The following is a 115343-nucleotide window of genomic DNA, read 5'->3' on the forward strand; positions in this document are numbered from 1 at the left end:
GACCATCCAACGACACGCCGTGAGAAAAGATCGATTACAACAGCCAGATATGACCAGCCCTCGTGGGTCCTGATGTACGTGATATCGGTCACCCAGACGCGATCAGGCCCATAAAAATCTCTGATGACCTTAGCTACCTCAATAGAAAGTAGGCACAAAAGTAGGCATGACGCTTCCCACAATGGTATTTATTAATTAAAATCAAGGGTATAATTGAATTTTATGGCGGACAGACAGGGATTCGAACCCTGGAGACGGTCTCCCGCCTACACACTTTCCAGGCGTGCGCCTTCGACCACTCGGCCACCTGTCCATGGTGCGCGGTTTAGCCCTATCCGACGTCCCTTTGCAAGGGCCAATAGATATGTTTTTGCAGGTGTTTACGGCGTAGGCATCATCGCCGTATGATACTGCAGACTAACCGGACCATAATCGCCCCATGCCCCACAAATATCCGCCACAAAGCGACAACATAAGACGCGATTCAAACCGTCTGCAAACTGGCGCATTGATCATTATTGCCTTCGCGGTGGTCTTGTTCTTGCTTGTCCAAGCCCGGTTTATGCTGATCACACTGGCGACCGCGATCATTCTGTTCAGCCTAACAAGCGACGTCATCAGCTTTATCGCGCGCCAAAGGGTCGGACCATTTCGTATTCCCAACGCGCTGGCGAGCCTTGTTGCGATGATTTTGATTGCAGCGGCGCTTTTGATATTGACGTCAATCCTCTTGGCCCAAGTCAACACAGTCTTGGTCACCACCCTATCCTATACTGAACGCGCGCCATCGGCGATTGCCTCGCTGTTTGCGTGGATGGGGGAAGACAGTGAAATGGCCGTGTTTAATGCGCTACGTTCCGTCAATGTGTCCAGCTATTTGCGTTCAGCGGCGGGCCAAGCCAGCGGCATCATGCAGGCCACTGTTTTGGTGATCCTTTTTGTTGGCTTTTTGTTTGCCGAACGGATTTGGTTTCAGACCAAACTGGTCAATTTTGTCGGCAACGAGGCGCAAGCCGACCGGATCGGTAAAATCATCGCGTCGATCATTCATCGCGTGAACTATTACCTATTGGTAAAGACATTGATCAGCGCGATTACCGGGGCTTTGGTATTTTTGTTGGCTAAGGTTTTTGGGCTCGAGCTTGCGACATCCATCGGAATTTTGACATTTGTGTTGAATTTCATCCCCAACATTGGATCTATCGTGGCCACGTTCCTAATAGCCCTGATTGCCCATGTACAAATCGGCGAAGCCCCAATTACCTTGGCGATTTTTGTGATTTCGACAGTGATCCAATTTGTAAATGGCAGCATTATCGATCCGATGTTAATGGGGCGCGCGCTGCGTCTGTCGTCTTTTGGGATCATCCTATCGCTGGCCTTCTGGGGGGCTGTCTGGGGCGTGCCGGGCATGTTCCTATCGGTGCCGATCATGGTGATGATGCTTGTGGTGTGCAGCTACGTGCCGGGCTTACGCCCGCTCGCGATTTTGCTGTCACGTGAAGGGCTACCAGAAACGGAGCAAATGCTTGACCAACCGATTGAACGGGATCTATTTGGCCAAGACCGGCGCTAATTGTTGCTACGCACCTCTGGTTTTCCGGGGACCAACTGGCGTGCGTAATACGTCACATCCTCTGTAAAATACTGATAGCTATCGGCATTATCGAGCGCCCGGCGTGCGTCAGTGCGCGCCATCTCGGCGCAATCACTGCGTGAATAACAATGGTCATCAGTATCCGCGACACTGATAAAGTGCGACAGCTCATGCACGATTGTGCCTTCGCGCGTGCCATTGTCACTGCGCCGGGCCCCCGGCTGTAGCGCGGTCAGCGGTGGCAAAGTGAAAAACGGCGGGCAGAGGTGCATCAAGAAATGCTCGTTTGGATAGACCCACGCATAGGTGCCCCCGCTACAGCCGTCGAAACCGTTGGGATCACAATGTGCGATGACATTGCCGCTTCGGATTGCGCCGACAATTGATTTGAGATTGGCGCGGACGGTTTCTGCATTTTCCGTGCTGTATTCGCCGAACCAGCGTTCATATTCAGGCGTATCGCCAACGGCTGTTGCGGCGCGTAGGGTTAATTCTTTAGCGTTGCGAAAGGCGGTATCAACGATGTGCAGTTGCTCTTTATTGCAGCCCTCGAAATTATATGCCGCAGCAGAGCTCGCTAAAAATGTGATAATAATCAAAAGGCTATAACGCAGCATCCTCTACTCCAAATGCAGATAGACCCGCCGGTTCTGGCGACCCTTTTTTTCAATCTTGCCAATCCGCACAGGACCAATTTCGCGCGTATTGGCCACATGGGTGCCCCCGCATGGTTGCAGATCAGCGGTTTCATTGCCAACCCCAATCCGTACAAGCCGGATTTTGCCATTGCCGCGTGGCGGTTGCACGGACATCGTTTTTACCAATTCTGGCTGCGCGTCCAATTCGTTTTGGGTGATCCATTCACTGCTCACATCCATGTCGCAGGCGATCAACCTGTTCAAATCATCTTCCAACCCTGTTTTGTCGGCGGGGGCCTCGGGCATGTCAAAATCCAAACGCCCCTTATCAACAGCGATCGCGCCACCTGACACCGGCAGCGGAATGACCACAGACAACAAATGCAGCGCCGTATGCATGCGCATCAGCCGGTGGCGACGATCCCAATTGATATCTTGGGTGATCGCCTCTCCTTTTTTTGGCATCTTTGCTGGCTCAGCCGGGATCAAAACAACGGTATCATCGGGACCTTTGAGCGCCGTAGCGATATCAATCGCCCCATTGTCCCAAGTTAACGTGCCACTATCGCCGGGTTGCCCGCCCGAGGTCGGATAGAATACCGTTTGGTCCAGAACGATCCCCCCTTCAGAGGTCACCGCAACCACCCTGCCCTTTGCTGCACGCAAATACGCGTCATCGCGAAATAGCAGGTCGGTCATGTCTTATCTCCATGCAGGGCTTCGGGGTTGCGCAGCCAAATGTCGCGCTGAGCAAAGGGAATTTCAATCCCGGCTTCGGCAAATTTGCGGGCAATTTCGATGTTCATTTCTGACTTGGTGGCCAGCACATAGTTCACATCCCGCAAGATTGCTCGGATCTCAAAATCGATTGAATCGGCACCAAACCCGGTAAATAGAACCGTTGGTGGCGGTGTCATGACGACCAGAGGATGCGCCTCTGCGATGTCGCGCAGGATCTTCATCACCTGATCGATATCCGTGCCATAGGCGACACCAACGGGGACAATGACCCGCCCAACAAGGTTTCCACGCGTCCAGTTCGTGACTTGCCCGCTGACCAGATCAGCGTTTGGCACGATCACATCGGTCCGGTCGAATGTCTCAATCCGTGTCGAGCGCACTGAAATTGCACGTACATAGCCCATTTGGCCGCCCACTTCGATCCAGTCACCCTCGCTGACCGGGCGTTCAATCAGCAAGATAATTCCGGACACAAAGTTAGAGACAATATTTTGCAGGCCAAAACCAATACCCACCGATAAGGCACCAGCGACAATAGCAAGGCTCGATAAATCGAGCCCCGCGCTCGTGATTGCGACAATGGCGGCCAAAATGATCCCGACATAGCCAAACCCTGCGACAATCGCGTTTTGCCCGCCCAGATCAAGCCGGGTACGCGGCAACACGGTCTTGCGCAGCGTGCCTTGGATCGTGCGGGTCAGCAGATACCCAAGCCCGAACACAATCGCAAATGTCAAAAAGTCGGTGGGTGAAATCCGGGTATCACCAACCGAAAACCCCTCACGGAACCGCGTCCAAACCTCGATCAGGTCATCCACACGCGCGCCCCAAATCAGGGCAACCACGGGCAAAGCCACAATATAAAGCGCCAAATTAATCGCCACAGGTACCAAGGCCATTGTGCCGGTTTTGGGGGCGTCCTCTGCTTCGTTTGGTGCACTCAATTCATGAACAAGACGCTGCAAAATCAAGAGCATGCCGATGACGCTTAACGTATATAACCACGACAACATCAGGTCACGTCCCGCGCCGAACCCAAACGCAAGCATCAAAGGGGCGACGGCGGCGACGGCGATGGAAAGGTTCCCCACGATTGCGCGTACACGACCAGCTGAAAACACAAGCCCGGAGGCTTCAACAGGTTTTGACCCAATCGCCTTGCCCAAACGCCAGAGCAAGACACCCAAAATTACAATAACGGGCAGCGTAATTGCCGAAACGACGGCTGCGTCTTCGTCAATGGCCCCAACCGCAGCATCTAGCAATGACCCAAAAGCCAAGACCCAACCAATCGCCAAGCCATAGCGCCGCAGCCGCGCACGGCTTTCCATGCTATAGCCCAAATACCCAGTATCTTGTCCCGCAGGAAACAATTGCCGACTGATCCACCACGCAAAAACCACGGCAAAGCCGGCAGTTGGTAATTTGCTCACAACGGCACCGCCGACAAGCCCAAATACCCCTAAGGTCTGCAGCCCAATCGTGAGCATGAACAAGCCCAAAACCGGGACAATAATCTGCACAAGTGACAGCAAAAACAGCCAAAGAGGCATCAGGCGCGTTTGGGTCTGTGCCAAATTCATACGCCATTTCGTCACCTGGCGACGTCCTGCCCCCAGCAGTGCGATCGCAACAATCAAAAAGAAAGACGCGCGTGGAATGTTCGAGAAGAGCGCTCCGGCTGCAATTTGTGCAGCAAACCCGGCCTGTGTCTCCGCCGCGGTGGTTACGCCAATATTCCAAACCGCTGCAACAGCCGGGCCGAAATACTGCGGGTTCAGCGGGCTTTCCCCTCGTTCGGTCAACGCATCGGTTTGTTGCTGCAAAACAATCGCGTCGAATTCCCCGATAAGCCCATTTGCGCGTGCATAGCTTTCTTCGGCCAATAGGCCCGGCGCGGCCAATGCTTGTCGCTGTGCAGCCAATTCTGCGCGGCGATCTGCGATTGCTTCGGCTTCGTCACCAGTTTCTGGCACTAGGCCAAGTGCCGCGATCTGCGTGTCGACAGTTTTCAGCCGCCCAGCGTTGATGGTCGTGTCCGCCAAAAAGCGGTCTCGCCAGATAACGAGCTCTGCGCGTAGGCGCTGTATGGCAAAACGGGACGCGTCTTCGCGTCCCGCCATGCTTTCAGCGCGGGTGGCGATCTGTTCCCATGTCTGCGTCTCTGTCTCGGTCGCGTCCTGCGCTGCCCCGGCCAATGGCCAAAAGCACGCAAGGCACAACATCAGAACAAAGCGATGGATCATGCGGTTTCAAACACCGTTGGCAGATCTACATTTGCTTCAAGCCATGCAGGCACAGGCAGGTTCTTTTCGCGTAAGAACGCCGGATTAAACAATTTGGACTGATACCGCGTGCCATAGTCACACAAGACCGTCACAATCGTATGCCCCGGCCCCATCTCGCGCGCCATCTGCATTGCGCCAGCGATATTCACCCCGGTCGAGCCGCCCATGCACAGACCTTCATTTTGCAACAAATCAAACACAATTGGCAGTGCTTCGACATCAGGAATGCGGCACGTAAAATCAGGCGTAAACCCTTCAAGGTTTGCAGTGATCCGCCCTTGCCCGATCCCTTCGGTGATCGAGTTGCCGGGGTTTTCTTCACCAGTATAGAGCTTAAACAACCCTGCGCCTTCGGGATCGGCAAGACCCACTTTGACCCCTTTGGGCTGCAATGCCATGCCAACACCCGCGACGGTCCCGCCTGAACCCGCCGCACAAATGAACCCATCGACCTTACCGCCGGTTTGGTCCCAAATCTCGGGGCCTGTGGTTTCGATATGCGCTTGGCGATTGGCCACGTTGTCAAATTGATTGGCCCAAATAGCCCCGCCCGGCAGCGTCGCCTTGAGCTTCTCCGCGAGGCGCCCGGAATAGCGCACGTAGTTGTTAGGGTTCTTATACGGAACGGCTGGTACCTCGACCAATTGCGCACCTGCAAGCCGCAGCATGTCTTTCTTTTCTTGGCTCTGCGTTTCAGGGATCACGATGACGGTCTGAAATCCCATTGACGCCCCAACAAGCGCAAGCCCAATGCCCGTGTTCCCAGCGGTCCCTTCGACAATCGTGCCACCCGGTTTCAGATCACCGCGTGCGATCGCGTCCTTGATCATGAACAGCGCCGCCCGGTCCTTGACCGATTGACCGGGGTTTAGAAATTCAGCCTTGCCTAAAATGGTACAGCCAGTCGCCTCTGATGCGGCGCGCAGCTTAATCAGTGGCGTATTCCCAACTGCATGGGCAAGGTCATTTCGGATGGTCATGGTGGCGCCTTTCATTACGTCTACCCTGTGTAGAACCGCGCTCGCATGAACTCAAGCCATCGCGCGCAGCCGATCATGATGGCGTGCAAGCCAATTGAGCATCAAAACTAACGGTCCCACTTGAATTTCACCGCTATCGGCAAGCGCCAAAGCCGCATCAAATGTCATGGGGTGCAGGCGAATGTCTTCGCCCTCTTCAGCGAGACCACCCAGATAAGATGTCGTTTGCGGCAGATCGCACAGACCAATGTAGGTGTAGAAATAATCGGTCGTGGACCCCGGCGAGGCATAAAACGCACTGATGGGTTCGAGATGATCAAGCGTGACCGCTGCCTCTTCAAAGGCCTCGCGGTGTGCGGCCTGTTCTGGGGTTTCACGCGCATCTACGATACCCGCCACAGGCTCGAGCATCCATGGGTTTGGATCATTGCGCATTAGCGGGCCCATACGGACTTGTTCAACCAAGATTACCTTGTCACGCACCGGATCGTAAGGCAGCACAAACGCCGCATCGACCGCGATAAAAATCTCACGGCGCATCGGATCAGACCGGGAGCCATCGAACCGTTTATGATGCACATCAATGTCTTGCATCCGAAAAAAACCGCCCTGCGGTGGACGTTTTGCGAGAACCGTTATGTCATCGGATTGCGGATCATGGCGCAGTGTTGCTGGTGTCGGCAATGTGCGATGCTTGGCCCAAGCCCGTGATTCAATCATCGGCCACATACGCCGCAACGTATCGGGCGTCGGTAGCGGATCGTGCGAAAACACCTCTGCGGCAGCCAACAACGCGGGTGCAAGGTGATCTGCCTCCCAGCATGCAAGCGACCAAGCTAGTTTATTCGCGCTAATACCATCTGGCGGCATGTAGCAGGTCACCGGGGTATGGCCGCCTGTGGTCATCACCAAAACCGTTTCGGTTACATACCCAAATGCGCGCTCATATAGATCTAACCGCGCGGCTTGCGCGGCATCGACCTCACGGTAGATAACACCACCAACATGTTGATCACTGGCTGGCGCAATGAAAGGCACAACATCCCCGGCGACGCCAAAGCGGACATAACCATCAAGCTTTGCAGCCTCAGTTACACAGGGCTTGCCGCCCGCGACCGCACAAAACAGCGGCTCCGACATCAACGTGCCGTAGACAAAGATATCCATTAATTAGGGGTACCGTTTCGCGACGAATTCGGTTGCCCAAGCACATAAAACCCCACCGATCAGCACCGTTCCAATCATCTTGACGTCAACGAAATAGAGCGCGAAATCAAAACTTTCAAGAAATGACGCCATGATAGCTTCCATCGGGCCATCATAGACCATGCGCATCGCTTGGGACATCATCTGGAAAAACCCCATGATATACAAAATGCAGAACGAAAACAAAAACGCCATGGTCAACCCTTGGCCCGTCGCCGCATTATAGCCTTTCCCCGCATGGGTGCCGCAAATTTTCCACCCAAAGAAAAGCCCCAAGCCAGCGCAAACCGGAATCAAATAGTCTGGCGCGTTGGATTCAGGGAAATATGGCACAGAAATACCGGCAATGTACCAGCCATAAAGGGCAAAAAATACGGCACCTGCGAGCCGTCCAGCAGTTGGCATCAGAATTCTTCCTTGTCTCTTCACACCCCACCGCATTTGCATGCAACAAGGATGGTTTCACCAGCATTTTCCGCGATCACACTGCGCCATGCAAGGGTACAACGAAAACGAGGCTTTTCACGTGGAAAATCCGGGCCACCTGCCTGCGATCTTATGTGGAAACGTTCCAAACCTCACCACGTATAAAATTTATTTTTTTCATAATATCAAATAACTACGCAACGCTTTCAATGCACCCAATGAACAAACATCCTACCGCAGCAGTGTTGCCCGTTTGCCGCCGATTACGCAGTGTCGCGCACTTGATAAGCCGCAAGCGCGCGCGCGCGACCAGCTGAAACATCTACAATCGGAGCCGGGTACATATCCGTTGGCTGCATTCCCCATCGCTTGGGGATCATATCAAAATAGGACAATGAAGCCGCGCTAGGCGCCAGATTGCCTTCGGCGATCCAGCGCGTGGCATAATTGTCCTCGGGGTCAAATTTCTTAAGCTGGGTCAACGGATTAAATATCCGAAAATAGGGCGATGCATCCGGCCCTGACCCCGCCGCCCATTGCCAGCCCATCGCGTTGCTACAGGGGTCCCAATCGATCAGACACTCCGCAAACCAATCCAGACCGATTTTCCAATGGGTCAAAAGATGTTTGGTTAAATAAGATGCAACGATCATCCGGCCCCTGTTATGCATCACGCCAGTGACATACATTTCACGCATCGCGGCATCGACGAAAGGCACGCCTGTGCGGCCCTGTTTCCACGCCGTTGTTTCAGCGGTTTCACCCGTATTCCACGGAAACTTATCCCACGCAGGTTTCCAGTTATCGGTCAATATATGCGGTGTGTGGTGGGCAAGGTGATAGGCAAATTCGCGCCACACAAGTTCACGCAAAAACACCTCGGCATCTGATTTTCCATCCTGCAGCGCGCCCCACCCTGCGTGCCAGCATTGGCGGGGACTGATTTCACCATAAGTCAAGTTTTCCGAAAGCCCCGAGGTGCCGTTTGCCCCCGGTTGATCGCGGCTTGTCGCATAGGTCAAAAGTTTATCTTCAACGAATTGATCCAACCGGTCATGTGCTGCGCCTTCGCCAACAACACAATGATGGGCCAGAATTTGCGCCCCGCGCTGCATCCCCGCAGCCAAATCCCATGACCGCAGGCTATCTGTTTCTGGCCAAATTTCTGGTGGTCGTAACTTAACAGGCGGCAACAATGGGGTGCCAACATCCTGAGTTCGGACAGTTTTCCACATCGGGGTAAAAACCTTGTAGAACCCGCCTGTTTTGGTGGTGACAGTCCACGGTTCAAACAACAGATGACCTGTAAAGCTCTGGGCGTCGATGCCGGCATCCTTAAGCGCGGCCTTAACTGCCGTATCCCGGTCTTTATGCGATGGATCATAAAGCCGCGACCAGTAAACGGACGTGGCCCCAGTCTGGGCAATCAGGTCTTTTAGGACAGTTGGCGCGTCGCCATGCCGCAGAGTTAACCGGCTTTGGACGCTGCGCAACGTGCTGGAAAATTGATCGATGGCAAGCCCAAGACGCAGCTTCGCCGCGGCACCAAGGCCATCGACCAAGGGGTCTCGGATAAACACCGGGATAATCGGCCGCCCCGTTGACGCAGCTGCCGTCAGCGCGACGTGATCTGACAAACGCAAATCACGCCGAAACCAAACAATAATAGGAGAATTGTCGCGCATTACCGCCGCCTGTTTAGCCGTTCACATCCACAACAGCCCGTCCTTTGATTTGACCTTTTAGGATATCGCGCCCCAAGGCAGGTAAATCTGACAGCACCGCCGGAACAATCATCGCCTCTAGTTTTTCCATCGGGAGATCCTTTGCAATGCGTTCCCACGCGCGCAAACGGTTTTCATAGGGCTGCATCACACTGTCGATCCCCAATAGGTTCACACCGCGCAGCAAAAACGGGATGACCGTGGCCGGCAAATCCGCCCCACCTGCAAGCCCCACAGCCGCAACCGAGGCACCATATTTCATCTGCCCCAGAACACGTGCAAGCATCGCGCTGCCAACCGCATCGACACACCCACCCCATGTTTCGGCCTCAAGCGGGCGTTTAGTTGTCTCGTTGATCTCTTCACGTGCAACGATCTGGGTTGCGCCCAAAGAAGTTAGGTAATCTGCCGTTTCGGGGCGCCCAGTCACCGCCGCGACCTCGTGACCCAACTGCGCAAGAATAGCGGTCGCAACAGACCCGACACCGCCCGCAGCCCCAGTGACCAAAACGGGTCCATCTTTGATACCATGATCTTCAAGCGCCATAACAGCCAGCATCGCGGTGAAACCGGCAGTCCCAACAGCCATCGCGTGGCGGGTATCGATGCCCTTGGGTAGTGGCACCAACCAATCCGCTTTGACCCGTGCTTTTTGGGAATAACCGCCCCAATGTGCTTCGCCGACGCGCCAGCCGGTCAATACGACCTTATCGCCGGGGGAATACCGCGGGTCGTCTGAACTTGCGACGGTCCCTGCGAAATCGATACCGGGAATATGCGGGTAGTTGCGCACCAGACCACCACCAGGGCCGATACACAGCCCATCTTTATAGTTTACCGTCGAATATTCGATATCGACGATCACATCACCCGCAGGCAATCGTGCGATATCAATCTGTTGAATAGCTGCAGAGGTTTTCCCATCCGCATCTTTTTCGACCATCAAAGCGTTGAACATCTGTGCCTCCCGATTAGCGTTTTTCGGACTGGATCAGTTTTGTGGCAAAAAGGGAAGGTCCGTATCGCCGGGTTTTTCACCTGCAGCTGTCAGCATCGCGTGGATTTGACCACGGTGGTGGGTTTGGTGATGAAAAAAGTGCATCACACAGATCGCCACAGGCTTTGCAAAATCGCGCTGCATCGATCCCGAATACCAATGCAAATCACCTTCAAGATCAGCGGGTTGGAGCGCGCGCGCCCAAGTAGATATACGGTCATCCATCTGCGCCCGCTTTGCATCCCAGATATTTACATCGCCGGTAAGCGCGACGCTATGCGGAATGGTAATATCTGTCCCCTGCCCACCATCAAAACGGCTCATCCAAAGCGTATCCCCCCAGAGTAGATGGTTCAGCGTTCCCACGATGGAACCAAAAAACGCCCCCCGATCAAGCGTTAACGCCTCAGATGTCATTGCGGTTACTATTCGACGCTGCCCATCATTTTGCCAACGGTTATACGCGGCCATTGTCCGACAATAATCTACAGTAATCATGGGTCCAGCCCCTTTGTCCAAAATGTTAACGCGACTGTGCAGTTGTTTCACGAACTATTCTAGTCAGTTCAGACCAAATCTGCATACTACCGCACCTCTGCGATTTTTCATTGCCGCTCTCGGTTGAAACGTAGGGTGGATCTTGATCCACCCCTGCGACGGTTTAGCCTTTGTCATCCCGCAAAATTATGCGTAGAAACCGCCGTATGATCCTGCGTGCGCTTATCAGTGTTACTCTTGCGCTTGCTCTGGCCTTGGTGGGCTTTGGGCACCAATCGGTTGCGCCCACCGATAACGCGCAAGCTTCGGCCTATGTGCTTGCAGGGGGATCTTGGGCCGATATTTGCGGCGACTCCGGTGATCCGCGCGACGGCGGCACCTCCTATTGTCAGGCCTGTGTTATCTCCCAGACCTGCGCCATGGGCGCGCCCGCGCAAATGGTGATTGCAGATGCACAAGCGATGCCGCTTAATGTTGCCGCGCCACAAACGCTTAACCGTCTTTCAACAATTTATTGGGCACATGGTGCACGCGCACCACCTGTGGCGTAGCTTACCCCATTTCCCAATTCTCCAATACTTGCCCAAAGGTTACCCCCTAAGGCACTGATGAAAGACTAAAAAATGAAACTGAATACACTAATCAACGCTGCCATTTTTTCGCTGACCGCCTCTGTTGCGCTGGCCGAATCCGAAATTCACGTGATGGACACCATGGTGTTTGAAACCGCCCCAACTGCTATGGCTGGTGGCGGCTTTATGCAGATCATGAACCACGGCGATACCGATGATATGCTGATCGATGTGCGTGCCGATTATCCGCGCGTCGAAATTCACACCACCGAGTTCGCAGATGGGGTCGCAAAGATGATCCATATCGAAGGCGTCCCCGTACCCGCTGGCGGCATGGCCACGCTTGAACCCGGCGGTTTTCACGTCATGTTCATGGGTCTACAGGGCACACCGTTCGTATTGGATGAAATGATCCCCGCGACATTGGTATTTGAATACGCCGGCGAGGTTGAGGTCATGTTCAAAGTTGTCGCCCGCGGTGAACATGGCAACATGAACCATGGCGAAATGAACCACTAAATCCCTGTGCGTCTTGTCTCTGGCAAGGCGCACCACCCCATAAGGAGAGAGCAATGAAAGCTGTCATTATTGGATCGGCCACGCTGGCCGTTGCGGCGGGCCTTGGGTTTTACACTTGGACTGTATCCCAAAACGCGAACGGGGTGCCTTGCGGGGATACCTCCGTGGCTGGTGCCGCAATTGGTGGGCCGTTTGAACTGGTCTCGGAAACCGGCGAAACGGTGACCGACATCGATGTCATTACCAAGCCCACTTTGGTTTACTTTGGGTATACCTTTTGCCCTGACGTTTGCCCGCTCGACAGTGCGCGCAACGCTGCGGCCGCCTATATACTCGAAGACCAAGGCCACGACATCGGCACTGTCTTTATCACCATCGACCCTGCCCGCGACACGCCGCAAATCGTTGGCGATTTTGCAGATAATTTCCACGACGATATGATTGGCCTGACAGGCTCAGCGGAACAAGTCGATGCGGCTTCCAAGGCGTACCGGACCTATTACCGCAAGCAAGAGGGCGACCCCGAATACTATCTGGTCGACCATTCAACCCAGACTTATCTGATGTTCCCCGAAACCGGATTTGCGACCTTCTTTAAGCGCGACCACACGGCCGAACAGATCGCAGAAACAACTGCCTGCTTTATTGATCAGCTTAGCTAGTAAAATCCCCTGCGCCATTTGATCTAGCGCAATAAAAAGGGCGCAGGGGTTTGCCATAACCGCGCTATGGAAAATATTGCACGCCTACGCGAACGTGGGCTTTTTGACGCCCGCGTGCCCCGCTACACCAGCTACCCCCCTGCGACCGCGTTTCACGCGCAGGTCGAATCTGATTTTCAACGCGACTGTTTGGGCCAGCTTGACCCGCACATCCCCGTTTCGGTCTATGTACATATCCCCTTTTGTGAACGTCTGTGCTGGTTCTGCGCCTGCCGCACCCAAGGGACCAGCACCATCGCGCCTGTCGAAACCTATCTCACCTACCTGAAGGCAGAGCTAGCGTTGCTGCGCGATAGCCTGCCTGACGGCCTGCGTATGGGCGAATTACATTGGGGCGGCGGCACGCCAACAATTCTTCCTCCTGACATGATCCGCGCGCTTGCAACGGCCATTTTTGATGTGTTCCCTCCGACCGATAATCTGCGGTTTTCGGTCGAGATCGACCCGACCTTGGTTGATGATGCCAAAATCGCGGCCCTTGCCGATATGGGCATGACCCGTGCCAGCATTGGCATTCAAGACTTTTCAGCGGACGTGCAGGCCGCGATTGGGCGCGAACAAAGCTTTGAAACCACCCGCGTTTGCGTCGATGCGCTGCGGGCCGCAGGGATTGGGTCGCTCAATGCGGATCTCGTTTACGGGTTGCCGTTTCAAACCACTGACAAGCTGGCGGATACAATCGAAAAGGTCCGCGCGCTTGATCCCGACCGGATCGCGCTATTCGGCTATGCGCATGTGCCAAACTTTGCCAAACGGCAAAAACTGATCCCAGAATCCGCCCTGCCCGCCGAAGAAACCCGCTATTACCTTGCAAAACAGGCCGCGCGAGCCTTTGCGGACATGGGGTATACGGCCATCGGGATCGATCATTTTGGTAAAGCCGACGACAGCCTGACCCGCGCCCATCATACCGGCCATTTGCGCCGCAATTTTCAAGGCTATACGGATGATGCCTGCCCCACGCTGATTGGTATTGGCGCGTCATCTATTTCGCAATTTGCGCAGGGCTATGTCCAAAATGCCGCCGCAACCGCCGCCTATACGCAGCGTATCGAATCCGGTGCGCTTGCCGGGCACCGTGGCTATGCAATGACCCCAGAGGATCAAACCCGCGCAGCCGCGATCAATATGCTCATGTGCAATTTCGCGATAGATATCCCAAGCCTGAGCACCCGCCCTGGTGGCGCGGCATTGGCCCCGATCCACGCCGCCTTATTAGCGGACTTTGCAGGCCATGTTGTCAAAGACGGTGACCACTTGCGGATCACCCCTGAAGGCCGCCCGCTTACCCGGATCATCGCACGGCGCTACGATGGGTTTAGCGACATCACGGCGCAATATTCTCAAGCATCATAATACGTTAAAACTCGTAACCTACCGAGGCAGCAATGCTAAGATTATCCGTGCCACCAATGATCGCAATATCCGTCAAAAGACCCGTTTCGAACGCATAGGTCAACTTCGCTCCCGCCAGCGGACCATCCCCTTGCGTTTGGCGCAAAAGCCCTGCCAGCGACAAGTGGCTACCCATTGGGATTTGGGCAAATAGCTCTGCGACATGGGGTGCGCCATTCGCATCCCCCGCATAAAGCCCCAGCCCCACATCCAAATTCCCCATCGTGCGGATCACCTGTGCTTTAGCGTTCCAGCCAATTGCGTCAGCTTCCGAAACGGCCTCAATCCCGAAATCCAATTGCCAGTTGGCGCCGGTTTTGCGCCCACCTGCCCCTGCGACAACAATATCTGTGTCAGGCACACCATGCAGCGAAAACGCGATATCGTTGCTTCCGTAGGTGAAGCCATAGGGTAAAAACTCTGATTCTGTGAAAACGCCGGACGTCGCCCGACTGCGTGTCGTCGAAATCGACTCCAATGCCTGCCGTGGCATCACCTGCGTCAGGCCAGAAATAGCATATCGATCATAGGCAGGACGCGGAAAGCCAAGTTCGACCTTATGCCCATCCCGCTGCCAGGTCGCTGCGGCATAGGTTTCATGCAGTCGGCCAACGACACCAAACATCCCTAATTCAGCCCCCCACTGCCCTTCGTGGGCCCTGAGAGTGAAGTCTCCAAATATGTAGCCAGTCGTCAATTCGTCAGAGGTTATCGCACCGACAGAAACCCATCCTTCAGCGCTACCTTGGGCCGCCAAAGGTGCAGCGAAGCAATAAAGACTAAAGATCGCGGCGGTTCCACTGCGGGCGAAAACGAACATACTAAATCACCTAATATACCATATAATCGCCTCTTAATGCTTCGGGTGCGCCCTTGCCAGAGCTTGATCATCAAATTCTTGTTAACGGCATGTCGCACGCTGCGGCTGCCTAATTCACATGCGCTTTTCTTATCCAATGCCTCTTGCGAAGCCGCCGTTGAGGCCCTATCTGTAGGCTGTCTTTCGGGACTATGGATATAAACGCGCTCGTAATAAGCGGATCGGACCAGGGGGCGGTACCCTGCGTCTCCACCAATCACTCCTGTATCAACTCTCATTTGGGGTATGATTTAGGGCACATGGGGACGAAATAGGATCGACGAACGTCTAAAGGGGTTTGCTTTATCTCGGTGAGTTACCACCGTTATCGGTACGATAAAGCTAGTTGCAAATGACAACAAAGCACCGATGGCTCTCGCAGCGTAAGCTGTGCGAAATATCGAAAACTTAAGTCCATAGGCTTGCAGTCTATGGCGGGGTCCGCAGGTACCTGGCAACAGAAACCTGCACCTAATCCCTTAATCACACCATGCATTTGTTACCTTGACCCGCTGGCCATGATTGCGCATCAATAGGCATGGGGTTTGCGAACACCCCGTAAGGTTTAGGCCAAAGCGTCGCATCCACTGACCCATATTCAGCGAGGATGCACATGGCTGCTTTCAACGAAATTTCACCAGCCAATCTCATGCGTTTGATTGGCACACCGCAATGTCCGGTGCTTATTGACGTCTGTATTGATGCCGATTTTAACGACGCGCCCTATCTTGTGCCAACAGCAACGCGTTGGAAACACGGTGATATTGACGGGATCACGGCCCATTTAAAGGGTAAAGACGCGGTCATTATCTGTCAAAAAGGGCAAAAGCTGTCGCATGGCGTTGCGGCACGGTTGAGCAGCCTGAATATCAATGCGCAGGTTCTTGCAGGTGGCAATATCGCGTGGTCAGCGGCACAGCTTCCGCGTATTCCCGCCACAAAAATCCCTGGATCGCTTTGGGTGACGCGTCACCGGCCCAAGATCGACCGCATTGCGTGCCCTTGGCTGATACGACGATTTATTGACCCCAAAGCCACGTTTATGTTCGTGCCTCCCGCCCAGGTCATTGACGTCGCAGATAGGTTTGATGCAACGCCGTTTGATGTCGCCGACACGTTTTGGGGGCACCGCAGTGATCGCTGCATCTTTGATACAATTCTTGATGAATGCGCGCTCAGGTCCCTTGCACTTGATACATTGGCTACAGTCGTGCGTGCCGCGGATACGAATAAGCACGACATTGCCCCGCAAGCGGCCGGCCTATTGGCGATCTCCGTTGGACTGTCACGTATGTATAAACGTGACGATGCGCAGCTAGATGCAGGCATGGCAATTTACGATGCGCTGTACCGTTGGGCGCGCGATGGGCAGGGTGAAGATCATGACAGCTGAGCTTATTCGCGTTTTTGGCCGGATCGGGTTTCTTTCATTCGGTGGGCCTGCCGCACAAATTGCACTGATGCACAAAGAACTGGTCGAAGATCGTCCTTGGTTATCGGAAGACGAATATTTAAAGGCGTTGTCGTTTTGCATGCTCTTACCTGGCCCCGAAGCAATGCAATTGGCGACATATGCCGGCTGGAAACGCGGTGGCATCGTCGGAGGCCTGATCGGCGGCGGCCTATTTGTTATTCCCGGCGCATTACTGATCATGTTGCTTGCCCTTGCCTACGGAACTTATGGCAATTTGGCGGTCATCCAAGCACTGTTTTTGGGCGTCAAAGCATGCGTTGTTGTGATTGTCGTCCAAGCGCTCATCAAAGTTGCAAAGCGCGCATTGGCCCGGCCAATGCATCGGGTCATCGCGATTGGTGCATTTATTGCGCTCTTTCTATTTAGTATGCCATTTCCACTGGTTGTTTTATGTGCTGGGTTCATCGGGACTATTTCGCGCCCAAAAGCAAAGGCCACCGCAGTAGGCACGCTGCCTAGTATAACACGCACACTAAGGACAATTGGCATTGGATGCGCCATTTGGGTCGCACCATTGATCATCTTGGCCGCCGCACATCAACAGTTTTTGCTTGAAATTGGGTTGTTCTTTTCAAAATTGGCGGTCGTTACATTTGGCGGAGCCTACGCCGTTTTAGCCTATATGACGCAAGAGGTTGTCGTGTCGTATCAGTGGCTAAGCACCCAACAGATGATGGATGCGCTTGGACTTGCGGAAACCACGCCGGGTCCGCTGATCCTTGTGACGCAGTTTGTGGGCATGATCGCGGGCTTGGCGCAAGGCGGTATCGGATTGGCGCTTTTGGCGGGTATGCTGACGCTTTGGGTTACCTTTGTGCCCTGCTTTATTTGGATATTCGCAGGCGCGCCTATGATCGATTGGCTCGATAGCCGCCCACGGTTGCGCGGCGCGCTGTCTGCCATCACCGCAGCTGTTGTCGGTGTCATCGCCAATCTTTCCATATGGTTTGCGATCCATGTATTTTTTGACAGGGTTGGCACTGTTCACTGGGGGGCAATCACCGTTGTTTCACCCGAATCTAGCACATTACAACCCGCGGCTGTTTTACTTGCATCGCTTGCAGCCATACTACTACTCTGGCGGAACTGGTCACTGCCACTTGTCTTAGCAATCACCGCTTTTGCCGGGCTCTTCACGCTCGCAAACTGATAACGGCTCTTTTCACCGGGCGAAAAGCCCGTATGCTAGGGCAATCACAATTGGGGAAGTGACCGTGACCAGCACCATCGACTATGGAAACCTTATGCACCGTGCAATGCGGAGCCTGATCCAAAATGTGCTGACCGATGTGGCCAAAGACGGGCTGCCCGGTGAACATCATTTCTTTATCACCTTCGACACGATGCACCCCGACGTCGAAATCGCTGATTGGCTGTCAGACCGCTATCCCGGCGAAATGACTGTGGTGATCCAGCATTGGTTTGATGATCTTGACGTCACCGACGAAGGCTTTGGCATTACGTTGAATTTTGGCGACAACCCAGAACGGCTTTATGTGCCATATGATGCGATCCGAACGTTTGTGGACCCTTCCGTCGAATTTGGGCTACGTTTCGAATCCCCAGAGGATGACGAAGACGGGGACGCCGACATTCTTGAAATCGACGAAGCACCGATGGACGAAATGGTCGAACCTTCACCAGATCCCAAAGAACGCAAAGAGGCTGAGGTTGTCAGCCTTGATCAGTTCCGCAAATAGACCAAAGCCTTGCGATCCGGCCTGCCGCGGCTTAAACCCTCAGTGATCATTTTTCATAAGGGTATCCATCATGACCGCCACACGCACTGAAACCGACAGTTTTGGCCCACTTGAGGTCCAAGCAGACCGTTATTGGGGTGCGCAGACCCAGCGTTCATTGATGAATTTTCCGATTGGCTGGGAAAAACAGCCCGTTGCGATTGTGCGCGCGCTTGGCGTTGTAAAACAAGCCTGCGCCATGGCCAACAAAGAGCGCGGCAAACTGGACGCAGACAAGGCCGACGCAATGATCAAAGCCGCGTCGGAAGTTGTCGCCGGCAAGCTCGACGATCATTTCCCCTTGGTCGTATGGCAGACCGGCTCCGGCACACAATCCAACATGAACGCCAACGAGGTGATCAGCAACCGCGCGATCGAAATCATGGGCGGCAGTATCGGCTCAAAAGATCCGGTTCACCCCAACGATCACTGCAACATGGGGCAGTCATCAAACGATACCTTCCCGACCGCCATGCATATCGCCGTCGCCACAACAGCGCGCGACGTTCTGATCCCCGGATTGGAAAAACTGCACGCAGCCTTAATTGAAAAACAAGAAGAATTCGCGGACATCATCAAAATTGGCCGCACCCACACGATGGATGCGACACCTTTGACATTGGGTCAAGAATTCAGCGGTTACAGCCATCAAGTTGCGATGGGCTTGCGCCGGATCAAAGCCGCCCTACCCGCAATTTATGAATTGGCCCAAGGCGGCACCGCCGTTGGCACCGGGTTGAACACGCCCAAAGGTTGGGGCGAAACTGTTGCGGCGAATATGGCGGAAATCACCGGTCTCCCATTTGTGACCGCACCAAATAAGTTCGAAGCACTCGCTGCCCATGACGCATTGGTTGAAATGTCGGGTGCATTGAAAACCGTCGCCGCGAGCCTTTATAAAATTGCCTGTGACATTCGGATGCTCGGCTCTGGCCCGCGCTGCGGTTTGGGCGAATTGATGTTGCCCGAAAACGAACCTGGCTCATCTATCATGCCCGGTAAAGTGAACCCAACCCAAGTCGAAGCCATCACCCAAGTCTGCGCCCATGTCATGGGTAATGATGCGGCTGTCGGTTTTGCCGGATCACAAGGTCACTTTGAATTGAACGTAATGAAGCCAATGATGGCCTATAACGTCTTGCAATCTATGCAACTTATCGGTGACGCCTCTGCGACATTTACAGATAACTGCATCGTTGGCGTTCGCGCGGATCGCACCCGTATCGAAAAACTGATGCGCGAAAGCCTGATGTTGGTGACCGCTTTGGCCCCCACAATCGGCTATGACAATGCGACAACTGTCGCCAAAACCGCGCATAAAAACGGCACCACTTTGAAAGAAGAAGCCATCAAACTGGGCTTTGTTGACGAGGCAACATTCGACAAGGTCGTGCGCCCCGAAGATATGATCGGCCCCAAGTGACGCCCATAAACCTAAATCAGGCCCGCAAGGCGCGCACCCGCGCCGAGGCCAAAGCCAAAGCGGATCAAAATGCGATCCGCTTTGGCCGCACGAAGGCTGAACAGCTTTTGGATGCCGCCCGCGAACAGCAGGCCAACGATCGGTTAACTCAGTTGAAATTCGAAGATGAATAATCACGCGCGCCCGGTTAAACGGTCGCTCACACTGCGCGGGCACCGCACAAGTGTTTCGCTTGAAGATATATTTTGGGATCAGTTCCGGCTAATCGCGGATCAAAACGGTAAAACAATCAATGGTCTTGCCGCGGAAATTGACGAAAGCCGCGGAGACATTGGTCTCGCATCGGCTTTACGGGTCTACGTGTTGGAAAAAGCGCTTAATTAGTCTTCCGAGTAAAGCGCGCCGCGCAGGCTGCCCAACTCGGCGCGATCTTCGCGCTCAAGACGGTTCAAACGCGCTGGCTTTACCACTTCACGCGGTTCAGGCTTTGCAGAAAACATTTTAGCGACGTCTTGACGTGAAAGTTGCTTCTGAGCAGTCGGTGCCTTCTTTTCAACTTTCGCTTTGCGCCCAAAAAGACCACCAATACCTTTTTTGGAAGAACCTGGAAGTGCGATAGTCATATCTGTTCTCGTCTCGCTGAAAGTTAATGTTTGGTTAAGCACGTGATCTTTTCACGTCTCCCCTTCTTGTAGTCTTTATGGGTGCCAAATGTCGACAAAAACCCTGCATTACACTTAACTGTGAGCGAATTCCTGCACAATCCAACATAATCGCGGCCGATATCCGCCCCATTTTCGCCGGATTTCAAAACCTACGCCCATTTTTTAATCATTAAGTCAAATATCTGCACTGCGGCGCGGCATGATTCGCAGCCAGATTCCGTCTTCGGCACGCACGGTCAGATGTGCAACGGGAATGGGGATTCGGTCTTGAGACAGATGAAATTCATGATTCTTGAGCAGTGTCGCAAGCAACGTCACCCCTTCGATCATCGCGAATCCCGCGCCGGGGCATACCCGCGGCCCCGCAGAAAATGGCATAAACGCAGTGCGTGCGCAGGTTTTGCCATTTTCGCTTTGCCAGCGGTTTGGATCGAACCCATCGGGATTATCCCAAAGCCGGTTGTGTCGGTGCAAATGCCAAGGCGAAAGTACAATTTGCGCCCCGCGTTTGATCGCACGCTTGCGAAACAGCGTTGGCGCTTGGGCCTCGCGCACCATCATCGGCACCGGCGGGTAAAGCCGTAAAGCCTCGCGGAACACGTCGCGCGTCACCTTAAGCTGTGACAGATTGGCGAAATTCCCGTCGAATTGCGCAGCTTCGGCGGCAACCTTATCCTGCCAATCGGGGGCACCCGCCAATAAATATAACGACCAAGCCAACGCTGAAGCACTGGTCTCATGCCCTGCCAAAAAGAAAATCGCGACCTGATCCACCATTTCTGAAACACTAAATAGCTCGCCGGTTTCAGGGTCCTGCGTCGTCATGATTTTGGTCGCAAGATCATTGGGTGCCGTACCTTTGGCAATCATATCTAACCGTGCGGTGGTCAGTTGCGTGATCAAGGCGCGTATATTTTTTGCTGCAAGTCGCGTTGCTGGGCGAAAGAATCGTGGCATCCAGCGCGGGCCGGGAATGAATGCTGCAAGGTTCAGGATCGGCTGAGACCGTTGATAACTGCGAAATTCAAGAAAGACCTTTTGCGCGGTCTCATCCTCAATTGGCAGGGAAAATAACGTACGAAAAATGACGTCGGCGGCAATATGGCTGGCGATGGCCTCTATCTCTTGGGGGGTATCATCCGCGATTAAACGCGCTGCCCCCGCCTGCCCCGCAGCAAAGATGCCCGGAAACGTATCGCGCAATCGCCCGCCTTCGAATGCGGGATCAATAATGCGCCGCTGCCTTTTCCAAACCGCACCATTGGTCAGAAACACGCTTTCGCCCAATAAGGGTTGCAGTCCCGCTGAAATTCGGTCCGACTTTGGGAAATCATCTGGATCGGTTTTCAACACGGTTTCAATCAACTTAGGATCATTGATCAGATAGCTACGAAAGAATGGCGTGCGAAATTCGGCCATCCACGCGCCGTAAAGCTTGGCGGGTTGCGCAGATAAAATATCGCGCCGAAACAATCGCAAGTATCGCCAAAGCGAGACTTTATCAGGGCGCGCAGCGGGTTTTGGGGGCAAATCCGTCATTCAGGCTGAACGTTCGTATATTTTGACGCAACCACATCGATCCGCGATTTTGAAGGGGGCCGCCCTTGATAACGCGCGCGCAGTGTCAGTGGCCCAGCCGTGATCTGAAAGTAATCGTAATCCTTGGGCTGATCAAAAGCACAAAGATATTGGAAATGCAGTCGAAAAAACCGCCAGCGCAACGCCTTCCAACGGGCGGGTGTCAAGCTTTGGGTGAAAGCAGCAGAGATAACCAAGGGCCAGCGCTTGCCGGGCGGTGCCACCCCTGTGACCGCAACCGGGTCACACAATGCAAAACAACACCCGTCACCGGGGGCCGTCACATCGACCCAAGTGATATTTTCTTGGGTGCTTAAGAACGCAAGATCCGTCCTAAGCCGCATGGCACGCGGCAAGAATGACACCATCGGCACCACCTGCCCCAACGACAAGAACGCAAGTACCGGGCCGTCCGTGGGAACCCTGCCCGCGCGGATCAAATCAGCTAAAATAGTCACCGCCAAATGTGCACCGGATGAATGACCGACGACCAAGACCTCATCCACGTCTTCTTGAAAAGCCGCCGCAATCATATCGCCAAACTGGGCCATGCGCGTATCTAGCGGCTCTGGCATCTTACCGGCGCCACGCGCCGAAAACGCGTAATCATGCATCAGGTAATGAGCGAATAGTTTGTTATCTTTGGATTTGAACCAGCGCAGCAAGAATACACTGACTGCGCCCCAAAGCAGATATTTCACGACAAACCCGATCCACCCAAGGGCCATCGCAATCACTTGCCCCCCTGTAACAGCGCCCAACCAAATCAGCCCAGCCTGAAGCGCATTTCCGACGAACGCCCCAATCCCCAATGCCGCGACCAATTGCAATAACAGCATCCCAACCGGGTAAAGCGCCGCAATCACCGGCCCTTTACGCATCCACATCAGCCGCCGTAATGTGCCCGTGCTGATATAAATCCACCCCGTTTGCAAAAGCTGCCAGTAGGTCGCCGGAATGGATTGCGCCATACTATCGCGCACGATATCCGACCAAACCAAGACATCCACGCGGGCCAGAACCGTTTGTTCATCAATTTTCGCGCCCGTAATCCAGCCGAACGTCGCATCGGTCGCACGCGCTTTTACGTCAATCTCGTATCCGCTGATTTCGGCCTGGGTCTGGCTTTCGGCGCGGTATAGTTCGCGGTAGCGTCGCGGCGGCATGGGGTCATATCCGGGGATATAAAACACTCGCCGCCGTTTGACCTGTTCACTGGGCGTGCCCATTGCGGATCCTCATCGCTTTGCCTGTTTGCAAGCTAGCGGATTACGATCAAAAACATAAGCCTTAACCAATGGCGGCCAAAGCAGGGAAGCTTTCAAGCAGCCAATAGCTCATCGCGGCAAATTGACCCGTTAGCATCATCAAACCAACGGTCCACAGCAGCAGGCCAGAGGTGCGTTCGATCTTGTCCATATGGCGTTTCATCCAGCCCATTGCTCCCTTAAGGCGCGGAAAGAACGCGGCGACAAGCAAAAACGGAATGCCAAGGCCGATTGCATATACCGCAAGCAACGCCGTGCCGCGTCCGACGCTTGCCTCTGATGCCGCGAGACTAAGGATCGCACCTAGGATCGGCCCTAAACAAGGCGTCCAGCCAAATGCGAAAGCCAGCCCAAGCAGATAGGCCCCAAAGGCTGATCCGCCTTTATCCCCCGCATCCAACCGCATTTCGCGGTCCAAGAACCCAATCCGAAAGACCCCGACGAAATGCGCGCCTAGGATCATCACGATCACGCCTGCGATCGTGTTGAAATGGTCTTGGTATTGCAAGAACGCGCGCCCCATCGTCGAGAACGCAAGCCCAAGCAAAATAAAGATCGTCGATAGCCCCAGTACAAAAAAGATTGCAGCCACCAACACCCTGCGACGGGCCGCGGCCTGTTGTTCCAATTCGCTGACTGACACGCCGCCCATATAAGCCAGATATGGGGGCACCACCGGCAAAACGCAGGGGCTTAGAAACGACAAGACCCCCGCCGCCAATGCGACAAACATTGCAGGGATCAGGGCCGCGTCTAGAATTGTGGTGGCTTCAAACATCTGTATACCTCTGCCCCTTTTCTATGCGGTCGCGCGGGTTAGGTCACGCACCCAATTGTCACATCTTAGTGGACATTTTGAAATATCAGCCCTAATCCCAACCTATGACATTTGATGCTGATCTTGATGCGCGGGGCCTATTGTGCCCGCTGCCTGTTCTAAAAGCACGTAAGCGATTGCAAGCGCTGCAATCTGGGCAAATCTTGCGGATGGTCGCCGATGATCCCGCTGCCATCATCGATGTGCCGCATTTTTGCGCCGAGGCCGGGCACCAATTGATCGACACGCATGACTTTGATGGTGCCCAAGCCTATGTGATCCAAAAAGCCTAAGAAACGAAAAACGCCACCCCAGTTCTGGGGCGGCGTTCTTGTGTTTCGTGTAACTCGGCTTAGCGTCCGAGTGACCACCAACCTTTGCGCTTTGGCTTAGCCGGTTCATCCGTTGCGGGTGCCGGTGTTTCAACCGGCGCAGGGGCCGCAGGTTCTGGCGTAGCTTCGGCGGCTGGTTCTGGCGCAGGTGCTTCGGGGACTGGTGCTGCCACTTCTGGCTTCAGCGCTTCCGCTTCTGGCGTTGCTTCGGCTTCGGCAGGCTCGGCTGCTTTTGGCTTGGGCTTTGCACGGCTCTTACGCTTTGGTTTCGGCTTTTCTTCTGGGACGACTTCTGCCTCAGCTTCCGCGGCAACTGTGTCAGTCGCCGCTTCCGGCTCTGCCGCGACAGGTTTCTTCCGAGTGCGTGTGCGTTTCTTCGGCGCTGGTTTTTCTTCGGTCTCGGTCTCAGCGACTGGCGCATCCGTTGTTATGGCATCACCATCTTCCGAAGTCTCGTCGGTTTTTGCAGCCGGTTTACGTTTGCGCGTACGGGTCCGCTTTGGCTTTTCCTCTGCAGCGGGCGCTTCAGTTTCAGGTGTCGCCTCGGCCTCTCCGGCAGGCGCATCAGACGTCTGTTCACCGTCGGCCTGCTGGTTTTCACCATTGCCATTGCCACCCCGACGCCGACGCCGACGGCGGCGTTTACGCTTTGGACGGTCTTCCGCATTTTCATCACTTGTGGCGGCGTCGTTTTGATCTTCTTCAACCTCTGTCACGACATCATCGTCGTCATCCATGATGACAGTTGAGGTCACAACAGGCGCGGCCTCTGGAACAATGCGTGTAGCGGTTTTGAATTTCTCGATTGCGAAATCAGGTGAGACAAGCGTTGGGTCACATTCGATGCGTACCGAAAGGCCGTAGCGCGCTTCGATCTCGCCGATATGTTCACGTTTGCCATTCATCAAGAAGTTGGCAATTGAGATCGGCGCTTTGACCAATACTTCCTTGGTACGACCGCGCACGCCCTCTTCTTCAAGCTGACGCAAAATCGCGAGAGACACGTTATCGTCAGAACGCAACAAGCCCGTGCCGTGACAATGCGCGCACATCTGCGTCGTCGCCTCGAGCATGCCGGGGCGCAAACGTTGGCGCGACATTTCCATCAGGCCAAAGCCGGAAATCCGACCGACCTGAATACGGGCGCGATCTGTTTTCAATTTTTCCTTAAATCGCTTTTCAACGGCCGTATTATTGCGGCGCTCGTCCATGTCGATGAAATCGATCACGATCAACCCGGCCAAATCGCGTAGACGCAATTGGCGCGCGACCTCGTCGGCGGCTTCGAGGTTCGTTTTCGTAGCGGTTTGTTCGATTGAACCTTCTTTGGTGGCGCGACCAGAGTTCACGTCGATGGCGACAAGTGCCTCGGTGATTCCGATCACAATGTAGCCACCCGATGGCAATTGCACAGTCGGGTTAAACATTCCGCCCAAGTAACCTTCGACCTGATAGCGCGCATACAGCGGCAGCTGTTCAGTGTAGAATTTCACGTTTTTAGCGTGCGAAGGCATGATCATTTTCATGAAATCTTTGGCCGTGCGGTAACCCGCCTCGCCTGCGACGATGACCTCGTCGATTTCTTTGGAATAAAGATCGCGGATCGAGCGTTTGATCAAATCGCCTTCTTCATAGATCTTTGCAGGTGCGACAGATTTCAACGTCAGCGCGCGGATCTGTTCCCACATGCGTTGCAGATATTCGTAATCGCGCTTGATCTCAGCCTTGGTCCGCTGAGAGCCAGCTGTGCGAATGATGAGACCTGCGCCATCTGGCACGGTCATTTCACCTGCAATTTCTTTCAGCTTTTTGCGGTCGGCGGGGTTAGTGATTTTACGGCTGATGCCGCCACCGCGCGCGGTGTTTGGCATCAAGACGCAGTAACGACCAGCAAGCGATAGATAGGTTGTCAGCGCAGCACCTTTATTGCCACGCTCTTCTTTGACAACTTGGATCAAGAGTATCTGGCGAACCTTGATGACCTCTTGGATTTTATAACGCTTGGGACGTGGTTTGCGCAAAGGGCGCACCTCGTCGGTATCATCCTCTTCGGCAACACTTTCAATGCTGTCATCTTTGCTCTTGGCGTCGGCACGCGGCTGTTCGCCTGCGTCATCATCCGCATTTTCATCGTCGGATTGCGGTTCTTCAACAGGCGTATCGGCCACAAGCACCATGGGGGAATCCCCCTCGCCCACGTCAGAGAGATCGATGGTTTCCATACCCGCGATATCACCTGAAGTCTCTTCTTCTGGCGTTTCGACTTCGGTACTTTCCACATCTGCCGTGATCACCGCATCATCGGTTTCGACCACGGCTGGCTTTGGTTTTGCGCGACTGCGGCGGCGTTTGGGTTTTTCGTCTTCGGCTTCCGCGGCGGCCTTTAGGCTTTCGGCATAGGCTTTTTCTTCTGCGATCAGCGCCTCGCGATCAGCGACCGGGATTTGATAGTAATCGGGATGAATCTCTGAGAACGCAAGGAACCCATGACGATTTCCGCCGTAGTCCACGAAGGCGGCCTGTAGCGATGGTTCGACGCGCGTTACCTTTGCGAGATAGATATTACCAGCTAGCTGGCGCTTAAATTGGCTTTCAAAATCAAATTCTTCGACCTTGTTGCCGTCTACGACTACAACGCGGGTTTCTTCCGCGTGTGTCGCATCGATGAGCATTTTCTTTGGCATATTTTCCGTTCGCACATAATCCGGTCGTCGCCCCAGGGGGCGCTGCAGTTCGGGTTACATGTCTGATTAAGGCGATCTGCGCGCGGGCAAATACGGGGCCCCTCAGGGCCGCTGCATCCTTGCCTCTATGTTGCGCGCGTTTCATCGCGTTGCTTCTCCGACCTTGGTTGTCCAAGGCCCATTCAGGGCCCGGTCGGCATAGAAATTCGCGCGACCAGGGCGTTCTTCTGATCCCTTGGGATCAAATCAGCTGCACCACATTCGTTTGTTCAAACCGGGCAGAGAATTCTTGATCGGACCTCGACGCGCAACCATCGCGCGGGCGTCCGTAAACCATACATAGTGTAGGAAGGTCACATTACACAAGAGGTTGCGGTAAACTGTACCAAATATTTAAAAATTAGATGACTGTTTCCAAACGATACGGGCGCGGCCACGTGGCGCGCCCGTAAGGTTGTTACAAATAGTCAGACCGTTGCAGACCATATTTGGCCATCTTTTCATTCAAGGTCCGGCGCGGCAGGCAAAGCTCTTCCATCACAGATACGATCGATCCGCGGTGCCGCCGCATGGTGTTGTCGATCAACATGCGTTCAAAAGCCTCAACAAACTCTTTCAACGGTTTGCCTTCGGTTGTCATGGCCGGCTTCATTTCTTCGGTATCGGCCATCAACAAGGATGCGATAGATCCCGACCCGCGCCGATTTTGCAGCACAGCCCGTTCGGCCACATTGATCAATTGCCGCACATTGCCCGGCCAAGGTGCCTGCAAAAGCTGTGCGGCCTCTTGCGCGCTCACTTCGGGGGCGTCACAACCGTATTCGTCAGAGAACTGCTCACTGAGCCGCGTGAACAGCGTCAAGATATCTTCGCCACGCTGACGCAAGGGGGGCACTGTGATCCGCAAGGCCGCAAGGCGATAAAAAAGATCCGGACGCAAAACGCTTTCGCAGGTTTTATCCTGTTCTTGCAGGTTGCAGATCGCGACGATCCGCGTTTCAGCGGGCGATCCCTGTTCATTGATTGCTGTCAGCAAACGCGACTGTAACGCGTGGCTCAATGCTTCGATATCTTCAAGCACCAAGGTGCCGCCGCGGGCTTCTTCGATCGCAGGAATTGGCTCATCGTCGCGCGCAGGCCCAAAGATCACGCGACCTAGCGTTTCCTCGTCGTAAGCCGCGCAGCTAAGCAGCACAAACTTCTTGGAGGCACGCGCACCCACAGCATGCAACGCATGGGCCACCAATGTTTTGCCTGTGCCTGTCTCGCCTTCTATTAAGACATGCCCATCGGCCTGCCCCAAATCTAAGATATCTTCTTTCAGGCGCTCCATAACAGGCGATTGCCCGATCAGTTTTTTGATCAGTGCCGTTCCATCCGACAATTCACGCCGTAGCGCCCGGTTATCAAGCGTCAGACGCCGCGCTTGCGTGGCCTTTTTCGCAAGTTCGGTCATCCGATCCGGGTTAAAGGGCTTTTCAAGAAAATCAAAAGCCCCAACGCGCATGGCCTCAACTGCCATGGGAACATCCCCGTGACCTGTGATCATGATCACAGGCAACGTGCTGTCGATGCCTTTGATTTTTTTCAAAAACTGCATGCCATCCATCCCCGGCATACGCACATCGGACACCACGATTCCAGGGTAATCCGTCCCAAGCCCCTTCAGCGCCTCTTCGGCGGAGGCGAATGTATCAGTCTCAAACCCTGACAGCGTTAACCATTGGCTAATTGACTGCCGCATATCAGTTTCATCATCAACAATCGCTACTTTCATCGCCTTATTCATTCGTCATAATCCTATTCTGCCGCTGCCGCGTCATGTTGTAGCCGGGGTAGCTGAACTTCGAAGATTGCGCCACCGTCAGCGGCGTTACGGGCGGTTAACCGCCCACCCAACTCGGTGACAATTCCAGAAGAAATCGCAAGCCCCAGCCCCGTCCCGTCTCCGGGTTGTTTGGTTGTGTAAAATGGCTCGAACAACGCATTGAGGTCTTCGATACCTTCACCATTATCCCGAATTTGCAGGCTGATCGTGTTGCCAGACACGAGCAAAATTTCAACCGTCGGGTTACTTGCCCCCTTTGTGGCATCCAATGCGTTGCGCAGCAAGTTCACAATCACCTGCTCTAACCGTAACCGGTCTCCAAGCACCATGACCGGCTCGTTAGGCAATGACCGTATAATATTCACGTCGCGAATCTTAAGCTGTGGTTCCATCATTGCCAGCCCGGTAGACACCGCTGCGCGGATGTCCATCGGCTCAAAGGCATCATCACCTTTGCGCGCATAGGATTTTAGTTGCCGGGTGATTGCACCCATCCGTTCAATGAGGTCATCAATGCGCTGAAATGACGACATTGCCTCTTCGGGGCGTTCACGTTCCAACAACAATCGCGCGCCGGCCAAATAAGTTTTCATCGCAGCTAAGGGCTGGTTGAGCTCGTGGCTGACGGCTGCAGACATCTCACCAAGAGCGGCCAATTTTGATGACTGCGCAATCGTTTGCTCTGCCACCTGCAAAGTTTGCTCGACCTTCTCTCGCTCCGCAACTTCCCTTTGTAAACGGCGGTTTAGGGCACGAAGTTCAGCCGATTCACGTTGAAAGAACACAAGCCGCGATGCGGTTTTACGGGACATAAGCCAAAACATCACCGCCAAGATAATCGCAAAGACCATTACCTCCAGCGCGAGAATGCCGTTCACCCGATTACGCACTGTGCTATAGGCGGTATAGCTCACCATTTTCCAACCTTGATGCGGCACGCGGGCTTCGTGGCGCAACATCGCCTCACCCTGCAAATACGCGTCGGCGTCCAAGCCTGCTAACGCGCGGACGACTCGCTGAACCCGTTCCGTTATAGTAATCGTGTGGTTCAGATTGAGCGCGGCTGTTTCCGTCAACCCACCCCACCCGCGTTCAGTCGACATGATAATTTGGCCTTCGCTATCAAGCACAAGAACTGCCTCTGACCCGCCGACCCAACCTGCTTGCAGCAAGGCGGAATTCACTTCGACCGCGATCACCCCTATCAGTTGCCCTTGCAACAAGATTTTGCGCGAAAATACATAGCGGTATTGTCCCGATTGATCGCGTGCCGTCGCATAAACGGTAAGGTCGCTTTCCAACGCGTTCACAAAATATGGGGCGTCCGCGTGATCAACGCCGATTTCTTCAGCATCTGTCGCAGCGACGGTCATCCCGTCCCGGTCCAGCAACATAAGCGAGGCTGAGCCGATTTCGGCAACAAACGAGACCAAATGCGCCGAAGAATTTGTGAAATCACGCGACATCAGCGCACTGACTAATTCGGGACTGCGCGCCAAAAGCTGCGGCACAACAGAGTTGCGCTGTAGTTCGCTTGTCAAATTGGTCACATAGAGCGATAGTCGGACCTCGGAGCGGTCGGCAATGTCGTTGGCAAATCGCTGCGTCAAAAGCTGGTTAGAGACGTAGACGACGATCAGTGCAAACAGGCAGACCAAAAGGATCGAAAGGCGTAAAAACCACCGCCCCTTGCCACGTCTGTTACCTGAATTTCGTGCACTCACCATCCGCGCAGTCTAAGACCAGCCACGCCGCGCAGCAAGGACGCAAGCCTAGGCAGAAACCATTTGGTCAAATAACCCGCGGAAAAGCGCCTGCCCGTCCATCCCGCCATGCCCTGCATCAACCGCGCGTTCCGGGTGTGGCATCATGCCAAGCACGCGGCGGTTTTCAGACAAAACGCCGGCAATATCCGCAACCGATCCATTTGGGTTATCTGTATAGGTAAATGCGATACGGTCTTCGTCTTTGATCCGCGCCAATCCTTTGTCATCAATCGAATAATTGCCGTCGTGGTGCGCCACCGGATAGCAAACAGTGTCGCCGACGCCGTAACCAGAAGTGAATGCCGAATTGGATGAACTAACCACTAAATCAACATCCTTACAGATGAATTTAAGATTCGCATTGCGCATCAGCGCGCCGGGAAGCAACCCGGTTTCCGTCAATACCTGAAACCCGTTACACACCCCAAGCACATAGCCGCCCCGCTGTGCGTGGTCGACTACAGCTTTGCAAATTGGTGATTGTGCGGCAATTGCCCCGCAGCGCAGGTAGTCACCAAACGAAAACCCGCCCGGTACAGCGACCAGATCGATGTTGTCAGGCATCGCAGCATCTTTGTGCCAAACCATCTGCACATCCGCACCAGCCGCGCGCAAGGCTACAGCCATGTCGCGATCACAGTTTGATCCGGGGAAAACGACGACGGCAGCACGCATCACTGCACCTCGATCCGGTAGCTTTCGATCACCGTATTCGCGAGCAGTTTTTCACACATCTGCTCAACGGTTGCTTCTGATGTGCCATCCGCAAGATCAAGTTCAATCACCTTGCCCTGGCGAACACCCTTCACCCCATCAAAGCCAAGTGTTCCAAGCGCATGACGCACGGCCTCTCCTTGGGGATCAAGGACACCGTTTTTCAACATTACATAGACGCGGGCTTTCATCGGCGGGTTCCCTTGTTTGAGATCGGTTTGTGACGGATCAAGTTTAGTTAATCAAAGTGGGTTTGGTCGCATGGGTCACGTTAGACGGCATGACGCCCAGACGCTTGGCGACTTCGGTATAGGCATCAGCCAAATCACCCAGATCGCGTCGGAATACGTCTTTGTCGAGTTTCTGACCCGTTTCAATATCCCACAGACGGCAGCTATCAGGGCTGATTTCATCAGCAAGCAACAGACGCGGGAATTCATTGTCCCAAACGCGGCCAATCTCAATTTTGAAATCAACCAGTTTGATACCGACCCCGAACATCACGCCCGACATCCAGTCGTTCACACGCAGCGCAAGACTGATAATATCGTCCAAATCTTGCTGGTTCGCCCAGCCGAAGGCGATGATATATTCTTCAGGGACCAGTGGATCACCCAAAGCATCATCTTTGTACGAAAATTCCACAATGGGCCGTGGCAGCGGCGCGCCTTCTTCAAGGCCCAACCGTTTCGCCATCGATCCGGCGGCAACGTTACGCACGATGACCTCTAGGGGAATGATCTCAACCTGCCGGATCAGCTGTTCGCGCATATTCAAGCGTTTGATGAAATGCGTCGGAATGCCGATATTGGCCAGCCCTGTCATGAAAAATTCAGACAGACGGTTGTTCAACACGCCCTTGCCGTCGATGACAGCTTTCTTTTCGGCATTAAAGGCGGTCGCATCGTCCTTGAAATATTGAACAAGCGTCCCTGGTTCCGGACCTTCATAAAGGATCTTTGCCTTGCCTTCGTAAATCTTTTTGCGGCGTGCCATGCTCACCCCTTTGTGCTGCGCCTGCCCGCCCTGGGCCGCGTCATAGGCGCGTCATAGTGCAAGCAAACCTTACGAGCAAGCGTCTGCGTCCCTATATCCGGCAGATCGGCCCTACAAAGCTATGCGGTTGCCATGAACTTGGTAGAAGTGCGCACCCAAACTCCCGCCGACTACTAAAATTATGGCACAAAAATTGCAAATTGAGCCTTTGTTAAGAAGCGATTCATTTCGCTTGCGTACACTCGTTCCTGAGTTCGGAGTACGCATGTTCCCATTCAAGACGGTTTTTTCAAGGTTCGCAATGTTGCAAGGTGCCAAAGCATCGCTTCCCTTCGTGATATTTGTGGGGTGCAGCTTCTTATTATTTGGCAAACTTGCGGAAATGGATGGTGGGGCCATCCTTGACGCGTTTGCGAGGATATCACTGGGGTCATACATCGCTGCAGCTTGGGCCACATGGCTCAGCCTCAAGGCTGTTGGCCAATATGATGCGATTTGGCACCGTATTTTGGGCACGGGCGTGCCGCCCCATCGGGCCGCACGCAGTGGCACTTGTGCGATTGCGCAGGTCATTGGTTTTGGCGCGCTCAGCGCCGGGGTTGTGCGGCGGCGTATGCTGCCGCACCTGTCTTTGGCGCAGGTCACCGCAATCTCCACGGCTGTACCGCTCTCATTTTTATTCTGTTGGGGGGGTATGGCCTCATCGCGGGCTGGTGGCTTCGCCCTGACACCGGGCTTGCCGGACATTGGATTATTGCATTGGGCCTATCCACGGCTATCGCAACGGCTTTGTTTTTATACCATCGCCCTGACGTTCTGCGTAGACTTGGCGTGTCACGGGTACTCAGGTTGATTGGGTGGACTGGCGTCGACATGATCTGCGCAGCCACCGCGCTTTATCTGGTGTTACCACCCGGGGTGGATATCGGCTTTACTGCGGTGCTTGCAGCCTATGTATTGGCCTTGGGCGCGGGGTTATTGGCCAACGCGCCCGGTGGCGTCGGCGCATTTGATTTGGTTTTGCTCGGCCTGCTTTCCAGCCATGAAGATATCGTCGCTGCGCTGATCCTTTTTCGGATTATCTATTACGCAGTGCCTGCCGTGCTCGCGGGGTTAACCTTGCTCGCGGATCGGGCAGATTTAGAAAGTCCGGATCAATCCCCGGCACATTGGGGCCTCGCGCGGCAAAGCGGTGTGGTCCACCACATTGCCGGTTGGCCATGTTTTCATGTTGATACAGCGGGGTTTCGTGCAGCGCTTGGCGGACAGCATCGCCATTTTGATATCCGCGCATTTGCAAGGGCGGCCCATCGTAACGCAAAATGTCCCGTCTTGTATAATTGCTCTGGGCGGTTGGCAGTTCAGGCCGCACGCGCCGGTTGGCACATACGGCGCACCACGATGGAGGCATTGATCCGCACTGACACATGGTCACTTAGCGGTGGTACCCGGCAATCTTTACGCCGTAAGTTACGCGCCGCAAAAACCGCAGACGTTCAAATCTGTGAAATGGCGCCGCATGCCATATCCGACCTGCCAGCCATTGCACGTACCTGGGCAACAAGCCATGGGGGCGAAATGGGCTGTTCGATGGGACAGTTTACGCTGGAATATATCTTGGAGCAGCGGGTATTTTTGATCAAATGCAAGGGCGAGATCCAAGGCTTTGTCACGTTTCACGCGGGGCCCGTCGATTGGCACCTTGATTTGATCCGCTATCGACCGGGATTGCCCGACGGTGCGGTCCACGCCGCCATTGTGGCCACGATCACAGCGGCGAAGCGCAATGGCATTGCCACTTTGTCGTTATCCACGGTCCCCGATCCGCGCCATATGCCCTCCATTTTGGCCGATCGCAGGCGCGGGTTGGTCCAGTTTAAACGTTGTTTTGGCCCGATATGGGCACCCAGATATCACGAGGCCCCTAATAAAGTTGCATTTTGGATCAGTGGCTGCGCCCTCGCCCTCGCCATTCACCGCCCCCTTGCCAACCTTCCATGGAAAGCGCTGCAATGTATCAAATTATTACCTTTGGAATTGAAGTTTTGGTCCAAACGTGACAAGCGACGGTTACAACATAACCAAAGGCCTCAGAGATCATGACAAACGTCCTTTCAGAACTGCTTGAAACACGCGACTGGCTGATGGCTGACGGCGCTACCGGCACTAACTTGTTTAACATGGGGTTGATGTCTGGCGACGCCCCAGAGATGTGGAACATAGAAGAAACCGCCAAGATCAAAGCCCTGTATAAAGGTGCGGCTGATGCGGGCAGCGATATCTTTCTGACCAATAGTTTTGGTGCAAACGCGTCGCGCCTGAAGCTACACGGCGCTGAATCGCGCGTACATGAGCTGAACAAAGCCGCTGCAGAATTGGGCCGCGAAGTTGCCGATGCATCAGGCCGCAAAATCGTGGTCGCAGGTTCTGTCGGCCCCACGGGCGAGATCATGTCGCCGATGGGCACATTGACCCACGAACGTGCGGTTGAAATGTTCCACGAACAAGCCGAGGGGCTTAAAGCCGGTGGCGTTGACGTTCTTTGGGTCGAAACCATTTCAGCTGCCGAAGAATTCGAAGCGGCTGCCGAAGCATTTGCGTTGGCCGATATGCCGTGGTGCGGCACCATGAGTTTTGACACCGCTGGGCGCACGATGATGGGTTTAACTTCGGCTGATTTGGTGAAAAAAATCAGCACGATTGATTACCAACCCTTGGGTTTTGGCGCCAACTGCGGTGTCGGCGCGTCTGATTTGCTGCGCACTGTTTTGGGATTTTCGGCGGCGGGACCAACCGCGCCTATTATCGCCAAAGGCAACGCGGGCATTCCGAAATACCACGACGGCCATATCCACTATGATGGCACCCCTGAATTGATGGGCGATTATGCTGTTCTTGCGCGTGATTGCGGTGCAACAATCATTGGCGGCTGCTGCGGTACAACGCCTGATCACCTGCGCGCTATGCGCGAAGCCTTGGAAACACACCCACGCGGCGATCGCCCGACATTAGAGAAAATCTCTGAAGTTTTGGGCGGGTTTTCATCCGCGTCGGATGGCACAGATGGCGCCGGACCAGAAGCCGCACCGCGCCGTGGCCGCCGCCGCAAGGCCTAGTGAAAATCGCGGCTTGGAAAAAGCCGCTTTGCCTGATCGCGCGGATGCATTGCGCGCGCCTGCGCCCGTGGGCGCGGTGCATCATCCGCTTGCGGTTGGGTAATCCCCACCGCATCATCCATCGGATGCCCAAGTGTGCGTAGCTGATCTGATATATCTTCAACATGCTGCGCAATCACATGCACAACAATGCCTTCGCGTTGCACATGCCCGGTGATCCGCAGTAACCGCCCCCCCATCACCGCGCGGCGGAACTGTTTATAGATTGTTTTCCAGACGACCACATTTGCCACCCCTGTTTCATCTTCAATCGTCAAAAACACCACACCGGATGCAGTGCCGGGGCGTTGACGTGTGATCACCAGCCCGCAGACCTGCACCTGCCCCAAAGGCACATCGGGCAAGGTCGCATGTGGGGTTAGCCCGTTCAGATGCGGGCGCAAAAGCTCCATTGGGTGCGCCTTTAATGACAGGCGCATCGCGACGTAATCTTCGACAACCTCTTCGCCCAGATGCATGGTGGGCAAGTTCACGGGCGGCTCTTCAATCCCCTCACCGTCCAATGGATCGCTGAACAATGGCAGCAGCTGGTTGCCTTTGATCGCCTTCACCGCCCAAAGCGCATCGCGCCGCCCCAGCCCCATATCTGCATAGGCATCTGCCTCGGCCAGACGCTCCAGCACTGGCGGCCCAACGCCCGCGCGCAACCATAGTGATTGCGGGTCACGGTAACCATTGCCCCGCGCGGCCACGATCCACGCGGCATCTTCTTCACGAAACCCCTTGATCTGGCGAAACCCAAGCCGCAGCGCCAGCGCCCCATCGCTGCGTTTTTCAAGCGTATTGTCCCAGTCACTGGTATTCACGCAGATCGGGCGGACCTCAATCTGGTGTTCACGCGCATCACGCACAATTTGCGCGGGCGCATAAAACCCCATCGGCTGTGAATTCAGCAGCCCGCAGGCAAACGCCGCCGGATGGTGGCATTTGAGCCACGCCGACACATAGGCCAACATCGCAAAAGCGGCAGCATGGCTTTCGGGGAACCCGTATTCGCCAAACCCTTCGATTTGGGAAAAACAACTTTGCGCAAACTCGGGTTCATACCCGCGCTCTAGCATCCCTGCGATGAATTTGTCGCGCAATTCTCCGATGGTGCCCATACGCCGGCAGGTCGCCATAGATCGGCGCAGCTTATCCGCCTCTGACGGTGAAAACCCGGCGGCCACCACAGCAATTTGCATGGCTTGTTCTTGAAACAAGGGCACACCAAGCGTCTTACCCAGCACATTCTCAAGCTCTGTCGATGGGAATGATACAGGCTCTTTGCCTTGGCGGCGGTTAATATAGGGGTGCACCATCCCGCCCTGGATCGGACCTGGACGCACGATGGCAACCTCGATCACCAGATCGTAAAATATGCGCGGTTGCATCCGTGGCAAGAAGTTCATCTGCGCCCGGCTTTCAACCTGAAATACCCCAATTGCATCGGCCAGGCAGAGCATGTCAAAGGTCCGTTCGTCGCCTTGCGGCACGCTGGCAATGCTATAGTCTGGCCCGCCATGCTGCGCGATCAGATCAAAGCTTTTGCGGATACAGGTCAGCATTCCCAACGACAGAATATCGACCTTTAGAATCCCCAACGCATCGATGTCGTCCTTGTCCCATTCGATAATCGTGCGATCATCCATCGCCGCGTTTTCAATCGGACAAAGTTCATCCAACCGCCCCTTGGTGATGATAAATCCACCAACATGTTGTGACAGGTGGCGCGGAAACCCGATGATATCGCCAATGAGTTTGATCGTCTGCGCCAGTCGCGGGTCAGACAGATCAAGGCCCAGTTCCTTGATCCGTTCGGGGTCCGCTCCGCCGTTGGACATGCCCCAGATTTGCCCCGATAGATTGGCGGTCACATCTTGGGACAGCCCCATGACCTTGCCGACCTCGCGGATGGCGGCACGCGACCGAAAGTGGATCACTGTCGCGCAAAGCCCGGCACGGTGTCGCCCGTATTTGGCATAGATATGCTGGATCACCTCTTCGCGACGTTCATGTTCAAAATCAACGTCGATATCTGGCGGCTCGCCGCGATGCTCAGACACAAACCGTTCCACCACCATCGTGATGGTTTCGGGGCTGACATCGGTGATCCCAAGCAGATAACACAAGATCGAATTGGCCGCTGATCCGCGTCCTTGGCACAGGATCCCCCGCCCACGTGCAAATTGCACGATGTCATGCACCGTGAGAAAATAGGCGGGAAAATCAAGCGTTTTGACCAAATCCAGCTCTTTATACATCTGCGCAATCGCACGGTCAGAGGCCCCTTGCGGATAGCGCGTCTTTAACCCTGCATGCGCCAACCGCACGAGCCGGTCTTGCGGAGGTTCATCGCCTGAAATTTCATCTGGGTATTCATAGCTCAGCTCTGAGAGGCAAAAACTGGATTTGGCGGCGATTTGCACCGTGCGACGCAAGGCGGCCGGGTGGCGCGCAAACAGCCGCTGCATATCGCCCGCCCCCTTCAGCCGCCGTTCCGCATTGGGCAATGCGCGGGTGCCGATCTGGTCAATCGTGATGTGGTGACGCATGCAGGTCAGCACATCGGCCAATTGGCGGCGCGATCCGTGGTGCATCAACACATCCCCCACCGCGACCATCGGTGCCGCACAGCGCAGGGCCAGCCGCGCGCAAGCATCAAAATAGCGCTGGTCACTACCATCATAGCGGGGGGCGACCCCCAGATAGACATCGCTTGGATAGCATTTACGCATCCGGGTGATGTCAGATTGGCTAGCGCGCAATCCCTGCTGGGGAAGCGCGATCAGCGTCATCCCCTCCCCGCCTTGTTCCAGATCACGCAGATCGAGATAACAGTCGCCCTTGGGTGCGCGCCGTTTGCCTAAGGTCAGCAACCGCGTCAGATTGGCGTAACTCGACCGATCATGCGGCAGTGCCAACCAATGCGTGTCGCAATCGCGCAAGATCAGACGTGTGCCGATGATCAGTTTTGGCAAATGACGGTCAGGGTCAGCCCGGCGCAATTCGCCCAGGGCTGAAAACCCGCGCACCACCCCGGCCAGTGAATTATGATCCGTAATCGCCAGTGCTTGCAGCCCCAGTTCGGCTGCGCGCGCGATCATTTCTTCCGGGTGGGACGCGCCGCGTAAAAAGGTAAAATTTGTGGTCACCCCCAGTTCGGCATAACCGGGTGCGATGGATGGTGGGCGCGCAATCATGCGAATTCGCCTTGTACAAACCAACCCGGTTTTTGCGGCGTATGGAACAGCCACAACCTGCGTCCCTGCACCGTGTCCACTTTCCAATAATCGCGTAGACCTGACCGCCAATTATCATCGGGCAACCACCATTCTGGTGCGATCCGTTCGGGGCCTGTCGCGTGACCTACTGTCAGTGCCATGCGGCGCCAGCGAAAATACTGCGGCGGGCGTGTCCCTATCCCTGCGATCGGTTCTGGCGCAAATAAATGCAACGGGCGCGGGCGCGGTGCAGCCCATGCCCCTTCCGCCCGGCTATAGGCAGCCGCGGCGATTTGAAAACTGCGTTCGGGGATATGGCTATCAGCAGGCAAAAACCGGTGTATATTGTCCAATCCAATCCGGTTACCAATGCGCGTGATTAGGTCATCAATCCCATCACTGCGCGTCGCTGCCCCATAGGTGATCTGCGCTTTGGGTAAAGGTTCGACCTGAATGGCCGTCAGCCGGATTTGGTCAATGCCATAGCCTGCATCAACCGCGCCCACGCCCCGTTCAAACAGCGGCAAAATACGTGTTGCATCGCGCATCGGGGCAGCCAACCGCAATTCAACTAATTGCGCGCCCTGATCAACCCGGCGTAAGTGAAGCTGCAGCTTACGCGCGCCCATGTCTTGATCTTTGAGCTTGGCACACAACCGCTCTAAAAGGCGTGCTGCCCCTGCCATCACATCTGCGTTCAGCCCGATGGGATCAGGCAAGGTCATCCGCACCCCGTAACCCGGCGCGTCTTTCAGTGGAGAAATATCTTCGTCACGCGCGCCCGTCGCCTGATCCAGACGCAGCACCACATCAGGACCAAATCTGCGCGCGATTGTGGCACGAGGCAAAACAATTAGGTCTGAAACCCGACGCAAACCTAGCCGCTGTAAAGCCGCGTCCGTTTTTGCGTTCAACCGTAAAGCCGCAACCGGTAAATCTGTGATGTCTTCGGTATTTCTCCTTTGGCTATAATGCGTTAATGCCCAAGCGGCCCCGCGCGTATCTGCCACGGCAACACGGCCCTGCAATCCGGCGCGCGTTAGTCTGTGACGCATGTCATCAAGCATCGCCGCCTCACCGCCAAAAAGATGCGCGGCCCCTGCAATATTCAATAACAACCCGTCGCTACCGTCCAAACCCACCCAAGGGCAGTAACGTTTGCTCCACCGGGCAAGCATTTGTATAAATCGCGCATCGGCAATCGGATCAGCGGGGCAACTTTGCAGATCGGGGCAATAGGCACGTGCATCCGAAAACCCCATATCCCGGTGAAGCCCTTGGGCCGCAGCAGCATTGTTCAGGCAATAAATGCGGTCAGTGTTTTTTGCGTGATGTGTCACGACAAAGGGGCGCGTGTCATCGCCATTCAGCGCACCAGCACGCAGGACCCTATCGCTGGGCAGGTTTGGAAACCACATTGATACGACGCGTTTGCGCATGCCACTCTACGTTCCAATTCGCTAATGTTCCTGATTTGTTCTTTATAATTTCCCAATTCTGCAAAGTCGAGTCTGCGGCCGCCCCGTTTGCATCAAAAACCGGGGTGCAGCGCCAGCGCGTTTGCGCCGCATTGCTACCCATATCCTCGGACAGTAGACATAGACCCGTCGCCCCACCCTCTTGCGCGGCGAGCTGCAATCGCCGCCCTTCGGTCAATCCGATCCGCTGGCTAAGCTCGATCACCACAAGCGCAATATGGCCGGATCGCAAGGCCTCCTCTGCGGCGGCGAGCGCATCGATCTGGCGGGCAGTTTGGGCAATCAATAACTGCTTGGGGTCCAAATAGGACGCAAACCCAACCGGGTTGAGCTGCACCCCTTGCCACGATTCGCGCAGCCAAAACACCATCTTACCGTTCGCCCCGCACAGATGCCCCGCAAAAGCGGCAGCAAACACAGGTGCAGAAGGCCCGCATGCCTCGTGGGTGCGGGTATTTTTTGGGGGGAAATGGGACCAAAAATCAGTCATAACGGCAAATCTATTCACAATGGGCACCTTGCCTATCCACAGACTAGAACAAATGAAGAACGCAGACAACGGTAAGTCGGGTTTGAATTTGCGAATGTCGCAAATCACTGGCTGGCCAAATCATTTTGGGCGCATTACGTAAGGAGAAACGCAAACGAGGTGCCAAATGTCTGACGAAGAAGATGACATCATCCTGTCCGAACTGAACGACGAAGATCTTGTCGCGCAAATGTTTGATGACCTTTATGATGGTATGAAGGACGAAATCGAAGAAGGTGTGAACCTTCTGATTGCCCGCGGCTGGGCACCATACAAGGTCCTGACCGAAGCGCTTGTCGGTGGCATGACCATCGTGGGCCATGACTTCCGCGACGGGATTCTTTTTGTCCCAGAGGTTCTTCTGGCCGCAAACGCAATGAAGGGCGGCATGGCCATCCTGAAACCATTACTGATTGCCACAGGCGCACCACGTATGGGCAAAATGGTCATCGGCACCGTCAAAGGCGACATTCACGACATCGGCAAAAACCTTGTCGCGATGATGATGGAAGGCGCCGGTTTTGAGGTCACAGATCTGGGCATCAACAACGCTGTTGAATCCTATCTTGAAGCCATCGAAGCTGAACAGCCCGATATTTTGGGCATGTCTGCCCTGCTGACCACCACGATGCCCTATATGAAAGTCGTGATCGACACGATGATCGAAAAAGGCATGCGCGACGATTATATCGTGCTTGTTGGTGGTGCGCCGCTGAACGAAGAATTTGGCAAAGCCATTGGCGCTGACGCTTACTGCCGTGACGCAGCTGTCGCTGTAGAAACAGCCAAAGACTTCATGGCGCGCAAACACAATCAAGTGGCCGCAACCTAGACATTCTTGCGCGGCATCCTATCTATATCCCAAAGACAGGACATCAGATGCCGCGCACAACACTTGCCATTCTCTTCGTTATCGTCATCGCCCTCGCGGCGGTAACAGTTTGGATAGTGGCCATAGCAGGTGGGCTTGCGCCATTCGGCATTGTCGCCCTGCTGGCGTTAACAGTTGGTCTGCGTTTTCTTGCGACAAAACGATGACCACTGACGCCACCCTCACCCATGACGGATTGACGCCCGACGGGTGTGGACGGGTGTTACTGATCGCCTGTGGCGCGCTCGCACGTGAGATTATTGCATTGCGCAAAGGCCACGGCTGGGACCATCTTGACCTGCAATGCCTGCCTGCCATCTACCACAGCCGCCCCGAAAAAATAGAACCAGCCGTGCGTCAGGCGGTGACGCAATACCGAGATCACTACGACCGGATATTTGTCGTCTATGCTGATTGCGGCACAGGCGGACAGTTGCAGGCAACTTGCGACGAAATGGGCGTCAAAATGATTGCGGGACCGCATTGTTATTCATTCTATGAAGGCAATGACGCCTTTGCCACACTTGATGAGGTCACGTCGTTTTACCTGACGGATTTCCTGGTACGTCAATTCGATGCCTTTGTCTGGGAGCCCCTAGGCCTGTCCAAACATCCGCAGTTGCGAGACATGTATTTTGGGAACTACGAAAAACTAGTGTATCAGGCGCAGGTCAAAAACCCGGAACTTGTTGAAAAGGCGCGGGAATGTGCAGACCGTCTGGGGTTGGAGTTTGAATACCGATTTACCGGTTATGGTGACCTAAAACGGACACTACAGACCCTCTAGGGTACTGAGCACACCCAAGTACCCTAGAGGGTATATGAAATCCCCACTTGAACACCCTATGCGTGAGTGTTTAGTTAACCACATAACACCCATAAGCTGAGCTTTGGCGAGTGTATCGTGAAATTTTGGCGCGATACCCGCAAAGCGACCCAACAATAAAGGTATCGCAAAGTGGCACAGATTATTTGTACCGTTAGAGAGTATAATGGAGCACTTTTAGTTGCCAACTTGCTTACTCCTAATACTACCATAGTGCTGGGAGATTTCGGTGCACCAACAAGCCAAACACTCGAGGATGCTGATGGTGTAATTACCCCCGGCGAAACCGCTGACCTTGACACGACCGTTATGAACGTAATCGCTACTGGCACCGCGCAAGCAGGCATCGCATTGGGCCCAGCGACAATCGGTGTTGGTCCACAGGTGCCCGTTATTTTGATGCAAGATCCGAATGACGATCAAATGTATATGGTGTTCCCCGATGGCGAGCCAAGTGCAATTGGCGGCATAGCAATGATTTTCAATTTAGACGACAGCCCGTCGGCAACCACGCCGATCTGTTTCGTCTATGATACCCCCCTTCTCACCATCAGTGGATACAAAAAAATCCAAGATATTCGTGCGGGCGAATACCTCGTCGATTGGGCTGGGTCGGCAACTAAGGTTCTCTGGATTGGGGCACAGCGGATAACAAACCTGACTGATCCAACCAACGCTAACGCGAGACCGCTCTCTTTTGCACCTACAGCCTTCGGCCGTAAAGCGGATCAACCGGCAATCCGGTTCTCGGGCAATCACCGTATATTGATATCAGACCCTATGGCGTCGCTTTATTTTGGATCAAGTAATGTATTGGTCCCAGCCAAAGCAATGTGTGATGGCCAGCAAGCAATAGTTGAAGATTTCGCGAACACTGTGACCTACTATCATGTGCTATGTGAACGCCATACGCTTGTTTGCGCGGGTGGTATATGGGCTGAAACGCTTGCTCTTGGGCCAGTTAGCAATCAAATTCTTGGCCCCCGCAAGATCAACCAAATCAACACCGCCACGCAGCATTGCACGGCTACAGATCAAGACAATTTGCGTCAGACCTGCTTACCTACACTCAAGCCGCGTGAAGTTTCAGTATTGATCCAAAACACTTGGCAACAGCTTTCACCGCACAACGCATTAGCTGTTTGAAGCATCAGCCGTTTCGCGAATACGCTCGACCATTGCACGCAACCCATTGGACCGCTGCGCCGAAAGGTGATCATTCAGCCCCAAACGCGCCAATTCAGCAGGCGCATCCGTTTTCAGCACATCAGCGACAGGTTGGCCATTATAAAGCGCTGATAGAACCGCAATCAGCCCCTGCACGATCATCGCATCCGATGCCCCGCGAAAGGTGAACACGCCATCGTTGATCTGCGGCACAAGCCAGACTTGACTGGCGCAACCATCAACCTTGGTCGCAGGAACACGCAATGCTTCTTCAAGCGGATCCATCGCCTTGCCCATGTCGATCACATGGCGATAGCGGTCTTCCCAATCATCAAGGAATTCAAAGGTTTCGACGAGGTCTTCAAAATCAGCATTTGCCATCTGTATTCTCAATCTTTGTCGTTCAAAGGGCGACGGTTACAACCTTTTGGCCCTTTACAGCCAGCCCCACCAGCCCATCGCACATGCGCAGCGCATCATGGCCAAAGACCTCGCGCCGCCAGCCCTTGAGAGCAGGCACATCGCGTTCCCCACCCGCAAGCGCATCCAAATCGGCAGAGGTCGCGATCAGCTTTGGCGCAACACCTTCATGGTCTGTCTTCGCCTTGAGCAACACGCGCAACATATCCGCCAAGGCCGGGTTTACCTGCAGTTTTGCGCGCGGGTTCACGACGGTTGGCATGTCTTCGGGGGCCACGTTCAGCCCGTCTTGCACGGCTTTCAAAATGCCCTGCGCGATATCACCTTTGCGGGCTTCGCGCAGCAACAACCGCGAGCGGCCCAAATCCTGTTCAGTCTTGGGCTTTGTCGACGCCAGTTCAACCAAAGCATCGTCTTTATACACGCGGTTACGTGGGATATTACGCTCTTGGGCATAGATTTCACGGAACCGCGCAAGTTCGCGTACGATTGCTAAAAAGCGTCCCGATTGCGTGCGCGTCTTGACCCGCTTCCATGCATTCTCCGGGTCCGCCTGATAGGTTTCCGGGTTTTGCAAAACGGCCATTTCTTCGGCGACCCATTTCTTGCGGCTCGTCTTAGCAAGCTGCGCCGAGAGGAATTCATAGATATCACGCAAATGCGTCACATCGCCCAAAGCATATGTCGCCTGCGCGTCTGTCAGCGGACGGCGGGACCAATCGGTAAACCGCGAAGATTTATCCAAATCGGCCTTGGCGATTTTACGGACTAGCGTTTCATACCCAACCTGTTCACCAAATCCGCAGACCATCGCCGCAACTTGTGTATCGAATAAAGGTTCTGGTATAACACCTTGGTCAACAAAGAAAATTTCAAGGTCTTGGCGGGCCGCATGGAACACTTTGACGACGCCATGATCGCGAAACAGATCATAAAGCGGTTCAAGCGAAATCCCATCAACCAGCGGATCGACCAGCACAGCGTCTTCGCAATTTTCATCCTGATAGGCAAGTTGAACAAGGCAAAGTTTGGAATAATAGGTGCGTTCACGCAGGAATTCAGTATCGACGGTTACATAGGCCCGTTTCGCAGCTTCCTTGCAAAAACTCGCCAAAGCTTCGGTCGTGGTAATCTTTTTCATGCGTTGCCCGTCAATCGTTCAATACTTTGCTACAGTGGTGCCGATTGATAGGCGATTGACCTAACAATGAAAAGCTTAGCCATTGATCAGAACCGGTGTCCGATCTCCAGCGGCGTAACGGCGCAACACTTGCGGGTAAAGCTGGTGCTCAAACGGCAATAGACGTGCGGCTAGGCTGTCAGGCGTATCATCGGCGTTTACCGGAATTTTCGCTTGCCCCAAAATTGGCCCACCATCCAATTCGGCAATCACTTCGTGCACGCTACAGCCGTGCGTGGCATCCCCGGCCTCTAAGGCGCGCGCGTGGGTATGCAGCCCTTTGTATTTCGGCAAAAGCGACGGGTGAATATTCAGCATCCGCCCTTCCCATTTACGGGTAAATTCAGGGGTCAAAATACGCATAAACCCAGCCAGGCAGATGATGTCAGGTTGGGCGGCGCTCAAGGTTTCTTGCAATGCAGCTTCAAATGCCGCGCGATCCTTGCCATAGGGCTTATGATCCAGTGTAGCGGTCGCCACACCCAATGCGCGTGCTTTTTCTAGCCCGCCCGCATTTGGGTCGTTCGACAAGACCAAGACGGGGCGCGCCGGGTGATCGCCCTGCATATCCTTGACCAGCGACACCATATTGGAACCGCCGCCAGAAATTAGAATCGCAACGCGTTTACTCACAAAAGCGCGCCTGTGTAGCTAACGCCTTCGCCTTTGGTCACGGTGCCAAGGTGGTGCACCGTTTCGCCAGCCTCGGCCAAGAGCACCGTCAGCGCCTCGGCCTCGGCTGCGCCGACGGCCAAGATCATGCCGATGCCTGCGTTAAAGGTTTTCAGCAATTCAGCCTCAGCCATGCCGCCGGTTTCTGCCAACCAACGGAATACGGCAGGCAATTCCCATGCTGCAAGATCAACCTGCGCGCCCAAACCTTCGGGCAGCACGCGCGGTAAGTTTTCGGTCAGACCACCACCGGTGATATGGGCCAGCGCATGCACGCCCCCTGCCCGCACAGCGCTAAGCGTTTGTTTTACATAAAGACGTGTCGGCGCAAGCAATGCCTCGCCCAATGTCGCATCTGCAAATGGCGCAGCATCCGACCAATCCAGCCCAGAGAGTTCCACCACGCGGCGCACCAACGAATAACCGTTCGAATGCACCCCATCGGATGCGAGGCCAAGCAACACGTCGCCCTCGGTTACGCCAGCGGGCAGATCTTCGCCACGCTCCATTGCACCCACAGCAAAGCCTGCGAGATCGAAATCACCATCGTGATACATGCCCGGCATCTCAGCCGTTTCACCACCGATCAATGCGCAACCTGAGGCCTCGCAGCCTGCGGCGATCCCTTCGATAATGCGTGTCGCTTGATCCAGCTCGAGCTTGCCTGTCGCAAAGTAATCGAGAAAAAACAGCGGCTCTGCCCCTTGGCAGACCAAATCATTGACGCACATCGCCACCAGATCAATGCCGATCGTATCGACGTTACCCGTGTCGATCGCGATGCGCAGCTTGGTGCCGACACCATCGGTTGCGCCCACCAAGATCGGGTCGTTATATCCGGCAGATTTCAGATCAAACAGCGCCCCAAAACCACCAAGCCCAGCCATAACACCGGGACGCGCCGTGCGCTTTGCCGCCGGTTTAATACGATCCACAAGCGTATTGCCCGCATCGATATCCACCCCTGCGTCTGCGTAGGTCAGGCCGTTCTTGGTCATCATGACACCCCATTCATAAGTTGCAATTGCGATAGCCCAAGCCCCGCCGTGACGCAACGCATGCGCTGGCACAAACAACGATAAAATCGTAATTTACTTACCGATTGTTAACTATTTGCATGTCAATATAGGCCCGAGATCGGAGCCCTCCTCGACTTCAACGGTATCTCTAGGTGTAAGCAACAGCAGGCGGTTCGGGATTTTGCGAACGCGCCTGCTGTTCATTTTGGCAAGCCTATCAAACTGTTGCTTGACGCCTCTGCCCTGTCTGATAGTTCATGGCCGCAAGGGGCCTGTAGCTCAATTGGTTAGAGCAGAGCGCTCATAACGCTTTGGTTGGGGGTTCAAGTCCCTCCGGGCCTACCACCCCCCCCTTAATCTGTTGTTTTTATAATTGTTCGTGGGGTAAGTCGGGCAAAACCCACCAATAACAATATCAAATAGTAGGTGACGGATTACCCCGCCGCTTCACCCCAGCAGTTAACCGCATCGTGCAAAGATGAACGGCAGCAATGCGGACCTTCCAGACCTTCGCTGCAAGTGCGCGAATGTCCGGTGGAGCAAGCCGTTCACCAGGACGTCATTTTCTGGAGCGAAAGTTGAAGTCAGCTACGATACGCTCGGAGGGCTTCGGGGACAGCTATGAGCAACAACACAGAAGCAGCGATCACAAACAACCAACTCCCTACAAGTTGAAACAATAGCGCCCCGCAGACGCCCCCAATGGTAAAGCTGGCGAGGGTCAAGCTGTGTAGTTTGAGCTTTGGCGAGGCATCTTTCCGAGAATTGGCGTCACTTACTAAAGCTGCCAGCTCGATTCCAATATCTGTTGCCATTCCTGACACATGGGTTGTGCGTACCCGCGCCCGTGAGATCATCGTCGTGACCGCGTTTTGAAGCCCCATAACGAAACTGAGAACGATGACTGGAAATGTCTCATGAGGGTGAGCGAACGACAGAATAAGCACCGTGCCAATCAGCAGAAGTATGACGGCCTCGGCGGTTATTGCGAGGGCGTAGATTGACCGAAGGTTCCTCTTTTCTCCTGCTTGTATGACCAAGGCCGCTATGCTTGCACCGCAGATAAACGCTGCGACCAGACCCAAAAACGACATCGACATAACGACGGCACCATTTGCAAAGCTGTCCGCAAAGGCCGAAATGTTGCCCGTCATATTCGCTGTAAATGTCCCTGCAATAAGGAATCCGACGGCGTTTAGCGCCCCTGCTATTGAGGACAAAAAGCCCGCTAGAACCAGATCAATGTTTGAGGTGCGATCATCGCCAACTTTAATTAGCATTGTTGTTCCTGCTCAATGTTCTCTCTCAAGATGCCACTGGCCATTGCTCTGTACAAACGTAAAGAAACCCGTTCCGGTATCCATGTTTTTTGGAACAAGTAAAGTAGGACCTTTCTTTCTATCCTTCTATCCTTCGTTCAGCGGTCATTCCAGCGATACGCAGCATCGGTCAGATCGGGCTCATAACTGCCGTTAGCCGCATCCCAGCGATCCAGCCAAACGTTCTCGTCCCGACCAACATGAACTGCCCTTAGCCTATCCCATTCCTCCGCAACCAGACCGTTGGCATAATCGGGATTTGCAGGTTCGATGTTTTCCCGCACTAAGGCTGAATGAAAAATACGCTTGAGATTCTGAATGCGTTGTATGTGCCCAATAGTGCGCGCGAGGGGCGTCCAGTTCTCAAAAGCAGAATCTGGTAGGGTAAGGGCTCATGCGCCTTTTGAAAGGCGAACCTTTCTGATCCCTCTTTCCCTTTGCTAGCAAAGGGTGGTGCCGGCATCCCGGCGCCACCTTCGATTAGAAGCGGATACCGCCGAGCAAGCTCAACGAATTATATTCAACCGATTCAGACTGGATCAACGCTTCATCAAACCCTTCTTGGTATTTGATGGCGGTGAATGTTTCATAGGCACCCAATGTGTAACGCAAACCGCCCTCGATCTGATAGCCCATCACGGAATCATCGCCATCCAAAAACGCAGCCGGGTCATCATAAGTCAGCTGGATTGAGCCAACACCTGCCCCGACATAACCCGTGATATTTGCGTTAGGAATCGCAAAGACGTAGCGACCGTTCGCCATGACTGAAAGCGATTCGAGCGTCGAACCCGGCCCCCAACTGCTGTAGCCCTGATTCGTATACATCGCATCGAGACCTGCCTCGAAACCGCCCGGGATGCCCCAATAAACACCGGCGCCAAACAAATACCCTGCGTCCATCTGCTGCAAATTTGGGTTGCTTGGTGGCACGGGACCGTAATTAAGTTCTTGCCCGCCAAGGGTTGCACCGCCGTAAATCTCGACAGATTGTGCCTGCGCGGAAATTGCGAAGGACGCGGCAACAATTGCAATACAGCTAACGTTAAAGAGTGAAGACATTATATAAACCTTTTTAATAGGGACACGGCAATTGCGCCGTATCTGAACGCAGATTATGTTTTGCAGCGAATAACGCCATCCCATTGCAATTATGAAATATTTCGTGGTGGCCAATTTGCACTAAATCCTCACCCACGCCCCCACGCAGCGCCACAAAACCACATCATTTTATTATGTATACCACCGTATACAGTCTTTCCGTAATCACATATTTACGCTATGCCGTTATAGAATCCACCCAAACCGGAGAACCCCATGTCAAAGATCAAGGTAGAGAACCCAATCGTCGAACTCGACGGTGATGAAATGACCCGCATCATTTGGGATTTCATCAAGAAAAAATTGATCCTGCCCTATTTGGATCTGGATCTGAAATATTACGATCTGGGCATGGAAGTACGCGACGAAACAAACGACCAGATCACAATTGATGCCGCCGAAGCGATCAAAAAATACGGAGTTGGTGTGAAATGTGCGACGATTACCCCCGATGAAGGCCGCGTCGAAGAATTTGGCCTTAAGCAGATGTGGCGGTCCCCAAACGGCACGATCCGCAACATTCTTGGCGGCGTTGTGTTTCGTGCGCCAATTATTTGCAAAAACGTGCCGCGCCTTGTGCCGGGCTGGACCCACCCTATCGTCATTGGCCGTCACGCCTTTGGTGATCAATATAAAGCCACCGATTTCTTGATGCCCGGACCGGGCAAGCTGACGATGAAATTTGTCGGTGAAGACGGGACCGTCATTGAAAAAGAAGTCTACGACGCCCCCGCCGCAGGTGTCGCGATGGGCATGTATAACCTTGATCAATCCATCATCGATTTCGCACGCGCGTCTTTGAACTATGGCTTGAACCTTGGCTGGCCCGTGTATCTATCGACAAAAAACACAATCCTTAAGGCCTATGATGGCCGCTTTAAAGACCTCTTCCAGCAAGTATATGATGAAGAATTCGCGGAAAAATTCAAAGACGCGGGCATTTGGTACGAACACCGTTTGATCGATGATATGGTCGCCTCCGCTATGAAATGGTCGGGCAAATTTGTCTGGGCCTGTAAGAACTATGACGGTGACGTACAGTCCGACACTGTCGCGCAAGGGTTCGGATCGCTGGGTTTGATGACATCGCAACTGATGACCCCCGATGGCAAAATCGTCGAAGCTGAGGCTGCGCATGGCACCGTGACCCGCCACTACCGCCAGCACCAAGCCGGGCAAGCGACATCGACCAACTCTATCGCGTCGATCTTTGCCTGGACGGGGGGCTTGAAGCACCGTGCGAAGCTTGATGATAACGCGCAGTTGATGGGCTTTGCGGAAACGCTTGAAAAAGTCATCGTGGACACCGTCGAAAGCGGCCATATGACCAAGGATCTCGCGCTTTTGGTTGGCCCCGATCAAAGCTGGCTCACCACCGAAGGTTTCCTTGAAAAGATCGATGAGAACCTGAACGCCGCGATGTAATGATAGATTGGGGGCGGATCTGCCGCCCCCCAACCGCTGGCGCAATAACGATTGCAAGGGTCATAAATATTGACCTATATATGCGCCATGATAAAACCCGCCACATCATCCAAGCATAGTGTCATTGACGATCTCCAAGGGCTCGCGCTTGGGGTGTTTTTATGCGGCGTTGGTCTGCACATTCTGACCCATGTTGGTCTGATTACCGGACAAACCGCCGGGGTGGCCGTGATAATCAGCTATCTCACGGGGTGGTCGTTTGGGGCTGTCTTCTTTGTCATCAACATCCCCTTTTACGCGCTCGCCTATTTCCGGCTTGGGGCGATATTCACGCTCAAATCACTGATTTCTGTGACCGTGCTTTCCGCCGTGACCGAATTACTTCCCTTGGGCTGGCAAATGGGCACAATCACGCCTTGGTTAGCTGCCGTTATCGCAGGCTGCACAACTGGAATCGGGCTGCTAGCCATGTTCCGCCACAATGGATCACTTGGCGGATTCGGTGTCATGGCGCTGATCGTACAAGACACCACCGGGTTTCGCGCCGGGTATTTCCAATTGCTGATTGACGCGATCCTATTCGGCGTCGCGTTCTTTATCCTACCATTCCATCTGGTGATCTGGTCGCTGCTGGGCGCGGTGATTATCAACCTGACAATCGCAGTAAACCACCGGCCCGATCGCTACATGGCGCGTTAACTGCCAGTGACGGTGATAATAAACGTCCCAGCACCTTCAAAGGTATTTGTATCAATCGCTAAAACGCCGCCAAGCTCATCTGCGTTTGGCCCATAAAAAGTCGCGTCCAAATCGCCGTCGCCTGAACAGCCTACACTACAACCCAGCCCTGCTGTAATTGCATTCCCAGACAAAGTGCCGCCGGACAAAGTCATATCCATATCCGTTGACCCGCCGACAACCCCGTCAAGCGATCCCGTTGCGGTGCCTGCGAAATTCACGGCAATCGCAATCGTGCCTTCATATTCGGCTTCGGAGGCACCCGAAACTCCCTGTGCCAAGAAACCACCACTATAGTTCACAGTTCCAATCGTTTCCATATCAGCAGGGTCGGTTTCAAAGCCAAAGACATAGGCAGTTTCGCCCTGATAAACACCACCCGACGTATGGTTCGCGATCGAAATCGCGCCGGCGTAATCGCCACTGCGACTTGGTTCATAGGTTAAGGTCACGACATTACCGTTCAATACCCCGCTACCGTTCGAAATCGTGACCTCTTCACCGAACATGAAAATCGTGGCGTCAAGCGCGCTAAGGTCAGCGGGTCCGCCGGTCAGGAAATCGGTTGCCAGTGTTACAGTGCCGCCTTGGGTGACAGAGGCACCGACCGACGTATCATAGCCAGCAGCTGCTAAAGACATTTCTGTTCCTTCGGCATCTGAAAGATCTTGGCCGACCACACCGTATGGCAACCCATTCGCGCCAGGATCAGGCGTGACCACCGGGTCTTCATCACCGCCCCCACCACCGCATGCAGTCGTCGAGAGCAATGCAATTAGAATCATCGATTTCGTCGCAGTGGTCTTCATAGGTGTCCCTTTGCATCATTGGTTTGGCCACGCGACATTTTTGCCGCACAATTAAGCAGACTATAGCGGCTCGGCGCCAGACCTCTATAGATAGAATTAAGATCGGCGGATTTTTTCAACAAGCAGTCGTAAATGACGCAGACAGCGCCGGGGCCATAAGCTAAGACTGTGTCATGCCCGCACATTACATATACCTCATCATCGCCGTGATCGCTGAAACGATTGGTACCTCTGCGTTGCAAGCCAGCGCACAGTTTACACGGCTTTGGCCCTCAGTTGTCGTGGTGATCGCCTATGCGGTGTCGTTCTATCTGTTGGCGCTTGCGTTAAAGGTCATACCGGTTGGGATTCTCTACGCCATGTGGTCCGGACTTGGGATCGTTTTAATCGCAGGGATCGGCTATGCGGTATTTGGACAGAAATTGGACTTACCCGCGATCATAGGCCTCGCGCTGATCCTCATCGGGATCCTTGTCATCCATTTGTTTTCCAACACTTCGGCACACTAACCGCCCGTCTTGCGAATAAGGGCTAGCTTTTGCTGCGATTGCACGGTATCCGCGCGGCAACTTACCCAAAAGGCAGACCTATGGATATCCGCAATATCGCGATCATCGCGCACGTTGACCACGGCAAGACGACACTTGTTGACGAACTACTGAAGCAATCCGGCGTATACCGGGAAAACGAAGCCACCCAAGAACGGGCGATGGACAGCAATGACATCGAACGCGAACGTGGCATCACGATCCTTGCGAAATGTACGTCTGTTGAATGGAAAGGCACACGGATCAACATCGTAGATACGCCTGGTCACGCCGACTTTGGCGGCGAAGTGGAACGTATTCTGTCGATGGTTGACGGTGTTGTTCTGCTGGTTGATGCGGCCGAAGGCCCGATGCCACAAACCAAATTTGTGACCGCAAAAGCCTTGGCTCTTGGCCTGCGCCCAATTGTTGTCGTGAACAAAGTCGATAAAGCCGACGGCGATCCTGACAACGCTGTCGATCTTTGCTTTGACCTTTTCGCGAACCTTGAAGCAGACGATGATCAGCTGGACTTCCCAACGATGTTCGCCTCTGGCCGTGCAGGCTGGTGTGACCAAGAACTTGATGGTCCACGCGAGAACCTTGACGCATTGTTCGACCAAATTATTGAGCACGTCCCAACCCCTGCGCAGATCACACGCATGGACGAACCATTTCAAATGCTTGCAACCACCCTGTCCGCCGACCCATTCATTGGTCGTATCCTGACGGGTCGCGTTGAGGCAGGTACCTTGCGTGCAGGCGACACGGTCAAAGCGCTGTCGCGTGACGGTACGAAAATTGAACAATTCCGCGCGTCTAAAATCCTCGCGTTTCGGGGTCTGATGCAGCAGCCTATTGACGTCGCCCAAGCGGGTGACATTGTGACGGTAGCCGGCATGACAAAGGCAACGGTTGCGGACACATTGTGCGATCCGGAAATCGACGTCGCGATTCCAGCCCAACCGATTGACCCGCCAACGATTACCGTGACCTTTGGCATTAACGACAGCCCGCTGGCTGGCCGTGATGGCAAACACGTGCAGTCACGTGTGATCCGCAACCGTCTTGAAAAAGAATGCGAAGTAAACGTTGCGATTAGAATTGCAGACACAGAAAAAGGCGACGCCTTTGAAGTTTCTGGCCGTGGCGAATTGCAAATGGGCGTGTTGATCGAAAACATGCGCCGTGAAGGCTTTGAGCTGTCAATCTCGCGTCCGCAAGTTATTTTCAAAGACATCGACGGTGTTCGCAACGAACCAATCGAAGAAGCAACGATTGACGTAGATGACGAATACACAGGCGTTGTTGTCGAAAAACTGACTGGCCCGCGTAAAGGTGAATTGGTTGAGATGAAACCAGCGGGTGTTGGCAAAACGCGGATCGTGGCCCATGTGCCTTCGCGCGGTCTGATCGGCTACCACGGTGAATTCCTGACAGATACACGTGGTTCTGGCATTCTGAACCGCTTGTTCCACGGCTGGGCACCTTACAAAGGTAAAATCCAAGGCCGTCGTCAAGGTGTTCTGATCTCCATGGAAAATGGGACGTCCGTTGCCTTCGCTTTGTGGAAGCTCGAAGACCGCGGCAAGTTCTTTATCGGCGCACAAGAAGCTGTGTACCAAGGCATGATCATCGGCGAACACAGCCGTGAAAACGATCTTGAAGTGAACCCGTTGAAGGGGAAACAGCTGACCAACGTGCGTGCCTCTGGTACGGATGAAGCGGTGCGTTTGACAACACCGGTCACAATGACACTGGAACAAGCGATCGCATACATTGATGATGATGAGTTGGTCGAAGTTACGCCAAACGCCATCCGCCTGCGTAAGCGTTACCTTGATCCGCATGAGCGCAAACGTAATTCGCGATCCAGCTAAGCATTAAAAGGGGTGGCGAAATTCGCCACCCCTTTTGTATTCCGCCTTGGTCAGTTTTATTGAACCTTAATCAAACGCGTCCATTAGCAGGTCAAGCATCCCAGTATTGTCGTCAGATATTGGTCGAGACCCGATCTTATTACGAGCTTGCTCTGCTGACCAATTCTGGGTCAAATAGTCCAAATCATCCTTGGAAAATGTGCGTAACTGACGAAGCTCATCCAATTCAGACGCAACCATATCGTATACAACATCAATCTGATTAATATCGGGTCGCCAAGGCGATCCCGTCATGTGTTTTTCAAACGCTTTACGGATTTTCCCCGGACGTTTCCGACCCGCGTTAGCATAAGTGTTATTAAGTTGATGTAAAAGTTCGATCCCGGCAAACGAAAGCCCTGCATTGTGGCGCGCGGGGCGATCAATCTGAATGTCACAGCTCAAAACTGGCGCAATCTGTTCCAACGCATTCCCTCGCAACGGGCGCACAATCACATTTTCATCGCCGAACACCTCTTGCCATTTACAAATTTGCGATAAAAACAGTGTGCTTTTTCGCTGCTTATCCAACATTTTGCTCCAAGAAAGCGTCGAACCTATCTTGACGCTCTGGCTATAGCTGCTGGCCAAATAGGAAAATGGTTCACGAATAATGCAAAAAATCTGAACGCGATCAAAGCGGGTTTTGAACGCATCATGAAGGTTTTGCACCATCGCGCTATCGCGGGTTCCCGAAAGTTCCTCGGCGGAAAAAAACGCAGTCTGCGCCGTGCTATGTGCCGCCAGTTCCCGATCCAATTTCGCAAGAAAGCGTCGCGCGAATAATCTGCGGCGCCACGGCTTTTCCAAACCATATATTTTCATCAACGGCGTTGGAAACGTCTCAACCGGTTCAAACGCAAAACGTAGCCCCATATGGCGAGCACGGTCCTTGAACGACAAAATACGCCCCGTACGGGCCCATAATACTCCCTGTTCCAGTAGCTGTGCCTCGTTTTTGCTACAATAATTTTGGATCGACGAGGTGCCTGTTTTCGGGAACCCAATATGAACAACCGCGCGCATCGGCTACGTTAACCTTTCGCGCTGGTGTCAGCAGCAATTTCTTCGACAATCGAAAGCTCGCGTTGGCTGGCACCTTTCGCAAAAGACAGCGCATCTTGGTAGGCATCAGAATAATAGCAATCATGTGCCGTTTGCAGGCTAGGAAAACGCGCGACAACATTGCGTGACCGATCAGGGCCTTCCAATTGTTCATAGGTGCCGCCACGAGCCAAAAAGACACCGTCGTGATCCGCAATAGCAACGGTGGCACGTTTTGCGTATTCGGCATAAGCTGTTTCGTCAGTGACGGTGACGTGGGCGATCCAAAGTGCGCTCATTTCAAGTTCTCCAATATAGATTTCGCCGCTTCAATTGCAGCCGTCGCATTATCAGCAGATGCACCGCCGCCTTGGGCCATATCGGGGCGGCCGCCGCCACCTTTACCGCCCAGTTCAGGGGTCACGGCGCGCAAAATATCCACCGCTGACACACGGTCGGTCAAATCTTTGGACACGCCCACGGCGACTGCGGCCTTGCCGCCAGTATCCGCGATCAGCAAGACAGCGCCGCTTCCCATCGCCGTTTTCATATCGTCGATTAACGCGGGTAAGTCTTTGCCAGTCACACCTTGAAGAACCTGCGCTTGGAACGGCACGCCGTTGATCGTTTCTGCCGGCGCAGCCTCGGCAGCCCCGCCGCCCATCGCCACTTCGCGGCGCAACTGCGCGACCTCATTGGCCAATGCTTTGCGTTCCTCCATCAAGGCTTTGACACGGTCGGCAACTTCGGAGGATGGCGCCTTCAAAACAGCCGCAGTCGCCGCTAACCCGGCATCTTGGCCGCGCAAATAGTCTAACGCCGCCTGCCCGGTTAATGCTTCGATCCTGCGCACGCCCGCACTAGACGCGCTATCACCCAACGCAACAAATACACCAATTTCGCCAAGCTGCTTCACATGGGTTCCGCCGCAAAGTTCAAGTGAATATGTATCACCAGATGTCCCCTTGCCAGATCCGTCTTGACGGCCCATCGATACAACGCGGACCTCATCGCCGTATTTCTCACCGAACAACGCTTGCGCCCCCAAGGCGCGCGCATCATCCGGCGTCATGATCCGTGTTTCGACAGCCGTGTTTTGGCGGATCACCGCGTTCACATCGCGCTCTACCTGTGCCAGTTCATCGACAGTCAGCGCTTTGGTATGGCTAAAATCAAACCGCAAACGATCTGGCGCATTCAGCGATCCACGCTGCGCGATATGATCACCCAGAACTTCGCGTAAGGCTTCGTTCAGCAGGTGCGTGGCCGAATGATTGGCCTGAATTGTATCGCGGCGGGCCTGATCAACAGCCAGCGCAGCACCCTGCCCGACATTGATAGTGCCAGAAATCACTTTAGCAAAGTGGATATAGACACCTTCAACCTTTTTGGTGTCGGTGATTTCGACCGTGCCCGTATCGGTAGTCAGCTGCCCAGCATCGCCGACTTGCCCCCCGGATTCAGCATAGAACGGGGTTTGGTTCAATACGATCTGGACTGCACCATCCGTGCTATCGACCATGCCGCCATCAGCGACCAGCGCCACAATCTGCCCTTCAGCGGTTGTCGTGTCATAGCCTAGAAAATCTGTGGCACCGTGTTGATCAGCCACGTCGAACCAAATGGTGCTATCTGCGGCCTCTCCAGTGCCGGACCATGCGGCGCGGGCTTTGGCCTTTTGCGCAGCCATTGCGGTGTCGAACCCGTCTGTGTCCACGGCAACACCACGTTCACGCAGCGCATCTTGGGTCAGGTCTAGCGGGAAGCCGTAGGTGTCATAGAGCTTAAATGCGGCCTCACCCGGAAGCGCATCACCCTCAGCAAGCCCAGAAACCTCCTCATCGAGCAGTTTCAATCCGCGATCCAGCGTTTGTTTAAACCGGACTTCTTCATTCAGCAGCGTTTCTTCGATCAAACGCTGACCTTGGCCCAGCTCAGGATAGGCAGCACCCATCTGTTGCACCAAGGCCGGAACCAGTTGATGCATCACCGGGTCTTTCGCGCCAAGCAGATGCGCATGGCGCATCGCGCGGCGCATAATGCGGCGCAGCACATAGCCGCGCCCTTCGTTCGACGGTAACACACCTTCGGCAATCAAGAATGATGTGGACCGCAAGTGGTCCGCAATCACGCGGTGGTGCGTGATGATGTTTTCATCTGTACCGGTCGATGTTGCATTGGCAGAGGCATCGACCAGCGCTTTCATCAGATCAGTTTCAAAGACGTTGTTGGTGCCTTGCAGTAGCGACGAAATACGTTCCAGCCCCATGCCGGTGTCGATTGATTGCTTGGGCAGCGGTTTCATTGTTCCGTCTTCGAATTGCTCGTTTTGCATGAAAACGAGGTTCCAAATTTCGATAAAGCGGTCGCCATCTTCCTCGGGCGATCCCGGAGGGCCGCCCCAAATATCTTCGCCGTGGTCAAAGAAAATCTCGGTGCATGGGCCGCAGGGTCCGGTTGGCCCCATCCGCCAGAAATTGTCATCCGTCGGAATACGAATGATCCGTTCGTCCGGCAAGCCGGCGACCTTCTTCCAAAGGTCTGCGGCTTCATCATCGGTATGGTAAACGGTCACCAGCAATTTATCAGCCGGAATGTCCAATTCTTTGGTCACCATTTCCCACGCATATGGGATCGCCTGTTCTTTGAAATAGTCGCCAAAGCTAAAATTGCCGAGCATCTCAAAAAATGTCAGGTGGCGCGCGGTCATGCCCACGTTATCAAGATCATTGTGCTTACCGCCAGCACGTACACATTTTTGGCTAGTCGTCGCGCGGGTGTAATCGCGGTTATCAACGCCAGTAAAACAGTTCTTAAACTGCACCATGCCTGAGTTGGTAAACATCAGCGTCGGATCGTTGCGCGGTACAAGCGGACTTGACGCGACAACCTCGTGGCCCTGTTTGCTAAAATAGTTAAGATAGGTGGATCGAATTTCAGCAAGGCTTGTCATGGCGGGCTCTCATATATGCGTCATATTGCAAGCAGAAATAGCCGTGCACCCGCCCACTGTCCACAGGGCGCGCAATATCTTATCACGGATGCATCACTGAAATGTAAAAAGGCGCCGCAAACGCAGCGCCTTCTAAATCAAATGTGTCGAGCCTCTTTAGATTTCGACCAGATCATCATCATCCGCGCCACCGGCGGCACCGGTTGAATCCAACCCATGCGCCGCACGAATTTTATCTTCGATCTCTTCGGCCACGGCGGGATTCTCGCGTAAGAAGCTTTTAGAGTTTTCGCGCCCCTGTCCCATACGTTCATCGCCATAGCTGAACCATGCGCCAGATTTTTCGACAACACCTGCTTTGACGCCCAGGTCAAGCAGTTCGCCCATCTTTGAAATACCTTCGCCATACATGATGTCGAATTCCACCTGCTTAAACGGAGGCGCCACCTTGTTTTTAACGACTTTCACGCGGGTCGCGTTCCCGACGATTTCATCACGGTCTTTGATCGCGCCAATGCGGCGAATATCCAAACGCACGGATGCGTAGAATTTCAACGCGTTCCCGCCTGTTGTCGTCTCGGGCGATCCAAACATGACACCAATTTTCATCCGAATTTGGTTAATAAAGATCACCATGCAACCCGAACGGTTGATAGAACCGGTCAATTTACGCATTGCCTGCGACATCAAACGCGCATGCACGCCAACACTACTGTCGCCCATATCGCCTTCAAGCTCTGACTTTGGGGTCAGCGCGGCAACAGAATCGACTACAACCAGTGACACCGCGTTTGAACGCACCAACGTGTCCACGATCTCCAGCGCCTGCTCGCCTGTGTCGGGCTGGGAAATCAGCAATTCATCAAGGTTAACACCTAGCTTCTTTGCATATTGCGGGTCCAGCGCGTGTTCCGCATCGACAAAGGCGCAAACGCCGCCTTTTTTCTGCTCTTCTGCAATCGCGTGAAGCGTCAATGTCGTTTTACCAGATGATTCTGGGCCGTAAATTTCGATCACACGCCCTTTGGGCAAGCCGCCAATGCCGAGCGCGATATCCAACCCTAGCGACCCGGTTGATGTCGCCTCGATATCGGCCATCTTGTTATCGCCGCCGAGCTTCATAATAGAGCCCTTACCGAACTGTCGTTCGATCTGTGCCAGCGCGCTTTCGAGCGCTTTTTCCTTGTCTGCGGTTTTCTTATCTGCCATTTTGAGAAGCTCTGCCGTTGCCATGTTTCCAACCCTTATTTCACGCGCCCGCCGGGGCAGCAATCACTGCTTTGTTCTTTTTATGTTCTCAACATACATGAGATCAAAATAGGAACATTGCAACTAAAATTTTCCTTTGAACAGATTTGACGAGAGTGGTTAAAAATGTGTTGATGCCGTATAGTTTTAAACGTTCTCACTAAGGATCACCGCATAAATGCTTGTCTTTGCAAAAGAAAAACTGGTTATCCTTGCGGTCCCAAAAACCGGCAGCACGGCGCTATCTGCGGCACTTGCGCCGCGCGCCTCTATTGTTATGCGCAGCCCACCTGCCGTGAAACACACGCCAATGCGTCGCTATCACCGATTCTTGCGCCTGTTTGTCGAACAATCATTGGGCAGCACACCGGAAATCATGGCGATTGTCAGAAACCCGATCGACTGGCTCGGCAGTTGGTATCGTTACCGTTCACGCGATGCCTTACGTGGTCATGAAAACAGCACCCTGAGTGTCAGCTTCGATGATTTTGTGCTGGAATACTGCAAAGGCAAGCCGGCGCCATTTGCCGCGCTTGGATCACAGGCCAAGTTTGTCCGCCTCAATGACGGTCAGATTGGCGTAGATCATCTGTTCAGATACGAAGCACAAGACAAGATTGGAAAGTTCTTGAAAGACCGTTTTGGTGGGGCAATCGATTTGCCGCGCAAAAACGTCTCACCTCGGATGGAGCTTGCGCTTTCGCAAGAAGTTTCAGCCCGATTGCACGCGAAGCGCCCCGAAGAATTTGAAACTTGGGAACAAGCGCAACCGTGATCAGTCTTCTTCGGAGGGACGCCCTTTAAAACCGGTCGCAACGACAAATTTTTCTGAACTGTCAGACCGCGACGCCGGTGGTTTCACGTGCGAAACTTTGGTAAAGTTCATCCGGAGAAGCTTTTGCAAATCAGCCTCTGCCCCACCAGCCAGCACTTTGGCGACGAATGTGCCGCCCTCATTCAGAACATCAAATGCGAAATAGGCGGCCGCCTCGCACAGGGTCATGATCCGCAGGTGGTCGGTTTGTTTGTGCCCAGAGGCAGACGCCGCCATGTCAGACATCACAACATCGGCAGGCCCACCAAGCCATCCCATGACCTTTTTGTCGGCGTCATCTTCTAGAAAATCAAGCTGATGCACCTCGGCGCCCGCAATCGGTTCGACTTCTTGCAGATCGACACCCAGCACATAGCCCTGCGCCTTGCTTTTACGTTCGCCTAAAGTATTCGCGCGTTTTACGGCCACCTGCAACCAGCCGCCCGGCGCACAGCCAAGATCGACAATCCGCGCGCCCGGCACGAGGAACCGGAACTTGTCGTCAAGTTCCAAAATCTTATAGGCCGCGCGCCCACGATAGCCATCAGCCTGCGCACGTTTAACATACGGATCATTCAACTGCCGCTGCAACCACAGCGTCGAGCTTATCTTGCGCCCTTTTGCTGTCTTTACCTTAACAGTCAGATCGCGTTGCCCGCGTCCGGATGAGTTTTTTGTTGTTTTCTTGGCCATACCACTGCCTATCGCTTAAAACGGCGCATCTTCCAAGACCCCATCTGCCGACATTTGCGCATAAAGAAGCCCTTCGCGCAGCCCGCGATCCGCCACAGATAGCCGATCGGTCGGCCAAAGCCGCATCAACGCCTGCAAAATGGCGGAGCCTGACATGATCAGCGCCTGCCGGTCCTTGCCAATACGCGGGTCTGCACGTCTGCCAATCGGGCCAAGCGACAAGTAATCCCGGATCACCGTGTCGATCTGGTCAGATGTCATGCGCAGCCCGTCAACCTTGGTCCGGTCATAGCGTTTAAGCCCCAGGTGGCTGGCCGCAACCGTTGTCACCGTGCCGCTGGTGCCGATGATTTGGAACCCTTCGCGGGCTTGCGTCGCAGCATAGGGTGAAAATTCTTCAAGGTTTTCTTCAAAAAACCAGCTCATCAACGCGAAACGCGCAGCATCATCTTCGACATCCGCAAATTGATCACGAAGTGTCGCAACGCCGAGTGGCACAGAAATCCAATCCACAACTTTAGCCGCTGCAAACGGCCCCGGATCAGATTTAAACCCGGCGTGTAAGCGCATGATTGCGCGAGGCCTTTCGCGTTTTGGGACCTTGGTTAAATCGATCCAAACCAGTTCAGTCGACCCGCCGCCAATGTCGACGACAAGCAGCTGTTCTGTGTTCACGCTGACCAGTGGCGCACAGGAAATCACCGCAAGCCGTGCTTCTTCTTCGGGCTTAATAATTTCAAGCTTCAACCCGGTCTCGCGCCGCACCTGAGCGATAAAATTGCTACCGTTTTGCGCGCGCCGGCAGGCTTCTGTCGCCACAAGCCGCATATGTTTGACGCCATGTCGCTTCAGTTTTTCACGACAAATCCGCATCGCAGATACTGTACGATTCATCGAGGCGCGCGATAGCCGCCCTGTGCTTTCTAGCCCATGCCCAAGTTGCACAGACTTTGAAAAGCTATCTACCACATGAAATTGGCTGCCCTTCGGTTGGGCAATCAACATGCGACAGCTATTTGTGCCTAAATCCAATGCCGCATAAAGCGACGCCGGATCAGGCGATTTTGGCGCGGGGGTTACGACCGCTTTGGGGAACGCGCCCGCACCTTTGGGACGCTTGGGCGCCATGATACACGCCCTCCATTTCGAGTTATCCCCAAGCTAGGCCGCGATGGGCGCAGGCGCAAGGGGCGTCGACCTATTGTGATCAGTTTCATGGGCTGGGCATCGCGTGATGCAGCCCCTATCTGAATTGCATACATCTGAAACATGAAAATTATGACCATGCCGCCCACTGGCCCGCGCGTGCCCTGCGGGTTAGCAAAGGTCGGTCGCTCAATGCGTCTGCGATGTCGAAAACCGACATTGTGGATGCATTTCGAGTGCTAGAACCGAAGTAACACAACAAGGGGAATCACCCACATGCCCGATGTCACCATAGTCTATTGGCGCGATATGCCCGCCCAAGTCATCGTTGGCCGTGGGCGCAAAGGCGCGAAAATGCCGCTACCAGAGCGGTTTGAGCAAGCCATCGACCGTGCTGCAATGAAGTCAGGCGCGGCTGAGTCAGATGATTATTTGGCCGGTTTCCGCAAAGCCGCCCCCTACCCGGTTGATGGCACCCCGCAAGAGGCCGCCGAAGCCGAAGCAACCCGCATTGATACTGAGTTCGACCAAACCCGTCTAAAAACCCTGATCGCAAACGACGGTTGGGCTTGACCCCTTTTACCCGCATATCGGAGATCGCCATGTCGCTGCTGCCCTTTCTGAAACGCAAAGATGCCACTTCTACGGGGGAAAACCCTGATATCGCGGCGTTCTTGCAAGACTATTCAATCGAGGTCATGCCGCGCACGGCCGAAAAGGTCGACGATTTCAAAGACTACCTGCCCGCTGGCACCCGGGTCTACATTGCCCATATCGACGGCACACCGATTGAGGACATGGTTGCGACAGCCAAACGGCTTGCCGATGACGGCTACCGTGTCATGCCCCATTTTCCAGCGCGGATCATCGCGGACAAGGTAGAGCTGGCGGAGTGGATCGCACGTTATCAAGGCGAAGCGGGTGTCGATCAGGCCCTGCTATTGGCTGGTGGCGTTGCGCAGCCAAAAGGCGACTTTCATAGTTCAATGCAGTTGATGGAAACCGGGCTGTTTGGTGATTTCAAACGCTTGCATGTTGCGGGACACCCCGAAGGCAACCGCGATATTGACAAAGACGGCAGTGATCACAACGTGATGGAAGCGCTGCGTTGGAAACAACGGTTCTCTGAGACAACAAGTGCTGAGATGGCGCTTGCGACGCAATTTGCCTTTGAAGCCAAGCCAATCATCGCTTGGGCCGATGCGCTACGCGATGCTGGCATCACGATCCCGGTCCATATTGGCATCGCAGGCCCGGCCAAGTTGCAAACCCTGATCAAATTTGCGATTGCCTGTGGCGTTGGACCTTCTTTGAAGGTTCTCCAAAAACGGGCGATGGATGTGACCAAGCTTTTGTTGCCATACGAACCCACCGATGTGTTGACCGAACTTGCCGCCCACAAAGCCGCAAAACCAGATTTTAACATCACCAATGTGCACTTCTTCCCGCTTGGCGGGATCAAGACAAATGCGAATTGGGCCATCCAAAACGGCGGCAGCGCAGCTGCCCCTGCGAACCAAACCAAGGAAACCACATGACCCGTACGATTGTTGAATCAAAAACAAAAACAACCATCATCGGGTTCGACCAGCCCTTTTGCGTGATCGGCGAACGGATCAACCCAACCGGACGTAAAATTTTGGCCGCAGAGCTAGAGCAAGGTGATTTTAGCCGTGTTGAGGCCGACGCTATCGCCCAAGCCGCCGCTGGCGCGAACATTTTGGATGTGAACTCTGGCGCCGTGTTTTCTAACAAAATGGCCGAAGACCCGCGTTATGCCGACAATAACTTTGTTGAACCGCCGCTGATGAAAGAACTTATCGAACGCGTGCAAGCTGTCGTCGACACGCCGCTGTGTATCGATAGCTCTGTGCCCGGTGCGCTTGAAAACGGTCTGGCTGCCGCAGAAGGGCGTCCGCTGCTTAACTCTGTCACCGGCGAAGAAGAACGGTTGGAGTTGGTGCTGCCACTCGTGAAAAAATATAATGTGCCTGTGGTCGCGATCTCCAATGATGACACCGGTATTTCCGAAGACCCTGACGTGCGCTTTGCTGTTGCGAAAAAAATCGTCGAACGCGCTGCCGATTTTGGTATCCCTGCGCATGACATCGTCGTTGACCCGCTCGTCATGCCGATTGGTGCGATGTCGACCGCTGGTTTGCAGGTGTTTACCTTGGTCCGCCGTCTGCGTGATGAATTGGGCGTCAACACGACATGTGGTGCATCCAACATCAGCTTTGGCCTCCCCAACCGACACGGTGTGAACAACGCCTTCCTACCGATGGCCATGGCGACGGGCATGACATCTGCCATCATGAACCCGATTGCCCTGCCCGTCGGCCCGAAAAAGATTGCCGAAAAGAAAGCGGAGCTTGCGGCGGCTGGGATCATTTTTCCCGAGGACATCGACGACGAGGTTTTCGTGACATTGCTTGGGCTAGGATCAACCAAAGCCAAAGCCGGCTCGGAAATGCTAGCGATCCGCGCCGCCAATTTCCTGACAGACAATGACCCGTCTGGGGCAGATTGGATCAAATTCAACCGCGCCCCTGTCAAAGAAGGCGAAGGCCGCGCGCGCACAGGCCGCCGTCGTCGCGGGTAAGCCAATACAACAGAATACAAAAAGGCCGCTGAACGGATCAGCGGCCTTTTTGTATCGCGGTCACAGATGGTTAGCGATAGTAGAGCGATTGGCCATTGTGAAAAATCTGGACCTTTTCAGCCGCAGCATGCATCCGAACGGTTTCACCGCGCAGGCCCGCATGAATGCCAGGAAGCTTACCGATTACCGCATCAATGTCGCCGATTTTATCGAAATAGAGCAACGTTACCTCGCCCAAGGCTTCGGTGATATGCACTTTACCTTCAAACAGATAGTTGTCGTCTGTCGTCGCGACCATATCTTCGGGGCGCACACCAACATTCACGTTCAGACCCTTGTCGGAGGCTTGCGTCGGCACCGCCGATGTCACCGTGCCGCCGCCATTAAGCTTCACCACAGTTTGATCACCAGTTGCAACAATTTCACCGGCCAATAGGTTCATCGATGGAGAGCCAATAAACTGCGCGACAAATTCATTTTCCGGGCGCTCATATAGCTCAAGCGGGGTGCCGACCTGTGCAATCCCTTTATTGGCCAAGACCACGATCCGCGTGGCCAAGGTCATCGCCTCGACCTGATCGTGGGTGACATAGATCATCGTGCTGTCAGGCATCGATTCTTTGAGCTGTGCGATCTCGATCCGGGTGGCGACACGCAATGCGGCATCAAGGTTCGACAGTGGTTCGTCAAACAAATAAACTTTGGGATTACGCACAATGGATCGCCCAATCGCAACCCGTTGGCGCTGACCACCGGACAACGCCTTTGGTAAGCGATCAAGATAGTCTTCAAGCTGCAAAATTTTGGCAGCTTTACTGACAGCAGCATCGATTTCTGATGCAGGCTTTTTGGCGAGTTTCAGTGCGAACGACATATTTTCGCGCACAGTCATATGCGGGTACAGCGCGTAGGATTGAAACACCATCGCGATGCCACGCTGTGCAGGCGGTACATCGTTGACGACCTGACCGTCTATTTCAAGCGTCCCATCCGTAATCTTTTCAAGCCCCGCAATCATCCGCAACAGCGTTGATTTTCCGCAGCCCGAAGGGCCGACAAAAACGATCAATTCGCCGGTTTCGATCTCAAGATCAATGTGTTTCAACACATCCACTTTACCGCCATAGGTTTTGGCGATGTCCGTAAGTTTTAGATCAGCCATCTCTTTTTCCCTTAGCTTTCAGTCTTGAGCGCAAGGCAAACTTGCCAAGGGCCTAGGTGTAGTTTCGCATCCGCAGACAGATGCGCAGAGCCCAATTCGGCCCCTATATGTGTCCACTTGCCCTCAGGCATATCAAACGTGGACGGCGTATCACTGACATTAAACGCACAGAAAATGACCTGATCACCGTCACGCCGCGTGAAATACACGACGTCCCCACTGGCACGCATTTTGTCGTGGCTTCCACGGCTGAGCGCAGGATGCGCATGACGAAACGCAATGGCCCTTCGGTAGTGGTGCAATAGCGCCCCCGGTTCGTCCTCTTGCGTGGCAACCGCCAAATGCAAATGTTCAGACGCCACTGGCAACCAAGGTTTTGCATCAGAAAAACCACCATTTTGGCTGTCAGGGGTCCAAACCATCGGAGTCCGGCACCCGTCCCGGCCCTTGAATTCCGGCCAAAATTCGATGCCGTATGGGTCTTGCAGGTCGTCAAAAGACACATCAGCCTCTGGCAGACCCAATTCTTCGCCTTGGTAAATGCAGACTGATCCGCGCAAACACATGATCAACGTCGCAAACATCCGTTGTGCGCCCGGCGCAAGCCCCCAACGGGTTGCATGACGCACGACATCGTGGTTCGAAAACGCCCAACAGGCCCAACCATCGGGGGCTTTTTGATCGACCTCATCCATGACATCAATGATACGGGGCGCTGTTGGCACATCGGCCGCCAAAAATTCAAATGCATAACACATCTGCATCAGATCATCGCCGCGCGTATATTCTCCAAGAATTTCCAATCCACGCTGACTATCGCCCACCTCACCCACGGCAGCGGCACCAAACGGTTCCATTTCTGCACGCAATCGGCGCAGGAATTCAACGTTCTTGGGATGGTTTTTATCGTAGATATGTTCTTGATGGTTGTAAGGGTTTACGGCTGGTGCCGTGTTGGCATTGCGCAGTTCAGGCGGCAAGGCCGGGTTATCGCGCAGCTGTTCGTCATGCATATAAAAATTGATCGTATCAAGCCGAAACCCATCGACGCCCCGGTTTAGCCAGAAACGGGCGACATCCAAAAGCGCCTCTTGCACCGCAGGTTCGTGGAAGTTCAAGTCCGGCTGCGACACCAAAAAATTATGCATGTAATACTGTTCACGTCGCGCGTCCCACTGCCATGCGGAGCCACCAAAAATAGACAGCCAATTGTTCGGCGCTGTGCCATCAGGTTTAGGGTCTGACCAGACGTACCAGTTTGATTTGTCGTTGGTCTTAGTCGCCCGGCTTTCAATGAACCAAGGGTGCTGTTCGCTTGTATGGCTAAGCACCAGATCGATCATCACTTTGACACCAAGCTGATGCGCAGTTTCAATCACCGCATCAAAATCGGCAAGGCTTCCGAACATCGGATCGACATCGCAGTAATCGCTGACATCATAGCCAAAGTCTTTCATTGGCGACATAAAGAACGGCGAAATCCAAATCGCATCCACACCCAGTGACGCAATATAGGGCAACCGCTGCACGATCCCCATTAGGTCGCCAATGCCGTCGCCATTGCTGTCTTGGTAGCTGCGCGGATAAATCTGGTAGATCACCGCGCCGCGCCACCAGTCTTTATCGGTGGCGATTTCAGGTTTTGTGGCGAGTGCCATCGTCATAGTGTCGTTCCTTCGTCCCCGCCATTAATAGGCCCGAGGTGGTTAGTTGGTTTTTTTCAGGTTACTTTACGGAACCCGCCAAGAGCCCGCGTACAAGATATTTTTGCATGGCAAAGAACACCGCCAAAGGCACCGCAATCGATACAAATGCCGCCGTCGCCAAGATTTCCCAGTTCCCACCGCGTGTCCCCAAAAGTTCGACGATTTGGTTGGTCATCACCGTGGTTTGTCCGGTTGAATCGATCAAGAAGACTTTGGCGACCAGCAAATCATTCCACGTCCATAAGAATTGAAAAATCGCAAATGATGCCAGTGCGGGGAATGACAGGGGCAGGATGATTTTGGTGAAAATCTGGAAATCCGTCGCGCCATCGACCCGCGCATTTTCAATAATATCGCGTGGCAGCCCGACCATATAGTTGCGCAGCAAATAGATCGCGAGCGGAAGCCCAAAGCCTGTATGCGCAAGCCATACCCCCAGATAGCCTTTGCCGATCCCGATATTCAGGTGCAGTTTCAGTAGCGGGATCAATGCCAATTGCAGCGGCACGACCAATAGCCCCACCACCATCGCAATCAAAATCGCGCGGCCCGGAAAATCCATCCACGCCAGCGCATAGGCCGCAAAGGCCGCGATCACGATTGGGATAATCGTCGCAGGAATTGTGACTATCATAGTATTGGTAAAAGCCTTAAGCATATTGTCCGTCTGTGACCCGCTGAACAGTACTTTATCGTAGTTATCGAGCGTAAAATCTGGCGGGGTTGCGGCCGTCGCAAAAACACGTTGCCCACGCCCCGACATTTCAGCGGTACCAGTCCAAACATAATCACCATTGGCTTGAACGGTAATGGTTTCACCATCGCCAAGATCGGCAGTATCACCCGCAATATAGCTGTCAATTGCACGCGAAGATGTGCCCCAAACGCCAATCTCTGCGCCGGGTTCGTCGAACAAATTACCTGTGATCGTGTAGACGCCGTCGACCAACGACTGCACGCCTTCATCATCAGGATCAGTTGTCCGCAGTGTCACGTTCTGCTCGGTCGGGAACAGTGATTGCCACCAACCAGAACTAGAAATCTGATCAGTCGTGCGGAATGACGACACCAAAAGCCCCACGGTTGGGAACAGCCACAACGCCACTAAAAGCACCACAGAAATATGCACGATCCACGTCAGTGACGACTTGCTACCAGCGATGTTATCCATCAGCGCATCTCCTTGCGGGCGTTATAAACGTTCCAAATGAGGATCGGTGAGACAAGCAACATGATGATCATGGCACTGGCCGATCCCAATCCCCAGTCGTTCGCGCGGAACAATTTATCATACATGTAGTTGGCCAAGACTTGCGTTTCCCATTGGCCGTTGGTCATCGCAAACACGATGTCGAACACTTTCAGAACAACCAAAGTAATCGTTGTCCAAACCACCACGATTGTACCGGAAATCTGCGGCATCTTGATTTTAAAAAACACTTGGAACGGGTTCGCGCCGTCGACAATCGCGGCCTCAATGGTTTCTTCGGGAATGCCGCGTAAGGCGGCAGACAAAATCACCATCGCAAATCCGGTTTGAATCCAGATCAGCACGATCATTAGGAAAAACGAATTCCAGCCCGGAATAGTCAGCCATGTTTGTGGCACACCGTAATTGTAGGTTTTCGTAAAAGCTCCAAACGCGAATGAAAGCGCGGTCAATGCGATCGCGGTTAAGATCAAAGCGCCGACAATACGCAATACAGTTGGCAGCATGCCACCTTTGCCGCTTCGGGCGGTTTGCACCATGCTCCACACAACAAACAAAGCGGCGACGGCAGCACAGATCATCAGCATTCCGGGCACAAGACGCAGGATCAAGAACGACCCGACACCGCCATCAAATTGCAGCCAAACTGCATTCAAAACGCCAATCTGGCTCTGGCCAACCGGGCGCGTGTCATAGATCAGCTTAAAAATCACCGAGGCCCCGACAAAGGAAATCGCCATCGGCATAAAAATCAAGGATTTCGCGATAGCACCCCATTTGATCCGATCGGTCAGTTGCGCGGAAAGCAACCCAAACGCGGTCGACGCTGCGGGCACAACAACCAACCAAAGCATGTTGTTTTGCAGTGCTTCCCAAAATTTTGGGTCTGCGAACATTTGTTGGTAATTCGCAAGACCGACAAACGCACCGTCTTGTTCCCGATCCGTCAAAGAATACCACAGCGTCGCGAAAACAGGGTAAGCGAGGTACAGGCCAAGCGCGAACATTGCGGGGAAAAGAAACAGCCAAGGTCGCACAAGGTTAGCGCGGTTGATATTGCGGCCAATGTTTTCACCTTTGGCCGGAAACAGCACCTTATCCAAGAATTGGTTCGAGAAATAGAAATAGGCAATGCAGCCACCTACCCCGAGAAAAATTGTGAAAAGACCCTGTAGCGCAGGATGCATCGTCGGTCCCCCCCGGGATCAAAAGAGTGAAGGACAGCGCAACATATGCTGCGCTGTCCTTTGGTGTTATCAGCGGTTTTGCTTACTTAATTGCGTCCCATGACGCTTGGATGTCAGTCGCAACTTCTGCCGCATCTTTGCCACCTGTGTAATCAACCATGCCTGTCCAGAAAGAACCGCCACCAACGGCAGCCGGCATCAGATCGGAACCGTCAAAGCGGAAAGATGTGGCGTTTAGCAAGATGTCGCCTTGGCCGCGCAACGTGTCATCCGCATAAGTCGCGGTGTTCACGCCAGCATGTGGTGTCAAGAAACCACCTTGGGCCATCATGGCTTCGTGCGCGACGGGCAGCTTCAGGAATTCCATGAATGCATTTGTCGCGTCAGATGCAGATGTGATTGCGAGCAATGTGCCACCACCTAGAACTGGGTTGCCTAGATCTTCGGCCTCAAACGATGGGAAATAGAAGAAATCCGCATCTTCGCCCAGTTCAGTGCCTTCTGGGAAGAATGACGGAATGAACGACGCCTGACGGTGCATGTAGCACTGTGGAGGGCTGTCAAACATGCCTTTAGGGCTTTCGCGGAAATCAGTCGTTGCAACAGCGCCAGCGCCGCCAGCGACCATTGCGTCGTTGCGTACGAACTTGCCGAATGTTTCGATCGCGTTGATCACCGCAGGATCGTCAAACGCTACTTCGTTTGTTGTCCAGCCGTCGTATGTTTCCAGCGACGCGGTGCGCAGCAGGATGTCTTCGACCCAGTCAGTTGCAGGCCAACCCGTTGCGGGCCCCGACCCCAGACCGATGCACCAAGGTGTGCCACCGTCAGCAACGATTTGATCAGAAAGCGCAAGCAACTCTTCCATTGTTTCAGGAACGTCATAACCTGCGTCTTCGAAGTTCTCAGGAATGTACCAAACAAGCGATTTCACATTGACGTTAAAGAAAAAACCATAGGTTTCAGTCGCGCCAGCAGCATTGGCATAGCTGCCCAGATCAACCCATGATGACCCAGCGGCATAGTTATCGGCAATCCATGCATCGGTGCCAGCGGGCAGTGGCGTCAGAAGGCCACGTGATGCCAGTGATGCCGCAAGGCCCGGCTGCGGAAATACACCGATGTTAGGCGCGGAACCGGCCTCAACATCTATCAAGATTTGCTGCTCAAAACCATCTGAGCCAACATAAGAGACAGATGCGCCAGTCGCGGCTTCAAACAGATGCGCCATGTTTGTAAAATTGTCAGCTTCTTCAGCCAACCAAGGACCCGCGATTGTGACTGTTTCACCGGCGAAATCGTTTGCGTCAGCAAATGCAGTATAGCTATCCCAAGTAAAATCACCCTCGCCCGGTGTTAGCTCAACATGACCGCCCGCGTGGGCCATGCCTGCGCTCAATGCAATTGCAGCGACGCCTACGTATAGGTTCGTTTTCATCTGTCTCTCCTCCCTGTCACGCCAATTGGCGTGGGTTAAAATGCGTGTTCAAGCGTTTGGACCTATTGGTGAGTGGTGGAATCAATGGCTTCCAAAGCGCTTTGGGTATGGTTAAACTCTGCCAACTCCGCGATAGTGTCAACCAGATCATTTCTATAAAAATGTCTTGGAATTTGCACGAATGCTCAGTACTGAAACGATTACGCTTATTACTTTTGCCCATTTAACGGGCTTAAACCTTGGAACGCGGACCAACAAAGCAGCATTTTGAAGACAGATGAACCTTAAGCAACTCTCTGAACAACTTGGCCTCAGCCAAACAACCGTCAGCCGTGCGCTGAACGGCTATCCAGAGGTGAACGCGGCCACCCGGCTCCGCGTTGAAGATGCAGCAAAAGCATTTAATTACCATCCCAGCACGCGCGCCAAGGGACTGGCAACAGGACGTGCGCTGGCCATTGGGCATGTCATCCCGATGTCCACCAAACATGAAATGGTGAACCCGGTTTTTGGCGATTTTATCGCGGGCGCAGGTGAAACATACGCGCGTAACGGCTATGAGATGATACTGTCGATCGTCGACGATTCCAACGAGGATGAAATTTATCGCAGCCTTAAACTTCGGCGTGCGGTGGACGGGGTGATTGTCCACGGCCCGCGCATTGATGATCCGCGTATCGCTCTTTTGTCCGAGATCGGGATGCCCTTCGCGGTTCACGGACAAGTTACCCATAACTCCCTGCCCTATACGTTTTTGGACGTCGACAACCACGATGCATTTGTACAGGCGACCGACTATCTGTTTGACCTTGGACATCAACGGATCGCACTGGTCAACGGGCTTGAAACCATGGATTTTGCTTATCGGCGGCGCTCTGGTTATGAAACATCACTGCGCGCACATGGGCTGGCAATCGACCCCGTGCTAATGCGATCAAGCGAAATGACCGAGGTCATCGGGTATGAAACTGCGCGCGATTTGCTTGGAATCAACAACGCGCCAACCGCCTTTATTTGCGCGTCACTAATCAGCGCACTTGGCGTGCGTCGCGCGATCGAAGAACGCGGTTTGGTGATGGGCAACGACGTCTCTGTGGTTACCCATGACGACATGTTGTCATATCTACAAAACGGCGGGGAAACCCCAATTTTCACCGCGACGCGCTCTTCTGTGCGCACCGCAGGGCGGCAGCTGGCAGAAAGCCTGCTGCACGCCATCGAACACCCCAATAACTCGCCACAAGAAACCATTCTGAAATGTGAATTTGTGGTCGGACACTCAACGGGACCAGCCCCCCGAAAGGATGAACATGGACTTTAAACGCTCTGATTTCCCTCAGGATTTTCTGTTTGGGGCAGCGACTGCCGCCTATCAAATTGAGGGGCACAAATTTGGTGGCGCAGGGTCCACACATTGGGACACATTCGCAGCGACACCCGGCAACGTCATCCGCGCCGAAGACGGTGCGCTGGCCTGTGACCACTACCACCGCTTTCCAGAAGACCTTGATCTGCTCAAAGATGCGGGCATGGATGCCTACCGGTTTTCAACCTCTTGGGCGCGCGTCATGCCTGATGGGCGCACGGTGAACCCAGACGGGCTCGATTTCTACGACCGTCTCACTGACGCGATTTTGGAGCGCGGGTTAAAGCCCTATCAAACGCTGTACCATTGGGAATTGCCCTCTGCATTGGCAGATAAAGGAGGCTGGACGAACCGTGACACCACCAAATACTTTGGTGACTACACAGATGTAATCACGGACAAAATCGGCGACCGGATGGCGGCAATTGCGACGATCAATGAACCCTGGTGCGTATCGTTTCTATCGCATTTCTTGGGCCATCACGCCCCCGGTTTGCGCGATATCCGCGCAACTGCCCGCGCGATGCACCATATCATGCTGGCACACGGCGAAGCCATGACTCGCCTGCGCGCAAAAGGCATGGATAATTGCGGTATTGTACTGAATTTTGAACATAGCCCCCCCGCAAATGACGCCCCCGAAACCATCGCGGCAGCAACGTTGCAAGATGCAATCTATAACCGTTGGTTCATCGAGGCGGCGACCAAAGGCAGCTATCCGCAAGAGGTGCTAGATGGGTTTGGCAACCATATGCCAAAGGGCTGGCAAGACGACATGGCCCAAATCAGCCAAAAAATGGATTGGCTTGGCGTGAACTACTACACCCGTCATGAAATACTGCCCGATCCCACCGCCCCTTGGCCCAGCCTGAAAGCCGCCGAAACCACATTGGATTTGACGCAAATGGGGTGGGAAATATATCCAGCGGGTCTGCAAAACATTCTGACCCGCATGGCCCGTGATTACGTGGGTGATATGCCAATTTATGTCACCGAAAACGGTATGGCCTGGGATGATCATGTTGAAAACGGATCGGTCTATGATTCGGTCCGCATGAAATATGTGTCTGACCACATCATGGCAGCAAAACACGCGATTGACGCAGGTGCCAACGTCAAAGGGTTCTTTTATTGGTCGTTGCTCGACAATTATGAATGGGCCTTTGGCTATGAAAAGCGGTTCGGCATGGTACATGTTGATTTTGACAGCTTGAAGCGCACGCCCAAAGCGTCATATCACGCTTTCAAAGCAGCCATCGCGCGTTAGGTATTTTTCATGAACACTGCACAAACGACCTTGTCCTTGGTTGCCGATATCGGCGGTACGAACACCCGCGTCGCCCTCGCAAAGGGTAAAGATATCCTGCCGGATACCGTCCGGCGCTATAGCAACGACAAATTTCCCGGGCTCGAATCTGTGTTGCGGCGATACGTTGCGGATGAAGGCGATGTGACCCCAACCGCGGCCTGTGTCGCTGTTGCCGGGCCCGTGCGCGATGGTGAGGCGACGATGACCAATCTTGATTGGACAATCGACCGCGACACGCTGACCCGCGCAACCGGGGCAAGAACCGTCGCTATCTTGAACGATTTACAGGCCCAAGGGCATGCGCTGGGGCATCTTGATCCTGCCAAGGTACAAACAGTACTCGAAGGCCCACAAGCCCCTGATAACGCAGCAAAGTTAGTCGTTGGTATTGGCACAGGTTTTAACGCCTCACCGGTCTATGATCTGGCGCACGGGCGCGTCGTGCCCCCATCCGAGAGCGGACACGCGAATTTGCCAATCCGCACTGAATTGGAATTGCGGTTGTGCCAATTCGTGTCGACGGCGCATGGGTTTCCAGCGGTTGAAGACGTGCTGTCAGGGCGCGGGCTAGAACGCGCCTATGCGTTTTTGGGCGTCGAGGCAGGTGATCCACGCGAACTTTCGGCCAAAGACATTATGGCACATTGCGACCAACGCACCGATGCGCGCGCAATGGAAGCGGCACAGCTGTTTACACGTATCTTAGGCACGGTCTGTGGCAATCTCTCACTGATACAGCTGCCCTTTGGCGGTGTTTATTTGGTTGGCGGCGTTGCACGCGCCATTTCAGGGCATTTGACAGCGATGGGTTTTGGCGACGCGTTCCGCGACAAGGGCCGCTTTGCTGGGTTTATGGGAAATTTCGGTGTCTACGTCGTGCATGATGACTATGCGGCGCTGAACGGATCGGCAGCACATTTAGTCAGCTTGGCACAGGTCGATTAACCCGCAACATTGGCGCTTAACTGGGTTTGCACAGTCTGGGTAAGCGCATTTAGCGAAAATGGTTTGGGCAAAAACACCGAATTGGGCACGCGCGGCTGGCCGTCACTAAACGCGTCTTCCGAATACCCCGATACAAAAATAACCTTTGTATTTTCGCGTTCTTTCAATGCCTTACGCACCCATGTTGGGCCATCCATTCCTGGCATGATGACATCCGTCACAAAAAGATCGACGTGTAACTCAGTGTTCGACAACAAATCAAGCGCCGCTTCGGCGCAATCCGCTTCAAGCACGGAATAACCGCGTAACCGCAACGCACGCGACGCAAAGGCACGCACCGGGGCCTCATCCTCGACCAAAAGAATCACGCCATCTGCAGGGCCTGACATTTGAGGATGCGAAGTTTGAACAGGTGGCACCGGTGCCGCAACCTGCAAATGAAAGGCTGGAAAGAGCAGTGAAAACTCTGTTCCGCTATCAACTGCACTATCGGCAAAGATGTAACCACCCGTCTGCTTGACGATCCCATAGGCGGTCGATAGCCCCAGCCCTGTTCCCTCGCCGGTGCGCTTGGTTGTGTAAAAGGGTTCAAATATTTTAGGCAGTTTTTCAGGCGCAATCCCATGACCTTGGTCAATGACCTTGACCACGACATAGTCGCCGGGCGGAACAACAGCGCGGTCTTTGATCATCGGCTCCGTCAGCGTGAGGTTTTCAGTTTCAACCTGAATTTCACCCGCCCCGTTCATCGCATCACGTGCATTCACAACAAGGTTCATCAATACCTGTTCAAGCTGTCGTTTGTCGGCCTTAATCTGAGCCAAAGCAGGATCGTGATGTAGCGATAGCGTTACCTTTTCGCCCACCAGCCTGTTCAAAAGATGCGTCAAATCAGAGAGCGTATCGCGCAGGTCGATGACCTCGGGTTGCAAATTTTGTTTGCGTGAAAATGCTAGAAGTTGCCCAACAAGGCTGGCCGCTCGGTTTGCATTTTGATGAATTTGGATCAGGTCACCGTAGTTTTGATCACCTTCATCGTGACGCAACAACAGCAAATCACAATGGCCCGAAATTGCAGTCAATAGGTTGTTAAAGTCATGCGCAACCCCGCCTGCAAGTTGCCCAATCGCCTGCATTTTTTGGCTTTGCACGAATTGCGCTTCAAGCGATTTTAGCTCTGTGACATCGTTCAATACCGCGATCAAATGCGTGTCAGGCTGGGTGCCGGCCATATTCAAAGTAACCTGAACAAATGTATTATGCCGCGAACCACGCCCCCGCAAAAATTGTGAGACCTGATAGCCGCGCCCCTCAGCCGCTTCGCGCAACCAATCGGCTATAGGGCGGCCGAGGCCATCAAACAAATCGGCTACATGCTGCCCTTCTATACCGTCCAACCCGAGCAACTGCCTGGCCTCCCGGTTCGCGGCAAGCACATCGCCTGTTGCTGAGATTTTCAAAAGCGGGACGGGCAGGTCTTCAATCGCGTCCCATCCGACACCAATCGCGCGTTTGACCGGCACCTTTGGCGGCGCAGGCATAATGATAATGTCCCGCCGTCCGGCGTGTCCCTTGATTTCGGCAACCACAACCGAAGTGCGCCCCGACGCTGCGTTCATTTCCAAAGGTTTCCCGGTTTCCAACGGCTGGTGATCAAATAGATCGACCAAACTATTGGCCTCCGCCCCGTAAAAGTCACGAAATGCTTTGTTTTTATAGGAAATAACACCATCTGACGCGGCAGCGATCAATGGCACCGCGAGCCCCTCTCCTTTGAGCGCGTCAATCCCGCCCAATTCATCGAGCCGCCAAAGCAACAGATCCGGCGCAATTTGTGTGAGCCGCAGCCGAAAATGGGCCCGCCGCGTCATGATATATTCTTTGCACGAATGCTGCACATAGGCCGCACCGCGCATACGTGACAACAGCGAAGTCGGATCCGCGATCAGGTTTTCAAAAACTTCTGCAAGATCGCGCCCGGTGCAATCACCAAAACGTCCAATCGCCATCGGATTGCAATGTTGAATACAGTTTTCCGCGTTGGTGATGAAAGCGTGGTCTGGATCAAATGCAACCTGTCGCTCCATACGTGCATGCAATCCTTGCGGGCGAAAGGCAAAATAACCCAATGCCGTACCAAATAGGACCAACGCCAAACGAAGCAAATGCAATTCAAAATACACCGAGCTAAGAAGACAAAGCCCAGCCACACCGGCAAGGGCGCCCCGTTTCCAATGAAGGGTGGTCATCAAAATACGTGGCGTTTCAGACGCTTGCCTTGTGATCACTGCCAACCTCATACCTGCATAAGAGTGGTCTACCCCCAAAAGGGTTAACCGTTCCCTAACGTCGCATATCGTAGCTGGCGGCACAACTTGGGGTTGCTATGTGTTTTCAAGTAAACACAAGTAAAACCCGTCGCCGTTTTCTCCGGGCAAAAGCTGATGGCGCGCGCGCCGCTGCCATGTCGGATGTCGCGCGCAAAACGCATCGACAATGGCGTCATTTTCGACAGCTAAAACAGAGCAAGTCGCATAGGCCAAAACCCCGCCCGGCCGCACCAGCTTGGCTCCTGCCGCGATGACGTCTGCTTGCATACCCTGCAAGCTATCTAGCCGGGCTTGCGTGAGGCGCCATTTGGCATCGGGGGTCCGCCGCCACGTCCCGCTCCCGGAACATGGGGCGTCACAAAACACCAAGTCAAAGGGTGCTGTTCGCACCAAATCATCCGTGGCAATTTGCGGCACATCGACACCCGCGCGCGCGGCCCGTGTTGACAGGTCGGCCATCCGTTGCGGCGCGATATCATGTGCAAAAACTTGTGCATCAAACTGATCTGCAATGCCAAGCGCCTTACCGCCACCACCGGCACAATAATCCAACACCCGCCCGCCAGCCGGGACCCGCAACTTACTGATCGCAAATTGCGAGGACGCATCTTGCAGCTCTACCCGCCCATCCAAATAGGCAGCAGCAAGTTTAACGCGCCGCGGGTTGGTCAAAACCCGCAAACATCCAACTATCTCAGGGTGTTGCTGAACCGTGATCTGATCTTCAGCCAACGCAGAAATTGCATCTGCAGTTGATGTCCGACGGCCATTGACCCGCAAAAATACATCTGCCCGGTGTTGTTGCACCCGCGCCGCAAGACGCGCATCATCCCCAAGGCTTTGTTGCCAAATCGGCCAAAGCCAATCCGGGATGTCGCAAGATTGCGCATCTAGCAACCTCATCGCGCTGGACAGCGCGGCACGTTCCGCGTCGTCCAATGCCGCTGGCGCATGCCCTTCCCCGGTGAACAGCGCGGCCACATCGCGGCCGTCACGCTTAGCCAAATTAATCATTAGCGCCCGCCCGCTGCCATCCCCCAAGGACCGGCGCGCGCGCAATGCATCATAGACATGATCACGCACGGCTGCGCGGTCCTTGGACCCCGCAAAACGGCTGCCGCGCGCCCAAGTGGTCAGCGCTTGTTCCGCCGCTTGGCCGTCGCGAATAGCATCAAGGATGTCAGCTGCCGCCGCCACGCGTGCGCCCGGCGTCATAGGTTAACTCTTTGAAACGGTTTACTATTTGACTGCAATCGCGCGAATTTATCTGGGCCAAGCATGTGACTACCCGACCAAACAAGTTTTTCATCGACCACGGTTTGCAATGCATTCAACCGGCTTTGCGTGGCAAGATCGGCGTCGGCGTCATAGATTGTCGCCGTTGTCGGTTCCGTCAGTTGTAAGGCCTCTGAATGGACAATGTCGCCGATCAATGCCAAATCCCCTAGCCGCAATCCCATATGTCCCGGCGTATGCCCTGGCAATGCCCAAACACGTATGCCATCGTCAAGTTCGGCATCATCCTCAACGGTGATGATATTTGAGGCGCGTTCAAGCAGTCGCCCACCCGGCGCGTCCTTTCCAGACCAATAGCTTGCCTCAGCTTGATGCAACAGAATTTCTGCGTTTGGAAACAAGAGCGTATCATCTTGCATCGCCCCGCCACAGTGATCACTGTGCAGATGGGTGAAAATGATGCGCGTCACATCCGCAGGCGTAATATTTAGCGCAAACAATTGCGCAGGTAGCGCGCCTGCATCATCCCCGAATGCGGCGCCGCACCCCGTATCAACGAGCGTGACCCGCCCACTACCCGACCGGAGCACATAGCAGTTGAACGCAGTCTTGATCTCCGTCAGCCCGGCCCTATCAAGCCGCTCTTGCCGTTGGGTTACGGTAAGACTTGGGAACACATCTTCAGGAAAGGACGTGCCGCCGTCAGTGATACAAATGACCTCTGTATCACCAACGGTATAGCGTGCGGGCGTAACCATTACCCGATCCGGTAGTTCGGGCTTTCGCGGGTGATTTGCACATCGTGCACATGGCTTTCTTTCAGCCCGGCACCCGTGATTTTCACAAACGAACAGTTCTTGCGCATCTCGGCCACGGTCGCGTTGCCCGTATAGCCCATCGCGGCACGAAGCCCCCCGACCATCTGGTGAACCACAGCGCTGGCCGACCCTTTATAAGGTACCTGACCTTCGATGCCTTCAGGCACCAATTTATCGCTGGCCGCATCTTTTTGGAAATACCGATCCGCAGAGCCGCGCGCCATCGCGCCAAGACTGCCCATGCCACGATAGGATTTAAACGAGCGACCTTGGTACAAGATCACTTCGCCCGGACTTTCATCTGTTCCGGCGATCATCGATCCCACCATGGCACAAGATGCGCCCGCTGCGATGGCTTTGGCGAAATCGCCTGAAAACTTGATCCCGCCATCAGCAATCACAGGAATATCGCCCGCAGCCGCAGCACAATCCATGATCGCCGTCAGCTGAGGCACACCAACACCCGCAACCATGCGGGTCGTACAAATGGACCCCGGCCCAATCCCGACCTTCACGGCATCCGCACCAGCACCAATCAACGCCTTGGCGGCTTCGCCGGTGGCGATGTTGCCTGCAACAATTTGCACCTCATTTGAAAGCGTTTTCGCCCGTTCCACGGCCTGTGCCACACCTTCGGAATGCCCATGGGCCGTGTCAATCACAACCATATCAACACCTGCATCGATCAGCGCTTGGGTCCGTTCAAACCCTGCATCACCGACACCGGATGCCGCGCCAACACGCAACCGGCCAAGGCTGTCTTTGCATGCCATCGGGTTCAACACAGCCTGTTCGCTGTCTTTGAGGGTCAAAAGCCCCGTCAACTTGCCCCCCGCATCGGTAATCAACAGTTTTTCAATACGGCGCGCCTGCATCAACGACCGCGCCTCATCAAGATCGGCGGGCTCTTGTAGGATGGCCAAATCTTTGGTGGTCATCATCACGCTGATAGGCGTTTTGTCGTCTTGGGCAAAACGCATGTCGCGGTTGGTGACGATCCCAACGATCTTGCCACCCTCGCCCACAACCGGGAACCCGGTAATCCGGTAGCGTTCCATCAATGCCTTTGCATCGGCAAGGGTCTGATCAGGGCGCAATGTGATTGGGTTATAAACAGTCCCAGAGACAAACCGTTTAACGCGGCGGACCTCTTTGGCCTGTTCTTCAACGTTGAGGTTTTTGTGAATGACCCCCATGCCGCCCGCTTGGGCCATGGCGATTGCCATGCGTCCTTCAGTCACCGTGTCCATCGCGCTTGATAGAACCGGGATGTTCAAAGCAATTGATTTCGTCACAAATGTGCTTGTATCCGCTGTCGACGGCATCACATTCGACGCCCCCGGCACCAACAACACATCATCAAAGGTAAGCGCCTCGCGAATTTCCATCAACCGTCTCCTTGGGTGGCATCGTTGGCACTGCGCTATTGCACGAAAACGGATCCAGCAAAAGCCCCAAAGCAGCAAAAGCGACGCAATTAAGAACAGGCCCCACGTGGCGCTCGATTTTTGCCACCAAACGAACCCAAAACAGCGACGCGGTCAGTTGTCCCCTTTTGAGGTAGATGCATAGAGCCTTCGTCCGCAGGTCAATAAGGTAAGAACAAAACAAGAATAGCTACACTATCAAAACCGAAACCCGCCAATTCAGCGTTGGAAACGGAGCCATACCTCTTTGTCAAACTTGGTTCTCTGAAATGCGTTCATCAAGAGTTTATTCGAGTGTTGACCAAGAAAGGCTGCGACGCCGTCAACACGTCGATTGACCAGCCCCTCGAGCACACCAATCTCCGCCAAATTCCGGGTATCTACGTTCTTGCTTGTTGCCATAGTTTCAATAAACATCCCAACTCTTTGAAAAAAGTACTCACTTTTTCCGTATTCTTCGACGAACTCGGTAAAGTAGTCTTCAAAAAATACATAGTTCCCAAAGGAGGTTGCGGCTAAAAATTCCTCTCGCGAATAGAATTCTTCAATTTCGGGGAACGCTCCCAAGCATTGAGAAATCTCTTCAGACAATTCCATGACCTTTACACCCGTTTTTTTACAAGCTACAACGAATTAACAGTCCATAAGGGCTCAAAGCTGCCATTCTTACCGTCGTGTGCTGTGCAAAAATCAAATACACGTCTGAAAACCTGCGGACGCTCCTTAAAAACCCTCCTATGCCGCTTCACATAATCATTATGACGGGTTCTGACCTTACAATTGGCGCGCGGCGCGGTATTGAGGGGTAAACAGAACAAGGCCGCGCAGATGAGCAACGACCCACTTGTGATTTTCACCCCTTCTGGCAAGCGCGGGCGCTTTCCGGTTGGTACCCCCGTGTTAACAGCTGCGCGCCAGCTTGGTGTTGATCTTGATAGTGTTTGCGGCGGCCGTGGGATTTGCTCAAAATGTCAGATCACCCCGTCATATGGTGAATTTTCCAAACATAACGTCACTGTGGTTGATGACGCGCTGTCGGAATGGAACAGCGTTGAACAGCGCTATGATGATATTCGGGGCCTCAAAAAAGGGCGCCGTTTGGGCTGTCAGGCCACCGTCCAAAAAGACGTGGTCATTGATGTCCCTGCCGAAAGCCAAGTCCACAAACAAGTCGTGCGCAAACGTGCCGAGGCCCGCGATATCATGATGAACCCGTCAACGCGGCTTTATTATGTTGAGGTCGCAGAACCCGACATGCACGATCCATCGGGCGATTTGGAACGTCTTGTCATGGCGCTGCGCCAAGAATGGGACCTGCCCGCGCTTGAGGCCGACTTAGGCGTGTTACAAACCATGCAATCAGCCCTGCGCAAAGGCGATTGGAAAGTCACCGTTGCCGTGCATTTGGGCGACGACACGTTCAGCCCGCGGATCATTCAGATTTGGCCGGGGTTCTATGAGGGTGCCCTTTATGGGCTGGCCGTTGATCTGGGGTCCACCACCATTGCCGGACATCTGTGTGATTTACACACCGGAGAGGTCATCGCGTCATCCGGCATCATGAACCCGCAAATCCGCTTTGGCGAAGACCTGATGAGCCGGGTCAGCTATGGCATGATGAACCCCACCGGGTCGGATGAAATGACCGCCGCCGTGCGCGAAGGCATGAACGCCCTGTTCACCCAAATCGCAAGCGAAGCAGAGATTAACCCCGCGCTCATCGTGGATGCGGTGTTTGTCTGTAACCCTGTGATGCACCACCTCTTTTTGGGGATAGACGCCTATGAATTGGGGCAAGCGCCCTTTGCGCTTGCGACCTCAGACAGCTTGTCTTTGCGGGCCACTGAGTTGGGGCTGAACCTGCATCCTGCCGCGCGTGTCTATATCCTTCCTTGTATTGCGGGGCATGTTGGGGCGGATGCCGCCGCCGTAGCCCTGTCAGAGGCACCGGGTAAATCCGATGATCTGATGCTTGTTGTGGACGTCGGCACCAACGCCGAAATCATCTTAGGTAATCGCGAAAAGGTGCTTGCCTGTTCGTCCCCGACCGGCCCCGCATTTGAAGGCGCACAAATCAGTTCGGGCCAGCGCGCCGCCCCCGGCGCGATTGAACACGTCAAGATCGATCCGATCACGAAACTACCATCCTTCCAAGTCATCGGATCTGATTTGTGGTCCAACGAAGACGGCTTTGACGCCGCAATCGCCCAAACCGGGGTGACCGGCATTTGTGGGTCCGGAATTATCGAAGTTGTCGCCGAAATGCGGATCGCTGGGATTGTAGACGCGCCGGGACTGATCGGATCGGCAGAACAAACCGGATCGCCGAACTGCTTTGCCGATGGGCGGACGAATTCATATCTGCTTTATGACGGTACTTCGGACGGTGGCCCTAAGATCACTGTTACCAACACCGATATCCGGCAAATCCAAATGGCAAAGGCCGCGCTTTATTCAGGTGCGCGGCTCTTGATGGACAAATTTGGCGTGGATCAGGTCGACCGGGTTGTGCTTGCTGGGGCATTTGGTGCCCATATCAGCCCTAAACACGCGATGGTGCTTGGCATGATCCCCGATGCGCCGTTGGATAAAGTCACCAGTGCGGGCAATGCGGCGGGCACAGGTGCGCGCATTGCCCTGTTGAACACAGATGCGCGGTCTGAGATCGAAGAAACGGTACGCCAAATTCACAAAATTGAAACCGCGATTGAGCCGCGCTTTCAAGAACACTTTGTGAATGCCTCGGCGATCCCCAATGCGGTTGAGCCCTTCCCGATCCTGAATTCCATCGTGAACCTGCCCGATGTGAACCACAACACGGGCGGTGCGCGCGGCGGTGGCCGACGGCGACGCACGAATACTTGACGGCGACGACGATAACGTCTGCACGGCCAGACCGAACATTTCCATCTTGACCTCAGCTCGCGTGACAATTACGTCGGGTCGCACGCGGGTATGGTGAAAAGGTATCACGAAAGCTTCCCAAGCTTCAGTTACGAGTTCGATTCTCGTTACCCGCTCCAAAGAGCGTCGCGCAATTAATAATTAAAATCTATCACTTACAACCCAACTCTTTCCTGCATTTTTGCACCGACTTTAACCCAATCGGGAAAAATAGGGAACGTCTGGGGCGAAATCCGAACACGCCCCCAGAGCTATCCCTAGGGCAGCAAAAACCGCACTCGAATGTGCTCTCCGCCAAAGTTCGCGTTTTCATGGATTTCCTGCGCGCTCGTATCGGACGCAGCTCTCCGTGGCGGGATGAATGTGGCCAATGAACACGCGGGGCAATGTATATTGATGAGACAGCACAAGATGATTTCAGATCACCGCGTTTTCGCGTAATCATCATCACTGAAGTTTTTACGTTTCAGGGACGATCAGTTTGGCTCTCAGCTTTGAGATACTTTAAGGGGCTTTAATCAATGGCAGACATATTGGTTGTTGGCGCAATTCCACGCGCACGGCCTGAAATGTTTCGGCGTTTACTCGCCTCATTTGCCGCGATGAAGCATCCAGAAGGCATCGAGGTTGTCTTTGTTTTTGCCGAAAACGCTGAAGCTCTCAGCATTGAACATGACGTCGAAATCTTACGTGATGCGACGGGATGCCTGTGTGACCTACTGGTTGAGCCACGGCTGTGTGTTCCTTTTGCGCGCAACGCCGTTCTTGATCACGCGGTAGAACGTGACGCAAAGTACCTTGTTTTTGTCGATGACGATGAATGGGTTTCCGAAGACTGGCTTGTGAATTTGTACACTCGCTTTGCAGCGTCAGGCGCCAACCTTGCAACAGGGCCGATCTCTCCCCAATATATCGGAGACCTAAAACTCAATTGGGTTCAAAAGCGACTAATGAAGGGTGTTACTCAATGGTATGCGCATGCAAGGACCAAAAACTGTCGGAATGCGTACGCAACGAAAGCCACAAAATTGGGGCTGCTACCATCAACTGAATATGCGATCTGGATTTCGTGAGACGTACCGGCTTACGATTTAACGATGACATCGGGCTTGGGGGCGGATCTTTATGGTTACACGATACAAACAATATTTATTTTCCCAGCAGCGACCACGTTGCCCTTAAATCGGACCAGACAAGTGACAAGGATCGATGGATAAAGCCTGCTAAATGCGCTTGGCCCAGGCAGCATTTTTGCATAGAAAATCGTGAACGCATACATAAGGAAAATGACAAATGCCACAGATTACGCGCAAACACACAAACGCCCGGATGAGCCAATTGGTGATCCACAACGGGATCGCCTATCTTGCAGGTCAGGTTGGGATTTCTGGCGCCTCTGTCACAGATCAAACCAACGACATTCTGGCAAAAATCGATGCGCTCTTGGCGGAAGCGGGCACCGACAAGACCAACCTGCTGACCGCACAAATTTGGGTCTCTGACATTGCCAGCGAATTTGCAGACATGAACGCCGCATGGGATGCTTGGGTGCCTGAAGGGCACGCGCCGGCGCGCTGGACCGGAGAGGCAAAGCTGGCCACGCCTGACTACAACGTCGAAATTATCGTGACGGCGGCGATCTAACGTAGGGTGGATCTTGATCCACCTAAGCGTAGAACATACCCAACAGGCCTGCCGCAGCGATCGGCAGGCTCATCGGCAGAATTTGGCGTGCAAGAACAGCCCATTTGCTATCTTCTGAACCAATGGCCTTGCGGGTCCAAATGATGATTGGGAACAACACAAAAACCGCGCCCAAAAAGCCGACAACAGCAATCCATGCGTTTGATGTCGGGATAAGCAGCGCCGTGCCTGCAAGCAATTTGACAGCGCCCGCGCCCATGCCCCCCACGGCGAAAAGACCAATCCCCAACACAAAAACGATAGCCCCCTGTGCCAATTGCCAGCCATAGGCCGATGGGTCGCCAGAGGTCGCAATCTGCACGATAAACAAGACAACAGGTAACAACGTCAGCCAATTGGGCATCCGTGCCGTCCGAATATCGATGCACAGCGCAAGGATTAGGACAGCGGCCATCGCATAGGGGATATATTGGGCAATCATCGCATCGCTTTCTAATTGGTTTATCAGGGTTTTGCGCTAAACGCCGTTACTTTGCAAGAACCCGACAAGCGCCGCTGTTGATCCATCTTTATTGTCCGCTGACTGCGCCCCTTCGACAACAGGCTGTAGCGCCGTGGCCAGCTCTTTGCCCAATTCAACCCCCCATTGATCATAGGAATTAAGCCCAAGCACCACACCTTCAACAAATACGCGATGTTCATACAGGGCGATGATCTGGCCCAGCATAAATGGATCAAGCTGCGGATAGGCGATCGTCACCGAGGGGCGATTGCCCGCAAACACGCGGTGCTTTGCTTGACGCTCTAATTCAGGCCCGGTGAATTTGTCAGCGACTTTGCTGCGCGCCTCATCCAGATCACGCCCGCGCATCAATGCTTCGGATTGTGCCAGACAATTGGCCACCAAGAGCTGATGCTGGTGGTGCAAAGCGTCATTATGCCCACGCGCCGCCACAAGGAATTCGCAAGGGATCACCCGCGTCCCTTGGTGGATCAATTGGTAGAACGCGTGCTGCCCGTTTGTGCCCGGCTCACCCCAGACAACGGGGCCAGAATTCACGGTCAGATCAGCACCATCCATGCTGACGCCCTTACCGTTACTTTCCATCTCAAGCTGTTGAAGATAGGCTGGCAACCGACTGAGAAGATTATCATAAGGCAGCACTGCGCGGGTCGCATAACCGCAAATTTGGTTGTGCCAAATGCCAACAAGCGCGAGCAGCGTTGGCAGGTTGTCTTCCCACTTCGCCGTTTTGAAATGCACGTCCATCGCCTGTCCGCCACGCAAGAAAGCACGGAATGCGTCTGGCCCGATAGCGATCATCAGTGACAGCCCAATCGGCCCCCACATCGAATATCGGCCTCCGACCCAGTCTTCAAAACCAAAGACCCGTTCTGGCGCAATGCCAAAATCCGCAGTCTTATCGGCAGCAGTCGACAAGGCCGCGAATTGCGCCCCCGTATCTGCAACTGTTTGCGCCATCCATGCTTGCGCTGTGCGCGCATTCGTCATGGTTTCAATCGTTGTGAAAGTCTTGGACGCGACAATGACCAATGTTGTTTCGGGATTACATGACGCCATCGCTGCAGCAACATCCGCCGGATCAACGTTGCTCACGAAATGGCAACGCGGACCGTCATGAAACGGAGCCAAAGCTTTGACCGCCATTGCCGGGCCAAGATCAGACCCCCCGATTCCAATGTTAATCACGTCGGTGATCTTGCCACCCTGCCCGGTAAAGCTGCCGTCGCGCACCGCAGTTGCAAATGCAGACATCCGGTCAAGCGTATCCAAAATACCAGGCATCACATCGGCGCCATCCACAAACACAGGATTACCATCAAGGTTTCGCAACGCCGTATGCAGCACTGCACGCCCTTCTGTTTCATTAATCGCAGCACCAGCAAACATCGCATCGCGTTTTTGCGCAACGTCAGTTTGCACAAGCAAATTGATCAGCAAAGCCCGCCCGTCGGCATCGATATTCGTTTTGGCGTAATCAAACAGCATATCGCCCGTTTGTGCCGAAAACGCATCCGCGCGCGCAGCATCCACAAGCGTTTCAATGCGACGATCCACGACCTTTGCATGATGTTCTTTGAGTTTATCCCACATGTTATTTCTCCGCCCAATGTACGGTTGTGCCGCTCAGTATGGCGGCGACCGGGGCGCTTTCGGGGCTACATGTTTGTGCCCGTTCAAACGCTGTGCGTTTTTCGGGGCCGACAATAACAATATGACGGTTGATCGCCGCGTTAATCACCTTTGCCGACAAGGTAATACGCGGCTCTGGCGCGCCCGGGGCACGCATGGCGACCAAACGATCATCGCCAGTAAGCGCCAGATCAAGCTGATCCGCACCGGGGAAAATCGATGCCGTGTGCATATCCGCGCCCATACCAAGCAAACAGACCGACAGCGGCAACGCGGGGTCAAGGTCCGCCGCCAGTTCTGGCAGCTTTTCTTCGGGCGTCGGCGCATCGCCATATAGCGGCATGTAGCGCGCAGCGGCGGCACGGTTCACCAACAAACGTTCCCGCAAAAGGCGCGTGTTTGACCGGTCAGACGTTTCCGGCACCCAGCGTTCATCGGTCAGCATCACATGCACCCGCGCCCAATCTAGATCAACGGCACATAGGCTATCAAAAATAGGGCCGGGCGTGGTGCCACCAGGCACAGCCAGAGATGCCGTATCATGGGTCAACAATGTGTTTTTCAGCTCACCCGCGAGGGTATCCGCCAAATTCATCATCATCATTTCCGCATCGGGATATTCAAGCAATTTCATTTGGGAACGCCCTTTTCATCTCTTGTCTTGTGTTATGGGTGAATTTCAAGGAATTAGACTTTGATTTCACGCCATTTTCTGCCTTCGCGATGCAACATGGCCAACGCATCTTCAGGCCCGTTAGAACCAGCATCATACAGCTTTGGCACATCATTACGCGCTTCCCAGCCGTTGATCAGCGGGTCAGTCCAGCCCCAAGCTGCTTCGACCTCATCACCGCGCATAAACAATGTTTGGTTACCGCGGATCACATCCATAATCAGGCGCTCGTAGGCGTCCGGGACTTCTTCGACATCAGGACCAAGCGCATCGGCAAATGTCATATCCAGCGGTACATCAACCAAACGCATCCCGCCCGGACCGGGTTCTTTAATGGTCACCTGTAAATCCATGCCTTCATTCGGCTGCAACCTGATCGACAGGATATTACGGTGGCGGGCTTCATCACCTTCAAAGATCGAATGCCCAAGATCCTTGAAATAAACAGTGATTTCAGAGGATCGCGCCTTCATCCGTTTCCCAGTCCGCAGGTAAAACGGCACCCCGGCCCACCGCCAGTTCGCGATCTCACATTTCATCGCGATAAAGCTTTCAGTAAAGGAACGCGGGTTTTCGGCATCTTCGCGATAGCTCGGACCATCAGGGCCCGCATCGTATTGTCCCCGCACGATATGATGTGGCTTTACGGGTTGTAACGCACGGATAACTTTTAGTTTTTCATCGCGCACTTCATCTGCGCCATACTGGCTTGGTGGCTCCATAGCGATAAGACACAGCAGCTGCATCAAGTGGTTTTGCACCATATCGCGCATCGCACCCGATTTATCATAATAGGCCCCGCGCCCACCGATCCCGACCGTTTCGGCGACCGTAATTTGGATATGATCGACGTAGTGGTTGTTCCACAGCGGTTCAAACAGCATATTGCCAAACCGCACGGCCATAAGGTTTTGAACGGTTTCTTTGCCCAGATAGTGATCAATGCGGTAAATTTGGCTTTCGTCAAAATGCGCGGCCAGCGTTTCATTCAACGCGCGCGCTGTTTCAAGATCACGGCCGAAGGGTTTTTCGACAACGATACGACTGGATGCATTAGCGATATTGTTGGTATGGAGCCGTTCCGCCAGATCCCCAAACAGCGATGGGGCGACCGAAAAATAGAACGCTTGGACAACGTCTTGACGTACCAATCCGGCAAGCTGCGACCAGCCACCGTCACCTTTGGCATCGATCGCAACATAATCAAGCGTCGCAATGAACGCTTCTAAACCTTTGGTATCATTCTTTTCTTCGCCACCAAATTCGGCAACGGCATCTGTGATCATTTGGCGATATCCGACACCGTCGATATCTGACCGTGCCGCACCAATGATCCGCGATCCTTCGGGCATTTGGCCTGACCGAAACCTACGGAACAAGCCCGGTAAAATTTTACGGCGAGCCAAATCACCCGTCCCGCCAAAAATGACCAGATCAAATGTTTCGACAGGAATGACGCGAGAAACCATTGCTTACTCCGCTTTTTGCTTGGGTACGTTAGCGCTAACGCGAACTCTCTATCCCGCACTGCGACGCAAGTCTAGCACCAGATCGCGCTAAGCTTCTAGTTCCGCATCCCAATACAAGAAATCAACCCAGCTTTCATGCAAGTGGTTTGGCGGAAATTTACGTCCGATACTATGCAGCTGATCTGTTACAGGTTGGCGGGGCGGCTTGCGCAGGCTCATCCCGGATTGGCGCAATGATTTTGACCCTTTACGCAGATTACACGGCGAACAGGCCGCCACCACGTTTTCCCAGCTTGTCACCCCGCCTGCGGCACGCGGCACAACGTGATCAAAGGTCAATTCGCCCTTCGCCCCGCAATATTGGCAGCAAAATGAATCCCGCAAAAACAGGTTAAACCGTGTGAATGCCACTTTTTTCTGTGGTTTTACAAAATCCTTGAGCACCACAACGGATGGGATTTTGATCTGGGTGGTCGGGCTACGCACATAGGCGTCATATTCACTGACAATATCCACCCGGTCGAGCCAGGCCGCCTTGATCGCATCCTGCCAGGGCCACAGCGACAGCGGGTAGTAGGACAAAGGCCGGTAATCCGCGTTCAACACCAGCGCCGGGTATTGCTTGAGCGCGGCCGGGGCGCGGGTAAAATCGGTTCGAAAATCTGCCTGTGTCATATCTTACATCCCACATCACGAAATGCGGGCGCCAGATAGAACGGCGTTCCCGCAGTCTTCTTAAGTAAAGACTATATATCGCGTCAGAAATGTGACAAGCCCCAGCATATTCCAAATATTAGGCAGTTTAGGGTTAACTCATCCCCAAACGGTCACGCATAAAGGCCAATGCCACTTGCAACCCGTCGGGCGCGATGCCGTGACCGGTGCCTTTCATGATATGAGCATAGACTTCTTTCCAGCCCGCGCCTTGCAATGTTTCGGCGGCTTGCGGCAGCGACTGCGGTGGAACGACATCATCTTCATCGCCATGGATCAGCAAGACCGCCGGACGGCACTGGACTTCATCGACCAAGGATTCGGGTTCCAGCAAGCGACCAGAGAATGCAACAATCCCCGCGACCGGATCTTCGCGGCGCGGCACCACATGCAGCGCCATCATGGTCCCTTGTGAAAAGCCCAAGACGACAACCTGTTCGGGCAGCAAGTCTTCGTCGACCATCACCCCATCCAAGAAAGCATTCAGATCATCAGCCGCCCGGTCAAGCCCGGCGCGGCTTTCTTCTTCGGATGATCCATCAATCCATGGGATGGGGAACCATTGGAACCCCATCGGGGCCCCTGCGCAATCTTCGGGCGCATCAGGTGCGATAAACAGCGTATCAGGCATATGTTCGCCCAACGGGTCTGCCAGACCAATCAGATCGGCCGCATTCGCGCCATACCCATGCAAAAACACCACGCAAGACCGCATTTCGCCCGATAGTGGTTCGCGCCGCTGCGCCTCGAGTGCCCGTGTCATCTGATACCTTCCCGTTGTTTGCTTTGCTTGTAGTAGGCCCACATGATCCGCGCCGCAACCGATTGCCAAGGCGACCAATCTTGGGCCATTGCGCGCAGCGCCCGTTCCTTGGGGCGTACATCTAGATCGAAGATCAGTTTTGCCGCCTCTTGCAGCGCCAAATCCCCCGGTGCGAACACGTCAGCACGCCCGAGCGAAAACATCACGTAAATCTCGGCGGTCCACGCGCCGATACCAGACACGGCGGTCAGCGTTTTCATCACCTGATCTGACGGCATTTCGCGCAATGCCTCAAAATCGATCCCAGTTGCGGCCAAGGCTTTGGCGTATTTCGCCTTTTGACGGCTCAACCCCAATGCGCGCAAGGATTCGTCGGACGTCTGCCTGACGGCATCTGCCGTCACCATGCCCGCGCCTTGCAAACGCCCCCAAATCGCGTTGGCCGAGGCCACGCTGACCTGCTGACTGACTATCGCGCTGAGCAATTCAGCAAACCCATCGGGTTTGCACCGCAACGGTAAGGGCGGCAATCCAACCATCGCAACACCAAAACGCGGCTCATGCGCGCAAAGCCACGCGGCCCCTTCAGCCACACAATCAAGTGTTTCAATCACGCGTTCGGTCATAATGCACGCACCCAACCAAGTGCCGCATCAATGCTCTCGACAATTGGCCAATCGCCACGCGGCGGCCGTGCGACCATCAATACGCGGATACCCAGATGGTTCGCCGCGGTTAGTTTTGTGCGGCTCGCCGCACCTCCGGCGTTTTTGACAACCAAATGGGTCGCCCTAAGCGCCGAAAACAGCTGCATTTCAGCTTCAACAGAAAACGGTGGCCGTCCAACTAAAAAGCGCCCACCAGCAAACGGAAACGGGCCTTTTGGCGGGTCAATTTGACGGCAGATGACTTCGCGCCCCGTCAAGTTCGCAAAACGGTTCAGCGTTTGTCGCCCAGTTCCCAAAAACACAACTGACCCCAGCGGGATGTGGTCGACGGCGTCTTCTTCACGCGTAATCTCTGTCCAATCATCGCCAGGTTCGGCCACCCATCCGGGCCGCAGCATTTGCAGATAGGGCAAATTCAGCTTTGCGCAAATCCGGGCGGTCCGCTGCGTGATATTATCCGCGAACGGATGCGTTGCGTCCAGAACGGCAGTGATATGGTTGTCGCGCAGAAATGCGCGAAACCCCTCATCACCACCAAATCCACCGATCCTTGTCGGCAGCGACAACGGTTCTGGTGCACGCGTGGCCCCAGCCAGCGAAATGATGGCATCTGCGCCTTGCAAGGATTGGGCGATCCGGCGCGCGTCCCCTGTGCCACCCAAAATAAGAAGCGTCATGCCCCTGCCCGTCCAATAATATTGCCCGCCCGATCAATCACGACGGTATCGATCGTGGATTGGTCGCCAACAAGGTGCTGCGCCGCGGCGCGTGCTTCTTTTGCAATGCGGTCGGCCAAGGTGGGGCCTGCAATCGTGTAGGCCTCAAGCGCGGTGTTTGCATCCTTGACAGCCGGAGTCCCGGCCCATTCCGCGAGCTGCACAAAATCAACTTGCGTACGCGAAGAATGCAAATCAACGGCACCTTGCGCCAGCTTGGCCATCTTGCCGATACCGCCGCCAATGGTGACTCGTGCAACAGGGTTTTTGCGCAGATATTTTAACATTCCCCCTGCAAAATCACCCATATCCAGCATCGCGTGATTTGGGAGACCGCAATGCGCCTGCACCGTTTTCTCAGACGTTGCACCCGTACAGCCTGCAACATGCGTCAGCCCATCCGCGCGCGCCACATCTACGCCCCGGTGGATCGACGCGATCCAAGCTGCGCAGGAAAACGGGCGCACGACGCCGGTGGTGCCCAGAATCGACAGCCCACCGATGATCCCCAACCGTGGGTTCCATGTTTTTTGCGCAATTATTTCACCATCAGGAATGGAGACCTCGATTTGCACATCGGGGGTTTGGTTAAATTCCACGGCCATCTCAGCCACGATATCGCGCATCATTTGACGCGGAACCGGGTTTATTGCGGGTTCGCCGACACCAATGGGCAAGCCCGGTTTTGTCACGGTACCAACCCCCCGCCCCGCGACAAATTGCACGCCTGTGCCTGTCCGCACGGTGACGATAATCAACGCACCATGGGTCACATCAGGATCGTCGCCCGCGTCTTTGGTAATGCCGACGCGCGCCCATCCTGGGCCACATTCAGCCAGCGCCAATGGGAACACAGGAACCTCGCCTTTAGGCAATGTGATCGACACGGCATCAGGAAACGCCCCGCCCCATAGCTGGATCAACGCGGCCTTGGTCGCGGCCGTCGCACAAGCGCCTGTGGTCCAGCCACGGCGTAAATCCCCGGTCGGTTTACGTGTCATCAACGCGACTATATGCGTGCATTGCGATGCCGCCAATCCGCAATCGTTGGTCGTTTGCCACCTTTCCAACCGCCGCGTTCATCGGCATAAAGGGCGTATGATGAATACACCGACACTTCCCGCATTTGAGTGGCCCGTTTTACAAGCCGGTTGGGTTTGGCTTTGTGGTGCAGGCCCCGGCGATCCCGGCCTTTTGACGCTGCACGCGGCGAATGCGCTACGTCAGGCGGATGTGGTGATTTACGACGCGCTTGTCCAAAAGACGATTTTGGACTGGGCGCCACAAGCCGAACATATCTATGCAGGTAAACGTGGCGGCAAACCATCTGCCAAACAGCGCGACATTTCGCTGCAATTGGTTGACCTTGCGCGCGCTGGCAAAAAAGTCCTGCGACTGAAGGGCGGCGATCCGTTTGTTTTTGGACGTGGCGGAGAAGAAGCTCAGACGTTGATCCAACACGACGTCCCCGTGCGGATTATCCCCGGCATTTCGGCTGGAATTGGCGGGTTAGCCTATGCGGGTATCCCCGTAACCCACCGTGATGTGAATCAATCGGTGACTTTTGTCACAGGGCATGACCAATCCGGAAATACGCCCGGGTCGCTTGACTGGGACAGCATCGCCAAAGGGTCCCAAGTCATCGTCATCTATATGGGTATGAAACATATCGCACAGATCGCAACCAAGCTTTCTGCCGCTGGACGCCGCGCGGATGAACCCGTGGCAATCGTAACTTCGGCCACAACGCCCGACCAACAGGTGCTTGAAACAACGCTGGGCACGATGGTCGCTGATGTGGCGGCCTCGGGCTTCGAACCGCCAGCTATCATCTGCGTCGGCGATTCCGTTAAAATGCGACAAGTGCTTGACTGGCAAGGGATGGCCGCCGGTAAAAAGCCACGCAATCTTGATCCATTAGGGCGCGGTCGCCCTGCCGAAACCCCCTAATATGAGCTTTGTGATCGCCGCCCCCGCGTCTGGCAGCGGCAAAACGACAGTGACGTTGGGGCTTTTGCGCGCGATCAGCCGGATAACACCAGTGCGCGCCGCAAAATCCGGACCCGACTATATCGACCCGCAGTTCCATGCGGCTGCTTGCGGTACACAATGCGTAAATCTTGACGCTTGGGCAATGACACCCGCGCGGATCAGCACGCTTGCCGCTGGGGACGCGCCATTGATCGTCGAAGGCGCGATGGGGCTGTTTGACGGCGCGCCGCCTGATGGCAAAGGTGCAACAGCGGATATCGCCCGCATTCTTGGCCTGCCCGTCATACTGGTCATTGATGCGGGACGCATGGCAGGGTCAGTTGCGGCTGTGGCGCAAGGGTTCATGAACTTCGATCCTACGGTCCAAATCGCAGGGGTGATATTGAACAACGTGGGGTCGCCAAGGCACGAAACCATGTTGCGGCGCGCGCTAGGCGACATAGCTGTTTTCGGCGCTGTGCCACGTACGCCCGGTTTGACGCAACCGTCGCGCCACCTTGGACTGGTGCAAGCGCAAGAGCGCCCCGACCTTGATGCCTATCTTGATGCAGCGGCTGATCTGGTTTCGCGGACCGTCGATATTGCAGCGCTCTTGGCGCTTGGCACCAAACCGCTTGAGGCGGCACAATCTGCACGTATCGCGCCGCCTGCGCAAAACATTGCGGTTGCGCGTGATGCGGCGTTTGCGTTTTGCTATCCACATCTTTTGGACGATTGGCGGGCCGCAGGTGCAAAGATAGCATTCTTCTCGCCGCTCGTAGATGACCCTGCGCCGCAGGCCGATTATATCTACCTGCCCGGCGGATACCCCGAACTTTATGCGGGTAAGCTAGCTGCGAACACGCGTTTTCTTGACAGCCTACGCACGGCCACAGCCCAGATATACGGCGAATGCGGAGGTTATATGGTCCTGGGTAATGCACTGACCGATGCGGATGGGGAAACCCATAAAATGGCGGGGCTTTTGAGCTTACAGACCTCCTTTGCCACGCGCAAACTACACTTGGGCTACCGCGATTTATGGGCTGGCCACGGACCAATGCGCGGCGCGTGGAAAGGTCATGAGTTTCACTATGCAACAACCGTAGTGGCGCAAGGAACCCCGTTATTCCAAGCCAAAGACGCCGAAGGCCAAGCCCTACCCGAAATGGGGTTGATGAATGGGAATGTATCGGGTTCTTTTGCACATATTATCGATGCGGCATAATACATATTGCAAAGCAGGAATGCGGTGCTTACCGATACGCACATGAATACTACAAACGATAAAGCGGCCAAACGCAACGTTGCTGTATTGGTCATGGCCCAAGCGATTTTGGGCGCGCAAATGCCCATGATTTTTGTGATCGGTGGTTTGGCAGGAGGGATGCTGGCAAGCAACCCATGTCTGGCCACTTTGCCGATTTCGTTCATCGTGTTTGGTTCTATGACCACGGCACCGTGGCTCAGCCCGTTGATGCAACGCAATGGGCGTCGGTTTGGCTTCTTTATCGGGGCGTTTTCGGGCGCGGTTGGGGCGCTTATTGCGGCTTATGGGCTTTATATCGCATCATTTCCGATCTTACTGTGTGGGTCTTACTTCACAGGTATCTATATGTCGGCACAGGGTTTCTTCCGCTTCGCGGCGACGGACACCGCATCAGACGCGTTCCGCCCCAAAGCGATTTCATACGTTATGGCCGGAGGGCTTTTATCCGCGATTATCGGACCGCAACTGAACAAAGTTGTGCAAGATGCTTACGCAGTGCCGTTTCTCGGCACCTATTTGACTGTTGCCGCGTTGAACATTGGCGGCATGTTCTTGTTTTTCTTACTCGAACTCCCCAAAGGCTCCAAAGGCGTTACAGCTCCGGTTGATGCGCCCAAACCGCGCAGCCGCAAGGAACTTTTACGCGAACCGCGCATCATCGTTGCCATCATTTGCGGCATGGTATCCTATGCATTGATGAACCTTGTGATGACATCCACACCGCTCGCGGTTGTCGGCTGTGGCTTTGATACAAATAACGCCAATGACATCGTATCAGCGCATGTTTTGGCTATGTATGTGCCCTCGTTCTTTACAGGACATTTGATCGCCCGGTTTGGAGTACAGCGAATTTTGGCGACGGGTTTGGTGATTTTGGCGGGCGCTGGGATGGTGGCGTTGTCTGGGGTCGCGCTAACCAACTTTTACCTCGCACTTGTTTTGCTTGGTTTAGGTTGGAACTTTGGCTTCATCGGCGCGACTACAATGCTTGCCGGCGCGCACCGCGCAGAAGAACGCGGCGCAGTCCAAGGCATGAACGATATGATCGTCTTTGGGATGGTGACCGTTGCGTCACTGGCCTCTGGCGGATTGATGAACTGTTCAGGCGGCACTGCTGTCGAAGGCTGGACCGCGGTGAACCTCGCCATGGTGCCGTTTTTGGTGCTGGCTGGCGGATCGCTGATCTGGCTCGCGCGACATCCGCGTAGCGTGGTTTAATACATGCTTTGGAATAGAAAGAAAACGATCAGTGACGACCTAAAGGGGTGGATATTCGATAGCTTCGATTGGGCTGATACGACATTTGGTACAGAGTGGATCAAATCACGCCAACTGGTAACAGCGACGAAAACGTTCTTTTCCGCTGGTGCTGGCGACAGCCCAGAAGTCGCGCAGCAGATCGCAGATGACATTGCCTGCCTTCTTCCAATTCAACCAATTGACGTCGCACCAATGCCCGTAATAGACCCCGAGTATCGGCAAAGTTATCAAGATCTTTCTACCGTGGCTGGCCTTTATCATCATGACGACGAAGCACCACTCGTGAACTATGACGTCGCACTGATGCGTCAGCCAGTGGGGTTCATCAACACGATGACACATGAATTGATGCACGCGCGACTTGCGAACCACATCGACGGCATGCCCGGCGGCGAACCGATGCACGAGCTTTCAACGGATCTGCATTGCATCACACATGGCTTCGGACTTTTTGCTATCGAGGGGCCGGCTCAGGTTGGATGGTCGGGCTATATGACCCAAGAATCGCGGGCCTATGCGCTTGCTGAATTCTTGGCCCGACACGGTATTGACGATTCAGAAGCTATCAGCAGGTTGAACCCACGTGGCCAAAAGGCGCTAACGCGCGCGATCAAAGAACACGCATCAGACTAGCGCCACCAGCCCCGCAGCACGACATTCGTAAACCGCAGGTTTTCGCGTAGCGGCGGCAGGCCAAGCGCGCCGCGCGCGACTTTGCCGGGGTCTTTGCGGATTTGCCGCAGGACTGGCCGGGCCAAATAACCAGCAAATAATGCGGGCGCGGCAGCCGCAGATATCTGGCGTCGCGCCGCAATCGCCCGCGTCAGCCGTGCCTCAGCACCTTGTGCAAGCGCTAAAACCCCAGCTTCGGACCCATCCAAAAGTGGCTTGCGGTCGCGTTCTTCTAGGTCAGGGATTGCGCGGAATAGATTTGCGACACCCGTCCCATAAGCAAAATCGGCGACCATGCCCAAATCACCCTGCCCCAACAACCGCGCGGCTGTGGTCATCAGATGGCCCGCAGTTGCATCGATATAGCTGTCCAAATCCGCCTGATCTTCAAACGGGTCGCTATATATATCCCAACGGCGCGCGGCGATCAGACCGTCAAGCAGCTTGGCCCCTTCGACATCCAGAACATCTGCCAGCGCATCTACGACCTCATGCCCGCGCGGCTTGACCCCGCCCGCGATTTCTTCAAGCGCGTCGCGCCACCATTGCAGGCGCATTTCAGCGATCATCGGTTCTTTGGTCACCCAAGGGGCGCGCGCGACCTCGACGTTAAACGCATAAAGCGGAAACAGGATTTCGCGGGCAGGCACGGGCGCGGCCATCGCCGCACGAAACCGTTCGGGATCAGCTTTTTCAACCAAGGCCGCACAAGCATTCAGGCTCATATCAATATCATCTTGCCAAAAATACTCAAAAAACTACACCTTCGCCCCATCGCGGATCAGTTTCCAATTGATCGCATCAACCAGCGCATCAAAGGACGCATCAACTATGTTGGCGCTGACCCCAACGGTAGACCAACGGCGGCCCTGCCCGTCTTCGCTGTCGATGATGACGCGGGTCACGGCCTCGGTACCGCCATTAGTGATCCGCACTTTGAAATCAACCAGTTGCATATCTTCGATATACTGCTGATACGGCCCGAGATCTTTTGATAGCGCCCGCGACAACGCATTCACTGGGCCTTGGTCACTGCCGTCAGGCCCTTGGCTTTCGGAGACGTTCAAGAACCGTTCACCGTTCACCTTGGTCACGACCACGGCCTCTGAGAGCGATACCATTTTGCCGCGCTTATTTTTGCGGCGCTCAATCGTCACCCGGTAGCGTTTCACCTCAAAAAACCGTGGCAATGTGCCTAGCTCTTCACGGGCGAGCAATTCAAAGCTGGCTTGCGCCGTGTCATAAGAAAACCCTTGGGCTTCTTTCTCTTTGATCCGCTCAACAATGCGGGCCAGCGCCGGATTGCCCAGTTCAACCGTGATCCCAGCATCCGCTAGGCGCGCCTTAAGGTTGGATTGGCCCGCTTGATTGGACATCGGCACGATGCGGCTATTCCCAACCGATCCCGGGTCAATATGCTCATATGTCGATGGATCCTTGGCGATGGCCGACGCATGCAACCCCGATTTATGCGCAAAGGCGGATGCCCCCACATAAGCCGCCTGTTTGGCGGGCACACGGTTCAAAATATCATCCAGCATCCGCGATGCCTTGCGCAAACCTTTCAACGCATCAAGGCTAACACCCGTCTCAAACTGGCTGGCGAATGGCTCTTTCAACAAAAGCGTCGGGATCAATGTCGTGAGGTTGGCATTGCCACAACGTTCGCCCAAGCCATTCAGCGTCCCTTGGACCTGCCGACAGCCTGCCATGACGGCGGCCAACGAATTAGAGACCGCGTTTTCCGTATCATTATGCGTATGGATCGCAAGATGATCGCCGGGGATACCGCTGGCGATCACAGCAGTGACAATCTCGCTGACCTCATGCGGCAAGGTACCGCCGTTGGTATCACACAGCACAATCCAGCGTGCACCCGCATCATAGGCGGCGTGAATAGCCTCAAGCGCATAGGGTTTGTTCGCTTTATAGCCATCAAAGAAATGCTCAGCATCAAACAACCCTTCGCGGCCAAGCATTTTCAGATAAGCAAAGCTTGCACCTAGGTTTTCGATATTTTCATCAAGCGTGATGCCAAGCGCAGTCGTCACGTGAAAGTCATGCGATTTCCCGACGAGACAAACAGCGGGTGTGCCCGCGTTGATCACCCCCGCTAGAATGTCGTCATTCTCGGCTGACCGGCCCAGCCGTTTGGTCATGCCAAAGGCGGTCATAGTTGCGCGAGTTTTCGGCGCATCCGCGAAAAATTCAGTGTCGGTCGGGTTCGCACCGGGCCAGCCGCCTTCGATGTAATCAACCCCAAGATCATCCAAAACGCTCGTGATCTGACGCTTTTCATCCGCCGAAAACTGCACACCTTGCGTCTGCGCCCCATCGCGCAGCGTGGTGTCGAAAAGATAAAGACGTTCTTTACTCATAGCAGCCCCTCCAACTTAGAAGCATCGAAATCGGGGCCAGCGTCGAGTTCAACACCGGTCTTTGACATGCGCACCTCTACCCCGGCTTCCAGAAGCGCCGATTTAAATGCGTCTACTTTGGAATAGTCTTTTATTTCTTTAGCTTGATCACGTAGTTTAAAAAATTTGTCGATATGCCAAGCAAAATCAAAATCATTTACGAACCACTCCGCCCGTTCGTCCGTAAGCAATCCTAACAATTGTGCTGATGCCAAAAACTCAGCTTCTTCTTTCTGTGAAACTAGACGGTCGCTCTGAAGACTTTGCATCCAATTCAAAAACCGAACACGTAGTTCATACATGGCCTGTGAAGTGTTTATATCATCAGCAATGGCATCCACGATGGATTGATGTGGCAAAGAAGGTGCAACTCCCGTTAGGTGTTCACGCCAGCGGTACAACTCCCTCTTGGCAGCTGTTGCCTTTTCCGCGGTCCAATCCATCGGCTTGCGGTAATGCGTTTGCAGGAAGACAAAGCGGATCACTTCGCCTGGTACGCCCTGATCCAACAGATCGCGCACGGTAAAGAAATTGCCCAAGGATTTGGACATTTTCTTGCCCTCGACTTGCAGCATTTCATTGTGCAGCCAGTAGTTTGCAAACCCTTCGCCATCTTCGGCATGGCCAGAGGCGCAGCAGCTTTGCGCGATTTCGTTTTCGTGGTGCGGAAACATCAGATCGTTGCCGCCGCCGTGAATATCAAACGTATCCCCAAGCAAATCCTTGGCCATGGCGGAACATTCAATATGCCAACCCGGACGGCCACGCCCCCACGGGCTGTCCCAGCCAGGTTGATCCGCATCTGACGGTTTCCAAAGTACAAAATCCATCGGATCGCGTTTGTTATCCGCAATCTCGACCCGCGCGCCTGCGATCATATCATCGGTAGAGCGTCCAGAAAGCGCGCCGTATTTTGGGTAAGAATTCACTGAAAACAGCACATGGCCCGCCCCATCGGGGTAGGCAAAACCCTTTGCGATCAAATCTTCAATCATCGTGACCATTTGCGGGATATACTGCGTCGCGCGCGGCATCTCATCAGGGTCCATCGCCCCCACAGCGCGCATATCATCAAGATACCACTGCGTTGTCTCATCCGTGATCTCTTGGATCGTGCGCCCGCTTTCGGCGGCACGCGCGTTGATCTTATCGTCGACATCCGTGAAATTGCGCACATATGTGACGTGATCCGCGCCGTAGACATGACGCAACAAGCGGTACAGCACATCAAACACAATCACCGGACGCGCGTTGCCAATATGCGCGCGGTCATAGACCGTTGGCCCGCAAACATACATCCGCACGTTTTTGGGATCAATCGGGATAAAGTCCTCGCGTTTGCGGGTCTTTGTGTTTTGCAGCCGAATAGTAGTCATAACGCCTCACGCAGGGGTTTTGCCGGCGGGCTTACCAAGTTCAGCATTCAATTGAAACGTGAAAGAGCAGCCCGCGACAGATGTCAGCAGGTAATAATGCAGCAGATAATGATGCAGATGCTCTTCATACGGGGATGCGTAGCAGGCAAATGGCGACCCGTCCAGCATTTCATGATGTGATTGTTGTACACTATGCTATCGGTTGACCACAGGGGATAGGATGCCAAACCCAAAATGGGCAGGGAATTGGGCCACAGCGGAGAACGATAGGTGACACGTGATGACATCAACCAGATCTGCGCCCAATTTGCTGGGGCAACAGCAGCTGATCCAACCTCCGAGCTGGACAGCTGGAAGGTTGGCGGCAAAATGTTTATTTGCTTTGGTACAAACAAATCAGGTTTCTGCGTCAAAACCGACAGCCCAGAGACAGCACAGATGCTAATTGACGCAGGTGCTGCGCGCAAAGCCCCGTATTTCCACAGGTCATGGGTGTTGGTCGACCCAGACAGCAACCCGGATGAGCTGCGTCACCGGATTGCTATCTCATATGATATTATCCGCGCCAGCCTGACCAAAAAGATGCAGGCCAGCCTTGATCAAGCATAGCTGATCACCTCATACTCGACCCCATCATCATCGTTAAAGTAAAACCGCTGCCCCGGTTCGTAATCCGCATGGCTATGCGCCACATAGCCCATTGCGCTTACCTTTTCTGCAATAAGGTCAAGGTCATCGACCACGATACCAATGTGGTTCATCGCCCCCCTTGTGTGATAGCTTGCGTCAGATTTCGGGACAGTTTGTGCGGGATCACTGCCCGAATAGATCGCGATGTAGCTATCTTCGGTGCCGACGTGCAGCGTGTACCCCGCGCCTCCCATAGCGGCACCTTCCCAGCGGATACGCCAATCAAAAAGCTGTTCAAGCATCCGTGCGGTCGCTTTGGGGTTTGAGACAGTAATATTGACGTGTTCAAGATGGCTCATTTTCGTGTTCCTTTTGTTAAGAATGATCCGCGCAATCCAAGAGCGCCGTACGGGGCGCGGCATTATCAAACTGCGGTCATGATAATCCCAACCGATGCCCTCGTGACGCATGGCCGCGGCGGCGGCACTATCGGCAAAGTAGGTGCGTTGGTTTGAATATTGCATCGGTTTTTCCACTAGATTTCTCGCGTGATTAGGGTTCTAATTTCTAAAGTTAACTTGAGATCAAGGATTATTTTTATGGCCACGGGATTATCGATCGGGGACCTTTCTGCGCGCACCGGATTGGCGGTTTCTGCGATCCGGTTTTACGAAACCCACGGGATCGTCGCGCCTTTGCGCAATGACGGCGGGCATCGTCGCTATGGGCGTGCGGATATTCGGCGTTTATCCTTTGTGATGGCGGCACAAACGCTTGGGTTTCCGTTGGCTGAAATCGCAGAACACCTCAAAGGGCTCCCTGCTCATAAGGCCCCCAGCAAGGCGGATTGGACCCGCATCAGCACAAGCTTTCGTGTTAAGATCGATGCGCGCATCGCGGCCCTGACAGATCTGCGCGAAAAATTGGATGGCTGCATTGGATGCGGTTGCCTAAGCCTGCAAAGCTGCGCCCTATACAATCCGCAAGACGTTAAGGGATCGGAGGGCGCAGGGCCCCGCAATTTGACCGGGCTTGATGGTTGAGGCGCGCACAAGCAATAGGCGCCCGATTTCAGGCGGCACCACCCGGACGAATCGCATAGGCTTTGGACATGTTGATGACCCTTCCCAATGACGATGTGCTTTACGAAGCGCTCTTGGCCCGCGATCCCGCCTATGATGGAACCGCCTTTGTTGGTGTGTCCTCGACCGGTATTTTTTGTAGATTAACATGCCCCGCGCGCAAACCGAAACGCGAAAACTGTAATTTTTTCAGCGATGTATCGGATTGTATTCAAGCAGGGTTTCGGCCCTGCAAACGGTGTCACCCGGTCGCACCTGCGGCCCAGACCGACCCTGCAATCACAGCACTATTGGCCGCGTTGGATGCGGATCCCATGCGACGCTGGTCAGAAGCAGACGTGACTGCGATGGGGTTTGACCCATCGACGGTACGACGCAGTTTCAAACGCCATTTTGGCATGACATTTTTGGACATGGCGCGTCAGCGACGGCTGGCCAGCGGGTTTACGGCGCTCGAAACGGGTAAAGTGATTGATGCGCAACTTGACGCTGGTTTCGACAGCCCCGCGGCATTCCGCGCAGCTTTCGCAAAGCTCATCGGCACCGCCCCTGGCAATTTCGCAAATGACGCCCTGCTGCGCGCGGCGCATATTCCAACCCCCTTGGGCGACATGATCGCGGTCTGCGACAAGCGCGCGCTGCATCTACTCGAATTCGCAGATCGCAAGGCGCTACCCGCAGAGCTGGCACGCCTTCGCAAGATGTCCAGGGGTGACATAGGGATCGGTCGCACAGATATCACGGAACAAACCGCCGCAGAATTGACCGCGTTTTTTGACGGTACAAGCGCCGATTTCACCGTGCCGCTGGTCTTGCACGGTACGCCCTTCACCCGCCAAGTTTGGACCGCCTTGCGCGATATTCCTGCGGGCGAAACACGCAGTTACGGCGCGCTTGCCCAAACCATCAATGCACCAACCGCCACGCGCGCGGTTGCCCGCGCCAATGGATCAAATCAAATCGCGCTCATAATCCCCTGTCACCGCGTCATCGGCGCGGATGGATCGCTGACCGGGTACGGCGGCGGGCTGTGGCGCAAACAAAAGCTGATTGATCTTGAAAAGACATATGCACAAAGGACAATAAAATGACCCACCCCGGCACGGTTTTTCGCACGCTTCACGTGGCGGGCCACCCGTTTATCATGGCCAACGTCTGGGACAAAGGCAGCGCCAAGATGCTACAATCCATGGGCGCCAAAGCCCTGGCCACATCGTCAGCGGCCCATGCATTCACGCTCGGGCGCGTAGATGGCGGCACGCTCACTTGCGATGAGGCTCTCGCCCATGCGAGCGACATTCTTTCCGTCGCAACCGTGCCAGTGCAGGGCGATTTTGAAAACGGTTTTGGTGACAGCCCAGATGACTGTGCGCAGACGGTCCGGATGGCGGCCGAGATTGGGCTTGCCGGGATTTGTATCGAGGATACGATCCTGCCGGGCGACGCCCCTTATGACCATGATTTAGCTATTGAACGGATCCGCGCCGCCGCAAGTGCGGCCCGCGCATTGCCAAATGACTTTGTGCTGACCGCGCGCGCCGACGGAATCATGATCGGCAGCTATGACACCGACGCCGCAATCAAACGGTTGCAAGGGTTTTCCGCTGCGGGCGCAGATTGTCTTTATGCACCAATGCCGCCTGATATGGCCGCGCTTGCACGCATTTGCGCAACCGTGGACAAGCCTGTGAATGCGCTTGTTGCTGGCGATTTTGCGGGAAAATCACTGGATGATTTCGCCAAGGCAGGCGCTGCGCGGCTATCGCTTGGGTCTGCGTTGGCGCGTGTTACCCATCGCGCGATCTATGATGCGGCAAGCGAAATGTTTAACGGGCAGTTCAGCGTCCTCAAGGACAACGGCATTGGCAGCGATACGATTGACCAAATGATGACCTAAGCGCGAAAAGGCCCGCAGTTTGCACTGCGGGCCTTTCTTGGTCTAGGCGCGATCTCGGGGATGAGGGACCCCGCCTACCACATTCCAATTCGCGGGATCAGAACTGGAACGAAACGCGTGCTGCAACAGTCGTCGCATCGAAATCAAAACCTGTGCCGTCAAAGTCGTCGAATTGGTGCTGAAGAACTTCGCCACCAACACGCAGACTGTCGCTCACACGGTATTCCGCGCCCAAACCTGCAAAGCTGCCAGTGTCCGAAAGATCTGTACCGGCAAAGTCCACCTCAGCCTGCGCAACACCTGCGGTGAAATATGGCAGCCAATCGCCAGCATCATACCCGACGCGTAGTTTTGCCCGCGCGATAGAGTCAATTTCGACGTCGTCTGCTGACGATTCTGCGTCTGTACCGTCGATATCTAGTTCAGCACCCAGTACCCATGAACCAAAGTCATGCATGTAGCCGCCGTGTACACCGTAAGTTGCGCCTTCAATGTCATCTGTCAGATCATCGGATTCAACTGACCCGAAACCAATTTGGCCACCAGCGTAAAAGCCTGTCCAATCACCGTTATGCATCATCGGTGCAGGGGCTGCTACGGGTACCGGAGTTGGTGCAACGGTTTCAACAGGTTCTGATAGTCCGCCAGCAGAGGCCATACCAGCAGCCAGTGCCATTGGTGTTGCGATCATGCTCAAACGAACCAGTTTCAATGTATTCATCATTTTGGTTTCTTCCTTTGTAGTTTGTGGTCGTGTGCACACATCTACGCTTTTATGGACGCCGTTCAAGATCACCTCACAGCCCTGTGAATAAGGTCAGCGAAAAAGAGCTAATTACCATAAAAACAAGGCGAATATCCGCACATCAAAATCACTTCGCCGTGAAACGAAAGGCGTTTACAGATCGCGTAGATTGCCAGCACACAACTTAACGGATGAGTCTGTCGGAACTGCGACTCGTCCCCCGGATACGGGCGCGCCAACCCCGGTTGTTCCGGGCGCCGACAAAGGCAAGCCGCGCGCCGCACGTACGGCCAAAAACGCAAAAGCTTGTGCTTCAAGCATATCACCGTTCAAACCGACCGCCTCGACCGGTACGACGTCGCTTTGCAGCCCCCCTGATATCGCGCGCATCATCGTCGCGTTGTTGCGACCGCCGCCGCAGACCAATAGTTGGGTTGTCGGTGCCGGGCATTGGGCCAAGGCGTGGGCCACGCTTGCCGCCACGATTTCTGTCAGTGTCGCGACCGCATCGGCATCAGAAAGATGAGCCACACTGTCGATCAATCCAGAAAACGCGTCACGGTCCAAGGACTTTGGTAAGGGGCGCGCAAAATATGGATGCGTTAGAAAGGCAGCTACAATTTTAGGGTCGGCAACGCCCGCCCCCCCCAAGGCCCCGTCTTTATCATAGGCAAGGCCACGGCGCGCTTGCACCAGATCGTTGATCGGCGCATTTGCGGGGCCCGTGTCAAAGGCGATCAACGCCCCGGGCTCTGCCGGATCACCATAGCGCGGATCGACCCAAGTAATATTGCCGACGCCGCCCAGGTTCAAAAATGCAACCGGGGCTGTAGCCCCAATCCATTTCCCCAAGGCAAAATGAAAAAACGGGGCTAATGGCGCACCCTGCCCGCCCGAAGCCACATCGTTGGTGCGAAAATCCCAAGCGACAGGCACGCCAAGCGCATCCGCGAGATGCTGCCCATTACCGCATTGGTGTGTACCTCTCCCACCTGGATCATGGGCCAGTGTTTGGCCGTGAAACCCTGCGATATCAACATCCTCAAACGGGGCCATCACGGCGATATGGGCGGCCTCGACCACTTTGGCGCATGCGATTACATCATCATCGTGCCAGCGCCCAAGATGCCCGCGCAGTACCGCACGTTCTGTATCAGTATAGGCGCGATAATCGCTGGGGCCAAAACCTGCGATGTCGATCCCGTCAGTGTCCAGCACAGCCGCATCTACCCCGTCCAGCGAAGTACCCGACATCGTGCCAAGCGCACGCATAAATCCAGATTTCAACATACGCTTTCCCTTGGGCCATGACCTGACTATAGAGTGCACCGAGACCACCGCAGGAACAAGCCAATGACCTACCATCCGAAATCTGAATTTATGTCTGTAATGATGTCGCGCGGCTTTCTGGCCGATTGCACAGATTATCAGGCGCTTGATGAGGCGCTGAGCAATGGTGTTGTTCCGGCCTATATCGGTTTTGATGCGACGGCAAAATCACTGCATGTCGGATCGCTGATCCAAATCATGATGCTGCGCTGGCTGCAAAAGACCGGCCATAAACCGATTACCCTGATGGGCGGCGGCACGACAAAGGTGGGCGATCCATCGTTTCGCGCTGATGAGCGTCCGCTTTTGGGGCCTGAGCAGATCGATGCCAATATCGCAGGTATCCGTCAGGTTTTTTCAGCTTACCTTGATTACTCGGATGCGCCAAATGGGGCGATGATGATCAATAATGCCGAATGGTTGGACGAGTTGAACTACCTCGATTTCCTACGCGACATTGGGCGGCATTTTTCGATTAACCGGATGCTGGCATTTGAAAGCGTGAAATCACGGCTGGACCGGGAACAATCGCTGTCTTTCCTCGAATTCAACTACATGATCTTGCAGGCCTATGATTTTCTTGAGCTAAACCGCCGTTATGGCTGCGTGCTGCAAATGGGCGGATCGGATCAATGGGGCAATATTGTCAACGGGATCGACCTGACACGCCGTGTGCTAGATCATCAGATTTTCGGCCTTACTTCACCACTTTTGACCACATCTGACGGCAAAAAGATGGGCAAGTCTCAATCTGGCGCTATTTGGTTGAACCCAGACATGCTGTCGCCTTATGAATTCTGGCAGTTCTGGCGCAACACGACCGATGCCGACACGGGCCGTTTCCTAAAGCTCTACACAGAACTACCTGTCGAAGAATGCGACCGTCTGGGCGCGCTCGAAGGATCCGAGATCAATGCCGCGAAAATCATCCTCGCTAATGAGGTCACCACCCTATTGCACGGGGCCGAAGCGGCGCAAGCCGCCGAAGCCACTGCACGCGAAGTGTTCGAAAAGGGCGGCGTTGGCGATGACCTACCCACTGTGACCCTATCGGCGGATGATTTGGGCGATGGCATTTCCATTGTGCAATTGTTTGTGCGCGCAGGTCTGTCCAAAAGCGGCAAGGACGCTAAGCGTTTGATCGGCGAAAACGGCGCACGTTTGAACGATGCCCCTTTGGAAAACCCCGGCCTGATCATTGATGCGGACGCACTGGCAACCCCGATCAAGCTGAGCGCGGGCAAAAAACGTCACGCGCTTGTGCAACTGGGCTAAAGCAACACTAAATCCACTGTAAACAATGTAATTCCCACGGGGAATGAAATGAGGGCGGCCACCACGGCCGCCCCCAATGCTGTTGGGCGAGGTGGTGGTGCAGTCACGCCTGCGACGGAGTTGGCACGTTTTTTCATGGCATCATTAACCACGTCTTAGGTTTCCAATGGCTTAACACAGTCTATGATTTTGCCGTTGCAACAACATCCGCACTACCGACAAGCGCTCCGCCGCATTGGCGCGACAGTGACAACCGCAGATATCCCCGGCGCAGCCCCCGTGCAGGTGATCAAACGTTTTGGTATCGTCTTTGCGCCGCGCGGGCCGATTTGGATCGCCCCGCCCGACGCCCATGCGCTCCGCGCAGCGCATTTACGTTTGATCAACAGCAACGGCGGTGATGCCCAAACCTTGCAAAAGGCCGGATACCGCCAAATCATGACACCCGCGACCGTGGCAGAACTCGCGCTTTCAACGGATCAAGACGTTATGGCCGCGCAGATGCACGGCAAATGGCGCAACATTTGGCGCGGCGCACAAAAACAGCCATTCAATATCAAAAGCACCCCGTTTGATACACTGGTGCATCAATGGTTGCTCGATGCCGATCTGGTTCAGCAACGCGAAAAACGCTTCCGCGCTTTGCCTCATGGCCTCATGCAGGCCTATGCTGATATCGCGCCGGGGGACGTTACAGTCTGGACCGCCGCGCGTGGAAATACACCAATCGCAGCAATGGTATTTCTGCGCCACGGGGGCTGCGCCACCTATCATCTGGGCTGGACGAACGCGGTGGGGCGCCAATCACGGGCCCACCATCGCCTACTGATTGAAGCAAGCATGTCACTGGCGCGCGGTGGCGTCCGACAGCTCGATTTGGGCATGATCGACACGCATAATGCCCCGGGATTAGCCCGGTTCAAGCTTGGCTGCGGCGCAACGGCGCGGCAATTGGGGGGTAGCTGGCTCAAGATATTCTAGCGAGGCGTGCAGCGACCTGTTAACTGTTGCCAAAGACCATAGGATATATTCATGACACTGTTGCAAATCACATCGCTGCTCATTGTTCTCGCAGGGGCATTTGGGTCGATAAACTATCTGTTTTTGCGGCTTCCCGCAGCAATTGGCATTTTGGTTGTGTCGCTGCTCGCCTCATTTTGTGTCATGATCCTTGATTTCGCGATGCCAAGCTTTGGGCTGGAAGACACGGTGCGCAACACTGTGTTAAGCATCGATTTTTCTGATGCGCTGCTGGAAGGCATGTTGGGGCTGTTGCTGTTTGCCGGGGCGTTGCACGTCAAAATATCAGACCTGCGCCGCGAATGGGTGCCTGTCGCACTGATGGCAACCATCGGGATTGCACTGTCGACCACGATTGTTGGCTATGGATTTTCTTGGCTGACGGGCATGCCATTGCTGACTGCATTGGTGTTCGGATCACTGATTTCCCCCACTGACCCAGTGGCTGTATTGGGGGTTTTGCGCGAAGCGGACCTGCAGAAATCGTTGGAAACAAAGATCGCTGGCGAAAGCCTGTTTAACGATGGGGTTGCCTATGTGGTTTTCTTGATCCTTGTTGGGTTGGCCTTTCCACATGGTGACAGTCATGGCAGCGACGCCGCGGCAGCGATTGAGCTGTTTGTCCAAGAAGCCCTTGGTGGTGCGGTGTTGGGTGTTGTTCTCGGCTGGCTAACCTTCCGGGTGATGCGCCGGATTGATGATTATTCGCTTGAGGTTCTCATCACGCTTGGCCTTGCGTTTGGCGGCTATGAATTGGCGGTTTATCTGCATGTCTCTGCACCCATCATGGCGGTTTGCGCTGGGCTGTTGATTGGCGATGTGGGCACAAAATTTGGGATGTCCGAAGAGACCCGGCTGTATGTTGATGCTTTCTGGAAACTTATCGATGAGATTTTGAACGCTGTCCTGTTCTTGATGATCGGGGTAGAGGTATTTGCCGTGGCGTTTGACACCAGCTTTATCGTCACCGGCGTGGCCTCAATCGCGCTGGCGCTTATCGCGCGTTTGGCGGCGGTTGCGGTGCCGGTTCTTATGCTCAAACCCTTCCGCAGCTTTTCGTCCGGGGTAATCCCGATCATGACTTGGGGTGGCCTGAAAGGTGGGATATCCGTGGCGCTCGCCCTATCCCTGCCCGATAGCGAATGGAAACCACTGATTCTGACTGCGACCTATGTCGTCGTCGTGTTTTCAATCATCGTCCAAGGTTTAACCATTACGCGGGTGGCCGCAAAAGTCGGTCGTGAACCGGAGCTACCGCAATGACCGATTATCTTGTCTACGACGTGTTTACACAAAACCGCTTTGGCGGTAACCAACTGGCCGTGATCCCAGATGCCCGCGCCATTCCCGAGAGCGACCTTCAACAAATCGCCCGTGAATTTAACTTTTCGGAAACCACGTTTGTCTACCCGCCCAATGATCCCGCACATACGGCCAAGGTCCGAATATTTACCCCAGCGGTAGAGATTGACTTTGCCGGGCATCCGACAATTGGGACCGCAATCGCGCTACGTGACCAAGGGCATAGCGGGGAAATGGTGCTGGAACTTGGGGTCGGCCCAATTCCCTGTTCGTTTGACGGCGATACCGCGTCTTTTGTCACAAGCGCTGCGCTTGAACGGATCAGCTTGCCTGTTGTCGCCTTGGTTGCAGCGGCGCTGGGGCTGCCGGAAACGGCCATCGACACAACGACCCACCTGCCCGTGCAAGCGAGCCTTGGGCTCACGTTTGTAATTGTTGCATTGGATAGCGCAGATAGCCTGGCGGCCTGTGCGCCCAATCTTGATGCAATACGTGAAGGTGCGCAAAAACACCCGGCCGGCTTAGATTTCGCGATCTACGCCTATGTGCGCGATGGTGATCAGATTGACGCGCGTATGTTCGCCGCTTTGGATAATATCCCCGAAGACCCGGCCACAGGCAGCGCCGCAGCCACATTAGCAGCTTTGTTAACCGAAGTTCTGGACGCCCCCCAAAGCCTGAAAATCACACAAGGCGTCAAGATGGGGCGTCCATCACTAATCACAGCGACCACACAAAACCAACGCCCCGCCCCTGTAACGATCAGCGGCACCGCTGTGCGCGCGATGGAGGGGCGGCTTGTTACCTAACCCATTACACGCCTATGACATTGGCCGGGACGGCACATCCGCCCCCGCCGGTGCGATTTCCACTGAGGTGGACGATAAGATCGCCTATCGCTGGCTGCATTTTGATCTTGCTGATCCGCATCTGCGCGCATGGTGTGATGACGCGCTGCCGCCACGCGCCGCGCGCGCATTGCTTGCTGCAAAGACTCGGCCGCATATGGATGATGACGAAAAAGGGATCGTGCTGACACTGCGTGGGATCAACCTGAATGACGGGCAAGAGCTCGCGAATATGGTGTCGCTTCGGCTTTGGATCACCCCGCGTTTGGTGATTAGCGTGCGCAGACTGCCGGTGAAGACAGTCGATGCACTCGCGAAACAAATTGCTGATGGCGATTGCCCTGCAGCCCCAGGCAATTTCATCACCCGCATTACCGAGCACATCGTTGAGCGGGTTGAAAAGGTATCAGTTGATCTTGAAGAACGCGCTGACGCGATGGAAGACGGCGTTTATCAAACCGGGGCCTCCGATGTTCCCGACCTGTTTGAACTGCAGCGCACCGCCATTCGTCTGCGGCGCCATATTGGACCGCTCAAGGATGCGCTGGGCGCTTTGGCGATTAACCACGGCGGGGTTTTGACCGACAGCCTGCGCAACCGTATGCGCGACACGGCCAACCGCGCGATGCGCTCTGTCGAAGAAGTCGAAGAGGTGCGTGACCGGCTCCGCGCCCTTTCCGCCCACATTGATATCACCCAAGAGGCGCGGATTGCGCGCAACGGTTATACGTTATCTGTTGTGGCCGCGATTTTTCTTCCGCTCAGCTTTATCACCGGGCTTTTGGGGGTCAACGTCGGCGGGATGCCTTGGGTTGATCATCCAGACGCATTTTTGATCCTATGCGCGCTCATGGTGGGTTTGGGGGCCGCGACTTATGCCATCTTACGGTGGATCAAGTGGTTTTAGATCCGCGTCACGGCTGGAAACCCGCTGGCTTTAACGGTATCTACCCTATGACCACAGACCGAGTTGCCGATGAAATCCACAATTCTTGAACGTTGCGAAGCCAATGGCCTGCGCATGACCGACCAACGCCGCACCATTGCGAGCGTTCTTGAATCGGCAACCGACCACCCGGATGTCGAAGAGCTGTACGCGCGCGCCTCAACGGTGGACGCGGGGATATCGCTTGCCACCGTTTACCGGACCGTCAAACTCTTCGAGGAAACTGGCATCCTTGAAAAGCATGAATTTGGCGACGGCCGCGCCCGATACGAAGCCGCGGACCGTGATCATCATGACCACTTGATCGACATGCATTCAGGCGAGGTCATCGAATTTGTTGACCCTGATATTGAGGCACTCCAAGAACGCATCGCAGCTAAATTGGGGTATGAGCTCAAGGGGCACCGGCTTGAGCTATATGCTGTGCCGATAAAAAAGGACTGAGCGCAGGTAAATCTGTGCTGGGTTGATCCGATCCTCTCTTTGCATCCGCGCAAAGCAGGCGTATGCCGATTTCATTGATCTTCAGATAAGGCGCAGACATGGACAATATCCGCGGCAGCATGTTGATGGTCGCAGCCATGCTTGGCTTTGCCATTGAAGACATGTTCATCAAACAGATGGCGGGCGCCATGTCTGTTGGCCAAATCCTGTTCATTTTGGGTGGGCTGGGCGGCATTGTATTTGCAATGATTGCACGTGCCTATGGTGATGCATTGTGGACACGCGACCTGCTGCATCCAGTTGTATTTCTGCGCAACACCGCCGAAGTCGTTGGAACATTTGGTTTTTTGACCGCCGTTGCGCTTACTCCAATTTCATCTGCGACCGCGATCCTTCAGGCGACGCCCTTGGCTGTGACGATTGGGGCGGCACTGTTTTTGGACGAAACGGTTGGATGGCGGCGCTGGGTCGCAATTGGGATCGGGTTGTGCGGCGTCTTGTTGGTCTTAAGACCCGGCATGGACGGTTTTGACGTCAATTCGCTGTTTGCGGTGCAAGGCGTGATCGGCTTGGCCATCCGTGACCTCGCCACGCGGCGTGTCCCGGAAACGGTAACATCACGGCAATTGTCGACCTATGCATTCTTGGTGCTGGTCCCCACGGGGGCAGCCGTAATGTTTATCAGCGGATCGCCAATGGTCACGCCGGGTCCAGCAGATATAACACGGATCGCATTTGCCGTTTTCGTGGGGGTTGTCGCATACTACCTATTGGTTGCAGCAACGCGTATCGGGCATATGTCGCTTATCGCACCGTTCCGCTATACAAGGCTTGTCTTTGCGCTTGTAATCGCAATTACAGTCTTTGATGAAACGATCGACGCGCTGACCCTGATAGGGGCCGCAATTATTGTTACATCGGGCATTTATACGCTTTGGCGCGAAGCCCGGCTGCGCCGCACTTCCCTTGCGTCAAAACCCGCGCTATAGAGCACATGATACCGCTAACATACCAGCTACGGAGCACAAAATGAGCACCATCATCGATATCCACGCCCGCGAAATTCTTGACAGCCGGGGGAACCCAACCGTTGAGGTGGACGTGATCCTTGAAGATGGCACAATGGGCCGTGCTGCTGTGCCTTCTGGTGCCTCAACAGGCGCGCATGAAGCCGTTGAGAAACGCGACGGCGACAAATCCCGCTACATGGGCAAAGGTGTGCTAGAAGCCGTGGCCGCCGTAAACGGTGAAATTGCGGAAGCGATCCTTGGCTTTGACGCGACAGAGCAAGTCGGCATCGACATGGCAATGATCGAACTTGACGGTACCCCGAACAAGGCCCGTCTTGGCGCAAACGCAATTTTGGGTGTCTCCATGGCCGTAGCCAAAGCGGCCGCTGATTTCACAGCACAACCGCTGTTCCGCTACATCGGTGGTACATCCGCACGCACCCTGCCCGTGCCCATGATGAACATCATCAATGGCGGCGAACATGCCGATAACCCGATCGACATCCAAGAATTCATGATCATGCCCGTGTCGGCGACCAACATCAAAGAAGCCGTGCGCATGGGTTCTGAGGTCTTTCACACACTGAAAAAAGAACTTTCCGCTGCGGGCCACAACACGGGTATCGGCGACGAAGGTGGCTTTGCACCCAACTTGGGTTCTACACGCGAAGCCCTTGATTTCAT

Annotated in this window: 111 protein-coding genes, 3 tRNA genes, 1 other RNA gene and 1 pseudogene (1 of these 116 running past the window's edge); 52 read left to right on the top strand and 64 right to left on the bottom strand. The window is 54.4% G+C overall.

Going from position 1 to position 115343, the window contains the following annotated elements; genetic code table 11:
• A pseudogene (locus DS901_RS05050) lies at positions 1–107 on the bottom strand (DDE-type integrase/transposase/recombinase); the annotation flags it as partial.
• Positions 108–223: 116 nt separating this feature from the next.
• Positions 224–313: transfer RNA gene (locus DS901_RS05055), tRNA-Ser, on the bottom strand.
• A gap of 126 nt (positions 314–439) precedes the next feature.
• On the opposite strand from DS901_RS05055, the gene DS901_RS05060 reads away from it, so the two are divergent.
• Positions 440–1576, top strand: coding sequence for an AI-2E family transporter (locus tag DS901_RS05060; protein ID WP_113775855.1), 1137 nt, complete (start codon positions 440–442; stop codon positions 1574–1576).
• Here the strand turns inward: DS901_RS05060 and DS901_RS05065 are convergent.
• From DS901_RS05065 to DS901_RS05105, 9 genes are all read right to left on the bottom strand, one after another.
• On the bottom strand, positions 1573–2214 hold the full coding sequence (locus DS901_RS05065) for a M35 family metallo-endopeptidase (RefSeq protein WP_113775856.1): 642 nt from the start codon (positions 2212–2214) through the stop codon (positions 1573–1575). The genes DS901_RS05060 and DS901_RS05065 overlap by 4 nt on opposite strands.
• A gap of 3 nt (positions 2215–2217) precedes the next feature.
• A complete protein-coding gene (locus DS901_RS05070; RefSeq protein WP_113775857.1) occupies positions 2218–2934 on the bottom strand; it encodes an alanyl-tRNA editing protein in 717 nt (238 codons plus the stop codon).
• Positions 2931–5222, bottom strand: coding sequence for a DUF3772 domain-containing protein (locus tag DS901_RS05075; RefSeq protein WP_113775858.1), 2292 nt, complete (start codon positions 5220–5222; stop codon positions 2931–2933). The genes DS901_RS05070 and DS901_RS05075 overlap by 4 nt, the downstream gene beginning before the upstream one ends.
• On the bottom strand, positions 5219–6244 hold the full coding sequence (locus DS901_RS05080) for a cysteine synthase A (RefSeq protein WP_113776130.1): 1026 nt from the start codon (positions 6242–6244) through the stop codon (positions 5219–5221). Before DS901_RS05080 ends, DS901_RS05075 begins: the two co-directional genes overlap by 4 nt.
• A gap of 51 nt (positions 6245–6295) precedes the next feature.
• Positions 6296–7411 (bottom strand): gamma-glutamylcyclotransferase, encoded by a 1116-nt coding sequence (locus tag DS901_RS05085; protein WP_113775859.1) that lies wholly within the window; start codon positions 7409–7411, stop codon positions 6296–6298.
• Positions 7412–7414: 3 nt separating this feature from the next.
• Entirely contained in the window at positions 7415–7855 is a 441-nt protein-coding gene (locus DS901_RS05090) for a TrgA family protein (protein ID WP_113775860.1), read from the bottom strand.
• 284 nt (positions 7856–8139) lie between these two features.
• Complete coding sequence (locus DS901_RS05095) at positions 8140–9561, bottom strand: cryptochrome/photolyase family protein (protein WP_113775861.1); 1422 nt, start codon at positions 9559–9561, stop codon at positions 8140–8142.
• A 13-nt stretch (positions 9562–9574) separates the two neighbouring features.
• On the bottom strand, positions 9575–10558 hold the full coding sequence (gene acuI / locus DS901_RS05100) for an acryloyl-CoA reductase (RefSeq protein ID WP_113775862.1): 984 nt from the start codon (positions 10556–10558) through the stop codon (positions 9575–9577).
• Between the two features lie 33 nt (positions 10559–10591).
• Positions 10592–11095: a DinB family protein gene (locus tag DS901_RS05105; protein WP_113775863.1), complete on the bottom strand. Its 504-nt coding sequence runs from the start codon at positions 11093–11095 to the stop codon at positions 10592–10594.
• Between the two features lie 188 nt (positions 11096–11283).
• Between DS901_RS05105 and DS901_RS05110 the strand changes: the two genes are divergently transcribed.
• The 4 genes from DS901_RS05110 (at position 11284) to hemN (ending at position 14264) form a co-directional block, all read left to right on the top strand.
• Complete coding sequence (locus DS901_RS05110) at positions 11284–11646, top strand: hypothetical protein (RefSeq protein ID WP_181820773.1); 363 nt, start codon at positions 11284–11286, stop codon at positions 11644–11646.
• Between the two features lie 72 nt (positions 11647–11718).
• The gene (locus DS901_RS05115; RefSeq protein WP_113775865.1) at positions 11719–12186 is read left to right on the top strand and encodes a copper chaperone PCu(A)C; all 468 of its coding nucleotides are present in this window, start codon (positions 11719–11721) and stop codon (positions 12184–12186) included.
• 53 nt (positions 12187–12239) lie between these two features.
• Complete coding sequence (locus tag DS901_RS05120; RefSeq protein ID WP_113775866.1) at positions 12240–12848, top strand: SCO family protein; 609 nt, start codon at positions 12240–12242, stop codon at positions 12846–12848.
• A gap of 66 nt (positions 12849–12914) precedes the next feature.
• Complete coding sequence (gene hemN, locus DS901_RS05125; RefSeq protein ID WP_113775867.1) at positions 12915–14264, top strand: oxygen-independent coproporphyrinogen III oxidase; 1350 nt, start codon at positions 12915–12917, stop codon at positions 14262–14264.
• Between the two features lie 4 nt (positions 14265–14268).
• On the opposite strand, the gene DS901_RS05130 is transcribed toward hemN, so the two are convergent.
• The gene (locus tag DS901_RS05130; RefSeq protein ID WP_113775868.1) at positions 14269–15123 is read right to left on the bottom strand and encodes a hypothetical protein; all 855 of its coding nucleotides are present in this window, start codon (positions 15121–15123) and stop codon (positions 14269–14271) included.
• 139 nt (positions 15124–15262) lie between these two features.
• On the opposite strand from DS901_RS05130, the gene ssrA reads away from it, so the two are divergent.
• The 7 genes from ssrA to DS901_RS05165 all read left to right on the top strand — a co-directional run bounded on the left by ssrA (position 15263) and on the right by DS901_RS05165 (position 20182).
• Positions 15263–15634, top strand: a transfer-messenger RNA (tmRNA) gene (gene ssrA / locus DS901_RS05135).
• Between the two features lie 141 nt (positions 15635–15775).
• Complete coding sequence (locus tag DS901_RS05140) at positions 15776–16555, top strand: chromate resistance protein ChrB domain-containing protein (protein WP_113775869.1); 780 nt, start codon at positions 15776–15778, stop codon at positions 16553–16555.
• Positions 16545–17786, top strand: coding sequence for a chromate efflux transporter (chrA, locus tag DS901_RS05145; RefSeq protein ID WP_181820774.1), 1242 nt, complete (start codon positions 16545–16547; stop codon positions 17784–17786). The genes DS901_RS05140 and chrA overlap by 11 nt, the downstream gene beginning before the upstream one ends.
• Before the next feature lie 64 nt (positions 17787–17850).
• Positions 17851–18336, top strand: coding sequence for an SspB family protein (locus DS901_RS05150; RefSeq protein WP_113776132.1), 486 nt, complete (start codon positions 17851–17853; stop codon positions 18334–18336).
• A gap of 70 nt (positions 18337–18406) precedes the next feature.
• Positions 18407–19798 (top strand): class II fumarate hydratase, encoded by a 1392-nt coding sequence (fumC, locus tag DS901_RS05155; protein ID WP_113775870.1) that lies wholly within the window; start codon positions 18407–18409, stop codon positions 19796–19798.
• Complete coding sequence (locus DS901_RS05160; RefSeq protein ID WP_113775871.1) at positions 19795–19971, top strand: DUF4169 family protein; 177 nt, start codon at positions 19795–19797, stop codon at positions 19969–19971. The genes fumC and DS901_RS05160 overlap by 4 nt, the downstream gene beginning before the upstream one ends.
• Positions 19964–20182, top strand: coding sequence for a ribbon-helix-helix domain-containing protein (locus DS901_RS05165; protein WP_113775872.1), 219 nt, complete (start codon positions 19964–19966; stop codon positions 20180–20182). The genes DS901_RS05160 and DS901_RS05165 overlap by 8 nt, the downstream gene beginning before the upstream one ends.
• Here the strand turns inward: DS901_RS05165 and DS901_RS05170 are convergent.
• The 4 genes from DS901_RS05170 to DS901_RS05185 form a co-directional block, all read right to left on the bottom strand.
• Positions 20179–20463 carry a hypothetical protein gene (locus DS901_RS05170; RefSeq protein ID WP_181820775.1) on the bottom strand — a complete coding sequence of 95 codons (285 nt, stop codon included), beginning with the start codon at positions 20461–20463 and terminating at the stop codon, positions 20179–20181. The genes DS901_RS05165 and DS901_RS05170 overlap by 4 nt on opposite strands.
• Positions 20464–20637: 174 nt before the next feature.
• Positions 20638–22002: a cytochrome P450 gene (locus DS901_RS05175; RefSeq protein ID WP_113775874.1), complete on the bottom strand. Its 1365-nt coding sequence runs from the start codon at positions 22000–22002 to the stop codon at positions 20638–20640.
• Positions 21999–23270, bottom strand: a complete 1272-nt coding sequence (locus DS901_RS05180) for a hypothetical protein (RefSeq protein WP_113775875.1) — start codon at positions 23268–23270, stop codon at positions 21999–22001. The genes DS901_RS05175 and DS901_RS05180 overlap by 4 nt, the downstream gene beginning before the upstream one ends.
• Positions 23271–23331: 61 nt before the next feature.
• Complete coding sequence (locus DS901_RS05185; protein WP_113775876.1) at positions 23332–24087, bottom strand: cytochrome c biogenesis CcdA family protein; 756 nt, start codon at positions 24085–24087, stop codon at positions 23332–23334.
• 104 nt (positions 24088–24191) lie between these two features.
• Here DS901_RS05185 and DS901_RS05190 point away from each other — a divergent pair, with 104 nt between their 5' ends.
• A complete protein-coding gene (locus DS901_RS05190; protein ID WP_113775877.1) occupies positions 24192–24419 on the top strand; it encodes a sulfurtransferase TusA family protein in 228 nt (75 codons plus the stop codon).
• A gap of 59 nt (positions 24420–24478) precedes the next feature.
• Here DS901_RS05190 and DS901_RS05195 read toward each other — a convergent pair whose 3' ends face one another.
• The 6 genes from DS901_RS05195 to purC form a co-directional block, all read right to left on the bottom strand.
• Positions 24479–27142, bottom strand: a complete 2664-nt coding sequence (locus DS901_RS05195; protein WP_113775878.1) for an Rne/Rng family ribonuclease — start codon at positions 27140–27142, stop codon at positions 24479–24481.
• 457 nt (positions 27143–27599) lie between these two features.
• Positions 27600–28931, bottom strand: coding sequence for a sigma-54-dependent transcriptional regulator (locus tag DS901_RS05200; RefSeq protein WP_113775879.1), 1332 nt, complete (start codon positions 28929–28931; stop codon positions 27600–27602).
• 11 nt (positions 28932–28942) lie between these two features.
• The gene (locus DS901_RS05205; RefSeq protein WP_113775880.1) at positions 28943–30697 is read right to left on the bottom strand and encodes a sensor histidine kinase; all 1755 of its coding nucleotides are present in this window, start codon (positions 30695–30697) and stop codon (positions 28943–28945) included.
• A 45-nt stretch (positions 30698–30742) separates the two neighbouring features.
• Complete coding sequence (gene purQ, locus DS901_RS05210; RefSeq protein ID WP_113775881.1) at positions 30743–31411, bottom strand: phosphoribosylformylglycinamidine synthase subunit PurQ; 669 nt, start codon at positions 31409–31411, stop codon at positions 30743–30745.
• Positions 31411–31641 (bottom strand): phosphoribosylformylglycinamidine synthase subunit PurS, encoded by a 231-nt coding sequence (gene purS, locus DS901_RS05215; RefSeq protein ID WP_113775882.1) that lies wholly within the window; start codon positions 31639–31641, stop codon positions 31411–31413. Before purS ends, purQ begins: the two co-directional genes overlap by 1 nt.
• A gap of 43 nt (positions 31642–31684) precedes the next feature.
• Entirely contained in the window at positions 31685–32446 is a 762-nt protein-coding gene (gene purC / locus DS901_RS05220) for a phosphoribosylaminoimidazolesuccinocarboxamide synthase (RefSeq protein WP_113775883.1), read from the bottom strand.
• Between the two features lie 382 nt (positions 32447–32828).
• On the opposite strand from purC, the gene DS901_RS05225 reads away from it, so the two are divergent.
• Genes DS901_RS05225 through bmt form a run of 3 tightly spaced genes read left to right on the top strand, consistent with a single transcriptional unit; the run spans position 32829 to position 35562 of the window.
• On the top strand, positions 32829–33299 hold the full coding sequence (locus DS901_RS05225; protein WP_181820776.1) for a hypothetical protein: 471 nt from the start codon (positions 32829–32831) through the stop codon (positions 33297–33299).
• Between the two features lie 20 nt (positions 33300–33319).
• Complete coding sequence (locus tag DS901_RS05230; protein WP_113775885.1) at positions 33320–34549, top strand: phosphatidylglycerol lysyltransferase domain-containing protein; 1230 nt, start codon at positions 33320–33322, stop codon at positions 34547–34549.
• Positions 34546–35562, top strand: a complete 1017-nt coding sequence (gene bmt, locus DS901_RS05235) for a betaine--homocysteine S-methyltransferase (protein ID WP_113775886.1) — start codon at positions 34546–34548, stop codon at positions 35560–35562. Before DS901_RS05230 ends, bmt begins: the two co-directional genes overlap by 4 nt.
• On the opposite strand, the gene DS901_RS05240 is transcribed toward bmt, so the two are convergent.
• The 3 genes from DS901_RS05240 to DS901_RS05250 are packed head-to-tail and all read right to left on the bottom strand — an operon-like array spanning position 35559 to position 40793.
• Positions 35559–38804 carry an error-prone DNA polymerase gene (locus DS901_RS05240; RefSeq protein ID WP_113775887.1) on the bottom strand — a complete coding sequence of 1082 codons (3246 nt, stop codon included), beginning with the start codon at positions 38802–38804 and terminating at the stop codon, positions 35559–35561. The two genes, bmt and DS901_RS05240, sit on opposite strands and share 4 nt — an antisense overlap.
• On the bottom strand, positions 38801–40264 hold the full coding sequence (locus DS901_RS05245; RefSeq protein ID WP_258546657.1) for a Y-family DNA polymerase: 1464 nt from the start codon (positions 40262–40264) through the stop codon (positions 38801–38803). The genes DS901_RS05240 and DS901_RS05245 overlap by 4 nt, the downstream gene beginning before the upstream one ends.
• On the bottom strand, positions 40215–40793 hold the full coding sequence (locus tag DS901_RS05250) for an ImuA family protein (RefSeq protein ID WP_113775889.1): 579 nt from the start codon (positions 40791–40793) through the stop codon (positions 40215–40217). Before DS901_RS05250 ends, DS901_RS05245 begins: the two co-directional genes overlap by 50 nt.
• Before the next feature lie 166 nt (positions 40794–40959).
• Here DS901_RS05250 and DS901_RS05255 point away from each other — a divergent pair, with 166 nt between their 5' ends.
• The 4 genes from DS901_RS05255 (at position 40960) to DS901_RS05265 (ending at position 43675) form a co-directional block, all read left to right on the top strand.
• Positions 40960–41664 carry a corrinoid protein gene (locus DS901_RS05255; RefSeq protein WP_113775890.1) on the top strand — a complete coding sequence of 235 codons (705 nt, stop codon included), beginning with the start codon at positions 40960–40962 and terminating at the stop codon, positions 41662–41664.
• A 47-nt stretch (positions 41665–41711) separates the two neighbouring features.
• Positions 41712–41870 carry a hypothetical protein gene (locus DS901_RS18670; RefSeq protein ID WP_181820777.1) on the top strand — a complete coding sequence of 53 codons (159 nt, stop codon included), beginning with the start codon at positions 41712–41714 and terminating at the stop codon, positions 41868–41870.
• Complete coding sequence (locus DS901_RS05260; RefSeq protein WP_113775891.1) at positions 41867–42490, top strand: DUF1638 domain-containing protein; 624 nt, start codon at positions 41867–41869, stop codon at positions 42488–42490. The genes DS901_RS18670 and DS901_RS05260 overlap by 4 nt, the downstream gene beginning before the upstream one ends.
• Positions 42491–42742: 252 nt before the next feature.
• A complete protein-coding gene (locus DS901_RS05265; RefSeq protein WP_113775892.1) occupies positions 42743–43675 on the top strand; it encodes a Hint domain-containing protein in 933 nt (310 codons plus the stop codon).
• Here the strand turns inward: DS901_RS05265 and DS901_RS05270 are convergent.
• From DS901_RS05270 to purM, 4 genes are all read right to left on the bottom strand, one after another.
• Positions 43664–44077, bottom strand: a complete 414-nt coding sequence (locus DS901_RS05270; RefSeq protein ID WP_113775893.1) for a SufE family protein — start codon at positions 44075–44077, stop codon at positions 43664–43666. The genes DS901_RS05265 and DS901_RS05270 overlap by 12 nt on opposite strands.
• A gap of 22 nt (positions 44078–44099) precedes the next feature.
• Positions 44100–45257: a ribonuclease D gene (gene rnd / locus DS901_RS05275; RefSeq protein WP_113775894.1), complete on the bottom strand. Its 1158-nt coding sequence runs from the start codon at positions 45255–45257 to the stop codon at positions 44100–44102.
• Positions 45258–45332: 75 nt separating this feature from the next.
• The gene (purN, locus tag DS901_RS05280; protein WP_113775895.1) at positions 45333–45929 is read right to left on the bottom strand and encodes a phosphoribosylglycinamide formyltransferase; all 597 of its coding nucleotides are present in this window, start codon (positions 45927–45929) and stop codon (positions 45333–45335) included.
• Positions 45926–46969: a phosphoribosylformylglycinamidine cyclo-ligase gene (gene purM / locus DS901_RS05285; protein ID WP_404932342.1), complete on the bottom strand. Its 1044-nt coding sequence runs from the start codon at positions 46967–46969 to the stop codon at positions 45926–45928. The genes purN and purM overlap by 4 nt, the downstream gene beginning before the upstream one ends.
• Before the next feature lie 286 nt (positions 46970–47255).
• Between purM and DS901_RS05290 the strand changes: the two genes are divergently transcribed.
• Positions 47256–47332 (top strand) — tRNA-Ile (locus tag DS901_RS05290).
• 239 nt (positions 47333–47571) lie between these two features.
• On the opposite strand, the gene DS901_RS05295 is transcribed toward DS901_RS05290, so the two are convergent.
• Together DS901_RS05295 and DS901_RS05300 are read right to left on the bottom strand one after the other, a co-directional pair.
• Positions 47572–48267 (bottom strand): YoaK family protein, encoded by a 696-nt coding sequence (locus tag DS901_RS05295; RefSeq protein WP_113775896.1) that lies wholly within the window; start codon positions 48265–48267, stop codon positions 47572–47574.
• A 519-nt stretch (positions 48268–48786) separates the two neighbouring features.
• Positions 48787–49368, bottom strand: a complete 582-nt coding sequence (locus DS901_RS05300; RefSeq protein WP_181820778.1) for an outer membrane beta-barrel protein — start codon at positions 49366–49368, stop codon at positions 48787–48789.
• A gap of 255 nt (positions 49369–49623) precedes the next feature.
• On the opposite strand from DS901_RS05300, the gene DS901_RS05305 reads away from it, so the two are divergent.
• The gene (locus DS901_RS05305) at positions 49624–50832 is read left to right on the top strand and encodes an NADP-dependent isocitrate dehydrogenase (RefSeq protein WP_113775898.1); all 1209 of its coding nucleotides are present in this window, start codon (positions 49624–49626) and stop codon (positions 50830–50832) included.
• An 87-nt stretch (positions 50833–50919) separates the two neighbouring features.
• Positions 50920–51531 carry a YitT family protein gene (locus DS901_RS05310; protein WP_113775899.1) on the top strand — a complete coding sequence of 204 codons (612 nt, stop codon included), beginning with the start codon at positions 50920–50922 and terminating at the stop codon, positions 51529–51531.
• On the opposite strand, the gene DS901_RS05315 is transcribed toward DS901_RS05310, so the two are convergent.
• Positions 51528–52379: a transferrin-binding protein-like solute binding protein gene (locus DS901_RS05315; protein ID WP_113775900.1), complete on the bottom strand. Its 852-nt coding sequence runs from the start codon at positions 52377–52379 to the stop codon at positions 51528–51530. The genes DS901_RS05310 and DS901_RS05315 overlap by 4 nt on opposite strands.
• 173 nt (positions 52380–52552) lie before the next feature.
• Here DS901_RS05315 and DS901_RS05325 point away from each other — a divergent pair, with 173 nt between their 5' ends.
• Entirely contained in the window at positions 52553–52888 is a 336-nt protein-coding gene (locus DS901_RS05325; RefSeq protein ID WP_113775902.1) for a DMT family transporter, read from the top strand.
• An 80-nt stretch (positions 52889–52968) separates the two neighbouring features.
• Entirely contained in the window at positions 52969–54786 is a 1818-nt protein-coding gene (typA, locus tag DS901_RS05330) for a translational GTPase TypA (protein WP_113775903.1), read from the top strand.
• Between the two features lie 66 nt (positions 54787–54852).
• On the opposite strand, the gene DS901_RS05335 is transcribed toward typA, so the two are convergent.
• From DS901_RS05335 to recA, 4 genes are all read right to left on the bottom strand, one after another.
• Positions 54853–55851 (bottom strand): hypothetical protein, encoded by a 999-nt coding sequence (locus DS901_RS05335; protein WP_113775904.1) that lies wholly within the window; start codon positions 55849–55851, stop codon positions 54853–54855.
• An 8-nt stretch (positions 55852–55859) separates the two neighbouring features.
• Positions 55860–56168 (bottom strand): DUF1330 domain-containing protein, encoded by a 309-nt coding sequence (locus DS901_RS05340; RefSeq protein WP_113775905.1) that lies wholly within the window; start codon positions 56166–56168, stop codon positions 55860–55862.
• Complete coding sequence (gene alaS, locus DS901_RS05345) at positions 56165–58822, bottom strand: alanine--tRNA ligase (protein ID WP_113775906.1); 2658 nt, start codon at positions 58820–58822, stop codon at positions 56165–56167. The genes DS901_RS05340 and alaS overlap by 4 nt, the downstream gene beginning before the upstream one ends.
• Before the next feature lie 156 nt (positions 58823–58978).
• Positions 58979–60055, bottom strand: a complete 1077-nt coding sequence (recA, locus tag DS901_RS05350) for a recombinase RecA (protein ID WP_113775907.1) — start codon at positions 60053–60055, stop codon at positions 58979–58981.
• A gap of 193 nt (positions 60056–60248) precedes the next feature.
• Between recA and DS901_RS05355 the strand changes: the two genes are divergently transcribed.
• Positions 60249–60845 (top strand): gamma-glutamyl kinase, encoded by a 597-nt coding sequence (locus tag DS901_RS05355; protein ID WP_113775908.1) that lies wholly within the window; start codon positions 60249–60251, stop codon positions 60843–60845.
• On the opposite strand, the gene DS901_RS05360 is transcribed toward DS901_RS05355, so the two are convergent.
• Both DS901_RS05360 and DS901_RS05365 read right to left on the bottom strand, forming a co-directional pair.
• Complete coding sequence (locus DS901_RS05360) at positions 60846–61577, bottom strand: RlmE family RNA methyltransferase (RefSeq protein WP_113775909.1); 732 nt, start codon at positions 61575–61577, stop codon at positions 60846–60848.
• A 15-nt stretch (positions 61578–61592) separates the two neighbouring features.
• Positions 61593–62705: a Ppx/GppA phosphatase family protein gene (locus DS901_RS05365; RefSeq protein ID WP_113775910.1), complete on the bottom strand. Its 1113-nt coding sequence runs from the start codon at positions 62703–62705 to the stop codon at positions 61593–61595.
• Between the two features lie 294 nt (positions 62706–62999).
• Between DS901_RS05365 and DS901_RS05370 the strand changes: the two genes are divergently transcribed.
• Genes DS901_RS05370 through DS901_RS05380 form a run of 3 tightly spaced genes read left to right on the top strand, consistent with a single transcriptional unit; the run spans position 63000 to position 65325 of the window.
• The gene (locus DS901_RS05370; protein ID WP_113775911.1) at positions 63000–63296 is read left to right on the top strand and encodes a virulence factor; all 297 of its coding nucleotides are present in this window, start codon (positions 63000–63002) and stop codon (positions 63294–63296) included.
• Between the two features lie 29 nt (positions 63297–63325).
• Positions 63326–64261, top strand: coding sequence for a methylenetetrahydrofolate reductase (locus tag DS901_RS05375; RefSeq protein ID WP_113775912.1), 936 nt, complete (start codon positions 63326–63328; stop codon positions 64259–64261).
• A complete protein-coding gene (locus DS901_RS05380) occupies positions 64258–65325 on the top strand; it encodes a dihydropteroate synthase (protein ID WP_113775913.1) in 1068 nt (355 codons plus the stop codon). Before DS901_RS05375 ends, DS901_RS05380 begins: the two co-directional genes overlap by 4 nt.
• Positions 65326–65395: 70 nt before the next feature.
• Here DS901_RS05380 and DS901_RS05385 read toward each other — a convergent pair whose 3' ends face one another.
• The 5 genes from DS901_RS05385 to DS901_RS05405 form a co-directional block, all read right to left on the bottom strand.
• Complete coding sequence (locus tag DS901_RS05385; RefSeq protein WP_113775914.1) at positions 65396–66487, bottom strand: ABC transporter ATP-binding protein; 1092 nt, start codon at positions 66485–66487, stop codon at positions 65396–65398.
• Between the two features lie 11 nt (positions 66488–66498).
• Positions 66499–68151, bottom strand: a complete 1653-nt coding sequence (locus tag DS901_RS05390) for an alpha-glucosidase (protein WP_181820779.1) — start codon at positions 68149–68151, stop codon at positions 66499–66501.
• A gap of 61 nt (positions 68152–68212) precedes the next feature.
• On the bottom strand, positions 68213–69364 hold the full coding sequence (locus DS901_RS05395; RefSeq protein WP_113775915.1) for a carbohydrate ABC transporter permease: 1152 nt from the start codon (positions 69362–69364) through the stop codon (positions 68213–68215).
• The gene (locus tag DS901_RS05400) at positions 69364–70590 is read right to left on the bottom strand and encodes a carbohydrate ABC transporter permease (protein WP_113775916.1); all 1227 of its coding nucleotides are present in this window, start codon (positions 70588–70590) and stop codon (positions 69364–69366) included. Before DS901_RS05400 ends, DS901_RS05395 begins: the two co-directional genes overlap by 1 nt.
• Before the next feature lie 82 nt (positions 70591–70672).
• Positions 70673–72028: an ABC transporter substrate-binding protein gene (locus tag DS901_RS05405; RefSeq protein ID WP_113775917.1), complete on the bottom strand. Its 1356-nt coding sequence runs from the start codon at positions 72026–72028 to the stop codon at positions 70673–70675.
• A gap of 277 nt (positions 72029–72305) precedes the next feature.
• On the opposite strand from DS901_RS05405, the gene DS901_RS05410 reads away from it, so the two are divergent.
• Genes DS901_RS05410 through DS901_RS05420 form a run of 3 tightly spaced genes read left to right on the top strand, consistent with a single transcriptional unit; the run spans position 72306 to position 75648 of the window.
• On the top strand, positions 72306–73349 hold the full coding sequence (locus DS901_RS05410) for a LacI family DNA-binding transcriptional regulator (protein WP_113775918.1): 1044 nt from the start codon (positions 72306–72308) through the stop codon (positions 73347–73349).
• Positions 73339–74661: a GH1 family beta-glucosidase gene (locus DS901_RS05415; protein WP_113775919.1), complete on the top strand. Its 1323-nt coding sequence runs from the start codon at positions 73339–73341 to the stop codon at positions 74659–74661. Before DS901_RS05410 ends, DS901_RS05415 begins: the two co-directional genes overlap by 11 nt.
• Positions 74662–74670: 9 nt before the next feature.
• Positions 74671–75648 carry a glucokinase gene (locus tag DS901_RS05420; protein ID WP_113775920.1) on the top strand — a complete coding sequence of 326 codons (978 nt, stop codon included), beginning with the start codon at positions 74671–74673 and terminating at the stop codon, positions 75646–75648.
• Here the strand turns inward: DS901_RS05420 and DS901_RS05425 are convergent.
• From DS901_RS05425 to DS901_RS05445, 5 genes are all read right to left on the bottom strand, one after another.
• Positions 75645–77897 carry an ATP-binding protein gene (locus DS901_RS05425; RefSeq protein ID WP_113776135.1) on the bottom strand — a complete coding sequence of 751 codons (2253 nt, stop codon included), beginning with the start codon at positions 77895–77897 and terminating at the stop codon, positions 75645–75647. The two genes, DS901_RS05420 and DS901_RS05425, sit on opposite strands and share 4 nt — an antisense overlap.
• A 135-nt stretch (positions 77898–78032) precedes the next feature.
• Positions 78033–79193: an RsmB/NOP family class I SAM-dependent RNA methyltransferase gene (locus tag DS901_RS05430; RefSeq protein ID WP_113775921.1), complete on the bottom strand. Its 1161-nt coding sequence runs from the start codon at positions 79191–79193 to the stop codon at positions 78033–78035.
• A complete protein-coding gene (locus DS901_RS05435) occupies positions 79190–79972 on the bottom strand; it encodes an MBL fold metallo-hydrolase (RefSeq protein ID WP_113775922.1) in 783 nt (260 codons plus the stop codon). Before DS901_RS05435 ends, DS901_RS05430 begins: the two co-directional genes overlap by 4 nt.
• Positions 79972–81420 carry an IMP dehydrogenase gene (gene guaB, locus DS901_RS05440; protein WP_113775923.1) on the bottom strand — a complete coding sequence of 483 codons (1449 nt, stop codon included), beginning with the start codon at positions 81418–81420 and terminating at the stop codon, positions 79972–79974. The genes DS901_RS05435 and guaB overlap by 1 nt, the downstream gene beginning before the upstream one ends.
• 258 nt (positions 81421–81678) lie before the next feature.
• Positions 81679–82056 (bottom strand): DUF7674 family protein, encoded by a 378-nt coding sequence (locus tag DS901_RS05445; protein WP_113775924.1) that lies wholly within the window; start codon positions 82054–82056, stop codon positions 81679–81681.
• A 231-nt stretch (positions 82057–82287) separates the two neighbouring features.
• Between DS901_RS05445 and DS901_RS05450 the strand changes: the two genes are divergently transcribed.
• From DS901_RS05450 to DS901_RS05465, 4 genes are all read left to right on the top strand, one after another.
• Positions 82288–84324, top strand: a complete 2037-nt coding sequence (locus DS901_RS05450) for an ASKHA domain-containing protein (RefSeq protein WP_113775925.1) — start codon at positions 82288–82290, stop codon at positions 84322–84324.
• Positions 84325–84408: 84 nt separating this feature from the next.
• A tRNA-Gly gene (locus tag DS901_RS05455) sits at positions 84409–84482 on the top strand.
• 402 nt (positions 84483–84884) lie between these two features.
• Positions 84885–85436 (top strand): glycosyltransferase family 2 protein, encoded by a 552-nt coding sequence (locus DS901_RS05460; protein WP_113775926.1) that lies wholly within the window; start codon positions 84885–84887, stop codon positions 85434–85436.
• A gap of 220 nt (positions 85437–85656) precedes the next feature.
• Complete coding sequence (locus DS901_RS05465; protein WP_113775927.1) at positions 85657–86007, top strand: RidA family protein; 351 nt, start codon at positions 85657–85659, stop codon at positions 86005–86007.
• Positions 86008–86029: 22 nt separating this feature from the next.
• Here DS901_RS05465 and DS901_RS05470 read toward each other — a convergent pair whose 3' ends face one another.
• The 9 genes from DS901_RS05470 to DS901_RS05510 all read right to left on the bottom strand — a co-directional run bounded on the left by DS901_RS05470 (position 86030) and on the right by DS901_RS05510 (position 94166).
• Positions 86030–86488: an A24 family peptidase gene (locus DS901_RS05470; protein ID WP_258546658.1), complete on the bottom strand. Its 459-nt coding sequence runs from the start codon at positions 86486–86488 to the stop codon at positions 86030–86032.
• 36 nt (positions 86489–86524) lie between these two features.
• A complete protein-coding gene (pgi, locus tag DS901_RS05475) occupies positions 86525–88123 on the bottom strand; it encodes a glucose-6-phosphate isomerase (protein WP_113775928.1) in 1599 nt (532 codons plus the stop codon).
• Between the two features lies 1 nt (position 88124).
• Positions 88125–88796 (bottom strand): 6-phosphogluconolactonase, encoded by a 672-nt coding sequence (gene pgl / locus DS901_RS05480; RefSeq protein ID WP_113775929.1) that lies wholly within the window; start codon positions 88794–88796, stop codon positions 88125–88127.
• Positions 88797–88849: 53 nt separating this feature from the next.
• A complete protein-coding gene (gene zwf, locus DS901_RS05485) occupies positions 88850–90304 on the bottom strand; it encodes a glucose-6-phosphate dehydrogenase (protein WP_113775930.1) in 1455 nt (484 codons plus the stop codon).
• Between the two features lie 87 nt (positions 90305–90391).
• The gene (locus DS901_RS05490; protein WP_113775931.1) at positions 90392–90979 is read right to left on the bottom strand and encodes an HNH endonuclease; all 588 of its coding nucleotides are present in this window, start codon (positions 90977–90979) and stop codon (positions 90392–90394) included.
• 133 nt (positions 90980–91112) lie between these two features.
• On the bottom strand, positions 91113–91781 hold the full coding sequence (locus tag DS901_RS05495) for an alpha/beta hydrolase (RefSeq protein ID WP_113775932.1): 669 nt from the start codon (positions 91779–91781) through the stop codon (positions 91113–91115).
• Positions 91778–92407, bottom strand: coding sequence for a DNA-3-methyladenine glycosylase family protein (locus tag DS901_RS05500; RefSeq protein ID WP_181820780.1), 630 nt, complete (start codon positions 92405–92407; stop codon positions 91778–91780). The genes DS901_RS05495 and DS901_RS05500 overlap by 4 nt, the downstream gene beginning before the upstream one ends.
• Complete coding sequence (locus DS901_RS05505; protein ID WP_113775933.1) at positions 92404–93126, bottom strand: cobalt-precorrin-6A reductase; 723 nt, start codon at positions 93124–93126, stop codon at positions 92404–92406. The genes DS901_RS05500 and DS901_RS05505 overlap by 4 nt, the downstream gene beginning before the upstream one ends.
• Positions 93123–94166 carry a cobalt-precorrin-5B (C(1))-methyltransferase gene (locus DS901_RS05510; RefSeq protein WP_113775934.1) on the bottom strand — a complete coding sequence of 348 codons (1044 nt, stop codon included), beginning with the start codon at positions 94164–94166 and terminating at the stop codon, positions 93123–93125. Before DS901_RS05510 ends, DS901_RS05505 begins: the two co-directional genes overlap by 4 nt.
• Positions 94167–94263: 97 nt before the next feature.
• Here DS901_RS05510 and cobA point away from each other — a divergent pair, with 97 nt between their 5' ends.
• The 4 genes from cobA to DS901_RS05530 are packed head-to-tail and all read left to right on the top strand — an operon-like array spanning position 94264 to position 98299.
• Complete coding sequence (gene cobA / locus DS901_RS05515; RefSeq protein ID WP_113775935.1) at positions 94264–95115, top strand: uroporphyrinogen-III C-methyltransferase; 852 nt, start codon at positions 94264–94266, stop codon at positions 95113–95115.
• Between the two features lies 1 nt (position 95116).
• A complete protein-coding gene (locus DS901_RS05520) occupies positions 95117–96364 on the top strand; it encodes a cobyrinate a,c-diamide synthase (RefSeq protein WP_113775936.1) in 1248 nt (415 codons plus the stop codon).
• A 42-nt stretch (positions 96365–96406) separates the two neighbouring features.
• Complete coding sequence (locus DS901_RS05525) at positions 96407–97624, top strand: MFS transporter (RefSeq protein WP_113775937.1); 1218 nt, start codon at positions 96407–96409, stop codon at positions 97622–97624.
• Between the two features lie 3 nt (positions 97625–97627).
• Complete coding sequence (locus DS901_RS05530; protein ID WP_113775938.1) at positions 97628–98299, top strand: hypothetical protein; 672 nt, start codon at positions 97628–97630, stop codon at positions 98297–98299.
• On the opposite strand, the gene DS901_RS05535 is transcribed toward DS901_RS05530, so the two are convergent.
• From DS901_RS05535 to cysS, 3 genes are read right to left on the bottom strand one after another with little or no spacing between them, the layout of a single operon-like run.
• On the bottom strand, positions 98296–99063 hold the full coding sequence (locus DS901_RS05535) for a squalene/phytoene synthase family protein (RefSeq protein WP_113775939.1): 768 nt from the start codon (positions 99061–99063) through the stop codon (positions 98296–98298). The two genes, DS901_RS05530 and DS901_RS05535, sit on opposite strands and share 4 nt — an antisense overlap.
• A 33-nt stretch (positions 99064–99096) precedes the next feature.
• Entirely contained in the window at positions 99097–100716 is a 1620-nt protein-coding gene (gene cimA, locus DS901_RS05540; RefSeq protein WP_113775940.1) for a citramalate synthase, read from the bottom strand.
• Positions 100713–102131, bottom strand: coding sequence for a cysteine--tRNA ligase (gene cysS, locus DS901_RS05545; RefSeq protein WP_113775941.1), 1419 nt, complete (start codon positions 102129–102131; stop codon positions 100713–100715). Before cysS ends, cimA begins: the two co-directional genes overlap by 4 nt.
• A gap of 270 nt (positions 102132–102401) precedes the next feature.
• Here cysS and DS901_RS05550 point away from each other — a divergent pair, with 270 nt between their 5' ends.
• The gene (locus DS901_RS05550) at positions 102402–102740 is read left to right on the top strand and encodes an MmcQ/YjbR family DNA-binding protein (protein WP_113775942.1); all 339 of its coding nucleotides are present in this window, start codon (positions 102402–102404) and stop codon (positions 102738–102740) included.
• Here the strand turns inward: DS901_RS05550 and DS901_RS05555 are convergent.
• Positions 102731–103285 (bottom strand): VOC family protein, encoded by a 555-nt coding sequence (locus DS901_RS05555; protein ID WP_309472524.1) that lies wholly within the window; start codon positions 103283–103285, stop codon positions 102731–102733. The genes DS901_RS05550 and DS901_RS05555 overlap by 10 nt on opposite strands.
• 75 nt (positions 103286–103360) lie before the next feature.
• Here DS901_RS05555 and soxR point away from each other — a divergent pair, with 75 nt between their 5' ends.
• The 3 genes from soxR (at position 103361) to DS901_RS05570 (ending at position 105740) form a co-directional block, all read left to right on the top strand.
• A complete protein-coding gene (gene soxR, locus DS901_RS05560) occupies positions 103361–103804 on the top strand; it encodes a redox-sensitive transcriptional activator SoxR (protein WP_113775943.1) in 444 nt (147 codons plus the stop codon).
• Positions 103805–103872: 68 nt separating this feature from the next.
• On the top strand, positions 103873–104934 hold the full coding sequence (locus DS901_RS05565; protein WP_113775944.1) for a bifunctional transcriptional activator/DNA repair enzyme AdaA: 1062 nt from the start codon (positions 103873–103875) through the stop codon (positions 104932–104934).
• A complete protein-coding gene (locus tag DS901_RS05570; RefSeq protein WP_113775945.1) occupies positions 104931–105740 on the top strand; it encodes an isocitrate lyase/PEP mutase family protein in 810 nt (269 codons plus the stop codon). The genes DS901_RS05565 and DS901_RS05570 overlap by 4 nt, the downstream gene beginning before the upstream one ends.
• 97 nt (positions 105741–105837) lie before the next feature.
• On the opposite strand, the gene DS901_RS05575 is transcribed toward DS901_RS05570, so the two are convergent.
• Positions 105838–106464, bottom strand: coding sequence for an outer membrane protein (locus DS901_RS05575; RefSeq protein ID WP_113775946.1), 627 nt, complete (start codon positions 106462–106464; stop codon positions 105838–105840).
• Positions 106465–106638: 174 nt separating this feature from the next.
• Positions 106639–107775, bottom strand: a complete 1137-nt coding sequence (locus DS901_RS05580) for an anhydro-N-acetylmuramic acid kinase (protein WP_113775947.1) — start codon at positions 107773–107775, stop codon at positions 106639–106641.
• A gap of 63 nt (positions 107776–107838) precedes the next feature.
• Between DS901_RS05580 and tyrS the strand changes: the two genes are divergently transcribed.
• Positions 107839–109089, top strand: coding sequence for a tyrosine--tRNA ligase (tyrS, locus tag DS901_RS05585; RefSeq protein WP_113775948.1), 1251 nt, complete (start codon positions 107839–107841; stop codon positions 109087–109089).
• On the opposite strand, the gene DS901_RS18675 is transcribed toward tyrS, so the two are convergent.
• Complete coding sequence (locus DS901_RS18675; RefSeq protein WP_181820781.1) at positions 109086–109226, bottom strand: hypothetical protein; 141 nt, start codon at positions 109224–109226, stop codon at positions 109086–109088. The two genes, tyrS and DS901_RS18675, sit on opposite strands and share 4 nt — an antisense overlap.
• Positions 109227–109272: 46 nt before the next feature.
• On the opposite strand from DS901_RS18675, the gene DS901_RS05590 reads away from it, so the two are divergent.
• The 7 genes from DS901_RS05590 to eno all read left to right on the top strand — a co-directional run.
• Entirely contained in the window at positions 109273–110070 is a 798-nt protein-coding gene (locus DS901_RS05590) for a GNAT family N-acetyltransferase (protein WP_113775949.1), read from the top strand.
• Between the two features lie 51 nt (positions 110071–110121).
• On the top strand, positions 110122–111372 hold the full coding sequence (locus tag DS901_RS05595) for a cation:proton antiporter (protein ID WP_113775950.1): 1251 nt from the start codon (positions 110122–110124) through the stop codon (positions 111370–111372).
• Positions 111369–112220, top strand: a complete 852-nt coding sequence (locus DS901_RS05600) for a PhzF family phenazine biosynthesis protein (RefSeq protein ID WP_113775951.1) — start codon at positions 111369–111371, stop codon at positions 112218–112220. The genes DS901_RS05595 and DS901_RS05600 overlap by 4 nt, the downstream gene beginning before the upstream one ends.
• On the top strand, positions 112210–113166 hold the full coding sequence (locus DS901_RS05605; RefSeq protein ID WP_181820782.1) for a CorA family divalent cation transporter: 957 nt from the start codon (positions 112210–112212) through the stop codon (positions 113164–113166). Before DS901_RS05600 ends, DS901_RS05605 begins: the two co-directional genes overlap by 11 nt.
• 69 nt (positions 113167–113235) lie before the next feature.
• The gene (locus DS901_RS05610) at positions 113236–113649 is read left to right on the top strand and encodes a Fur family transcriptional regulator (protein ID WP_113775953.1); all 414 of its coding nucleotides are present in this window, start codon (positions 113236–113238) and stop codon (positions 113647–113649) included.
• Positions 113650–113747: 98 nt separating this feature from the next.
• Entirely contained in the window at positions 113748–114638 is an 891-nt protein-coding gene (locus DS901_RS05615) for a DMT family transporter (RefSeq protein WP_113775954.1), read from the top strand.
• Between the two features lie 40 nt (positions 114639–114678).
• A protein-coding gene (gene eno, locus DS901_RS05620) for a phosphopyruvate hydratase (protein ID WP_113775955.1) crosses the window boundary here: on the top strand, positions 114679–115343 show its 5' portion. Its footprint extends 613 nt past the window's final position; only the first 665 of its 1278 coding nucleotides appear in the window; it begins with the start codon at positions 114679–114681; the stop codon falls past the right edge of the window.

Source organism: Loktanella sp. D2R18 (genome assembly GCF_003318235.1).
Taxonomy (GTDB): domain Bacteria; phylum Pseudomonadota; class Alphaproteobacteria; order Rhodobacterales; family Rhodobacteraceae; genus Yoonia.

Excerpts from the sequence above, each read along its gene's own strand:
- DS901_RS05060 (WP_113775855.1), top strand. The coding sequence starts at position 440 with ATGCCCCACAAATATCCGCCACAAAGCGACAACATAAGACGCGATTCA.
- DS901_RS05065 (WP_113775856.1), bottom strand. The coding sequence starts at position 2,214 with ATGCTGCGTTATAGCCTTTTGATTATTATCACATTTTTAGCGAGCTCT.
- DS901_RS05070 (WP_113775857.1), bottom strand. The coding sequence starts at position 2,934 with ATGACCGACCTGCTATTTCGCGATGACGCGTATTTGCGTGCAGCAAAG.
- DS901_RS05075 (WP_113775858.1), bottom strand. The coding sequence starts at position 5,222 with ATGATCCATCGCTTTGTTCTGATGTTGTGCCTTGCGTGCTTTTGGCCA.
- DS901_RS05080 (WP_113776130.1), bottom strand. The coding sequence starts at position 6,244 with ATGACCATCCGAAATGACCTTGCCCATGCAGTTGGGAATACGCCACTG.
- DS901_RS05085 (WP_113775859.1), bottom strand. The coding sequence starts at position 7,411 with ATGGATATCTTTGTCTACGGCACGTTGATGTCGGAGCCGCTGTTTTGT.
- DS901_RS05090 (WP_113775860.1), bottom strand. The coding sequence starts at position 7,855 with ATGCCAACTGCTGGACGGCTCGCAGGTGCCGTATTTTTTGCCCTTTAT.
- DS901_RS05095 (WP_113775861.1), bottom strand. The coding sequence starts at position 9,561 with ATGCGCGACAATTCTCCTATTATTGTTTGGTTTCGGCGTGATTTGCGT.
- acuI (WP_113775862.1), bottom strand. The coding sequence starts at position 10,558 with ATGTTCAACGCTTTGATGGTCGAAAAAGATGCGGATGGGAAAACCTCT.
- DS901_RS05105 (WP_113775863.1), bottom strand. The coding sequence starts at position 11,095 with ATGATTACTGTAGATTATTGTCGGACAATGGCCGCGTATAACCGTTGG.
- DS901_RS05110 (WP_181820773.1), top strand. The coding sequence starts at position 11,284 with ATGCGTAGAAACCGCCGTATGATCCTGCGTGCGCTTATCAGTGTTACT.
- DS901_RS05115 (WP_113775865.1), top strand. The coding sequence starts at position 11,719 with ATGAAACTGAATACACTAATCAACGCTGCCATTTTTTCGCTGACCGCC.
- DS901_RS05120 (WP_113775866.1), top strand. The coding sequence starts at position 12,240 with ATGAAAGCTGTCATTATTGGATCGGCCACGCTGGCCGTTGCGGCGGGC.
- hemN (WP_113775867.1), top strand. The coding sequence starts at position 12,915 with ATGGAAAATATTGCACGCCTACGCGAACGTGGGCTTTTTGACGCCCGC.
- DS901_RS05130 (WP_113775868.1), bottom strand. The coding sequence starts at position 15,123 with ATGTTCGTTTTCGCCCGCAGTGGAACCGCCGCGATCTTTAGTCTTTAT.
- DS901_RS05140 (WP_113775869.1), top strand. The coding sequence starts at position 15,776 with ATGGCTGCTTTCAACGAAATTTCACCAGCCAATCTCATGCGTTTGATT.
- chrA (WP_181820774.1), top strand. The coding sequence starts at position 16,545 with ATGACAGCTGAGCTTATTCGCGTTTTTGGCCGGATCGGGTTTCTTTCA.
- fumC (WP_113775870.1), top strand. The coding sequence starts at position 18,407 with ATGACCGCCACACGCACTGAAACCGACAGTTTTGGCCCACTTGAGGTC.
- DS901_RS05165 (WP_113775872.1), top strand. The coding sequence starts at position 19,964 with ATGAATAATCACGCGCGCCCGGTTAAACGGTCGCTCACACTGCGCGGG.
- DS901_RS05175 (WP_113775874.1), bottom strand. The coding sequence starts at position 22,002 with ATGACGGATTTGCCCCCAAAACCCGCTGCGCGCCCTGATAAAGTCTCG.
- DS901_RS05180 (WP_113775875.1), bottom strand. The coding sequence starts at position 23,270 with ATGGGCACGCCCAGTGAACAGGTCAAACGGCGGCGAGTGTTTTATATC.
- DS901_RS05185 (WP_113775876.1), bottom strand. The coding sequence starts at position 24,087 with ATGTTTGAAGCCACCACAATTCTAGACGCGGCCCTGATCCCTGCAATG.
- DS901_RS05190 (WP_113775877.1), top strand. The coding sequence starts at position 24,192 with ATGACATTTGATGCTGATCTTGATGCGCGGGGCCTATTGTGCCCGCTG.
- DS901_RS05195 (WP_113775878.1), bottom strand. The coding sequence starts at position 27,142 with ATGCCAAAGAAAATGCTCATCGATGCGACACACGCGGAAGAAACCCGC.
- DS901_RS05200 (WP_113775879.1), bottom strand. The coding sequence starts at position 28,931 with ATGAATAAGGCGATGAAAGTAGCGATTGTTGATGATGAAACTGATATG.
- DS901_RS05205 (WP_113775880.1), bottom strand. The coding sequence starts at position 30,697 with ATGGTGAGTGCACGAAATTCAGGTAACAGACGTGGCAAGGGGCGGTGG.
- purQ (WP_113775881.1), bottom strand. The coding sequence starts at position 31,411 with ATGCGTGCTGCCGTCGTCGTTTTCCCCGGATCAAACTGTGATCGCGAC.
- purS (WP_113775882.1), bottom strand. The coding sequence starts at position 31,641 with ATGAAAGCCCGCGTCTATGTAATGTTGAAAAACGGTGTCCTTGATCCC.
- purC (WP_113775883.1), bottom strand. The coding sequence starts at position 32,446 with ATGGCACGCCGCAAAAAGATTTACGAAGGCAAGGCAAAGATCCTTTAT.
- DS901_RS05225 (WP_181820776.1), top strand. The coding sequence starts at position 32,829 with ATGGATGGTGGGGCCATCCTTGACGCGTTTGCGAGGATATCACTGGGG.
- DS901_RS05230 (WP_113775885.1), top strand. The coding sequence starts at position 33,320 with ATGATCTGCGCAGCCACCGCGCTTTATCTGGTGTTACCACCCGGGGTG.
- bmt (WP_113775886.1), top strand. The coding sequence starts at position 34,546 with ATGACAAACGTCCTTTCAGAACTGCTTGAAACACGCGACTGGCTGATG.
- DS901_RS05240 (WP_113775887.1), bottom strand. The coding sequence starts at position 38,804 with ATGATTGCGCGCCCACCATCCATCGCACCCGGTTATGCCGAACTGGGG.
- DS901_RS05245 (WP_258546657.1), bottom strand. The coding sequence starts at position 40,264 with ATGCGCAAACGCGTCGTATCAATGTGGTTTCCAAACCTGCCCAGCGAT.
- DS901_RS05250 (WP_113775889.1), bottom strand. The coding sequence starts at position 40,793 with ATGACTGATTTTTGGTCCCATTTCCCCCCAAAAAATACCCGCACCCAC.
- DS901_RS05255 (WP_113775890.1), top strand. The coding sequence starts at position 40,960 with ATGTCTGACGAAGAAGATGACATCATCCTGTCCGAACTGAACGACGAA.
- DS901_RS18670 (WP_181820777.1), top strand. The coding sequence starts at position 41,712 with ATGCCGCGCACAACACTTGCCATTCTCTTCGTTATCGTCATCGCCCTC.
- DS901_RS05260 (WP_113775891.1), top strand. The coding sequence starts at position 41,867 with ATGACCACTGACGCCACCCTCACCCATGACGGATTGACGCCCGACGGG.
- DS901_RS05270 (WP_113775893.1), bottom strand. The coding sequence starts at position 44,077 with ATGGCAAATGCTGATTTTGAAGACCTCGTCGAAACCTTTGAATTCCTT.
- rnd (WP_113775894.1), bottom strand. The coding sequence starts at position 45,257 with ATGAAAAAGATTACCACGACCGAAGCTTTGGCGAGTTTTTGCAAGGAA.
- purM (WP_404932342.1), bottom strand. The coding sequence starts at position 46,969 with ATGATGACCAAGAACGGCCTGACCTACGCAGACGCAGGGGTGGATATC.
- DS901_RS05295 (WP_113775896.1), bottom strand. The coding sequence starts at position 48,267 with ATGCTAATTAAAGTTGGCGATGATCGCACCTCAAACATTGATCTGGTT.
- DS901_RS05300 (WP_181820778.1), bottom strand. The coding sequence starts at position 49,368 with ATGTCTTCACTCTTTAACGTTAGCTGTATTGCAATTGTTGCCGCGTCC.
- DS901_RS05305 (WP_113775898.1), top strand. The coding sequence starts at position 49,624 with ATGTCAAAGATCAAGGTAGAGAACCCAATCGTCGAACTCGACGGTGAT.
- DS901_RS05310 (WP_113775899.1), top strand. The coding sequence starts at position 50,920 with ATGATAAAACCCGCCACATCATCCAAGCATAGTGTCATTGACGATCTC.
- DS901_RS05315 (WP_113775900.1), bottom strand. The coding sequence starts at position 52,379 with ATGAAGACCACTGCGACGAAATCGATGATTCTAATTGCATTGCTCTCG.
- DS901_RS05325 (WP_113775902.1), top strand. The coding sequence starts at position 52,553 with ATGCCCGCACATTACATATACCTCATCATCGCCGTGATCGCTGAAACG.
- typA (WP_113775903.1), top strand. The coding sequence starts at position 52,969 with ATGGATATCCGCAATATCGCGATCATCGCGCACGTTGACCACGGCAAG.
- DS901_RS05335 (WP_113775904.1), bottom strand. The coding sequence starts at position 55,851 with ATGCGCGCGGTTGTTCATATTGGGTTCCCGAAAACAGGCACCTCGTCG.
- DS901_RS05340 (WP_113775905.1), bottom strand. The coding sequence starts at position 56,168 with ATGAGCGCACTTTGGATCGCCCACGTCACCGTCACTGACGAAACAGCT.
- alaS (WP_113775906.1), bottom strand. The coding sequence starts at position 58,822 with ATGACAAGCCTTGCTGAAATTCGATCCACCTATCTTAACTATTTTAGC.
- recA (WP_113775907.1), bottom strand. The coding sequence starts at position 60,055 with ATGGCAACGGCAGAGCTTCTCAAAATGGCAGATAAGAAAACCGCAGAC.
- DS901_RS05355 (WP_113775908.1), top strand. The coding sequence starts at position 60,249 with ATGCTTGTCTTTGCAAAAGAAAAACTGGTTATCCTTGCGGTCCCAAAA.
- DS901_RS05360 (WP_113775909.1), bottom strand. The coding sequence starts at position 61,577 with ATGGCCAAGAAAACAACAAAAAACTCATCCGGACGCGGGCAACGCGAT.
- DS901_RS05365 (WP_113775910.1), bottom strand. The coding sequence starts at position 62,705 with ATGGCGCCCAAGCGTCCCAAAGGTGCGGGCGCGTTCCCCAAAGCGGTC.
- DS901_RS05370 (WP_113775911.1), top strand. The coding sequence starts at position 63,000 with ATGCCCGATGTCACCATAGTCTATTGGCGCGATATGCCCGCCCAAGTC.
- DS901_RS05375 (WP_113775912.1), top strand. The coding sequence starts at position 63,326 with ATGTCGCTGCTGCCCTTTCTGAAACGCAAAGATGCCACTTCTACGGGG.
- DS901_RS05380 (WP_113775913.1), top strand. The coding sequence starts at position 64,258 with ATGACCCGTACGATTGTTGAATCAAAAACAAAAACAACCATCATCGGG.
- DS901_RS05385 (WP_113775914.1), bottom strand. The coding sequence starts at position 66,487 with ATGGCTGATCTAAAACTTACGGACATCGCCAAAACCTATGGCGGTAAA.
- DS901_RS05390 (WP_181820779.1), bottom strand. The coding sequence starts at position 68,151 with ATGACGATGGCACTCGCCACAAAACCTGAAATCGCCACCGATAAAGAC.
- DS901_RS05395 (WP_113775915.1), bottom strand. The coding sequence starts at position 69,364 with ATGGATAACATCGCTGGTAGCAAGTCGTCACTGACGTGGATCGTGCAT.
- DS901_RS05400 (WP_113775916.1), bottom strand. The coding sequence starts at position 70,590 with ATGCATCCTGCGCTACAGGGTCTTTTCACAATTTTTCTCGGGGTAGGT.
- DS901_RS05405 (WP_113775917.1), bottom strand. The coding sequence starts at position 72,028 with ATGAAAACGAACCTATACGTAGGCGTCGCTGCAATTGCATTGAGCGCA.
- DS901_RS05410 (WP_113775918.1), top strand. The coding sequence starts at position 72,306 with ATGAACCTTAAGCAACTCTCTGAACAACTTGGCCTCAGCCAAACAACC.
- DS901_RS05415 (WP_113775919.1), top strand. The coding sequence starts at position 73,339 with ATGGACTTTAAACGCTCTGATTTCCCTCAGGATTTTCTGTTTGGGGCA.
- DS901_RS05420 (WP_113775920.1), top strand. The coding sequence starts at position 74,671 with ATGAACACTGCACAAACGACCTTGTCCTTGGTTGCCGATATCGGCGGT.
- DS901_RS05425 (WP_113776135.1), bottom strand. The coding sequence starts at position 77,897 with ATGACCACCCTTCATTGGAAACGGGGCGCCCTTGCCGGTGTGGCTGGG.
- DS901_RS05430 (WP_113775921.1), bottom strand. The coding sequence starts at position 79,193 with ATGACGCCGGGCGCACGCGTGGCGGCGGCAGCTGACATCCTTGATGCT.
- DS901_RS05435 (WP_113775922.1), bottom strand. The coding sequence starts at position 79,972 with ATGGTTACGCCCGCACGCTATACCGTTGGTGATACAGAGGTCATTTGT.
- guaB (WP_113775923.1), bottom strand. The coding sequence starts at position 81,420 with ATGGAAATTCGCGAGGCGCTTACCTTTGATGATGTGTTGTTGGTGCCG.
- DS901_RS05445 (WP_113775924.1), bottom strand. The coding sequence starts at position 82,056 with ATGGAATTGTCTGAAGAGATTTCTCAATGCTTGGGAGCGTTCCCCGAA.
- DS901_RS05450 (WP_113775925.1), top strand. The coding sequence starts at position 82,288 with ATGAGCAACGACCCACTTGTGATTTTCACCCCTTCTGGCAAGCGCGGG.
- DS901_RS05460 (WP_113775926.1), top strand. The coding sequence starts at position 84,885 with ATGGCAGACATATTGGTTGTTGGCGCAATTCCACGCGCACGGCCTGAA.
- DS901_RS05465 (WP_113775927.1), top strand. The coding sequence starts at position 85,657 with ATGCCACAGATTACGCGCAAACACACAAACGCCCGGATGAGCCAATTG.
- DS901_RS05470 (WP_258546658.1), bottom strand. The coding sequence starts at position 86,488 with ATGATTGCCCAATATATCCCCTATGCGATGGCCGCTGTCCTAATCCTT.
- pgi (WP_113775928.1), bottom strand. The coding sequence starts at position 88,123 with ATGTGGGATAAACTCAAAGAACATCATGCAAAGGTCGTGGATCGTCGC.
- pgl (WP_113775929.1), bottom strand. The coding sequence starts at position 88,796 with ATGAAATTGCTTGAATATCCCGATGCGGAAATGATGATGATGAATTTG.
- zwf (WP_113775930.1), bottom strand. The coding sequence starts at position 90,304 with ATGGTTTCTCGCGTCATTCCTGTCGAAACATTTGATCTGGTCATTTTT.
- DS901_RS05490 (WP_113775931.1), bottom strand. The coding sequence starts at position 90,979 with ATGACACAGGCAGATTTTCGAACCGATTTTACCCGCGCCCCGGCCGCG.
- DS901_RS05495 (WP_113775932.1), bottom strand. The coding sequence starts at position 91,781 with ATGACACGGGCACTCGAGGCGCAGCGGCGCGAACCACTATCGGGCGAA.
- DS901_RS05500 (WP_181820780.1), bottom strand. The coding sequence starts at position 92,407 with ATGACCGAACGCGTGATTGAAACACTTGATTGTGTGGCTGAAGGGGCC.
- DS901_RS05505 (WP_113775933.1), bottom strand. The coding sequence starts at position 93,126 with ATGACGCTTCTTATTTTGGGTGGCACAGGGGACGCGCGCCGGATCGCC.
- DS901_RS05510 (WP_113775934.1), bottom strand. The coding sequence starts at position 94,166 with ATGACACGTAAACCGACCGGGGATTTACGCCGTGGCTGGACCACAGGC.
- cobA (WP_113775935.1), top strand. The coding sequence starts at position 94,264 with ATGATGAATACACCGACACTTCCCGCATTTGAGTGGCCCGTTTTACAA.
- DS901_RS05520 (WP_113775936.1), top strand. The coding sequence starts at position 95,117 with ATGAGCTTTGTGATCGCCGCCCCCGCGTCTGGCAGCGGCAAAACGACA.
- DS901_RS05525 (WP_113775937.1), top strand. The coding sequence starts at position 96,407 with ATGAATACTACAAACGATAAAGCGGCCAAACGCAACGTTGCTGTATTG.
- DS901_RS05530 (WP_113775938.1), top strand. The coding sequence starts at position 97,628 with ATGCTTTGGAATAGAAAGAAAACGATCAGTGACGACCTAAAGGGGTGG.
- DS901_RS05535 (WP_113775939.1), bottom strand. The coding sequence starts at position 99,063 with ATGAGCCTGAATGCTTGTGCGGCCTTGGTTGAAAAAGCTGATCCCGAA.
- cimA (WP_113775940.1), bottom strand. The coding sequence starts at position 100,716 with ATGAGTAAAGAACGTCTTTATCTTTTCGACACCACGCTGCGCGATGGG.
- cysS (WP_113775941.1), bottom strand. The coding sequence starts at position 102,131 with ATGACTACTATTCGGCTGCAAAACACAAAGACCCGCAAACGCGAGGAC.
- DS901_RS05555 (WP_309472524.1), bottom strand. The coding sequence starts at position 103,285 with ATGCAATATTCAAACCAACGCACCTACTTTGCCGATAGTGCCGCCGCC.
- soxR (WP_113775943.1), top strand. The coding sequence starts at position 103,361 with ATGGCCACGGGATTATCGATCGGGGACCTTTCTGCGCGCACCGGATTG.
- DS901_RS05565 (WP_113775944.1), top strand. The coding sequence starts at position 103,873 with ATGTTGATGACCCTTCCCAATGACGATGTGCTTTACGAAGCGCTCTTG.
- DS901_RS05570 (WP_113775945.1), top strand. The coding sequence starts at position 104,931 with ATGACCCACCCCGGCACGGTTTTTCGCACGCTTCACGTGGCGGGCCAC.
- DS901_RS05575 (WP_113775946.1), bottom strand. The coding sequence starts at position 106,464 with ATGATGAATACATTGAAACTGGTTCGTTTGAGCATGATCGCAACACCA.
- DS901_RS05580 (WP_113775947.1), bottom strand. The coding sequence starts at position 107,775 with ATGTTGAAATCTGGATTTATGCGTGCGCTTGGCACGATGTCGGGTACT.
- tyrS (WP_113775948.1), top strand. The coding sequence starts at position 107,839 with ATGACCTACCATCCGAAATCTGAATTTATGTCTGTAATGATGTCGCGC.
- DS901_RS18675 (WP_181820781.1), bottom strand. The coding sequence starts at position 109,226 with ATGAAAAAACGTGCCAACTCCGTCGCAGGCGTGACTGCACCACCACCT.
- DS901_RS05590 (WP_113775949.1), top strand. The coding sequence starts at position 109,273 with ATGATTTTGCCGTTGCAACAACATCCGCACTACCGACAAGCGCTCCGC.
- DS901_RS05595 (WP_113775950.1), top strand. The coding sequence starts at position 110,122 with ATGACACTGTTGCAAATCACATCGCTGCTCATTGTTCTCGCAGGGGCA.
- DS901_RS05600 (WP_113775951.1), top strand. The coding sequence starts at position 111,369 with ATGACCGATTATCTTGTCTACGACGTGTTTACACAAAACCGCTTTGGC.
- DS901_RS05610 (WP_113775953.1), top strand. The coding sequence starts at position 113,236 with ATGAAATCCACAATTCTTGAACGTTGCGAAGCCAATGGCCTGCGCATG.
- DS901_RS05615 (WP_113775954.1), top strand. The coding sequence starts at position 113,748 with ATGGACAATATCCGCGGCAGCATGTTGATGGTCGCAGCCATGCTTGGC.